At 61.2% G+C, this 110,126-nt stretch carries 119 protein-coding genes and 1 pseudogene (2 of these 120 only partly in view); 76 read left to right on the top strand and 44 right to left on the bottom strand.

The window, feature by feature from the left end:
- Positions 1-796: the 5' portion of an NAD(P)H-quinone oxidoreductase gene (locus ACEN8E_RS19145; protein WP_495589464.1), read on the bottom strand. The gene continues 203 nt to the left of window position 1, outside the view; the window shows 796 of its 999 coding nt (coding positions 1-796); its start codon is at positions 794-796; the stop codon falls past the left edge of the window.
- Between the two features lie 217 nt (positions 797-1,013).
- Here ACEN8E_RS19145 and ACEN8E_RS19140 point away from each other — a divergent pair, with 217 nt between their 5' ends.
- The gene (locus tag ACEN8E_RS19140) at positions 1,014-1,889 is read left to right on the top strand and encodes a LysR family transcriptional regulator (protein ID WP_495589463.1); all 876 of its coding nucleotides are present in this window, start codon (positions 1,014-1,016) and stop codon (positions 1,887-1,889) included.
- A gap of 118 nt (positions 1,890-2,007) precedes the next feature.
- Here the strand turns inward: ACEN8E_RS19140 and ACEN8E_RS19135 are convergent, their stop codons facing one another.
- Positions 2,008-2,730 carry a pirin family protein gene (locus ACEN8E_RS19135; RefSeq protein ID WP_495589462.1) on the bottom strand — a complete coding sequence of 241 codons (723 nt, stop codon included), beginning with the start codon at positions 2,728-2,730 and terminating at the stop codon, positions 2,008-2,010.
- Positions 2,731-3,074: 344 nt separating this feature from the next.
- Here ACEN8E_RS19135 and ACEN8E_RS19130 point away from each other — a divergent pair, with 344 nt between their 5' ends.
- Positions 3,075-4,025, top strand: coding sequence for a GlxA family transcriptional regulator (locus tag ACEN8E_RS19130; RefSeq protein WP_495589461.1), 951 nt, complete (start codon positions 3,075-3,077; stop codon positions 4,023-4,025).
- A gap of 152 nt (positions 4,026-4,177) precedes the next feature.
- Positions 4,178-5,662 carry an ATP-binding protein gene (locus ACEN8E_RS19125; RefSeq protein WP_495589460.1) on the top strand — a complete coding sequence of 495 codons (1,485 nt, stop codon included), beginning with the start codon at positions 4,178-4,180 and terminating at the stop codon, positions 5,660-5,662.
- Here ACEN8E_RS19125 and ACEN8E_RS19120 read toward each other — a convergent pair.
- Positions 5,627-8,431 carry an ATP-binding protein gene (locus tag ACEN8E_RS19120; protein WP_495589459.1) on the bottom strand — a complete coding sequence of 935 codons (2,805 nt, stop codon included), beginning with the start codon at positions 8,429-8,431 and terminating at the stop codon, positions 5,627-5,629. The two genes, ACEN8E_RS19125 and ACEN8E_RS19120, sit on opposite strands and share 36 nt — an antisense overlap.
- A gap of 408 nt (positions 8,432-8,839) precedes the next feature.
- Here ACEN8E_RS19120 and ACEN8E_RS19115 point away from each other — a divergent pair, with 408 nt between their 5' ends.
- Together ACEN8E_RS19115 and ACEN8E_RS19110 are read left to right on the top strand one after the other, a co-directional pair.
- Positions 8,840-9,415 (top strand): flavodoxin family protein, encoded by a 576-nt coding sequence (locus tag ACEN8E_RS19115; protein WP_495589458.1) that lies wholly within the window; start codon positions 8,840-8,842, stop codon positions 9,413-9,415.
- Positions 9,416-9,451: 36 nt separating this feature from the next.
- The gene (locus ACEN8E_RS19110) at positions 9,452-10,276 is read left to right on the top strand and encodes an alpha/beta fold hydrolase (protein WP_495589457.1); all 825 of its coding nucleotides are present in this window, start codon (positions 9,452-9,454) and stop codon (positions 10,274-10,276) included.
- Here the strand turns inward: ACEN8E_RS19110 and ACEN8E_RS19105 are convergent.
- Positions 10,266-10,727: a helix-turn-helix domain-containing protein gene (locus ACEN8E_RS19105; protein ID WP_495589456.1), complete on the bottom strand. Its 462-nt coding sequence runs from the start codon at positions 10,725-10,727 to the stop codon at positions 10,266-10,268. The two genes, ACEN8E_RS19110 and ACEN8E_RS19105, sit on opposite strands and share 11 nt — an antisense overlap.
- A 160-nt stretch (positions 10,728-10,887) precedes the next feature.
- Here ACEN8E_RS19105 and ACEN8E_RS19100 point away from each other — a divergent pair, with 160 nt between their 5' ends.
- The 6 genes from ACEN8E_RS19100 (at position 10,888) to ACEN8E_RS19075 (ending at position 17,357) form a co-directional block, all read left to right on the top strand.
- The gene (locus tag ACEN8E_RS19100) at positions 10,888-11,808 is read left to right on the top strand and encodes a LysR family transcriptional regulator (protein ID WP_495589455.1); all 921 of its coding nucleotides are present in this window, start codon (positions 10,888-10,890) and stop codon (positions 11,806-11,808) included.
- An 827-nt stretch (positions 11,809-12,635) separates the two neighbouring features.
- On the top strand, positions 12,636-13,052 hold the full coding sequence (locus ACEN8E_RS19095) for a DoxX family protein (RefSeq protein ID WP_495589454.1): 417 nt from the start codon (positions 12,636-12,638) through the stop codon (positions 13,050-13,052).
- Positions 13,045-13,653, top strand: coding sequence for an antibiotic biosynthesis monooxygenase (locus ACEN8E_RS19090; RefSeq protein ID WP_495589453.1), 609 nt, complete (start codon positions 13,045-13,047; stop codon positions 13,651-13,653). Before ACEN8E_RS19095 ends, ACEN8E_RS19090 begins: the two co-directional genes overlap by 8 nt.
- Entirely contained in the window at positions 13,653-15,491 is a 1,839-nt protein-coding gene (locus ACEN8E_RS19085) for an amidohydrolase (RefSeq protein ID WP_495589452.1), read from the top strand. Before ACEN8E_RS19090 ends, ACEN8E_RS19085 begins: the two co-directional genes overlap by 1 nt.
- Before the next feature lie 64 nt (positions 15,492-15,555).
- Positions 15,556-16,182, top strand: a complete 627-nt coding sequence (gene ycaC / locus ACEN8E_RS19080) for an isochorismate family cysteine hydrolase YcaC (protein WP_322618121.1) — start codon at positions 15,556-15,558, stop codon at positions 16,180-16,182.
- A 278-nt stretch (positions 16,183-16,460) separates the two neighbouring features.
- Positions 16,461-17,357 carry a LysR family transcriptional regulator gene (locus ACEN8E_RS19075; protein ID WP_495589451.1) on the top strand — a complete coding sequence of 299 codons (897 nt, stop codon included), beginning with the start codon at positions 16,461-16,463 and terminating at the stop codon, positions 17,355-17,357.
- A 90-nt stretch (positions 17,358-17,447) separates the two neighbouring features.
- On the opposite strand, the gene ACEN8E_RS19070 is transcribed toward ACEN8E_RS19075, so the two are convergent.
- From ACEN8E_RS19070 to gspG, 3 genes are all read right to left on the bottom strand, one after another.
- Positions 17,448-18,023, bottom strand: a complete 576-nt coding sequence (locus tag ACEN8E_RS19070; protein ID WP_495589450.1) for a hypothetical protein — start codon at positions 18,021-18,023, stop codon at positions 17,448-17,450.
- A 154-nt stretch (positions 18,024-18,177) separates the two neighbouring features.
- Positions 18,178-19,365, bottom strand: coding sequence for a type II secretion system F family protein (locus ACEN8E_RS19065; protein WP_495589449.1), 1,188 nt, complete (start codon positions 19,363-19,365; stop codon positions 18,178-18,180).
- Between the two features lie 14 nt (positions 19,366-19,379).
- The gene (gene gspG / locus ACEN8E_RS19060; RefSeq protein WP_495589448.1) at positions 19,380-19,814 is read right to left on the bottom strand and encodes a type II secretion system major pseudopilin GspG; all 435 of its coding nucleotides are present in this window, start codon (positions 19,812-19,814) and stop codon (positions 19,380-19,382) included.
- Positions 19,815-20,009: 195 nt separating this feature from the next.
- On the opposite strand from gspG, the gene ACEN8E_RS19055 reads away from it, so the two are divergent.
- The 15 genes and pseudogenes from ACEN8E_RS19055 to ACEN8E_RS18985 all read left to right on the top strand — a co-directional run bounded on the left by ACEN8E_RS19055 (position 20,010) and on the right by ACEN8E_RS18985 (position 32,707).
- Positions 20,010-20,618, top strand: a complete 609-nt coding sequence (locus tag ACEN8E_RS19055; RefSeq protein WP_495589447.1) for a lytic transglycosylase domain-containing protein — start codon at positions 20,010-20,012, stop codon at positions 20,616-20,618.
- Positions 20,619-21,076: 458 nt separating this feature from the next.
- Positions 21,077-21,730 (top strand): SCO family protein, encoded by a 654-nt coding sequence (locus ACEN8E_RS19050; RefSeq protein WP_495589446.1) that lies wholly within the window; start codon positions 21,077-21,079, stop codon positions 21,728-21,730.
- An 11-nt stretch (positions 21,731-21,741) separates the two neighbouring features.
- Positions 21,742-22,014 (top strand): annotated as a pseudogene (locus ACEN8E_RS19045) (SCO family protein); the annotation flags it as partial.
- A gap of 36 nt (positions 22,015-22,050) precedes the next feature.
- Complete coding sequence (locus ACEN8E_RS19040; RefSeq protein WP_495593354.1) at positions 22,051-23,601, top strand: cytochrome c/ABC transporter substrate-binding protein; 1,551 nt, start codon at positions 22,051-22,053, stop codon at positions 23,599-23,601.
- Positions 23,602-23,614: 13 nt separating this feature from the next.
- Positions 23,615-24,568, top strand: coding sequence for a peptidylprolyl isomerase (locus tag ACEN8E_RS19035; protein WP_495589445.1), 954 nt, complete (start codon positions 23,615-23,617; stop codon positions 24,566-24,568).
- 220 nt (positions 24,569-24,788) lie between these two features.
- A complete protein-coding gene (locus ACEN8E_RS19030; protein WP_495589444.1) occupies positions 24,789-25,322 on the top strand; it encodes a response regulator in 534 nt (177 codons plus the stop codon).
- Between the two features lie 84 nt (positions 25,323-25,406).
- Positions 25,407-27,113, top strand: coding sequence for a GspE/PulE family protein (locus tag ACEN8E_RS19025; RefSeq protein ID WP_495589443.1), 1,707 nt, complete (start codon positions 25,407-25,409; stop codon positions 27,111-27,113).
- On the top strand, positions 27,094-27,897 hold the full coding sequence (locus tag ACEN8E_RS19020; protein ID WP_495589442.1) for a hypothetical protein: 804 nt from the start codon (positions 27,094-27,096) through the stop codon (positions 27,895-27,897). Before ACEN8E_RS19025 ends, ACEN8E_RS19020 begins: the two co-directional genes overlap by 20 nt.
- A 1-nt stretch (position 27,898) precedes the next feature.
- Positions 27,899-28,444: a PilN domain-containing protein gene (locus tag ACEN8E_RS19015; RefSeq protein ID WP_495589441.1), complete on the top strand. Its 546-nt coding sequence runs from the start codon at positions 27,899-27,901 to the stop codon at positions 28,442-28,444.
- On the top strand, positions 28,431-28,979 hold the full coding sequence (locus tag ACEN8E_RS19010) for a pilus assembly protein PilO (protein WP_495589440.1): 549 nt from the start codon (positions 28,431-28,433) through the stop codon (positions 28,977-28,979). The genes ACEN8E_RS19015 and ACEN8E_RS19010 overlap by 14 nt, the downstream gene beginning before the upstream one ends.
- Positions 28,979-29,503 carry a hypothetical protein gene (locus tag ACEN8E_RS19005; protein WP_495589439.1) on the top strand — a complete coding sequence of 175 codons (525 nt, stop codon included), beginning with the start codon at positions 28,979-28,981 and terminating at the stop codon, positions 29,501-29,503. The genes ACEN8E_RS19010 and ACEN8E_RS19005 overlap by 1 nt, the downstream gene beginning before the upstream one ends.
- Positions 29,500-31,338, top strand: a complete 1,839-nt coding sequence (locus ACEN8E_RS19000; protein ID WP_495589438.1) for a secretin GspD/PilQ domain-containing protein — start codon at positions 29,500-29,502, stop codon at positions 31,336-31,338. Before ACEN8E_RS19005 ends, ACEN8E_RS19000 begins: the two co-directional genes overlap by 4 nt.
- Positions 31,339-31,340: 2 nt before the next feature.
- A complete protein-coding gene (locus ACEN8E_RS18995; protein WP_495589437.1) occupies positions 31,341-31,814 on the top strand; it encodes a type II secretion system protein in 474 nt (157 codons plus the stop codon).
- Between the two features lie 4 nt (positions 31,815-31,818).
- On the top strand, positions 31,819-32,193 hold the full coding sequence (locus tag ACEN8E_RS18990) for a type II secretion system protein (RefSeq protein ID WP_429372925.1): 375 nt from the start codon (positions 31,819-31,821) through the stop codon (positions 32,191-32,193).
- Positions 32,168-32,707 (top strand): type II secretion system protein, encoded by a 540-nt coding sequence (locus tag ACEN8E_RS18985; protein ID WP_495589436.1) that lies wholly within the window; start codon positions 32,168-32,170, stop codon positions 32,705-32,707. Before ACEN8E_RS18990 ends, ACEN8E_RS18985 begins: the two co-directional genes overlap by 26 nt.
- 839 nt (positions 32,708-33,546) lie before the next feature.
- Here ACEN8E_RS18985 and ACEN8E_RS18980 read toward each other — a convergent pair.
- Together ACEN8E_RS18980 and ppnN are read right to left on the bottom strand one after the other, a co-directional pair.
- Entirely contained in the window at positions 33,547-33,987 is a 441-nt protein-coding gene (locus ACEN8E_RS18980; protein ID WP_495593353.1) for an NUDIX hydrolase, read from the bottom strand.
- 88 nt (positions 33,988-34,075) lie between these two features.
- Positions 34,076-35,449 carry a nucleotide 5'-monophosphate nucleosidase PpnN gene (gene ppnN / locus ACEN8E_RS18975; protein WP_495589435.1) on the bottom strand — a complete coding sequence of 458 codons (1,374 nt, stop codon included), beginning with the start codon at positions 35,447-35,449 and terminating at the stop codon, positions 34,076-34,078.
- Positions 35,450-35,683: 234 nt separating this feature from the next.
- Between ppnN and ACEN8E_RS18970 the strand changes: the two genes are divergently transcribed.
- Positions 35,684-36,211, top strand: a complete 528-nt coding sequence (locus tag ACEN8E_RS18970; protein ID WP_495589434.1) for a DUF3087 domain-containing protein — start codon at positions 35,684-35,686, stop codon at positions 36,209-36,211.
- A gap of 84 nt (positions 36,212-36,295) precedes the next feature.
- Complete coding sequence (locus ACEN8E_RS18965; protein WP_495589433.1) at positions 36,296-37,840, top strand: sensor domain-containing diguanylate cyclase; 1,545 nt, start codon at positions 36,296-36,298, stop codon at positions 37,838-37,840.
- A gap of 10 nt (positions 37,841-37,850) precedes the next feature.
- On the opposite strand, the gene ACEN8E_RS18960 is transcribed toward ACEN8E_RS18965, so the two are convergent.
- The 4 genes from ACEN8E_RS18960 to ACEN8E_RS18945 form a co-directional block, all read right to left on the bottom strand.
- Complete coding sequence (locus ACEN8E_RS18960; protein ID WP_495589432.1) at positions 37,851-38,768, bottom strand: LysR family transcriptional regulator; 918 nt, start codon at positions 38,766-38,768, stop codon at positions 37,851-37,853.
- A 30-nt stretch (positions 38,769-38,798) separates the two neighbouring features.
- Complete coding sequence (locus ACEN8E_RS18955; RefSeq protein ID WP_495589431.1) at positions 38,799-39,161, bottom strand: DUF2784 domain-containing protein; 363 nt, start codon at positions 39,159-39,161, stop codon at positions 38,799-38,801.
- Positions 39,162-39,221: 60 nt separating this feature from the next.
- Complete coding sequence (gene dapA, locus ACEN8E_RS18950) at positions 39,222-40,097, bottom strand: 4-hydroxy-tetrahydrodipicolinate synthase (protein WP_495589430.1); 876 nt, start codon at positions 40,095-40,097, stop codon at positions 39,222-39,224.
- Between the two features lie 285 nt (positions 40,098-40,382).
- Positions 40,383-41,318, bottom strand: a complete 936-nt coding sequence (locus tag ACEN8E_RS18945; RefSeq protein WP_495589429.1) for a GGDEF domain-containing protein — start codon at positions 41,316-41,318, stop codon at positions 40,383-40,385.
- Between the two features lie 168 nt (positions 41,319-41,486).
- Here ACEN8E_RS18945 and ACEN8E_RS18940 point away from each other — a divergent pair, with 168 nt between their 5' ends.
- The 3 genes from ACEN8E_RS18940 (at position 41,487) to ACEN8E_RS18930 (ending at position 42,709) form a co-directional block, all read left to right on the top strand.
- Positions 41,487-42,185, top strand: a complete 699-nt coding sequence (locus ACEN8E_RS18940; RefSeq protein WP_495589428.1) for an AzlC family ABC transporter permease — start codon at positions 41,487-41,489, stop codon at positions 42,183-42,185.
- Positions 42,185-42,496 (top strand): AzlD domain-containing protein, encoded by a 312-nt coding sequence (locus ACEN8E_RS18935; protein WP_178076748.1) that lies wholly within the window; start codon positions 42,185-42,187, stop codon positions 42,494-42,496. The genes ACEN8E_RS18940 and ACEN8E_RS18935 overlap by 1 nt, the downstream gene beginning before the upstream one ends.
- Positions 42,497-42,562: 66 nt before the next feature.
- On the top strand, positions 42,563-42,709 hold the full coding sequence (locus tag ACEN8E_RS18930; RefSeq protein ID WP_413428291.1) for a hypothetical protein: 147 nt from the start codon (positions 42,563-42,565) through the stop codon (positions 42,707-42,709).
- 231 nt (positions 42,710-42,940) lie between these two features.
- Here the strand turns inward: ACEN8E_RS18930 and ACEN8E_RS18925 are convergent, their stop codons facing one another.
- Complete coding sequence (locus ACEN8E_RS18925; protein WP_495589427.1) at positions 42,941-43,621, bottom strand: SOS response-associated peptidase family protein; 681 nt, start codon at positions 43,619-43,621, stop codon at positions 42,941-42,943.
- 196 nt (positions 43,622-43,817) lie between these two features.
- Between ACEN8E_RS18925 and ACEN8E_RS18920 the strand changes: the two genes are divergently transcribed.
- Both ACEN8E_RS18920 and ACEN8E_RS18915 read left to right on the top strand, forming a co-directional pair.
- Positions 43,818-44,717 carry a polysaccharide deacetylase family protein gene (locus ACEN8E_RS18920; protein ID WP_495589426.1) on the top strand — a complete coding sequence of 300 codons (900 nt, stop codon included), beginning with the start codon at positions 43,818-43,820 and terminating at the stop codon, positions 44,715-44,717.
- A 121-nt stretch (positions 44,718-44,838) separates the two neighbouring features.
- Complete coding sequence (locus ACEN8E_RS18915; RefSeq protein ID WP_495589425.1) at positions 44,839-45,078, top strand: DUF1652 domain-containing protein; 240 nt, start codon at positions 44,839-44,841, stop codon at positions 45,076-45,078.
- Between the two features lie 6 nt (positions 45,079-45,084).
- Here ACEN8E_RS18915 and ACEN8E_RS18910 read toward each other — a convergent pair whose 3' ends face one another.
- A complete protein-coding gene (locus ACEN8E_RS18910) occupies positions 45,085-45,969 on the bottom strand; it encodes a LysR family transcriptional regulator (protein WP_495589424.1) in 885 nt (294 codons plus the stop codon).
- 124 nt (positions 45,970-46,093) lie between these two features.
- Here ACEN8E_RS18910 and ACEN8E_RS18905 point away from each other — a divergent pair, with 124 nt between their 5' ends.
- The 10 genes from ACEN8E_RS18905 to ACEN8E_RS18860 all read left to right on the top strand — a co-directional run bounded on the left by ACEN8E_RS18905 (position 46,094) and on the right by ACEN8E_RS18860 (position 54,850).
- On the top strand, positions 46,094-47,233 hold the full coding sequence (locus ACEN8E_RS18905; protein ID WP_495589423.1) for a muconate cycloisomerase family protein: 1,140 nt from the start codon (positions 46,094-46,096) through the stop codon (positions 47,231-47,233).
- Between the two features lie 10 nt (positions 47,234-47,243).
- A complete protein-coding gene (gene catC / locus ACEN8E_RS18900; protein ID WP_007978984.1) occupies positions 47,244-47,534 on the top strand; it encodes a muconolactone Delta-isomerase in 291 nt (96 codons plus the stop codon).
- Positions 47,535-47,589: 55 nt separating this feature from the next.
- Positions 47,590-48,519 (top strand): catechol 1,2-dioxygenase, encoded by a 930-nt coding sequence (gene catA / locus ACEN8E_RS18895; protein WP_429372447.1) that lies wholly within the window; start codon positions 47,590-47,592, stop codon positions 48,517-48,519.
- Between the two features lie 207 nt (positions 48,520-48,726).
- Entirely contained in the window at positions 48,727-49,686 is a 960-nt protein-coding gene (locus ACEN8E_RS18890; RefSeq protein WP_495589422.1) for an AraC family transcriptional regulator, read from the top strand.
- 258 nt (positions 49,687-49,944) lie between these two features.
- Complete coding sequence (gene benA / locus ACEN8E_RS18885) at positions 49,945-51,309, top strand: benzoate 1,2-dioxygenase large subunit (RefSeq protein WP_495589421.1); 1,365 nt, start codon at positions 49,945-49,947, stop codon at positions 51,307-51,309.
- A complete protein-coding gene (benB, locus tag ACEN8E_RS18880; protein ID WP_495589420.1) occupies positions 51,306-51,794 on the top strand; it encodes a benzoate 1,2-dioxygenase small subunit in 489 nt (162 codons plus the stop codon). Before benA ends, benB begins: the two co-directional genes overlap by 4 nt.
- A gap of 10 nt (positions 51,795-51,804) precedes the next feature.
- A complete protein-coding gene (gene benC / locus ACEN8E_RS18875) occupies positions 51,805-52,818 on the top strand; it encodes a benzoate 1,2-dioxygenase electron transfer component BenC (protein ID WP_495589419.1) in 1,014 nt (337 codons plus the stop codon).
- Between the two features lie 200 nt (positions 52,819-53,018).
- Entirely contained in the window at positions 53,019-53,792 is a 774-nt protein-coding gene (locus ACEN8E_RS18870) for a 1,6-dihydroxycyclohexa-2,4-diene-1-carboxylate dehydrogenase (protein WP_495589418.1), read from the top strand.
- A 42-nt stretch (positions 53,793-53,834) separates the two neighbouring features.
- Positions 53,835-54,533 (top strand): alpha/beta hydrolase, encoded by a 699-nt coding sequence (locus ACEN8E_RS18865; RefSeq protein WP_495589417.1) that lies wholly within the window; start codon positions 53,835-53,837, stop codon positions 54,531-54,533.
- Positions 54,534-54,649: 116 nt separating this feature from the next.
- Positions 54,650-54,850, top strand: a complete 201-nt coding sequence (locus ACEN8E_RS18860) for a hypothetical protein (protein ID WP_008021266.1) — start codon at positions 54,650-54,652, stop codon at positions 54,848-54,850.
- A gap of 51 nt (positions 54,851-54,901) precedes the next feature.
- Here the strand turns inward: ACEN8E_RS18860 and osmE are convergent, their stop codons facing one another.
- Together osmE and ACEN8E_RS18850 are read right to left on the bottom strand one after the other, a co-directional pair.
- Entirely contained in the window at positions 54,902-55,249 is a 348-nt protein-coding gene (gene osmE, locus ACEN8E_RS18855) for an osmotically-inducible lipoprotein OsmE (RefSeq protein ID WP_495589416.1), read from the bottom strand.
- Between the two features lie 13 nt (positions 55,250-55,262).
- Complete coding sequence (locus ACEN8E_RS18850; RefSeq protein ID WP_495589415.1) at positions 55,263-55,502, bottom strand: hypothetical protein; 240 nt, start codon at positions 55,500-55,502, stop codon at positions 55,263-55,265.
- 195 nt (positions 55,503-55,697) lie between these two features.
- Here ACEN8E_RS18850 and ACEN8E_RS18845 point away from each other — a divergent pair, with 195 nt between their 5' ends.
- The gene (locus ACEN8E_RS18845; RefSeq protein WP_495589414.1) at positions 55,698-56,033 is read left to right on the top strand and encodes a hypothetical protein; all 336 of its coding nucleotides are present in this window, start codon (positions 55,698-55,700) and stop codon (positions 56,031-56,033) included.
- Positions 56,034-56,090: 57 nt separating this feature from the next.
- On the opposite strand, the gene ACEN8E_RS18840 is transcribed toward ACEN8E_RS18845, so the two are convergent.
- Complete coding sequence (locus ACEN8E_RS18840) at positions 56,091-56,651, bottom strand: RrF2 family transcriptional regulator (RefSeq protein WP_495589413.1); 561 nt, start codon at positions 56,649-56,651, stop codon at positions 56,091-56,093.
- 319 nt (positions 56,652-56,970) lie between these two features.
- Here ACEN8E_RS18840 and ACEN8E_RS18835 point away from each other — a divergent pair, with 319 nt between their 5' ends.
- The 4 genes from ACEN8E_RS18835 to ACEN8E_RS18820 all read left to right on the top strand — a co-directional run bounded on the left by ACEN8E_RS18835 (position 56,971) and on the right by ACEN8E_RS18820 (position 61,544).
- Entirely contained in the window at positions 56,971-58,173 is a 1,203-nt protein-coding gene (locus ACEN8E_RS18835; protein WP_495589412.1) for an NAD(P)/FAD-dependent oxidoreductase, read from the top strand.
- 134 nt (positions 58,174-58,307) lie between these two features.
- Positions 58,308-59,597: an NAD(P)/FAD-dependent oxidoreductase gene (locus ACEN8E_RS18830; protein WP_495589411.1), complete on the top strand. Its 1,290-nt coding sequence runs from the start codon at positions 58,308-58,310 to the stop codon at positions 59,595-59,597.
- Between the two features lie 25 nt (positions 59,598-59,622).
- A complete protein-coding gene (locus tag ACEN8E_RS18825; protein ID WP_495589410.1) occupies positions 59,623-60,177 on the top strand; it encodes a helix-turn-helix domain-containing protein in 555 nt (184 codons plus the stop codon).
- A gap of 20 nt (positions 60,178-60,197) precedes the next feature.
- Complete coding sequence (locus ACEN8E_RS18820; protein ID WP_495589409.1) at positions 60,198-61,544, top strand: glutamine synthetase family protein; 1,347 nt, start codon at positions 60,198-60,200, stop codon at positions 61,542-61,544.
- Positions 61,545-61,727: 183 nt separating this feature from the next.
- On the opposite strand, the gene ACEN8E_RS18815 is transcribed toward ACEN8E_RS18820, so the two are convergent.
- The 5 genes from ACEN8E_RS18815 to ACEN8E_RS18795 form a co-directional block, all read right to left on the bottom strand.
- Positions 61,728-63,092 (bottom strand): purine-cytosine permease family protein, encoded by a 1,365-nt coding sequence (locus tag ACEN8E_RS18815; protein WP_495589408.1) that lies wholly within the window; start codon positions 63,090-63,092, stop codon positions 61,728-61,730.
- Positions 63,093-63,097: 5 nt separating this feature from the next.
- A complete protein-coding gene (locus tag ACEN8E_RS18810) occupies positions 63,098-63,775 on the bottom strand; it encodes a cysteine hydrolase family protein (protein ID WP_495589407.1) in 678 nt (225 codons plus the stop codon).
- Positions 63,776-63,866: 91 nt separating this feature from the next.
- Positions 63,867-64,016: a hypothetical protein gene (locus ACEN8E_RS18805; RefSeq protein WP_165798752.1), complete on the bottom strand. Its 150-nt coding sequence runs from the start codon at positions 64,014-64,016 to the stop codon at positions 63,867-63,869.
- Positions 64,017-64,182: 166 nt separating this feature from the next.
- Complete coding sequence (locus ACEN8E_RS18800) at positions 64,183-65,226, bottom strand: LLM class flavin-dependent oxidoreductase (protein WP_102672851.1); 1,044 nt, start codon at positions 65,224-65,226, stop codon at positions 64,183-64,185.
- A 224-nt stretch (positions 65,227-65,450) separates the two neighbouring features.
- Positions 65,451-65,936, bottom strand: a complete 486-nt coding sequence (locus ACEN8E_RS18795; RefSeq protein ID WP_495589406.1) for a flavin reductase family protein — start codon at positions 65,934-65,936, stop codon at positions 65,451-65,453.
- A gap of 324 nt (positions 65,937-66,260) precedes the next feature.
- On the opposite strand from ACEN8E_RS18795, the gene ACEN8E_RS18790 reads away from it, so the two are divergent.
- Positions 66,261-67,667 carry a purine-cytosine permease family protein gene (locus tag ACEN8E_RS18790; protein ID WP_495589405.1) on the top strand — a complete coding sequence of 469 codons (1,407 nt, stop codon included), beginning with the start codon at positions 66,261-66,263 and terminating at the stop codon, positions 67,665-67,667.
- A 163-nt stretch (positions 67,668-67,830) separates the two neighbouring features.
- On the opposite strand, the gene ACEN8E_RS18785 is transcribed toward ACEN8E_RS18790, so the two are convergent.
- Complete coding sequence (locus tag ACEN8E_RS18785) at positions 67,831-68,451, bottom strand: glutathione S-transferase family protein (protein WP_495589404.1); 621 nt, start codon at positions 68,449-68,451, stop codon at positions 67,831-67,833.
- 356 nt (positions 68,452-68,807) lie between these two features.
- Here ACEN8E_RS18785 and ACEN8E_RS18780 point away from each other — a divergent pair, with 356 nt between their 5' ends.
- Positions 68,808-70,130 carry an OprD family porin gene (locus tag ACEN8E_RS18780; protein WP_495589403.1) on the top strand — a complete coding sequence of 441 codons (1,323 nt, stop codon included), beginning with the start codon at positions 68,808-68,810 and terminating at the stop codon, positions 70,128-70,130.
- A gap of 317 nt (positions 70,131-70,447) precedes the next feature.
- Positions 70,448-71,548, top strand: a complete 1,101-nt coding sequence (locus ACEN8E_RS18775; RefSeq protein ID WP_495589402.1) for a polyamine ABC transporter substrate-binding protein — start codon at positions 70,448-70,450, stop codon at positions 71,546-71,548.
- Positions 71,549-71,830: 282 nt separating this feature from the next.
- Here the strand turns inward: ACEN8E_RS18775 and ACEN8E_RS18770 are convergent, their stop codons facing one another.
- Together ACEN8E_RS18770 and ACEN8E_RS18765 are read right to left on the bottom strand one after the other, a co-directional pair.
- The gene (locus ACEN8E_RS18770) at positions 71,831-72,961 is read right to left on the bottom strand and encodes a DmpA family aminopeptidase (protein ID WP_495589401.1); all 1,131 of its coding nucleotides are present in this window, start codon (positions 72,959-72,961) and stop codon (positions 71,831-71,833) included.
- A gap of 166 nt (positions 72,962-73,127) precedes the next feature.
- Positions 73,128-74,231: an extracellular solute-binding protein gene (locus ACEN8E_RS18765; protein WP_495589400.1), complete on the bottom strand. Its 1,104-nt coding sequence runs from the start codon at positions 74,229-74,231 to the stop codon at positions 73,128-73,130.
- Positions 74,232-74,341: 110 nt separating this feature from the next.
- On the opposite strand from ACEN8E_RS18765, the gene ACEN8E_RS18760 reads away from it, so the two are divergent.
- Entirely contained in the window at positions 74,342-75,115 is a 774-nt protein-coding gene (locus ACEN8E_RS18760; RefSeq protein ID WP_495589399.1) for a helix-turn-helix transcriptional regulator, read from the top strand.
- Positions 75,116-75,264: 149 nt separating this feature from the next.
- Entirely contained in the window at positions 75,265-78,036 is a 2,772-nt protein-coding gene (locus tag ACEN8E_RS18755) for an RHS repeat domain-containing protein (protein ID WP_495589398.1), read from the top strand.
- A gap of 35 nt (positions 78,037-78,071) precedes the next feature.
- On the opposite strand, the gene ACEN8E_RS18750 is transcribed toward ACEN8E_RS18755, so the two are convergent.
- Complete coding sequence (locus tag ACEN8E_RS18750) at positions 78,072-79,013, bottom strand: class I SAM-dependent methyltransferase (RefSeq protein WP_495589397.1); 942 nt, start codon at positions 79,011-79,013, stop codon at positions 78,072-78,074.
- A 283-nt stretch (positions 79,014-79,296) separates the two neighbouring features.
- On the opposite strand from ACEN8E_RS18750, the gene ACEN8E_RS18745 reads away from it, so the two are divergent.
- From ACEN8E_RS18745 to ACEN8E_RS18715, 7 genes are all read left to right on the top strand, one after another.
- On the top strand, positions 79,297-79,914 hold the full coding sequence (locus tag ACEN8E_RS18745; RefSeq protein WP_495589396.1) for a cytochrome b/b6 domain-containing protein: 618 nt from the start codon (positions 79,297-79,299) through the stop codon (positions 79,912-79,914).
- Complete coding sequence (locus tag ACEN8E_RS18740) at positions 79,911-80,696, top strand: molybdopterin-dependent oxidoreductase (protein WP_495589395.1); 786 nt, start codon at positions 79,911-79,913, stop codon at positions 80,694-80,696. Before ACEN8E_RS18745 ends, ACEN8E_RS18740 begins: the two co-directional genes overlap by 4 nt.
- Before the next feature lie 53 nt (positions 80,697-80,749).
- Complete coding sequence (locus ACEN8E_RS18735) at positions 80,750-81,061, top strand: pentapeptide MXKDX repeat protein (RefSeq protein WP_495589394.1); 312 nt, start codon at positions 80,750-80,752, stop codon at positions 81,059-81,061.
- Between the two features lie 385 nt (positions 81,062-81,446).
- Complete coding sequence (gene fae, locus ACEN8E_RS18730; protein ID WP_495589393.1) at positions 81,447-81,959, top strand: formaldehyde-activating enzyme; 513 nt, start codon at positions 81,447-81,449, stop codon at positions 81,957-81,959.
- Positions 81,960-81,969: 10 nt separating this feature from the next.
- Positions 81,970-83,004 (top strand): aldo/keto reductase, encoded by a 1,035-nt coding sequence (locus ACEN8E_RS18725; protein WP_495589392.1) that lies wholly within the window; start codon positions 81,970-81,972, stop codon positions 83,002-83,004.
- Positions 83,001-84,434, top strand: coding sequence for an NAD-dependent succinate-semialdehyde dehydrogenase (locus ACEN8E_RS18720; RefSeq protein WP_495589391.1), 1,434 nt, complete (start codon positions 83,001-83,003; stop codon positions 84,432-84,434). Before ACEN8E_RS18725 ends, ACEN8E_RS18720 begins: the two co-directional genes overlap by 4 nt.
- 186 nt (positions 84,435-84,620) lie before the next feature.
- Positions 84,621-85,985, top strand: a complete 1,365-nt coding sequence (locus ACEN8E_RS18715; protein ID WP_495589390.1) for an MFS transporter — start codon at positions 84,621-84,623, stop codon at positions 85,983-85,985.
- 135 nt (positions 85,986-86,120) lie between these two features.
- Here ACEN8E_RS18715 and ACEN8E_RS18710 read toward each other — a convergent pair whose 3' ends face one another.
- The gene (locus tag ACEN8E_RS18710) at positions 86,121-86,996 is read right to left on the bottom strand and encodes a LysR substrate-binding domain-containing protein (protein WP_495589389.1); all 876 of its coding nucleotides are present in this window, start codon (positions 86,994-86,996) and stop codon (positions 86,121-86,123) included.
- 285 nt (positions 86,997-87,281) lie between these two features.
- On the opposite strand from ACEN8E_RS18710, the gene ACEN8E_RS18705 reads away from it, so the two are divergent.
- Entirely contained in the window at positions 87,282-87,689 is a 408-nt protein-coding gene (locus tag ACEN8E_RS18705; protein ID WP_495589388.1) for a response regulator, read from the top strand.
- Between the two features lie 58 nt (positions 87,690-87,747).
- A complete protein-coding gene (locus ACEN8E_RS18700; RefSeq protein ID WP_495589387.1) occupies positions 87,748-88,413 on the top strand; it encodes an HAD-IA family hydrolase in 666 nt (221 codons plus the stop codon).
- 102 nt (positions 88,414-88,515) lie between these two features.
- Here ACEN8E_RS18700 and ACEN8E_RS18695 read toward each other — a convergent pair whose 3' ends face one another.
- Both ACEN8E_RS18695 and ACEN8E_RS18690 read right to left on the bottom strand, forming a co-directional pair.
- Entirely contained in the window at positions 88,516-89,175 is a 660-nt protein-coding gene (locus ACEN8E_RS18695) for a methyltransferase family protein (RefSeq protein WP_495589386.1), read from the bottom strand.
- A 101-nt stretch (positions 89,176-89,276) separates the two neighbouring features.
- On the bottom strand, positions 89,277-90,224 hold the full coding sequence (locus tag ACEN8E_RS18690) for a GlxA family transcriptional regulator (RefSeq protein WP_495589385.1): 948 nt from the start codon (positions 90,222-90,224) through the stop codon (positions 89,277-89,279).
- A gap of 124 nt (positions 90,225-90,348) precedes the next feature.
- On the opposite strand from ACEN8E_RS18690, the gene ACEN8E_RS18685 reads away from it, so the two are divergent.
- Positions 90,349-91,140, top strand: a complete 792-nt coding sequence (locus ACEN8E_RS18685; RefSeq protein ID WP_495589384.1) for an SDR family NAD(P)-dependent oxidoreductase — start codon at positions 90,349-90,351, stop codon at positions 91,138-91,140.
- A 102-nt stretch (positions 91,141-91,242) separates the two neighbouring features.
- Entirely contained in the window at positions 91,243-92,175 is a 933-nt protein-coding gene (locus ACEN8E_RS18680) for a pyridoxal-phosphate dependent enzyme (RefSeq protein ID WP_495589383.1), read from the top strand.
- 53 nt (positions 92,176-92,228) lie between these two features.
- On the opposite strand, the gene ACEN8E_RS18675 is transcribed toward ACEN8E_RS18680, so the two are convergent.
- Positions 92,229-92,549 carry a DUF2388 domain-containing protein gene (locus tag ACEN8E_RS18675; protein ID WP_495589382.1) on the bottom strand — a complete coding sequence of 107 codons (321 nt, stop codon included), beginning with the start codon at positions 92,547-92,549 and terminating at the stop codon, positions 92,229-92,231.
- A gap of 194 nt (positions 92,550-92,743) precedes the next feature.
- Between ACEN8E_RS18675 and ACEN8E_RS18670 the strand changes: the two genes are divergently transcribed.
- Positions 92,744-93,853 carry an NAD(P)/FAD-dependent oxidoreductase gene (locus ACEN8E_RS18670; protein WP_495589381.1) on the top strand — a complete coding sequence of 370 codons (1,110 nt, stop codon included), beginning with the start codon at positions 92,744-92,746 and terminating at the stop codon, positions 93,851-93,853.
- Positions 93,854-93,925: 72 nt separating this feature from the next.
- Entirely contained in the window at positions 93,926-94,522 is a 597-nt protein-coding gene (locus tag ACEN8E_RS18665) for a DinB family protein (RefSeq protein ID WP_495589380.1), read from the top strand.
- Here ACEN8E_RS18665 and ACEN8E_RS18660 read toward each other — a convergent pair.
- The gene (locus ACEN8E_RS18660; RefSeq protein ID WP_495589379.1) at positions 94,443-95,363 is read right to left on the bottom strand and encodes a LysR substrate-binding domain-containing protein; all 921 of its coding nucleotides are present in this window, start codon (positions 95,361-95,363) and stop codon (positions 94,443-94,445) included. The two genes, ACEN8E_RS18665 and ACEN8E_RS18660, sit on opposite strands and share 80 nt — an antisense overlap.
- A 120-nt stretch (positions 95,364-95,483) precedes the next feature.
- Entirely contained in the window at positions 95,484-96,407 is a 924-nt protein-coding gene (locus ACEN8E_RS18655) for a LysR substrate-binding domain-containing protein (protein WP_495589378.1), read from the bottom strand.
- 115 nt (positions 96,408-96,522) lie between these two features.
- On the opposite strand from ACEN8E_RS18655, the gene ACEN8E_RS18650 reads away from it, so the two are divergent.
- Genes ACEN8E_RS18650 through ACEN8E_RS18640 form a run of 3 tightly spaced genes read left to right on the top strand, consistent with a single transcriptional unit; the run spans position 96,523 to position 98,777 of the window.
- On the top strand, positions 96,523-97,539 hold the full coding sequence (locus ACEN8E_RS18650) for an aldo/keto reductase (RefSeq protein ID WP_495589377.1): 1,017 nt from the start codon (positions 96,523-96,525) through the stop codon (positions 97,537-97,539).
- A 2-nt stretch (positions 97,540-97,541) separates the two neighbouring features.
- Positions 97,542-98,339, top strand: coding sequence for an SDR family NAD(P)-dependent oxidoreductase (locus ACEN8E_RS18645; protein WP_495589376.1), 798 nt, complete (start codon positions 97,542-97,544; stop codon positions 98,337-98,339).
- 27 nt (positions 98,340-98,366) lie between these two features.
- Positions 98,367-98,777, top strand: coding sequence for an SRPBCC family protein (locus ACEN8E_RS18640; protein ID WP_495589375.1), 411 nt, complete (start codon positions 98,367-98,369; stop codon positions 98,775-98,777).
- A gap of 129 nt (positions 98,778-98,906) precedes the next feature.
- On the opposite strand, the gene ACEN8E_RS18635 is transcribed toward ACEN8E_RS18640, so the two are convergent.
- From ACEN8E_RS18635 to ACEN8E_RS18625, 3 genes are all read right to left on the bottom strand, one after another.
- The gene (locus tag ACEN8E_RS18635) at positions 98,907-100,310 is read right to left on the bottom strand and encodes a sensor histidine kinase (protein ID WP_495589374.1); all 1,404 of its coding nucleotides are present in this window, start codon (positions 100,308-100,310) and stop codon (positions 98,907-98,909) included.
- Positions 100,288-100,971, bottom strand: coding sequence for a response regulator transcription factor (locus ACEN8E_RS18630; RefSeq protein ID WP_413704493.1), 684 nt, complete (start codon positions 100,969-100,971; stop codon positions 100,288-100,290). The genes ACEN8E_RS18635 and ACEN8E_RS18630 overlap by 23 nt, the downstream gene beginning before the upstream one ends.
- Positions 100,972-101,179: 208 nt before the next feature.
- On the bottom strand, positions 101,180-101,785 hold the full coding sequence (locus ACEN8E_RS18625) for a glutathione S-transferase (protein ID WP_495589373.1): 606 nt from the start codon (positions 101,783-101,785) through the stop codon (positions 101,180-101,182).
- 370 nt (positions 101,786-102,155) lie between these two features.
- On the opposite strand from ACEN8E_RS18625, the gene ACEN8E_RS18620 reads away from it, so the two are divergent.
- The 3 genes from ACEN8E_RS18620 (at position 102,156) to ACEN8E_RS18610 (ending at position 104,734) form a co-directional block, all read left to right on the top strand.
- Positions 102,156-102,560, top strand: coding sequence for a TraR/DksA family transcriptional regulator (locus ACEN8E_RS18620; protein WP_007935965.1), 405 nt, complete (start codon positions 102,156-102,158; stop codon positions 102,558-102,560).
- 235 nt (positions 102,561-102,795) lie between these two features.
- A complete protein-coding gene (locus tag ACEN8E_RS18615; RefSeq protein WP_495589372.1) occupies positions 102,796-104,403 on the top strand; it encodes a methyl-accepting chemotaxis protein in 1,608 nt (535 codons plus the stop codon).
- A 127-nt stretch (positions 104,404-104,530) separates the two neighbouring features.
- Positions 104,531-104,734, top strand: coding sequence for a hypothetical protein (locus ACEN8E_RS18610; protein WP_495589371.1), 204 nt, complete (start codon positions 104,531-104,533; stop codon positions 104,732-104,734).
- A gap of 5 nt (positions 104,735-104,739) precedes the next feature.
- Here the strand turns inward: ACEN8E_RS18610 and ACEN8E_RS18605 are convergent, their stop codons facing one another.
- The 4 genes from ACEN8E_RS18605 to ACEN8E_RS18590 form a co-directional block, all read right to left on the bottom strand.
- Positions 104,740-104,976, bottom strand: a complete 237-nt coding sequence (locus tag ACEN8E_RS18605) for a DUF2789 domain-containing protein (protein WP_495589370.1) — start codon at positions 104,974-104,976, stop codon at positions 104,740-104,742.
- A 132-nt stretch (positions 104,977-105,108) separates the two neighbouring features.
- Positions 105,109-105,339 carry a hypothetical protein gene (locus ACEN8E_RS18600; protein WP_008020538.1) on the bottom strand — a complete coding sequence of 77 codons (231 nt, stop codon included), beginning with the start codon at positions 105,337-105,339 and terminating at the stop codon, positions 105,109-105,111.
- 160 nt (positions 105,340-105,499) lie between these two features.
- Positions 105,500-105,748, bottom strand: coding sequence for a hypothetical protein (locus tag ACEN8E_RS18595; protein WP_495589369.1), 249 nt, complete (start codon positions 105,746-105,748; stop codon positions 105,500-105,502).
- Positions 105,749-105,760: 12 nt separating this feature from the next.
- Complete coding sequence (locus ACEN8E_RS18590) at positions 105,761-105,952, bottom strand: hypothetical protein (RefSeq protein WP_495589368.1); 192 nt, start codon at positions 105,950-105,952, stop codon at positions 105,761-105,763.
- Positions 105,953-106,161: 209 nt separating this feature from the next.
- Between ACEN8E_RS18590 and ACEN8E_RS18585 the strand changes: the two genes are divergently transcribed.
- The 4 genes from ACEN8E_RS18585 to ACEN8E_RS18570 all read left to right on the top strand — a co-directional run bounded on the left by ACEN8E_RS18585 (position 106,162) and on the right by ACEN8E_RS18570 (position 108,506).
- Positions 106,162-106,632, top strand: a complete 471-nt coding sequence (locus ACEN8E_RS18585; RefSeq protein WP_495589367.1) for a hypothetical protein — start codon at positions 106,162-106,164, stop codon at positions 106,630-106,632.
- A complete protein-coding gene (locus ACEN8E_RS18580; protein ID WP_495589366.1) occupies positions 106,632-106,835 on the top strand; it encodes a hypothetical protein in 204 nt (67 codons plus the stop codon). The genes ACEN8E_RS18585 and ACEN8E_RS18580 overlap by 1 nt, the downstream gene beginning before the upstream one ends.
- A gap of 118 nt (positions 106,836-106,953) precedes the next feature.
- Positions 106,954-107,967: an ABC transporter substrate-binding protein gene (locus ACEN8E_RS18575; protein ID WP_495589365.1), complete on the top strand. Its 1,014-nt coding sequence runs from the start codon at positions 106,954-106,956 to the stop codon at positions 107,965-107,967.
- A 101-nt stretch (positions 107,968-108,068) separates the two neighbouring features.
- Positions 108,069-108,506: a DUF3995 domain-containing protein gene (locus tag ACEN8E_RS18570; RefSeq protein ID WP_495589364.1), complete on the top strand. Its 438-nt coding sequence runs from the start codon at positions 108,069-108,071 to the stop codon at positions 108,504-108,506.
- Positions 108,507-108,678: 172 nt separating this feature from the next.
- Here the strand turns inward: ACEN8E_RS18570 and ACEN8E_RS18565 are convergent, their stop codons facing one another.
- The 4 genes in view from ACEN8E_RS18565 to ACEN8E_RS18550 are tightly spaced (each overlapping or abutting the next) and all read right to left on the bottom strand, a layout consistent with a single transcriptional unit that may run on beyond the window.
- A complete protein-coding gene (locus ACEN8E_RS18565) occupies positions 108,679-109,041 on the bottom strand; it encodes a Na+/H+ antiporter subunit G (protein WP_495589363.1) in 363 nt (120 codons plus the stop codon).
- The gene (locus ACEN8E_RS18560; protein WP_007986253.1) at positions 109,038-109,316 is read right to left on the bottom strand and encodes a K+/H+ antiporter subunit F; all 279 of its coding nucleotides are present in this window, start codon (positions 109,314-109,316) and stop codon (positions 109,038-109,040) included. Before ACEN8E_RS18560 ends, ACEN8E_RS18565 begins: the two co-directional genes overlap by 4 nt.
- A complete protein-coding gene (locus ACEN8E_RS18555) occupies positions 109,313-109,801 on the bottom strand; it encodes a Na+/H+ antiporter subunit E (protein WP_495589362.1) in 489 nt (162 codons plus the stop codon). Before ACEN8E_RS18555 ends, ACEN8E_RS18560 begins: the two co-directional genes overlap by 4 nt.
- Positions 109,798-110,126, bottom strand: the end of a protein-coding gene (locus tag ACEN8E_RS18550) for a monovalent cation/H+ antiporter subunit D (RefSeq protein ID WP_495589361.1). 1,357 nt of this gene lie beyond the right edge of the window; 329 of the gene's 1,686 nt are visible here — the last part of the coding sequence; its start codon lies beyond the right edge, outside the window — the gene reads right to left on this strand; the stop codon is at positions 109,798-109,800. The genes ACEN8E_RS18555 and ACEN8E_RS18550 overlap by 4 nt, the downstream gene beginning before the upstream one ends.

The following is a 110,126-nucleotide window of genomic DNA, read 5'->3' as shown; positions in this document are numbered from 1 at the left end:
TGACAACGGCGCGTCTGGCCATGATCGCCAGCAAGTCGACATCCCTGGCGTGAGCACCACCGAGGAATCCGAGCATCACCAGGCGGCCCTCCAGGGCCAGGGTGGCCACATTGTTGTTGAGGTACGAGCCACCCATGATGTCGAGTATCACGTTGACGCCTTGGCCGGCGGTTTTTTGCGCGATGACCTGCACAAAGTCCTGGTCGCGATAGTTGATCGCCTCGGCGCCCAATTCGCGAATCGCTGCGCATTTTTCTTCGCTGCCGGCGGTGGCGAACGCTTCGATGCCGAGCTCGCGGCACAGCATCAATGCGGTGGTGCCGATGCCGCTGGTGCCACCGTGGATCAACACACGCTGCCCCTGACGTGCACCGCCAAGGCCGAACAGGTTGGCCCACACTGTAAAGAAGGTTTCCGGGATGGCCGCCGCCTGCAACCAGTCCATGCCTTCGGGGATCGGCAGGGCCTGACTGGCCGGGACCACACAGTATTGCGCGTATCCGCCGCCATTGGTCAGGGCGCAGACCTTGTCGCCCAAGGCAAACTCGCTGACGCCCGCGCCAATCGCCACCACTTCACCGGCCACTTCCAGCCCCGGGATCGGGTTCGTGCCGGGTTTCAACGGGTATTTGCCGGCCCGTTGAAGCGCATCCGGGCGATTGACCCCGGCGGCGTGCACGCGGATCAGAATCTCGCCGGCCGCCGCAACGGGCACAGGCGCCTGGCGCGGTTGCAGGACATCGGGGCCACCGGGTTCGGTGATTTCGATCAGGGTCATGGTGAGGGGCAGTGTCATTGCGGATACCTTTTTGGAGTATGAGAGCTCGATGAATTGATTCAATTGATCTGGGAGCGAGCCTGCTCGCGATCGTGGTTCATCAGGCGACAGTGAACGGTGCATGCGCATCGTCCTGTGGAGTCACTCAGGCTTTCAGCATATCGAGAATCATCGAAGCATTAATGCAGCGATTACGCGCTATGCTGATGCGTAATTGCATCATCAGGAGAGCGTTATGAATTGGGATGACGCCCGGGTGTTTCTCGCGGTTTGCCGTGAATCCACACTGCGTGGCGCGGCGCGGGTGTTGGCAGTCGATCAGGCCACGGTCGGCCGGCGCATCACGTCGCTGGAGAAGTCATTGAGCGCGACCTTGTTCCTGCGCACCTCCGAAGGTTACGCGCTGACGGCTGTTGGCGAAGCGGCGCTCAAGGCTGTGGAGAAAATGGAACATTCAGCGCTGGAGCTGGAACGCCGGATCCAGGGCCTGGACGATCGCTTGAGCGGCACAGTTCGCGTCAGTACCACCGACACCCTGGCGATTGATTTCCTGATCCCGGCGATTGCCCGCCTGCATCGACAACACCCGGATGTACGGGTGCAACTGGACGCCACCACGCAGATTCTCAGCCTGGCCAAACGCGAGGCGGACATCGCCGTGCGTAACACCCGGCCGGACAACCCGGACCTGATCGCCCGGCGCATCGCGCGCTGGCCGGTGGGGCTGTTTGCCTCGCAAGCCTATGTCGATGCCCACGGCGTGCCGCAGCCTGGTTCGGCGTTCGCCGGGCATGATCTGGTGGTGTATCAACCGTACTTGCAGGGCAACAAAGACCTGACGCTGGTCTCGGAGCCGGTGGCGCGCGGGCGGATTGTCGCGAGCCTCAGTTCCAGCCTGCTGGTGCGCCGTTCGATTGCGGCGGGGATCGGGGTCGGGGAGGTTCCGGTATACCTGGGGGCGCGCGACGGTCTGGTCAGGCTGTGGCCGGAGCGTTCGCGACCGTTACCCTATGACGTCTGGCTGGTGACCCACGCGGACCTGCGGCATACGGCCCGGGTCCGGGCGGTGATTGATGAGATTGTCGCGGGGTTCGCCGGAACCGGCGAATAGGGTGCGGAGCGTCTCAAACTGTGGGAGCGAGCCTGCTCGCGAAAGCGGTGTGACATTCACTGCAACGGTGTCTGTCAGGCCGTCTTAGCGAGCAGGCTCGCTCCTACAGAGGGTTTTGTCATGGCATTTCCGGCAGTTCCTGTGGGCGCAGGTCGAAGACCAGTACTTCAGCGTCCACGCCGTTGCTCAAGGTCAGCGCCTGTTCGTCGCGGACCCGCACACCGTCGCCTTCCTGCAACAACACGCCATTGAGTTCGACGCTGCCCCGGGCCACGTGTACATAGGCGTAGCGGTTGGCGGCGAGCTCCAGGGTGGCGCTTTCCTTGCCGTCGATCAGGCCGGCATACACCCGTGCATCCTGACGCACCTTCAGCGAACCCTTGGCGCCGTCCGGCGAGATGATCAGTTGCAGGCGCCCGCGTTTCTTCTGGGTGCTGAAGTGCTCTTGCTGATAGCGCGGCTTGGCGCCGCTGACCTCGGGCACGATCCAGATCTGCAGAAAGTGCACCGGCCGGGTACTGGAGTGGTTGAACTCACTGTGGGCCACGCCGCTGCCGGCGCTCATCAGTTGCACGTCGCCGGGGCGGATCACTGAACCGGTGCCCAGGGTGTCCTTGTGTTCCAGGGCGCCTTCAAGCACGTAGGAGAAAATCTCCATGTCGCGATGCGGGTGCTGGCCGAAGCCTTTGCCGGCGGCAACGCGATCGTCGTTGATCACCAACAGGTCAGAAAAACCCTGCTCTTTCGGGTTGCGATAGCTGGCGAAGGAAAAGGTATGGAACGACTTCAACCAGCCGTGATTGGCCAGGCCACGATCCGAGGCTTTGCGAAGAGTCAGCATGATGAAATCTCCTGTGGGGACGTGAATTCGTCCGACTGAGGAGAAGGTTAATGTTTACCAGCCGGTTCAATAAGTAGATGAAAATTGAAATACTGTCTCGATCAGGTTGACAATATTCGAGCGCCAATCAGCTATTCTTTTCCGACTTTGGCGTGTGTCTGGTCATAATGCACAGCACTCCCTGATGCCGGGGGCAGGCCCTGTGGGAGCGAGCCTGCTCGCGAAAGCGGTGTATCAGGCAAAGTTGATAGCAACTGACACTACGCCTTCGCGAGCAGGCTCGCTCCCACAAGGGGCTTGTGTTTGGCAGACCAACCTTATTTGATCCCAGTGAATTCCAATCCATGAAAACCGTGGCAATGGTGTTGTTTCCCGACTTTCTCCTGCTCGACATGGCCGGGCCCATGGAAGTGTTTTCCATCGCCAACCGTTATCTGAAACCCGAAGATCACTATGTGCTGTCTACCATCGGCACCGAACCCGGTGCACTGCGGGCGTCCAACGGGGTGAGCGTGCAGGCCGACCGGCACATCGATCAGGCCTGCGAGGGGTTTGATTTGCTGCTGGTACCCGGTGGCCCAGGGGCCTACAACGAAAAGCATCCGCCATTGCTCGACTGGCTCAGGCACAACGTCAGCCGGTCCGCCGGCTATGGTTCCATCTGCACCGGGGCGTTCGTGTTGGGGCATGCCGGTTTGCTCGATGGCTATCGCGTCACCACCCACTGGCACTACACCGAACGGCTGATCAAGGCCTTTCCGAAAGCGACTGTCGAGACCGATCAGATCTTTGTTCAGGACCGCAGCCTGATCACCTCCGGCGGCGTGACGGCCGGGATCGATCTGGCGTTGTCGGTGGTGGCGCAGGACCATGGCAAGAAGGTCGCCCAGGACGTGGCCAAGGTGTTGCTGGTGGTGATGAAGCGCCAGGGCGGGCAGGCGCAGTTCAGCCCGTTGATGGCAGCGGTGGCGCCCCACGAAACGGCGATTACCCGCGTGCAGAACCATGTGCTTGAACACCTCGATGAAACCTACAGCATCGAGTCCATGGCCGGGCTGGCCAACATGAGCCCGCGTCATTTCGCCAGGGTGTTCGCCCGGGATGTGAACATGACGCCCATGGAGTTTCTGCAAAGCGCGCGCATCGATTGCGCGAGGAACCTGCTGGAAACCACCGAGTTGCCGCTCAAGACCGTGGCGTTCAAGAGCGGCTTCGGCAGCGTGCGGCACATGCGTTTTCTGTTCAGTGAAAAACTTGGCCTGACCCCGATCCAATACCGCGAGCAGTTCAGCTAGCCGGCGTGTGTCCGTCGTGCGCACCGCAATGGCCGTGACGCTCCCCCCGTGACAGTTGTACGGTCACCGAGGCCTGCCAAGATACCGCTGAACTCATTGCAGGGACGGTGCGGAGACTGGATGCAAGTCAGGTTTCCAGCGGGTGACAGCCCATGAACAGCCTCAGAGATTTAAACAGCGAAGCGGTGCTGCGATTTGGTCCTTATGCCTTCCACCTCAGTCAGCGACTGGTGCTGGACGGCGACCGACCGCTGCGCCTGGGTGGCCGAGCCCTCGATGTGTTGCAGGTACTGGTCGAGCACGCGGGCTCGGTGGTCAGCAAGGAGGAGTTGATTGCCCAGGTCTGGCCGCGCTCCGTGGTCGAAGAGATCAACCTGCGCGTGCATATCGCTGCCCTGCGCCGTGCCTTGGGCGACGGGCAGAACGGTCAGTGCTACATCGTCAATATTCCTCAGCGCGGCTACAGTTTTGTCGCCACGGTGCAGCACTCGCCAGAGCCCGTATCGTTCCCGAGCGAGACCGTCCATAAACCTCTGCACAACTTGCCGGCACGGCTGACACCGATTACCGGGCGCGATGCCGTTGTCGGCAGCCTGGTGCGGCAATTGCCGGTGCGGCGATTCATGACCCTGGTCGGGCCTTGCGGGATCGGCAAGACCACCGTGGCCCTGCGTGTGGCCGAACTGTTGTTGCAGCACTATCGGCACGGCGTGTGGCTGGTGGACCTGACGGCGATCGATGACCCGGCGCAAGTGACCGACCACCTCACACGAACCCTTGAACTGAAGGTTGGCACCCCATTGGAGTCGCTGTCGCAGCGGCACGCCTTGTTGGTCCTGGACAACTGCGAGCACCTGCTCGAACGCTGCCGGACGCTGATCGAGACACTGCTGCATTCGATGCCCCGACTGTCGATCCTCGCCACCAGCCGCGAGCCGCTCAAGGCGGCGGGCGAAACCGTATTGCGTCTGCCACCGCTGGCGGTGCCGCCGGCATCGGCGCTGCGCAGTGTCGCCGAGGTGATGGGCTATTCGGCGGTGCAGTTGTTTGTCAGCCGTGCCCGGGCCCGTCAGCAAGGCTTTACCCTGCGCGAACAGGACCTCAAGGTCGTGCGCGAAATCTGCCGGCGCCTGGATGGCCTGCCATTGGCGATTGAACTGGCCGCGGCGCAGATCGATGCGTTGGCGCTGGTGGGATTGCAGGCCCAGCTCGACAACTGTTTTCAGTTGCTGACCCAGGGTCGTCGCACGGCCGTTCCCCGGCATCAGACCCTCAAGGCCGCGCTGGACTGGAGCTACGAAAGGTTGACCGTGGTGGAACAAACCGTGTTGCAGCGCCTGGCGGTGTTCAAAATGGCATTTACCCAGGACGCAGCGATTGGCGTGATCTGTTGCGACAGGTTGCCTGCCGCCGACCTGATCAGGGTGCTGGAAAGTCTGGCGTTGAAGTCACTGCTGTCCCTGGAGCAGGGCCGCGGTGTGATCCGATACCGCTTCCTCAACACCACCCGCACCTACGCACTGGAAAAACTCGAACTCAGTGGTGAGTTGCGCACCCTCGAAGTGCGTTATGCCGGTTACATCAGGCAAATGCGCTGGCCTTCAGGCGGGCAGGTGGCATTGCAGCTCGTCGAGTAGCCGGCGAACCGTCATCAGGTCTGGCGTGGCAAATCCTTCGGTGAAGCGCTGGTAGACCGGTGCCAGCAATTGATGCGCCCGTTGGGGGTGGCCCTGACGCTGCCACAACTGCGCCAGCGAGGTGGCGCTGCGCAGCTCCCAGGCCAGGGCACCCTGGGCCTTTGCCACGTCGAGTGCCTTGAGCAGCACCGATTCGGCGGTCGCGGCCTGGACCGGACAATCCGTTGTCAGCAACGTCCTGGCCCTGGCCCGCAGTATCTCTGCCGTGCTCCAGCCCGAAGCACCGCTTTGCGCGCGTTCGAGCAAATCATCGTCGACGCAGTTCGAATCCAGCGTGACCATGATGTCTTTGATCAAACCGGTACGTTGGCGGCCGGTTGGCCGCACATCGGTGCCACCGATCACCTGCGCGTAGTGTTGCGCCCAGTTGTAAAACAGAGGAACCGAATGTTTCTGCGCCTGTTCCAGCAGCAGGCGCAGGAGTTCGCGGGCACTGCGGGTGTCGCCGTTGTACCAGGCGATCAGGCAGCCGGAGAGTGCCAGGGTGTAGCAGATCGACGTGCCATGGTTGATCCGCAGCGCGATGTCCAGCGCCTGCCGGGCCGTACGCCAGGCCTGTTCCGGTTGGCCTTGCAGCCAGAGGATGCGCGCGTGGATGGTCAGCGCCGCGACGCTCTGGTCGTATTGCACGCCGAAGCCATGGGTGAAACGGTTGAGATGACCGCTGTGGGCCATGCGTTGCAGCACCTGCTCGGCATGCTCCCGGGCCTGATGCTGGTCGCCGGAAAAGTGCAGGGCCAGCACGCGCAACCGGTGCGTGCTCAGGGACATCAGGGCGTCGTCTTGCAGCCCGAGCTGATCGAATTGCCGGCTCTGCTCCAGGGCCATCTGGTAATGACCGCAGCTGAGATTGACGGCCAGGTGACCGGAAATCGCCCGCAGCTGACCGGCGACATCGTCAAGTTGTCTGGCCAGGGCTCTGGCGCTGACAAAGGCGCCAACGGTTTCGGCGCTACCACCCTGAGCGTGGTAACAGGCACTGCCCAGGGCCAGCTTGAGGGCCATCTTCAAGCGCGGGCAAGGCTCAGGTGACTGATCAAGCAAGGCCAACGCCTTGCGCACATAACCGCCATGTTCCTTGAGCAGTGACAGCTCCTGCCACAAGGGCGTGGACGTCGCGGCCAGGCGTATCGCCAGTGCCTTTGGCCCTTGTGCGTGCAAACCCCAGCCGAGGGCCGCGCGGATATCCTCCAGGGCGCGGCCATAGCGCTCGATCCACAGGCCGGTCGAGGTTTTCTCCCAGTCGTCCTGCGCCTGTTGCATCAGCGCCAGGCAGCGCTCGGCGTGCCGTTCCCGCGTGCCGGGCAGGTCGGTGGTTTGCGCGAGTTTTTCCAGGGCATAGTGGCGGGTGGTATCGAGCAAGCGGTAGTACACGTCTTCGTCGCCCACTTCCACATTCAGCAACGACTTGGCGACCAATTGCGTGATCGAACCGAACACCGCGCCGGGTTCGATGTGTTCGCCGACAATCACTGCCGCTGCCGACTCCAGGGTGAAGCCACCGCGAAACACACTCAGCCGGCGCAGGCAGGTTTTTTCGCAGGCGGTGAGCAGTTCGAAGCTCCAGTCCAGCGTTGCGCGCAAGGTCTGATGGCGCGCCAGGGGCGTCTGGCAGGGCTGGGTCAGCACCCGGAAACTGCCTTGCAACTGCGCCAGCAAACCATGCAATCCGAAGGTGCCCACTTGCGCCGCCGCCAGTTCGATGGCCAGTGGAATGCCGTCCAGTCGGTGACAGATGTCGATCAACAGCGGCAGGTCGGCGTCCGTCAGTTCAAAGCTGTCATGGCTGGCCATGGCCCGTTCGACGAACAGTTGCAGGGCGGAAAAGGTCATGGCCTGGGCGCGGTCGAGGACGGCGATGGGGGGCGGACAGTCGAGTGACTCCAGGCGCTGGACGAATTCCCCTTCGGCCCGCAGGCTCTCGCGGCTGGTGGCGAGGATGTGCACTTGCGGCGCACTGCGCAGGATGTTTTCGCTGAGCTGGGCGATGGCGTCGACCAGGTGCTCGCAGTTGTCGATGACCAGCAGCATGTGGCGGTCGCGCAGATAGTCCGCAAGCCCGCTCAGGGGTTCATCGTCTTGCAGGGCCAGTTCGAGCAACGTTGCCAGATGGCCGTCAATCATCAGCGGGCAGTTGATCGGGGCCAGGTCCAGCAAGCGAATGCCGTCCCGGTAGTGACCGATCATCTGTTCGGCGACCCGCAGGGCCACGGTGGTCTTGCCGATGCCGCCGGGACCGACGAGGGTGATGAAGCGCTGGCGTGGCAGTTGCACCACCAGATGGTCGACCAGCGTCTGCCGGCCGATCATGCGCGTACGGCGCAGCGGCAGGTTATGTCGGCTCGGCGCGCGCGCCTCGGGTGCCGGCGGTTGCCCGGTCTGTTCCAGTGAATACGGTGCGACGAAACTGTACCCGCGCTGGGCCACGGTGACGATGTAGCGCTGGCCGGCCTGGCCGTCGCCGAGCGCCTTGCGCAACGCAGCCATATGCACCCGCAGGTTGATGTCTTCGACCACGCTGTCGGGCCAGACCCGGGCGATCAATAGTTGCTTGCTGACCACGTTGCCGGCGTGTTCCAGCAGGATCAACAGGATGTCCATGGCGCGCCGGCCAAGGCGCAAGGGCTGGTCAGCCTCCATCACCAGGCGTTGCCCGGGGTAGACCCGGTAAGGGCCGAAATGCACAACCTGTTCGGGGGATAGGGTCAACGAGTCGCTCCTGCTGCATCCGTCTGGTACGCGGTTTTCGAGCATATTCCTCAGGTTTTTTAGTCAGCGCAATGCGCTGCCCGGGTGACTGTCGGGGGCAGGCGTTGACTGTACCGTATCGGCCAGGGCCCGTCGGCCCCGTGATCATTGGGCGCAACGGATGGACAGCGATTGCCGGGGCTTTTTGCGCGCCATGGAAAATTAACAACGTTTAACTCGTCCTGCGCCCGGTCCGCGCCCAAAACTCTCTTCCTTCTGTTGCACCGAAGGCAGGGATGAAATGTCAGTCAGCCACAAGCGATCCGATGTGGGAGCGAGCCTGCTCGCGAAAGCGGTGTGCCAGTCACTGCTCATGCTGAAGGTGACACTGCCTTCGCGAGCAGGCTCGCTCCCACAGAGGGCAGTGCAATGAGCAACGTGGTGGTGGTCTATCACAGTGGCTACGGGCACACCCGGGTCATGGCCGAAGCCGTGGCCGGTGGCGTGGAACGGCACCTGGGCAGCACCTGCCAGTTGATTGCGGTCGAGGAAGTGCACGAGCACTGGGAACGCCTGCACAACGCCGATGCGATTATCTTCGGCGCGCCGACCTACATGGGCAGCGCCTCGGCGGCCTTCAAGGCGTTCATGGAGGCCACGGCGGCGTTCTACCTGGCCCAGCCCTGGCGCGACAAACTTGCCGCGGGCTTCACCAATTCCGGCTGCCTGTGCGGCGACAAACTCAACACCTTGCTGCAGATGGCGGTGTTCGCCGCCCAGCACTCGATGATCTGGGTCGGCCTCGACCTGCTGCCGGCGCGCTCCAGCACCGGCGCGTTCAACGGCCAACTCAATCGTTTGGGCAGCTCACTGGGCGCCATGGCCCAGTCGAATGTCGAGCAATCCCCCGACGACGCCCCTCCACCCGAGGATCGCTGCACCGCCGCGCACCTGGGCGAGCGTGTGGCGCGCCTGGCGGATCGCATGAAGCAACCACCGGTTTGATCCACCCCCCAAACCCTCGTTAAGGAGACATCACCCATGAGCACTTTTACTACCCGCGATGGCGTCGAGATTTACTACAAGGACTGGGGCACCGGTCAGCCGATTGTCTTCAGTCACGGCTGGCCATTGAACGCTGACAGCTGGGAGTCGCAGATGATCTTCCTGGCCTCCAAGGGCTACCGGGTGATCGCCCACGACCGTCGTGGCCATGGGCGTTCCAGCCAGCCGTGGTCGGGCAATGACATGGACCATTACGCCGACGACCTGGCGCAGTTGATCGAGCTGCTCGATCTGCAAGACGCCGTGCTGTTCGGTTTCTCCACCGGCGGTGGCGAGGTGGCGCGATACATCGGTCGCCACGGCACCGGACGCGTGGCCAAGGCCGGTCTGATTTCCGCCGTGCCGCCCCTGATGCTCAAGACCGAAGCCAACCCCGGCGGCTTGCCGCTGGAGGTGTTCGACGGCATCCGCCAGGCCTCCCTGGCCGATCGCTCGCAGCTGTACATCGACCTCGCCAGCGGCCCGTTCTTCGGCTTCAACAAACCTGACGCCAAACCGTCCCAGGGCATGATCGACTGGTTCTGGATGCAGGGCATGATGGCCGGCCACAAGAACGCCTATGACTGCATCAAGGCGTTCTCGGAAACCGACTTCACCGAAGACCTGAAGAAGTTCGACGTACCGACCCTGGTGGTCCATGGCGACGCGGATCAGGTCGTGCCGTACGAGGCGGCGGGCGTCTCCAGCGCCAAACTGGTGAAGGGCTCGACCCTGAAGATCTACCCGGGTGCCCCTCACGGCTTGACTGACACCCATAAGGATCAGCTCAACGCGGATCTGCTGGCGTTCCTCAAGGGGTGATACCCGACTGAAGGATCGCAGGTGCAGCCTGCGATCTTTTGCCCATCGACGAGGTACCGCGAACAAACTGACAGCGCCAGGCAAACGGGTTGATGCCTTCGCTGCGGGTGAAGATGTGGCAGAAGTGCGCCTGATCGCAGAAGCCGCACTCGAGGCTGATCTGCGTCAGGCTCATGTCGGTGTACTGGATCAATTGCTTGGCCAGGGTGATGCGTTGCCGGCGAATCCAGTCCTGCGGCGAGAGGCCGGTGCTGCACTTGAAGGCACGGGAGAAGTGACTGCGCGAGAGGGCGCAGGCCTGTGCCAGTTCGGTGACTTCAAGGCTGTCGCCGAGGCGTTCGAGGATCAGTTGTTTAACCAGTTTTTCGCGCTGCGGGCTGAGGCCGCCGGTGCTTTTCTTTGGCGCAGGCGTGAATGACGCAGCGGCGGCATTTTGCTGAACGTGAGCCATGATGAGTGTCCGTGTCGGTAGGCTTCATTTTTGGACCCGAAGGCTCTGGCTTGCGAGTTAATCGTTGTTAATTCCTCGTTCATCGCGGGACGACCCGGGTAAAGTCAGACACACTTCTCATCCTCGCGTTTAGCCCAATTCACACAAGGAAACCGTGCTTATGAACCGTAACGATCTGCGGCGCGTCGACATGAACCTGCTGGTGATTTTCGAAGCCCTGATGTTCGAAAAGAACCTGACCCGCGTCGCGGAAAAACTGTTCATGGGGCAGCCGGCGGTGAGTGCCGCCCTGGGGCGTTTGCGCGATCTGTTCGACGATCCGTTGCTGCTGCGCAACGGTCGCGGTATGGAACCGACGGCGCGCGCGTTGGCGATTCTCAAGGAGCTGCAGCCGGCGATGGACACCATTTCCGGTGCGGTCAGCCGGGCCAGGGAATTCGATCCGGCGACCAGTGGCGATGTGTTCCGCATCGGGCTGTCGGACGATGCCGAGTTCGGCTTGTTTCCACCGTTGTTGCGCCAGTTGCAAGAGGAAGCACCGGGCATCGTCGTGGTCGTGCGGCGGGCCAATTACCTGTTGATGCCGGCGCTGCTGGCGTCGGGGGAGATCTCGGTGGGTGTGAGCTACACCACGGATCTGCCGGCCAATGCCAAGCGCAGGAAGCTGCGCGATATTCCCTGCAAGGTGCTGCGTGGCGATACCCGGCCGGGGACGCTGACCCTGGACGAATACTGTGAGCGGCCCCATGCGATGGTGTCGTTCTCGGGGGACTTGAGCGGCAATATCGATCTGGATCTGGCGAAGGTCGGGCGTAGTCGTCGGGTGGTGTTGGGGGTGCCGCAGTTCAGTGGGTTGCGGGCGTTGCTCGCGGGGACCGAGATGATTGCCACTGTGCCGGATTATGCGGCGTGCGCGTTGGTGGAGGGGTGTGGGTTGCGGGCTGAGGATCCGCCGTTCGAGATCGAGGCGGCGCAGTTGTCGATGGCCTGGAGCGGGGTGCATGACAATGATCCGGCGGAGCGGTGGCTGCGGTCGCGGATCAGTCAGTTCATGTCTGTGGCTTTGGATATTCCCTCCTGATTGTGTACATATCCGTTTCGTTGGTAACGGCGGCTGGCGGTTTCGCCCTGACGGCGACTCACTTTTTTTGACAAACGCCTCAAAAAAAGTAAGCAAAAAAAACGCTCGCCCCGAACGTCCGGCCCCTCGCCAGGGCTCAGGGTTCCTTCGCTCCGGTATTCATCCGGGGGCATTGCCCTCCGGTCGGCTGCGCTCGACCTACATGCAATGAGTTCGACTGCGTCGAACGGCGCTGCGCGCCATTCCCCGGATGAACACCTCCACTCAGCCTGCCGAGGGGGCGGGTGGATCAAGCTCGCTCCTACAGGGAAACGCGTTCAATTGCGATCAGGCCGGCCGGTAGGCCGCCTCGCTTTTGCTTTTGCTTTTGCTTTTGATTTTCTTGCCCCCTCGAGAGGCCGAGTGGAGGTTCTGCGCAGTGGGCAACCCGGCATGGATGCCGGGTTAGCCGCGTACGGCCAGGGATGGCCGATCGCGGCGGGCCCACGGAGCAGGACCGGAGCGAGGGAATGCCGAGCCTTGGCGAGGCACCGAACGTCAGGGGCAAGAGCCCTTGGTTACTTGGGGCTCTTCCAAGTAACCCGCTGTAAAAGCGGAACCGTTAGTGGCCGTTGCCGCAGCAACGGATATGTACACAGAAAACGTCACCCACCACAAAGCCTTCGCGAGCAGGCTCGCTCTCACAGGGATCTGCATCGCTGGGCAGTTCTCAGCCCACATTGCAAACAGAGCACGTACATTCAATTTTTCCTTCCCCCGTCCCGGCAGTATCAAATCCTGTCCCGGCGCCTCGTCGCCGGTGGTTTTTCATTTGTGCGGGGTAGGCCATGGACGCTTCGCGACTTGATGATCGGGCGCAAGACTGGGGGCTGCTGTTCCTGCGGGTCAGCGGCGGGTTGTTCCTGTTGTGGGTCCATGGTTTGCCCAAGCTGCTGCACTACAGTGCCGAGTTGCAAAACATCGAAGACCCTTTCCATCTGGGCGCGAACCTGACGCTGATGCTGGCGATATTCGCCGAGGTCGCGTGCCCGCTGCTGATCGTCGCCGGGTTACTGGTGCGTCTGGCATGTTTGCCTATTCTGTTTCTGCTGTGGGTGTCGATGTTGATCGTGCATCCGCAGTGGACACTCTTCGAAGGCCAGTTCGGCTGGCTGCTGTTGATTGTGTTCAGCAGTATTTTCATCGCCGGGCCGGGACGCCTGGCGCTCAATGTTCGTTTCGCCGGAGTCTTGCGTTATGTCTGAATCCAATCGCCGTGAGTCGGCAAGTCCGGGGCCCGATGAGGTGGTGACGCTGATCGTCAAACACCGGGTCAAGGCCGGTTTCGAGGTGCCTTATGCCGCCTGGCTGCGCAACATCGTCAAGGTGGCCGCGCAGAACGTCGGGCACCTGGGCGTGGATGTGGTGCGCGGCAAGAACGCCGGTCTCGACACCTACACCTGCGTGCTGCGTTTTTGCTCCACCGAGGCGATGCAGAACTGGCTCGATTCGCCGCAGCGCCAGGCGCTGGTCGAAGAAGCCGCGCCGATGCTGGCCGATGGCGACCAGACCGAGGTCAATCCGCTCAACGAGTTCTGGTTCTCGCCCCAGACCGAAGCCGGCACACCGCCGCCGCGCTGGAAGCAGTCCGTGGTGACGCTGCTGGTGATCCTGCCGCACACCTTGCTGGTGCCGCTGATCTGGGGGCCGCTGCTGCGGCTCAACGCATTTCTCTCCAACTACGTGGTTGCCACGTTCCTGATCACCCTGACCATCGTGCTGTCGGTGGTCTACCTGTTCATGCCCATGGCGACGCGCCTGTTCGCGCCCTGGCTGTCTCCCGCCCCTTCGCACGAGGAACCGTGATGAACGCCGATCTGATTCTGTTCAATGGTCAATTCCATACCGTTGACCGCGAAAAACCGCTCGCCAGTGCCGTAGCGATCAGCGACGGGCGTTTCGTCGCGGTCGGCAACGATGCGCAAGCCATGGCCCTGCGTGGCGCGAACACCCAGGTGATCGACCTCAAGGGCCGTTGTGTGATCCCCGGGCTCAACGACTCGCACTTGCACCTGATCCGTGGTGGCCTGAACTACAACCTTGAACTGCGTTGGGAGGGTGTGCCGTCACTGGCCGATGCCTTGCGCATGCTCAAGGATCAGGCGGACCGCACGCCGACGCCGCAGTGGGTGCGGGTGGTCGGCGGCTGGAACGAATTCCAGTTCGCCGAAAAGCGCATGCCGACCTTGGCCGAGCTCAATCAGGCAGCGCCGGACACGCCGGTGTTCGTGTTGCACCTGTACGATCGCGCCTTGCTCAACCGCGCCGCGCTGCGTGTAGCCGGTTACACCCGCGACACGCCGAACCCGCCGGGTGGCGAGATCGTGCGTGACGCCAATGGCGAGCCGACCGGCATGCTGGTGGCACGGCCTAACGCGATGATTCTGTACTCGACGCTGGCCAAGGGGCCGAAGCTGCCGCTGGAGTATCAGGTCAACTCGACCCGTCAGTTCATGCGCGAACTCAATCGCCTGGGCCTCACCAGCGCCATCGATGCCGGCGGCGGTTTCCAGAACTATCCGGACGATTACCAGGTGATCGAGCAGCTGGCCAAGGACGGGCAACTGACCGTGCGCATCGCCTATAACCTGTTCACCCAGAAACCGAAGGAAGAGCTGACCGACTTCAAGAACTGGACCGGCAGCGTGAAGCTGCACCAGGGCGACGATTTCCTGCGGCACAACGGCGCCGGGGAAATGCTGGTGTTCTCGGCGGCGGACTTCGAAGACTTCCTCGAGCCGCGCCCGGACTTGCCGCAAACCATGGAAGCCGAACTGGAGCCCGTGGTGCGCCATCTGGTCGAGCAACGCTGGCCGTTCCGTCTGCACGCGACTTACAACGAATCCATCAGCCGCATGCTCGATGTGTTCGAGAAGGTCAACCGCGACATTCCGTTCAACGGCTTGCCGTGGTTTTTCGACCACGCCGAAACCATCACCCCGCAGAACATCGAGCGGGTGAGGGCGCTGGGGGGCGGCATTGCGATTCAGGATCGCATGGCGTTCCAGGGTGAATATTTCGTCGACCGCTACGGCAAGCAGGCCGCCGAAGCCACGCCGCCGATCAGGCGCATGCTCGCCGAAGGCGTGCCGGTCGGTGCGGGTACCGACGCCACCCGAGTCTCCAGCTACAACCCATGGACCTCGCTGTACTGGATGGTCAGCGGCCGTACCGTCGGCGGTCTGGCGCTGTACGAGGAAGGTTTGCCGCGCACCACGGCACTGGAGCTGTTCACCCACGGCAGCGCCTGGTTCTCGTCGGAACAGGGCAACAAAGGCCAGATCAAGGTCGGGCAACTGGCGGACCTGGCCGCACTGAGCGCGGACTTCTTCAGCGTCGAGGAAGAAGCGATCAAGTGGATCGAGTCGGTACTGACCGTGGTCGGCGGCAAGATTGTCTACGGTGCCGGCGACTTCGAAAAACTCGGGCCTGTCAGCCTGCCGGTGCTGCCGGACTGGTCGCCGGTGGCAAAGGTTCCAGGACACTGGCGGCCGAACGCGCTGCTGCAGGCGCAGGTTCACCAGTGCAGCGGCCCGTGCGCCGTGCATACCCACAGCCACGAGAAGGCCCGTATGTCGAACGTGCCGGTGAGTGACTTCGCCGGTTTCTGGGGCGCCTTCGGCTGTTCCTGCTTCGCGTTCTGAGTCTCAACCAAGCGTCAGCCATCGTGGTCGACGCTTCACCTCACCACCCTCCGAGGAGTTTCAAATGAGCAACGTTCCTTACAAACGCCTGAACAAAGACGATGCCGTTGTGCTGCTGGTCGACCACCAGACCGGTCTGATCTCGCTGGTACAGGATTTCTCGCCCAACGAGTTCAAGAACAACGTGCTGGCGCTGGGCGACATCGCCAAGTTCTTCAAGCTGCCAACCATTCTCACCACCAGTTTCGACAGCGGCCCGAACGGCCCGATCGTGCCGGAGCTCAAGGCGCAGTTCCCGGACGCGCCGTTCATTGCCCGTCCAGGCCAGATCAATGCCTGGGACAACGAGGATTTCGTCAAGGCGATCAAGGCTACCGGCCGCAAGCAACTGATCATCGCCGGTGTGGTGACCGACGTGTGCGTGGCGTTCCCGACCCTGTCGGCCATTGCCGAAGGCTTTGACGTGTTTGTGGTGACCGATGCTTCCGGCACCTTCAACACCACCGTGCAACAAGCGGCCTGGGCGCGCATGTCGGCCGCCGGCGCGCAACTGCTGAACTGGTTCTCCGTGGCCTGCGAGCTGCAAGGCGACTGGCGCAACGACATGGAAGGCCTGGCCAACCTGCTGTCGGAACGCCTGCCGAACTACCGCAACCTGATCAACAGCTACACGAAATTTACCGCCAAGTAAGTGCAAAACCTGTGGGAGCGAGCCTGCTTGCGAAGGCGGTGTGTCAGATGACATCAATGTCGCTGATATCCCCTCTTCGCGAGCAGGCTCGCTCCCACAAGGTCAGTGCCTGAGCGTTGTTCAGCGACTCTGCAATCACCCCGCAAAACCGCCTTTCCTGACAGCCGCCACAGATAATCCCTGCACCACACCACACCGCACCTTGAACGCAGATTTACAGGGTGTCCGGTAGAGGGAAAGCGGCTATAAAGTGTCTGACTGTCAACCGGGAAGTGACAATGAACCCCTTCGAAGATATGCGTATTTTTTGCCAGGTGATGGACTCCGGCAGCTTCACTTCCGCCGCCGATCAGCTCGGCCTGTCCAAGCAGTTTGTCAGCCGCCGCTTGATGCAACTTGAAGAGCGCCTGGGGGTGCGTTTGCTCAATCGTTCGACCCGGCGCCTGGATGTCACGCCGCTGGGGCAAAGCTATTACGAGTCGGCCTTGCGCCTGCTCAGTGAAGTCGAACAAGTGGAACAGGGCATTGCCGGCCAGACCACCGAGCCACGGGGGACCATTCGTGTGAGCGCGCCGCTGTCGTTTGCGCTGGCGCATCTGGGGTGCCTGCTGCCGGTGTTTTTGCAACGCTATCGCGACGTGACGGTGGAGATGGATTTGAGCGACCGGCCAGTGGATTTGCTGGGGGAGGGCTACGACCTGGCGTTGCGCATCGGCACGCTCGAGGACTCGACGTTGATTGCCCGGCGGATCGCGTCGATCCAGCGGGTGTATTGCGCCAGCCCGGCGTACCTGGCCGAACGCGGTACACCGCTAAAACCTGAGGATTTGTACGGTCATGACTGTCTGCCGTACGGCCATGGTCGACAGGTGCAATGGCGTTTTGCGGGGCAGGGCAAGCCGCTGACGGTCAATGTCAGCGGGCGGATGCGGGTCAACAATGGCGAGCTGCTCAAGGATGCGGCCATCGCCGGGCTGGGGATTACGTATTTGCCGACGTTCATTGTCGGTTCGGCACTGAAGGACGGACGGCTGGTGCAAGTGCTGGCGGATTTCCGGCCGGACGCGCTGACGTTGTCTGCGGTGTATCCGCAACACCGGCAGAGCTCGCGGCCGGTGCAGGCGCTGGTCGAGTTCTTGCGCGAGCGGCTGGATCGGGTTGAGGGCGGGGTGTAAAAAACGCAGAGTGCCTGACCCAAACGAACCTGCGGGAGCGCCGGTATGACGCTCCCACAGGGTTTTGTGTTGTATGGGAATCAGCGGGGGTCAGGTCCTTTTGTCATCGCCGGGCTGGGCATGGACACCGCGTTTATCCCCTGGCTGGGCATGGACGCCTCGGTCATCGCCGACTTCTCCGTTGGCATGGACTCCGCGGTCATCGCCGACTTCGCCATTGGCATGAACGCCACGATCGTCGCCGACTTCACCCGCCCGATGCACGCCACGGTCATCCCCGGGTTCATCATGGGTGCCGCTGCGTCCTGAGGACGAGGCCGATCCGGAGTGACCCGAACCGCTGTTGGCACTGCCATGGCCGCTGTTGCTGCCATGGTCGCCACCGTGGCCACTGCCTCCACTGTTGCCGCCACCGCCGCCGCCACCACTGCCGCCACCGCCACTGCCGCCACCGCCACTGCCGCCGCCGCCACCGCCGCCACCGCCGCCACCGCCGCCACCGCCGCCACCGCCGCCACCGCCACTGCCGCCACCACCCCCACCGCCACTACCCCCTTCCTTGGCCTGAGCACTGGATACCCCGGACAGGTGGTCAGGAATCAGTACGGTAGACGCCGACAGAACCGCGCCAATAGCTACTGCCAATAAAAGCTTATTGATGTGCATGTCGTTCTCCGTCTCTTATTCAGATTGGAACGTTGATGAACATTGCTACGTGCTGCTTTCTTCCCATGGGAGCTTCTTAAACACCTCGCTGTGCTGATTTATTCAATTGCACGTTGTAGACATTCGACGGGCAGCGTTGCCTTTCTCCATAACGTCAGTGAATGCTTGAGGCCAGTTCGAAAATCGGGATGTACATCAGGATCACGATCACCCCGATCAACAGGCCGATAAACGTCATGAGCAATGGTTCGAACAGCCGCACGAACCATTCGATCCAGCGGCTGATTTCTTCGTCGTAGAAGTCGGCGCTGCGCTCCATCATCTGCCCGAGGTTGCCGGACTGTTCGCCGGCGCGCAGCAGGCGCAGGGACACGGGGGTCACCAGGTGATTGAGTTCCAGCGCGGTAGAGAGTGACTGCCCCTCGCGCACCCGGTCGCAGGCCTGGTCGAGGCGCGAGCGGGAGGCGACGGTGAGCAAGCCACGGACCATGCCCATGGCGGTGACCAGGGGAATGCCGCCTTGCAGCAGAATCCCCAGCGAACGGTAGAAGCGCGCCAGTTCATACATGAAGATGCGCTGGTGCACCGCGGGAAGTTTTTCGATCAGGCGGTCCAGCCCCCGACGAAAGGCCGGTTGGCGCTGGAGCAGGGCGAGGGCGACGATGATGGCCAGCAGGCCGCCGAAGAATTCGCCCTGGTGGGCGTGAAGGAACATGCCGCTGCTCATCAGGATCTGCGACATCCATGGCAGGTTCGACCCCAGCCCTTCGAACACCAGGCTGAAGCGCGGTACGACGTAGCCCATCAAAAACAACACCACGCCACCGCCCACCACCAGCAACAGCATGGGGTAGATCGACGCGCTGACGATCTTCTGGCGGACCTCGTCCATGCGCTGGCGATAGCTCACATATCGGCCCAGGGCATCGCCCACGGCACCGGTCTTTTCACTGGACTGCACCAGCGCAACGTACAAAGGCGGGAAAACCGCCGAGAGCTGACCCAGAGCCTGGGAAAACGATTTGCCCTCGTACAGCAAGCGCACCAGCTCGCTCAGGGTTTTGCGGGCCTGCGGCGCGGTTTCTTTTTCCGCCAGGCTTTCCAGCGCATCGATCAACGGCAGGCCGGCGTTGAGCAATGTGGTCAGCTCCTGACTGAACAACACCAGGTTGAACGTTTCGCGCTTGTTCAGGCGCAAGGCCCGCCAATGCCGCTCGGCGTGCAGGCTGACGACGCGCAGGCCCTGGTCTTCGGCGATGCGCCTGGCTTCGCTGTGCCCCGGGGCCTCGACGGTCATTGACACGACACCTGCCTTGCCGACGGCTTTGAGATGAAAGCGCATGGTCGCCATTCCCGTCAGTTCCAGTTGGTGACTTCGGCGTTCTCGCCTTCACCGCCGGGTTGTCCATCCTTGCCCATGGACAACAGGTCGTACTCGCTGTTTTCACCGGGGTAGCGATAGGTGTAGTTGTGGCCCCACGGGTCTAGCGGGAGTTTTTTCTGCAGGTATGGGCCGGTCCAGTGCGGTTCGTCGGCGGGGGCAGTGACCAGCGCCTGCAAACCCTGTTCGGTCGACGGGTAATGGCCGACCTCCAGGCGATAAAGGTCCAGGGCTTTGCTCAAGCCTTCTATTTGCGCCTTGGCCACTTTCACTTCGGAACGGCCCAATTGGGCGAAATACTTCGGCGCCACGATGCCGGCCAACAACCCCAGCACCACCAGCACCACCAACAGTTCGAGCAGGGTGAACCCGCGTTGGGTCCGCCGGGCATAACACAGTCGCTGAATCATGATGACCTCACACAGTCGGCGGCACAGTTGCCATTTATAAGCATGCAATTGCCATGCTCACGTTTGGTGATCCTCCTGCACCCCCCGAGTTACGGGCCTTCTCACTTACGGCACAGTGCTTGCGTATGGCTGATTCACGACTGGCCATTGGGGCAATGCCCCCATTTTTCGGGGCCGGTAAGGGGAGGTATAACAATGAAATCACTCACCACCGGGTTGCTGGGTCTGCTTGTGTTGACCGGCGCCGCACAGGCTGATGTGTTTGTTTCCGTGGACGCCAATGGCAGCTACGTCCTGTCCAATGTCCACCGCCCTGGACGCCACTATGAACGGGTGATCCATGAGCCCGAGGCGGCGGTCGTCAGCCTCGACCGGCAACCGCAGATGATCGCCGCGCAACCCTACGCCGAGCTGGTGTCGGCGGCGGCCACGGCCAACGAGCTCCCGGCGGCGCTGCTGCACGCCGTGATCAAGACCGAATCGCGCTACAACGCCCGCGCCACTTCACCCAGGGGTGCTCGCGGGCTGATGCAGTTGATGCCCAACACTGCCCGCGAAATGGGCGTGACCAACGTCTACGACCCCAAGGCCAATATCCAGGGCGGTGCCCGCTATCTCAAGCGCCTGATGACGATGTTCGACAATGACATCCGCCTCGCCGTGGCGGCCTACAACGCTGGTCCGCAAGCGGTGCTCAGTCGGGGCAACGTGGTCCCGCCGTTCGCCGAAACCCAGCGTTATGTGCCCAACGTGCTGAACCAGTACCGGCGTTTGCAGGGGTTGTCCGCGGATGCGCCGCTGTGATCGAAACCACCAGGCGGTTTTCCCCAATAGTGGGGAATAGCGCCCCCAGCGAGAAAGTGGGGGATTGGGTGGGGAATACCCCCCCTATTTATCAAGTCTTTATTATAACTGGATGATTAGTAACGTAATTTTTTGTGGCATGCGGATTGCTCTGGACGAATTATCGAGAAGCTCACCCCGGATGATCCGCTACGAGGCCCGAGACCATGATCGGCATATCCCGCGCCCCGTCCCTGATTGATTTGATGTTGTTGGCATCGATGCCCGGCATCGGGATTGCCGGCGCAGCTGTACGTCGCGAGCGCAGGCGACGGTATTCATGAAGCCGCGGTGACCCTTGTCCAGAACGGTGCCTGGTATTGCACGTGCGGGCGGCGTCCCTCGGTTCGAGTTTCGACGACAAGACCATTGCCAGCGTTCGGGTCATACCCGGCGATACCCACCAAGAGGAAGCTGACATGAACCGATTCGCACATCGCGGCCTGTTGACGTTCTGTCTGTTGACCATCGGTAGCGGGCAGGCGCTGGCTCACTCGTCGGATGAACATGCCGGGCACGACATGGCAGCCGGGAAGGCCAGTCCGGAGACTGCCCGGATCAAGTTTGCCGACGTGGACCTGCTGGATCAGGACGGCAAGGTCGTCAGTCTGGAAAAAGACCTGGTGAGGCACAAGATCGTGGTCATGGGCTTCATCTACACCAGTTGCACCACGGTCTGCCCGATGGTGTCCTCGATCATGGGCAAGGTGCAGAAGCAGTTGGGTGCGCGGGTCGGCACTGAGGTGCAACTGGTGTCGATCAGCATCGACCCGCAGCGTGATGATCCCCAGCGCCTGAGTGACTACGCCCGCACCTTCCAGGCTGGGCCTGGCTGGAGCTGGCTGACCGGTTCGCCGCAGTCGGTCGATGCCACCCTCAAGGGGCTCGCCTACAGCGGTGACTTCAAGAATCACACGCCGCAGATTCTGGTGGGGGACGGCAACAACCGATTCTGGACCCGCTACTACGGTTTCACCGACCCGACGGAGTTGGCCCGGGCCGTCGAAAAGCTCAGTGGTGAACGCAACGTCCACGCCAAGCACACCGCCATCGCCATGGAGCATCAGCCATGAGAGCCATCGACTGGTTCGCCGACGCGCCATTGCAGGACCAGGTGGTACTGCGCAATGTGATTTTCACCCGTTGCAACGATGCTTGCCCGCTGATTGCCCGCAAGCTCGAGGAAGTACCTGAAGCGTTGGGCGACAAGGCCGACGGCATCACCGTTATCTCCCTTGCCAGTGATCCGCTGCGGGACACCCCGGCGGTACTCGAGGCTTACACCTTGAAAGAGGGCATCGATGGGCCCCACTGGTTTTTTCTTACCGGCGACAAGGCGCAAATGGACCTTGTGTTGTTGACAATGCCCGTGGCCGGCTGCTGAGCCATGGCCATTAATACTGTCCTGGTCCTTGGCCTGCTGCTCTTCGGGAGCCTTACGTTCAGCGTCCAGGCGCTGCCGCTGAGCCTCAGCGAAAGTGCCGGCAAGCGGTTGTACCGCGAAGGTGTGTCGGCCAGCGGCGAGCCGATCATGGCTCGGGTTGGCGTATCCAACATGGTGCTGCCGGCCACCCGGTTGCCATGCGCCAGTTGTCATGGCGACGACGGCCTCGGTCGCTCGGAAGGCGGGGTGGGACCACCGGACCTGAGTTGGTCGCGGCTGGCCGGCAGCCATGGCCAGCAGCGCGTCAACGGCCGCAGCTACCCGGCCTACAGCGACAGCACCCTGGCGCGGGCGGTGCAGGAGGGGCGCGACCCTGGCAACAATCGGCTCGATCCGACGATGCCACGGTTCGTGTTGTCGATGAACGATCAACGCAACCTCATGGCGTACCTCAAGCGTCTGGCCGAAGACCGCGATCCGGGCCTGGGCCCCGACAGTCTGCACCTGGGCACATTGTTGCCGAGTGCCGGGCCATTGAGCGAGGAGGGTGCCACGGTGGCGGCGGTGCTCAACGGCTGCGTGGCGCATATCAACGAGGCGGGCGGAATTCATGGCCGGCAGCTGCGCCTGACCATCCTCGACCCCGGCACCGATCGCGCCAGTGCCGAAAAGGCGCTGGACCGCCTGATTGATGAGGAGCAGGTGTTTGCCCTGATTGCACCACTGGCGCCAGCATTGGACATTGACCTTGCCGCGCGTCTGGAAGAAGCCGGCATTCCCCTGATCGGACCGCTGTCCTTGCAGGGCACGCCTCACGCCAGCCCGCAGATATTCGAACCGCTGCCGGGGCTTCGCGAGCAGTTGATCGCCCTGGCCGAATACGCCAGTGCCAGCCTGCGGGTGCTTCAGGGGCCGACGCTGATCGCCTATCCGGACGAATCCGGCCAACGGCTGGCGGCGCAGGAACTCAGCCGGTACTTGCAGGGGCATGCCTGGCAAAAGGTGCGTCTGCAAGCCTATGACCCGGCCGGAGATGAATTGCCCTTGGGGTCGCGTTCGGTGTTTTACCTGGGCAGCAGCAGCGGCTTCAGTCGACTGGCCGAGCGCTTGCAAACGGCGGGGCAGGTGCCTTATCTGTTCGCCACCTCGAACCAGGTGGCGGGCAATCTGATGAAAGTGCCCAGCGGATTTTCCCGGCGGGTGTTCCTGGCCTATCCGTTCGTGCCCAGCGACTGGACTCTGGCCGGGCGTCTGGCCCTGACCCAATTGCGCGAACATCAGGGCCTCGGTGGCCAGCACGCGGTACTGCAAGTGGGTGCGTTCAGCTCGATGATGCTGTTCAGCGAAGGCATGAAGCAGGCCGGGCGGGATGCCAGCCGGGGGAAGCTGGTCAGTGCCCTGGAAGGCTTGCGTGACTTCGATACCGGGCTGACGCCACTGATCAGCTTTGGTCCTGGGCGGCGCCTGGGCTTGAGCGGTGCCCATATCGTCACGGTGGATCTGCCGGACCAGCGCTTCTTTCTGGTGGCCCCCTATAAACCCATTGCTGCCACACCCTGACAGGAGGCCGATCATGAAATTCAACACCTTGCTGGTCGTGATGACGCTGTGGGTGCCCGTGGCGTGGTGCAGCAATGGCCCGGCCGCGGCGCGGGTCAATGGCGAGGAGATTTCCCGATTGCGCCTGGAGCGCTACTTCGCCGAGTACCTGGAAGATCAGGGCCGGGCGGCAGGCAGCATTGGCGATTCGAAAGCCTACGAACAACTGCGCAAGACCGCGCTGGATGCCTTGATCGACCGCGAATTGTTGTGGCAGGAAGCCGTCAAGCGCGGCGTGGTGATCAGTGATGCCGTGGTCAAGGACCAGGTCGATCAGACCCGCCAGGCCATGGGCGGCGCCGAGGTGTTTGCCAGGCGTCTGGAGGATGCCGGTTTTGACGAAGCCGGTTACACCGAATACACCCGCCGTGAACTGGCGGCCCGGCAAGTGTTCAATGACCTCACACAGATCGGTGGGCCGGACGAAAAACAGGTCCGGGCATTCTACGAAGAACACCTTGGCGAGATGAACCGGCCCGAGGCAGTGCGGGCCCGGCATATCCTGGTCAAGGTAGCGCCCGGCGCAGACGCTTCCACTGTCGAAGCCGCGCGGCTACGATTGACGGGAATGCGGGCGTCCATCGTGGCCGGGGCCGATTTCGCCAGCATTGCCCGCAGCGGGTCCGAAGATGCGTCGGCCAGCGAAGGTGGCGACCTGGGCTACTTTCCCCGTGGACGAATGCTGCCGGAGTTCGAGGCTGCCGCGTTTGCCCTGGCACCGGGGGCTGTCAGCGAACCCGTGCGTACGTCGGTGGGCTGGCATTTGATTTATCTGGAAAACCACATGGAGGCGACCAATGTTCCGCAGGAGCAAGGACTTGAGATGGTTCGGGCGTACCTTGCCCGGCAGCAACAGGTTCAAGCTCGCTTGCAGGCATTGGCGCAATTGCGCTCGCGCAATCGAATCGAGCGGATTGACGATGAATAGGGTTTCCCCAAAAGTGGGGAAAAAAAGTCAATGCCGATCCGATCGCTTTCCCCGCGTTTGGGGGGTGGAATGGCTGGACGAGAAGGCATTGTTTTTAAATTCAAGGACATGAAGACCTGACATTACCGGCATTCAGCATGGCATGAAGTGTGCGTAAGTCCTGTCAAGGCGCGCACTCGGCCAGGTTCAATCCCGGACCTGCGGTTTCAAGGAGTCGACCTTGTTGAACAAAGTACTGGTTGTTGATGACGAACAGCTGCTGGCGGAAAACCTCCAGGGTTACCTGCAGGCGCAAGCACTGGAAGTCCGGATTGCTCACGACGGTGCACAAGGAATCGCTGAAGCTGACGATTTCGCACCCGATGTGATGGTGTTCGATTACCGCTTGCCAGATATGGAAGGCTTTCAGGTGCTCGATGCCGTCCGCCAGAACAGGAATTGTCATTTTGTGCTGATCACAGGGCATCCAACCGCAGAAGTTTGCGAGCGGGCCCGGCAACTGGGAGTCAGCCATATCCTGTTCAAACCGTTTCCACTGGCGGAATTGGCCCGTGCAGTACTTGATCTTCTGGGCAGGAAGCGCGAACCCAGACCGGGTGTGAGCACTTGCGAAGGATTCGTCGAACGACGCCAGAGCAAGACCGAAAGTTTCCCGCTGCAGTTGTACGACGGTAGTTGGGTGCTTGCAGATCGCCGAAAAAACACATCGGCCTCCATGGCACCGGACGACGAACAATTGCTCACCGGGGAGTAGTGGCGCGACAAGACGTTCCGGCCTCCGCCGAAATCGCTCGTCGCGTCGACAGGGCTCAAAGCCCCGGGCGTTGGAGAGCATGCCATGGACCGTCTATCCCTTGTTGTAGAGCCGACGCAACAGGAATGTATACCGACTCGTTTTACCAGTGAACAACTGGCCCAGGCCCGGGCCCAGGCCACCAGTTCCGGCGAGCGGATGCTGGGCACCCTCGGGGAGTTGAGTGGACTGGCCCCCATGCCTTTCATCCAGTGCCTGGGGGTAACCCTGCACTACCCGGTACTCGACACCGACAGCCTGTTCAATTCCACCCCGGTGTTCGACCGGGTGACCCTGGCCCAATGCCTCAAGCGCGAATTCATCCTGCTGCGCCATGACGATGCGGTCATTGGTGTGTTCGCCGACCCTTTCGACAGTGCACGTCTGGCCTGGATCGATGAATGCCTGCACGGCGCGCCGCTGTACCTGGTGCATGCCGACGACCTGAAGGCCTACCTGGCGCGGCACGAAGAAAGCTTCCATGCGGTGGAGTCGCTCAACGCCCAGGCCGAGGCCGGAACCGAGATCGACACCCTGCAGAGCCTGTCCCTGACCAGCATCAGCGAAGACTCCAGCGTGGTGGTCAAGCTGGTCAACTCGACCCTGTACGACGCGTTGAAAATGCACGCCAGCGACATCCACCTCGGCACCACCGGCAGCGGCCTGGTGATCAAGTACCGGATTGACGGCGTGCTCAACAACATCAGCAAGATCCAGGGCAGCGAGTTCGCCGAGCAGGTGATTTCCCGGGTCAAGGTCATGGCCGAACTGGACATCGGCGAAAAACGCGTGCCTCAGGACGGTCGTTTCAAAGTCGGTATCAGCGGCCGGCAGATCGACTTCCGGGTGTCGATCATGCCAAGCATCTTCGGCGAAGACGCGGTGCTGCGGGTACTCGACAAGCAGGACCTCGCCGACAAAGTCTGCGGTGTGCAACTGCAGGCCCTGGGCTTTGAAGAAGAAACCCTGCGCCAGCTGCGCCGGCTGGCCGCCGAACCCTACGGCATGGTGCTGGTGACCGGGCCTACCGGTAGCGGCAAGACCACCACCCTGTACGCGATGATCACCGAGATCAACCACGGCGTGGACAAGATCATCACCATTGAAGACCCGGTGGAATATCAATTGCCGGGCGTGCTGCAAATCCCGGTCAACGAGAAAAAAGGCCTGACATTCGCCCGGGGCCTGCGCTCGATCCTGCGGCATGACCCGGACAAGATCATGGTCGGTGAAATCCGCGACCCGGACACCGCACAGATCGCCGTGCAATCGGCGCTCACCGGTCACCTGGTGTTCACCACCATCCACGCCAACAACGTGTTCGACGTGATCAGCCGTTTCACCCAGATGGAAATCGACCCCTACAGCCTGGTCTCGGCGCTCAATGCCGTGCTGGCCCAGCGTTTGATCCGCCTGGTCTGTACCAGTTGCAGCGCCCCGTACAGCCCGACAGTCGAAGAGCTGGAAGTCTCGGGGCTCGATCCGCAAAAGGTCGCGCACTTCCAGTTCGTCCACGGCAAAGGCTGCGGGCATTGCCGCGGCACCGGATATCGCGGGCGTAGCGCGATTGCCGAGCTGCTGCACCTGGACGACGAGCTGCGGCAAATGATCGTCGAGCGCCAACCCATTTCCAGAATCAAGGCCCATGCCTGCAAGCGTGGCTTGCGTCTGTTGCGCGAGTCGGCGCTGGAACTGGTGGAAAAAGGCCGGACCACTCTCGAGGAGATCAATCGTGTCACATTTATCTCGTGAGCAATTTGTCGCCGTGCTCGGCGCCAGCGGTGTCGGCCTGGGGCAACGGCAAGGCAGTACAACCCACTGGCTGGGCAGCGTCGGCTACATCGACGAAGGCTTCCAGGCCTGGACGGTGGCCCTCGACACCCTCGACCGTTTGCTGGCCGAACATACCGTTGCCAGGGCGGAACTGACCGTGGTGATCTCCGCGCACTTCAGCCGCTATTGCCTGGTGCCCTGGAGCGAGCAGATCAGCAGCCCGGCCGAATTGCTCGGCTTCGCCCAACTGTGTTTCGAAGACCTCTACGGTGCTCCGACGCAACCCTGGAGCATGGTGCTCTCGCCCGAACCCGCCGGTTACGACCGTATCGCCACCGCGCTGCCACAGGACTTGCTCGAACGCCTGCGCGCCCTGGTCAGCGCTCGCGGCCTGCGCTTGCGTTCGGTGCAGCCGTACCTGATGGCGGCGTTCAACCATTTCGATCAAAGCCTTGATGCCGGAGACTTCCTGTTCGTGGTCGCTGAACCGGTACGCAGCGTGTTGCTGCTGGCCCGGGAGGGGCGCTGGGTCTCGGTGCGTTCGGTGGGCAGCAGCGACAGCGATGCTGCGCTGAGCGCATTGATCGGCCGTGAAAACCAGTTGCAGGCATCCACCAGCGATCGACCGTTGAATGTCTACCTGCACGCACCGGCGCGCATCGATTCGCACCCTGACGTGCCCGGTGTGCTTCTGCGCACCCTCGAAGAGGACCGGACTGCCGTACGCGATTGCCTGTACGTCATGTCCCGGGCGGTGGCCTGACATGCGCCCCCTGATGCTCGACTTTCAGCCGCGCCACCGTGCAGGTCCTCTGGGCTGGAGCCTGCTGGCCGGTGGCGTGGTGCTGACACTGACTTGCCTGCTGGTGCAACAGCACCTGAGCAACGAGGCCGAACAACAGCAAGGCCACCTGCAAACCACACAGCGGGTGCTCACCGGCGATAACGGCAGCAAGGTCAGCCTGACCCCGGCGCAGATCCGCGAGCAGGCACAGAACCTGGCGGAAATGCGCAAGGTCTCGCAGCAACTGCGCCGCCCCTGGGAGCGCCTGTTCGCCACCCTCGAAGCCATGCCGCGAGACAACATTGCCCTGCTGAGCCTGACCCCCGATGCCCGCAAAGGCCAGGTGCAGATCAGCGCCGAGGCGCTGGACCTGGACGCCATGCTCGAATTCCACCGCCGCCTCGAAGCCAGCGGCGAACTGTCCGATGTGTCGCTGCTGAACCACGAAATTGTCGCCAACGTGCCGGAACACCCGGTGCAGTTCAACCTGTCGGCTACCTGGGAGATCGGCGATGCAAATCCATAAATTGATCGTCCACGAATACCTGCAAGGCCTGGGCGTTCCGGGGCTGGCAGGGCTGGGCATGCTGGTGCTGGCACTGAGCTATGGCCTGCTCGGGTTGCTGCCGGACTGGGAGTCGCTGCAAAACCTCAACCAGCAGACCCGCGAAGCCACCGAGTACCTGGCCAAGGTCGAAGACGGCACCGTGGCTCCACCGGTTGTACCGCAGCGCCAGCTCGACGATTTCCGCAGCAAGCTGCCGTCCCAGCCTCAGGCCACTGTGGCCATCGACAAGATCTATGCCCTGGCCGCCCAGGAGCGCATCACCCTGTCCCGGGGTGAGTACTCCCTGGGCGTGGACCCCAAGACACACCTGGCCCGCTACCAGATCCTGCTGCCAGTACGTGGCAGCTATCCGCAACTGCGGCGTTTCCTGCACGCCTTGCTTGGCCAGTTGCCGGCGGTGGTGCTGGAGGATGTGGAGTTCCAGCGCAAGAACATCGCCGATACCGACCTGACCGGGCGGATCCGCATGACCCTTTACCTGTCGAGGTCATGATGAATACCAAACGAGTGGTGGGTTGGGTGGCGTTCTTCGGTGTAGCGGCAGCGCTCGCCTGGTTCCCCGAATACTTCAAACAGGCTGACGACAGCGAACCCGCGGTGGCCACCGTAGCCACGCCAACCAGAGACAAGACCCCTGGCGCATCGGCGGCGGCATCGACTGCCGCTGCGGTGACGCCGATCAAGGATCTGAGCCCGGCCGGCGACCTGTTCGCCGCCCGCAGCTGGAAAGCGGTACCGGCCCCCGGCACCGGCACCGTCACTGAACAGTCGGAAATCGTTAATCCGGTGGTGCAAACCCCCACTGCACCGCCGTTGCCCTTCCAGTTTGTCGGCAGGCTGGATGACCGTTCCGATCTGCAGGTGTTCTTGCAGAACGGCGAAAAAATCTACGTCGTGCGCAAAGGGGATGTAATCGACGAAACCTGGCGGATCGAGCGGATTTCCAAAGCGGAACTGAGCCTGGTCTACCTGCCTCTGCATTTGGCGCAGACCTTGTCTGTGGGGAGTACGGAATGAACAAATCCCGTTTGCTGATGAGCCTTTGTCTGTGTGCGGGGCTGGCCGCATGCAGTTCGGCGGAGATTGCCAGGGACGAAGCTTCTGCCCTGATGGAGTCCGGCCAGTACGAAGCCGGTCTGGCCCGCATCGAACAGGGGTTGCGTGAAAACCCTCGCGATACCGATCTGCACATGGCCCTCAACAGCGGTCGGGCCCGCGCCGTGACGGCGCTGCTGACCCAGGCCGACATGGACCGGGCCCAGCGTAATTTCGCCGGGGCCCGCATGACTTACAGCCGGGTCTTGACCATCGAACCGCACAACCGTCGTGCCCAGGATGCCCTGCACCAGCTGGACTACCTGCGCAGCATGGACGAGAAACTCGAATTGGCCCGTGGCGACCTGCGTCGCGGTGATATCTACGGTGCCGACCGCCAGGTCAAACAGATTCTCGAACTGGACCCGAACAACGAAGGTGCCCTGGAGCTGCAAGCCAGCATCCGCCTGGTGCAGAGCCGCAACGTGGTGCAATACCCGCAACTGCGCACGCGCCTTGATCGGCCGGTGACCCTGGAATTTCGCGATGCCAACCTCAAGACCATTTTCGAAGTGCTGTCCCAGGTCGCCGGCCTGAATTTCATCTTCGACAAGGATCTGCGCCCGGACATGAAAGCCACGATCTTCGTACGTGACGTACGTATCGAAGACGCCGTGGACCTGCTGCTGCAACAGAATCAGTTGCATCAGAAAGTGGTGAATGAAAACACCTTGCTGATCTACCCGGATTCGCCGCAGAAGCTCAAGGATTATCAGGAGCTGGTGATGCGCACCTTCTACCTGACCAGCATCGATGCCAACACGGCGCTGAACATGATCAAAACCATGCTCAAGACCCGCGACGTGTTCGTTGACGAACGCCTCAACACCCTGACCATGCGCGATACCGGTGACGCGGTGCGCATGGCGGAAAAACTCCTGCAATCGCAGGATCAGTCCAACCCGGAAGTGGTGCTGGAAGTGGAAGTGATGGAGGTTGCCCGTCAACGCATTCTCGACCTCGGCCTGCAATGGCCCAACACCTTCGGTGTGATCAACAGCGACGGGTCGCCAGTGTCCATTCTTGATCAGCTCAAGGGTATCGACTCCAGCCGGATTACCATCAATCCATCGCCCCAAGCCAAGATCAATGCGCAGGACAAAGACATCAACACCCTGGCCAGCCCGGTGATCCGGGTCAGCAACCGCGAACAGGCGCGCATCCACATCGGTCAGCGGGTGCCAATCATCAGCGCCACGTCGGTGCCTTCGACCCAGGGCCCGGTGATCACCGAAAGCGTGACCTACCTCGACGTCGGTCTCAAGCTTGAAGTACAACCGATCGTGCACCTGAACAACGAAGTGGCAATCAAGGTCGCGCTGGAAGTCAGTAATGCCACGCCGCTGACGCCGACCGCGCAGGGCACCATTCCGGTCCAGGTCGATACCCGCAACGCCCAGACCACCTTGCGTCTGCATGATGGCGAAACCCAGATCCTCGCCGGTCTGGTGCGCAACGACCATGGCGCCAGCGGTAACAAGATCCCTGGCCTGGGCGACATTCCTGGCCTGGGCCGTCTGTTCGGCAGCAACAAGGACGACGTCAGCAAGTCCGAGCTGGTGCTGTCGATCACCCCGCGGATCGTGCGCAACCTGCCGTACCAGAGCCCGTCGGACATGGAATTTTCGACCGGCACCGAAACCAGCATGCACATCCAGGCACCGGACCGCTCGATGAGCACCACGGTTCAGGCCGCCCCCGCGAGCGACCCCATGAGCGCACCGATCGCCACCACAGTTACCGTCGGGAAGCCTTGATCATGAACGCCTCGCAACGCGGTTTTACCCTGATCGAAGTCGTGGTGACGCTCGCCCTGGTCGGCCTGTTGGCCGGCATGGCCGCACCGCTGACCGAGACCGTGGTGCGCCGGGGCAAAGAGCAGGAAATGCGCACCTCGTTGTACCAGATCCGCGATGCCATCGACGCTTACAAACGCGCCTTCGATGCCGGCTACATCGAGAAGACGCTCGACAGCAGCGGCTACCCGCCGAACCTGAAAGTGCTGGTCGACGGCGTGCGTGACGTGCGCAGCGCCAAGGGTGCCAAGTTCTATTTCCTGCGACGCATCCCCCGTGACCCGCTGGCCACCGTCAAGCGTGACGACGATGGCGGCTGGGGCCTGCGTTCCTATGACAGTTCGGCCGAGAACCCACGGGAGGGCCAGGACGTCTTTGACGTTTACTCCAAGGCCCGGGGCAAGGGTCTCAACGGCATCGCCTATCGAGAGTGGTGAGCATATGCGTCGGCAAAAGGGTTTTACCCTGATTGAACTGATGGTGGTCATGGCAATCATCGCGACCCTCATGACGATTGCCTTGCCACGCTACTTCAACAGCCTGGAGGCCTCGAAAGAGACCACCTTGCGCCAGAGCCTTTCGTCCATGCGCGAGGCGCTGGATCACTACTACGGGGACACCGGACGTTATCCCGATTCCATTGAACAACTGGTCGAACTGCGCTACCTGCGCAACCAGCCGCTGGATCCGATTGCCGAGCGCAAGGACACCTGGGTCATGGTCGCGCCGCCGGATGGCGTGGCGGGCGGGGTGGCCAATATCAAGAGCGGCGCGACCGGGAGGGCGCGTGATGGCAGCCTTTATTCCGAGTGGTAAGCCTTCGGACCAGGACGGCTTCACCTACCTGGGTGTGCTGTTTCTGATCGTCGTGATGGGCATGGGCCTGGCCAGTGCCGGCGAGTTGTGGGCCACCGCCGCACGCCGGGATCGCGAAAACCAGTTGCTCTGGGTCGGCACGCAGTATGCCCAGGCGCTGCGCAGCTATTACCGCAGTTCGCCCGGTGTGGCCATGTACCCGAAAGAACTCGCGGACCTGTTGCAGGACGAGCGTTTCCCGACGGCCAAGCACCATATCCGGCAGTTGTACCCGGAGCCGATGACAGGTGGTGAATGGGAGCTGATTCGCGGTATCGACGGACGCATCAGCGGTGTGTATTGCCCGTCCACCGAGAAGCCGCTCAAGCAGGTGAACTTTCCCAGTGAGTGGTCGGACTTCAATGGCATGGCCAGCTACAAGGACTGGCAGTTCGTGGCCGAGAAAGCCTCCCTCGGGGAAAACGCGGGGCCACCAAAAGCACAGTTCACAGGGCCCCAGGCTTTGCAGCCATGAATCGTCGCTGGCTGGCGGCATTTGTGTACGCCGATCTGCTTTTGCTCTGCTCTTCTGTGGGAGCGGGTTTGCTCGCGAAGGTGGCCTGACTGAGTACATATCCGTTTTTTGGGTAACGGCCACTTAGGGTTTCGCCCTTACGGCGACTCACTTTTTTAACAAGCGCCTTAAAAAAGTAAGCAAAAAAGCGCTCGCCCCGAACGTCCGGCCCCTCGCTTGGGCTCGGGGTTCCTTCGCTCCGGCATTCATCCGGGGGCATTGCCCTCCGGTCCGCTTCGCTTGACCTACATGCAATGAGTTCGACTGCGTCGAACGGCGCTACGCGCCCATCCCCGGATGAACGCCTCCGCTCAGCCTGCCGAGGGGGCGGGTGGATCAAGATCAAGAGCGGCAGGCGAGCTAACGCTCGGCCTGCTCCTCTCTTCTGTAGGAGCGAGCTTGCTCGCGATGGACGTCAACGATGACGCGGGCTGTCTGAATGCCCGCGGTGCCCCGGCGTTTTTAGCGAGCAAGCTCGCTCCTACAGAGGAACACGTTCAATCGCGATCAGGCCGGCCAGCAGGCCGCCTCGCTTTGGCTTTGGCTTTTGATCTTCTTGCCCCCTCGAGAGGCCGAACGAAAGGGGCAAGAGCCCTTGGTTACTTGGGGCTTTTACAAGTAACCCGCCGTCAGGGCGGAACCGCCAGCCGCCGTTACCGCAGCAATGGATATGTACACCAGTAAAAAAACATCGCCCAACACTCCGCCATCGCAAGCAGGCTACTCGCGAAGGCGGCCTGGCATCTAACGAAAATCTTCAAGCCCCCTCGCCACTGAGGTTGGGGATGTCTGTACGATCTTCAGACGTTTTCCAGCATCTGGATCAACTGCTCCGGCCACACCGTTTCACCGGTCTCCCGCAGCTCTGCCACCGACCACCATTTATGGTCCGCCATCACTCGAACCTCGTGAGCCGTCCACCCCTCACGGGACAGGCGTTCACTGTCGGTATGAACCACGAAATAGCGCTCAACAGATAGCACAGTTTCACCGCTCGGCAGCATCATTGGAAAACTGCGATCGGCAATGCTCGAACCTATGGTGTCGACCTGGAGGCCCGTTTCTTCAAACAGTTCACGAACCGCCGCAGCCTCAAAGGATTCACCCTGCTCGAGCCCACCACCGGGTGTCGCCCAGTGGCTCTGGCCGGCGAGGGCATCGTTTGTGTGCTGGAAGTGAAACAGCAGAACCTGTTGCGAGGGATTGATCACCAGCAGTCTGGCGGAATTGCGTTGGCGCATTTTTTCTTTCCATAGAGTGCCGCGAACCGCAGCTTTCACTGCGGTTCGCGACGGTAAAGCTCAGGTTGGCGCTCTCACACTGAATTCGTTATGCCACCACCCGATAACACGGCACATACGCCGCGCCGCCTGGCAGTTTCATGCGGTGCTGGGCGACGAAGGCTTTGAGCAACAGGTCCAGCGGCTGCATGATCGCCGCGTCGCCACGGATCTGGTATGGCCCGTGTTCTTCGATCAGGCGGATGCCCTTGTCCTTGACGTTGCCGGCGACGATGCCGGAGAAAGCACGGCGCAGGTTGGCGGCCAGTTCATGGGGTGGCTGGTCGAGGCTGAGTTTCAGGTTGGCCATGTTTTCGTGGGTCGGGTCGAACGGGCGCTGGAAGCCTTCGTCGATTTTCAGCAGCCAGTTGAAGTGGAACGCATCGTTGCGCTCGCGACGGAACTGCTTGACCGCTTTGAGGCCCTGGGTCATTTGCCGCGCCACTTCGGCCGGGTCATCGATGATGATCTGGTAGTGCTGCTTGGCGGCGTCGCCCAGGGTGGCGCCGACGAACGCATCCAGTTGTTCCAGGTATGGCGCGGCATGTTTCGGCCCGGTGAGGATGACCGGGAAGGGCAGGCCTGCATTGCCCGGGTGCATCAGGATGCCGAGCAGGTACAGGAACTCTTCGGCCGTCCCGGCGCCGCCCGGGAAGATGATGATGCCGTGGCCGACGCGGACGAAGGCTTCCAGGCGTTTTTCGATGTCCGGCAGGATCACCAGTTCGTTGACGATCGGGTTCGGCGCTTCGGCGGCGATGATGCCGGGTTCGGTCAGGCCCAGGTAGCGGCCGCCGTGGATGCGCTGCTTGGCGTGGGCGATGGTCGCGCCTTTCATCGGGCCTTTCATCACGCCCGGGCCGCAACCGGTGCAGATGTCCAGGCTGCGCAGGCCCAGTTCGTGGCCGACTTTCTTGGTGTATTTGTATTCTTCGGTGTTGATCGAGTGCCCGCCCCAGCACACCACGATCTTCGGCTCGACGCCGGGGCGCAGGGTGCGGGCGTTGCGCAGCAGGTGGAAGACGTAATCGCTGATGCCCTGGGAATTGCTCAGGTCGATGCGTTGGCTGTCGAGTTCGTTTTCGGTGTAGACGATGTCACGCAGGGCGCTGAACAGCATTTCCCGGGTGCTGGCGATCATTTCGCCGTCGACGAAGGCGTCGGCCGGGGCGTTCAGCAGTTCCAGGCGTACACCGCGGTCCTGCTGGTGAATGCGGATTTCAAAATCTTTATAGGCTTCAAGAATGGTCTTGGCGTTGTCGACATGGGCGCCGGTATTGAGGATGGCCAGGGCGCACTGGCGGAAGAGGGTGTAGGTGCTGCCGGAACCGGCTTCGCTCAATTGCTGGACTTCCCGTTGCGAGAGCGTTTCCAGGCTGCCTTTGGGGCTGACGGAGGCGTTGATAACTTGGCGTTGGGTCATTCAATGATCCTTAAAACGATGCCATTCACACAGCAACCACGAATGGCATCCGAATAATGTGTATTCATGAAAGAAGATGGCACGAACTGCGTGGTCTCGCCATGTCCCCCGCTTGACGATGAAAAGATGAAAAGGAGCTCCAGCATAGCTAAATCCTTCGCAGAGGCGATAATGGCCCGCAGTCTTTTTGCCTCAGACCCCTTTTTACCATTGAAGCTCAGGAAACCCGACGCAATGTTCGAAATCCAGCCGATGAACGCCGATACCTACCGGCAGCAGACGCGGCGCAGCACCTTTATCATTGCCCTGATCTTTCTGGCGCTGGCGATGGGCCTGTCCACGGCGGCGGTGGCTCTGTTCGGCGCACCGGGGGGCGACAATCTGCGCTTCAACGTCGGTGGCGTATTTGTTGCGGTGCTGGCAATGGCCGTGCTGATGCGCAAAGTGTTCTGGCAGCAGGAATGGATGGCGCCGGCGGTCTACGGTTGGCAGCTCAAGCGCAGCCTGATGAGCATCACCAATGTCATGCATCATGTAACGGCGGCCGTGGAACAGGGTGATCCGATTGCCATGAAACTGTTGCGTTTCTACCATTTGGGGTTGAACCAGATGCATCAACTGGACGGCAATTCCAGTGACCACAGCCAATTGATCCGCGAAATGGATCAGCACGAGGAACGGATGCAGGCGCAGGGTATCGATACCGGGCAGATGCGACTGGATCCGGCGTGGCTGGAAGCGCTGAAGCAGGCGTCGCGCTAGCATCATTGCGAGCCTGGATCAGGCATAGTGAGCAAAAACGGCGATCAGGAAGGTTCGTCCGGTCATAGGCACTCAGGGAGCACCATGGGACATCCATCGATCAACGATCATATTGAAATGCTCCGGCCAGCGGTGCCCCGGCTCAAGGTCCGCTCGGCAGTGATCCTGCTGGTCGCCGTGTGCCTGTCGATGGTGGTTATCGTGATCCGGGAAGCCTGGAGCTCACGCCAGTACCACCTGCATGACAAGGAAGTGGCGATGTCCAACCTTGCGCAGACCCTGGCTTCGCAAGCGCAGGCAACGATCAAGCAGGCTGACACGCTGTTGTTCACTCTGGTCGATCGTCTGGAGCACGACGGTATGGATCGGTCCCGGTTGCCGCAATTGCTCAATGCCCAGCGCAGCGAGTTGAGCCAGCTCCACGGCCTGTTCGTTTTCGACGAAAAAGGCCAGTGGGTCGCCAATTCCAATGGTGCCGGCCAATCCGGCGTCAACAACGCCGACCGCGAATACTTCATCTTCCATCGCGACAACCCCAGCCGCGGGCCGCATATCGGGCCGTCGATCAGGAGCCGTTCGAGCGGTGAATGGATCATGACGGTATCGCGCCGGGTCAATCATCCCGATGGCAGCTTTGCCGGCGTGGCACTGGCGTCGATTTACCTCAGCCACTTCCTGCAACTCTACGACAGCATCGACATGGGCAGTAACGGCGTGATCAACCTGATCGCCGACAATGCCAGCATTGTCATTCGCAGACCCTTCAAGGAGGCGGATATCGGCACCAGCCTGGCCAAAAGCCCGTTGTTCACCCAATTGTTGCCCAAGGGCGATGCGGGCACCGCCACGATCACATCGGTCATCGACGGTGTCGAGCGGGTGACGGGGTACCGCCGGGTCGAGGGTTATCCGCTGATCGTTTTTGCCGCATTGAACAAGCATGAAGTGCTGACCAGCTGGCGCCGGGAAACCCTGCTCAGCATCTGCATCGTCTCGTTGTTGCTGGGTATTCTCGGGATGCTTGGGTTCCGGCTTATCAAATTGATGAAGCAGCAGAATCTGGTGCAGGTCGAGTTGCTGGATACCCAGGACAAGCTCCTGGAGGTCAATCGCAACCTCGAATGCCTGGCCCTCAAGGATGCACTGACGGGGCTGGCCAACCGGCGTCAGTTCGACGCGTTCATCGATGCCGAAGTGGGACAAGCCCGGCGCAGCCAGACCGGGTTGGCGCTGCTGATGATTGATGTCGATCATTTCAAACCGTTCAATGATCGCTACGGCCACGTGGCCGGTGATGAGTGTTTGCGCAAGGTCAGTGCGATCATCACGGACAACATCAACTGCCCCGGTGACCTGGCCGCCCGTTATGGTGGCGAAGAGTTTGCCGTGGTGCTGCCCGGCACCGACTACGTGGGAGCATTTCTGGTGGCGGAGAAAATCCGCCGCGCGGTGCTGCAGGCTGAATTTGCCCACAGCGATAGCCCGCAAGGCAGCGTGACCGTCAGTATTGGCGTGTGTGCCAGCAATACCGCTTCCCAGGTTCGCCCCGAAGACCTGATTGGCGCGGCGGACAAGGCGCTGTACGTGGCCAAGGCCAGTGGGCGCAACATGAGTGTGATCGCCAACTGAATGTCAGGCGTCAGGCAAAGCGGTCCGTTCCCTGCACCAGCCGGGTAGCCAGGTTGGGCCTTTCAAGCTGCTCCAGCCACCAGCCCAGAGCGCGACCGTCATGGTCGCCACGCCAGCCGGCGTACAGGATGTTCGGTTCGCGCGGGTCGGCCATCGGCTTTTCAACCAGCGTGCCGTTTTTCAGCAGCGAGCCAACCCGGTGTCGCGGCAGCCAACCCACCCCCAGCGCATTGCATTGAGCGAGGATTTTTGCGTGCATGGTTGGCACGGCCAGCACCGCTTGTCCCCCGGTGACGCCATAGGTGCTGCCTTCGGTGACTCTGGACGAATCGGCCACCACAATCGCCCGGTGCTGCGCGACCATGGCCCGGGTAATCGGGCCTTTGGCCTTGGCCAGCGGGTGCTTGGGCGACACCGCAAACACCCATTCCATTTCCCCCAGTTGCATCCAGCGCAAGGACGCGATTGCCGGAGGTTCGTTGGTGGCGCCGATGATCAGGTCCGCGCGGTCTTCGCGCAGGGCTTCCCAGACCCCTTTGAGCACTTCCTGGGTGATGCGCAGCGGTACGCCCGATTGCAGCGCATCGAATTCGTCGATCACCGGGATCAGGGTTTCGAACTCCAGCAGTTCGTCGGTCACGATCCACAAGCGACTCTCCCAGCCGTTGGCGACTTGCCGGACCCGTTGGGTCAGGCGCGAGACGTCCTGCATCAGCCGCGCTGCTTCATTGACCAGCAACTCGCCCGCCGGGGTCAGTTGCAAGCGGTAGCGGCGGCGGTCGAACAGCAAGGCATCGAATCGCTCCTCCAGTTGCCGCGCCGCATAGGACACGGTCGACGGCGCCTTGCCCAGGTGGGCCGCCGCCCGCGACAGACTGCCGGTTTGTCGGATGGCCTCGAGCAGGGCCAGGTCTTCGGTCGACAGCATGTGTTCAGTCCTTGGCGGATGGTTGAAGTTTCAGGCGGCCCATTGCCGGATCAATCGAAGATAGACCAGCACGTTGATCACCAGCACCACGGCGCCCAGTCCCAACTGAATGCCGGGTGTCAGGCCGGCGGGATAGATGACCGGCCAGAGATAGTGCTCGATGAATCCACCGCCATAGCCGGATTGCCCGGCCCCATGGCGCAGACGGTTTTCCCAGTCGGTCAGCGGGCAGGGCAAGTGGAAGAATTCCACTGCCATGCCCCACAGCGCCGCAGGCGGATGCCACCAAATCAGGTGGCGCCATTTGAGCACCAGCAACCCGCCGAACAACACGAACACAATGAACAACAAGTGAAACAGCATCAGCCCGTCGGCTGCGATCCGGTACAGCATATCGGTGCCCCTGAAGGCTGAACGAATCGCTCCATGGTACTCGGACCGGTGGCGGGCGCTCTATCGATTGTCGCGGCCCAATGCGCTGAGCACGCCTTTCAAACGCAGGGTCATCGATTCACTGCTGCGTTGCATCGGCGCACGCAGTTCGTCACCGATCAAGCCTTGCAGGGCCAGCGCGGTTTTCACCGGGGCCGGTTTGGGTTCCAGGAACAGGCTGTTGATCAGCGCCAGCAAACGGAAAAACGTGGCGCGGCCGTCCGCCAACCGGTTGTCGCGGATCTGCCGATGCAACTGCACGAACAGTTCGGGATGGATATGCGCCGATGCGGCAATCGCGCCTTTGGCGCCCAGGCACAGGGCATTGAAGATCTGGTTGTCTTCCCCGCACAGCACGTCGACATGGCCACTTTCGAGCAGGGCGAGGGTGTTGGAAAAATTCCCTCCGCAATCCTTGATGGCAACGATGCGCGGGTGGGCGACGATGTTGAGCAGGGTCGCCTGTTCGAAGGCCACGCCGGTACGGTAGGGGATATCGTAGAGAATCAGCGGAACGCTGGAGGCATCGGCGACCGTGCGGAAGAACGCCTCCAGGCCAGCCTGGGACGGGCGGATGTAATAAGGCGCCGGCACCAGCAGGCCAGCCACCGGGCGCTTGAGAATCTCGCTCTGGAACTGCAACAACTCGGTCAGGTTGTTACCCGCCAGGCCCATGACCACCCGTTGCGCTGGCGCCTGTTCCAGCACCGCATCGAGCACCGCCAGTTGCTCATGCTTGCCCATCGCCGCCGGTTCGCCGGTGGTGCCGCAAACGATCAGGCCGTCGACGCCTTTTTCCAGCAGATGGCCGACCAGCCGCCGCAAGCCGACGAAATCGATGGCGCCGTTTTGGAACGGTGTGACCAGTGGAACCCAGATACCTTGAAACGCGGACATGCACTTTCTCCTGATGATTGACCGATTTCGTCACCGTCAGGAGCGTAGAAGGAGAGTAAGCAAGGGGAGGGTGGTCCGTAGCGCTCAATGTCCTGTCAGCTCATCTGACGGGACAGCGCGCCCCGGTCACATGAGCGACTGTTTCTTCGATTTGAGGGTGTGCGCAACGCAACCTTGCGCCTTGGCAATCAAGCCAAAGACGGAAAAGTTGAAGTTGAAGGTTGCGGACATACTTGCTTACACCCTGAGTGAGGCGCCCAGTTTTAAAAGCCGGTGCGCCGTTTGTCAATCACGAAAATCAGCGAACTCGGCACGCATCCGCCCCATGTGCTTGGCCTTGTAGAGCAATTGATCGACCTGGTCGACGAATTCCAGCGCCGTGGCATGCTCAGAAGCGGCGGTAGTGCCGACGCCCAGGCTGACGCTCAGCAGGTTCGACACGTTCGAGAACTCATGGGGGATCTGCTGCTGGCGAATCAGGTGCAGGCATTTGTGCGCCACGAGCCTGGCGGACTCGGCATCGCTTTCCGGGAGTAGCCAGACGAACTCTTCGCCGCCGATCCGGGCGATGAAATCCCGTGGCCGGTTCGCCGCCAGGGACAGGGTTTGCGCGACGCGGCGCAGGCATTCGTCGCCCTTGATGTGGCCGTAATGGTCGTTGTACTGCTTGAAGTAATCGATATCCAGCACGATCACCGACAATGGTGAGCCCGTGCGCTGGGCATTGCTCCACTCGCGTTCCAGCACGGTATCGAACATGCGCCGGTTGGCGATGCCGGTCAGGCCGTCCTGGAAGGAATATTCTTCGAGCTGCTTTTGCAGGCGGATCAGGTGTTCTTCGGTTTTCTTGCGCTCGCTGATATCGAACATGAAACCCACCAGCGCTTCGACTTCGCCGTCCTTGCGCACCACGTGCACCACATCGCGAATCCACACGTACTCGCCGCTGTCGGTCAGCGCCCGATAGTCGGCCTCGTGATCGAGACCGGCCCGCGATTGCGAGACGCAGAAGTCCATCACGTAGTCGCGATCATCCGGGTGCATGCGTTCGACCCAGTCGTTGACCGAAGTCCAACTGTCCTGCTTCCAGCCCAGCAGTTCCTCGATCTGTGGCCCGATATAGCTGAAAGTCATGGTTTTCCAGTCGATGCGCCAGGGAATCGCCCGTGTTGACTCAAGCAGGGTTTTATAAACGTCGCTGTCGGTTTCCATTGAACTCATGAAGGGCCTGCCTCGATGAAAATGCAGCGCCATCATGTTGTTGTCACTTTAGCGAATCAAGCGGCCAGCCGATGAATGGCACGCAGTCGTATCAGTGAGCAAGATTGTTCAAGCCATTGGCCGCCATAGCTGGCAAAGTCTGGGGTCTTTCCCTGTCTGTAGAACGTCATGTCCAACTCTATGATGCCGCGCAGTGCCTTTCTGCGTGGCGCTGCGGCGATCATGCCGCTGTCCCTGGCCACCGCGCCCTGGGGCCTGCTGGCCGGTTCCATGGCCATCGAGGCCAACCTCACGCCTCTGCAAGGCCAGGGTTTGTCGAGCATTGTGTTTGCCGGAGCCGCGCAACTGGTGGCCATCGGCATGCTCAAGGGCGGTGCCGGGATCTTTTCGATTCTGCTCACCACGTTGTTGCTGACCTCCCAGCATCTGCTGTACGGAATGAGCATGCGCTCGGTGATTTCACCGTTGCCGGGGCACTGGCGTGCTGGCCTGGGTTTTCTACTCACCGATGAGTTGTTCGCCCTGACCAGCCAGCACGACAAGCAGCAATTCAACCGTTGGTACGCCTTGGGCGTGGGCCTGACGTTCTACATCGCCTGGAACCTGTTCACCCTGGCGGGCATTGTGCTCGGCAGCAGCATTCCGGGTCTCGAACACCTGGGCCTGGATTTCTCCATCGCGGCCACCTTCATTGCCCTGATCACTCCGGTGGTCCGCAACGTGCCGACGGTGGTGTGCGTGGCGGTATCGCTGTTCTGCTCGGTGCTGTTCAGCTACTGGCAATGGGGCTCGGCGCTGGTGCTCTCGGGGTTGGCGGGCATGACCGCCGGTTTTGTCTGCAATAAATTCTACGGTGGACGCACATGATGGTCTGGGCAGTGATTGTCGGCATGGGCGTGTTGGTGTTCCTCAACCGCTATGTTTTTCTGGAGCCGCGACTGCCGGTGCGCCTGAGCAGCAATGCCCGGCAATTCCTCGGGTTTGCCGTACCGGGCATGTTGACCGCCATCTGCGGGCCGATTGTGTTCATGCCGGAGAAACAGCTGAACCTGCAGTGGGACAACCCTTATCTGATCAGCTCACTGGTGGCCGTCGGCCTGGTGCTCTACACCCGCAACACCTTGCTCAGCATGCTGTTGAGCATGGGCTTCTTCTTTTTGCTGCGCTGGTGGCTGTGAGCCGGTCGACGCAAACTGTTCTACGCTTAAAGTGGATGACCGATCCCTTCAGGAAGAGAGGTGAACATGGCCAATGACCCCAAGCGTCCGGATCTGGAAGAAGAAGAGGACGAGCCCACGGAAGAAGAGATTGAGCAGCAGAAGCGTTCGGTACCGGACTGGAAGCATCCTGACGACGGCAAGGAACTTTCGGAGCCTGACCGCAAGTTCTGAGCGGCACGCGAATACAACAGAGCCCCGCCATTGCGCGTAATGCTGCTTGTGGGAGCGAGCTTGCTCGCGATGGACTCAAGAGCGCCGCGTTTAGCCAGTAAACACGCGTAATCGTTAACGTCCATCGCGAGCAAGCTCGCTCCTACAGCAGCGTTACGCCTTTGAGCGGGGCCTTGTCATGTGCCGTTGTGGCATTTCAGTTTGTATGCACAACGGTCGTTACTGATCAGTTCATGGAACTTCTTTGATCAGCGCGGCGCCCTGGTTCCTGACATTGCCAACGGCCTTGTCGACCTTGTACCACTCGAATACGTGACTGGCCTCGCCCTGGGACAGCGCCATTTCCTCGGCCCGTTCCTTGGGCGTGGCCGGGTCCAGCCATTCCCGCGCCAGCTCCGGCGAGAATACCACCGGGCGTCGGTCATGTACGTCCAGCAGGCCGCCCGCGCTGTCGGCCGTCAGGATGACGAAACCGTCATGCTCCCGGTGAGGGGCTCCGCCGATGGGGTACTGGCCGATGGCCGCGCAAAAAGCCGGCGCCCGGTTCCGTCGCCGAATCAGCCACGGTTGTTTGTTGCCATTACCGTCGTCGACCCATTCGAACCAGTTATCGATCGGGCAGATTGCGCGATGGGGCCAGATCGCCCGGAAGTACGGGCCATGGGCGACTTTCTCGACCCGGGCATTGATCGGCGCCACGCGATCCGTCGCCCAGTGCGGTCGCCAACCCCAGCACACGGCGTCGGCGTGCAGCCGCTCATTCTCCAGGTGCAACAGGGCGAGTTGCGTGGTGGGCGCGGCGTTATAGTGCGCCAGGGGTTCGTTGCCGACGCGGTTGACCAGCGCGTCGGGGATGCTCAGCACCGCCACGAAGTCGTGAATTCCACGGTATTGCGACAGTCGTCCGCACATGGCCTGACACTCTGCTTGAGCGTTTTTTTCAGTTTAGCCGGTGGCGACGAAACGGGCTGGCAAGTACTGGAACCAAACTCTGTGTACCTTATCCAACCTCGGCTCGCCCTCTTGATGCGGGCTGACGACGGATGAACGGGCGAAGGATTCGTGCCAGTTGAAGTATTGACCGTGATGGTCTGGCCCAAGGCAGAAGATGAAACAGTTGTTGAAATGTTTAACGGTGTGCGCCCTGGCAGTGGGTCTGCTGGGTTGTATTGCAGCACCGATTGAAATGACTGCGCAGACCGAACAGCGTTTGCGCGAGCAACCCCCCATCCGGTTTCTGCTGACCTTCGATGACGGCCCCAGCGCGTCGAGCTGGTGGAATCCGACTATCACAGTGCTTGAGAGCCTGGCGCAAAACCCGCTGCAACCGGGCATCAAGGCCGTGTTCTTCGTGCAAACCCGCGCACCGCGAGCCGGCGGCAGCGAGTTGGGCCGGGACATCATGCGGCGCGAACACGCCGAAGGTCACATTCTGGGCTTCCACACGGCGACGCCCTGGCACACCAACCATCGCTCGCTGGAGCCGCAAGAGCTGGAACAGGCCCTGACCGATGGCAGCGCCGACATCGCGGCGATCACCGGCGCCCCCCCGATCCTGCTGCGCCCGCCATTCTGGAACTACGACAAGCGCACGTTCGCCGCCTATCAGCAGCATGGCCTGCATGTACTGCTGACGGACTTGAGCGCCAATGACGGCAAGATCTGGGGCTTCAACGCCAGCCCCCGCCGCCGGTCGCACATGCTGCGCTCCATGTCTGAGGTACGCGAACGCATGGCTCGTGGCGAATTGCCGGTGGTCGATGGCGTGATTCCGGTGGTGGTGACCTTCCACGACCTCAACCGTTATACCGCCCGGCATACCCGCGAGTACCTGCAGATACTGCTCGACAGCGCCCGGGAGACCGGGGTGAAGACCGCGGACAAGCCATTCTACGAGGATCAGGCCGCGTTGCTGCGGGCCGCCATGGCGCGAACCGTGCGTGACGATTCACAGCCGGTCGAGTTGCCGGGGTTCTGGAACTGGATCTGGGGCGCTAACACCCATTAGAAACGTGCAGGAATCAGAGCTGGACAACACTCATCGCGAATGAGTTCCGGTGCGGAATCGGCAAAGCGTATCTATGCTGAAACGGATCCAATCGAAATGACTGTTGCCCGAGGGACCGGCCATGCTTCCGATTTCAGTTCTTTGCAGCATCGTAGAGTCCGGGTTTGCGCCGCTGTCGTGCGAATGCACGGAGAGCCTCGGACTGCTGCGCATCGAAGTCTACGACCCTGTCACCAGGCGGGTGGAGCTGTTGGTCAGCGGTGTTTCGACGGCCGAACTGACCAGTGTGCGCGTCGTCTCCGATCTGGTCGGCGAGTTGCGTACCAGGATAAAGGCAGGGCGCCGGGCCTTTGCGGGTTGATCGTTATCAGCCTTGCGGCTGTAGTTCATCAATCATCCGCAAGCAATGGTTCAACCCCGGCGACACATCGCCCACCCGTCGGCTGAGAATGATCGGCGAGGTGGCGTTGTCTTCCAGCAGCGGGGTGAAGCCGATGTCGTCGCGGTGCAGCAACTGCACCGAGGCCGGTACCAGCGTGACCCCGATTCCTGCCCCCACCAGACCGATTGCCGTTTGCAACTCGTTGGTCCATTGCGCGACGTGAATGCTCACGCCATAGGACTCAAACAGGGCAATCACATGGTCGGCGTAGCTCGGCCGTGGATTGCCGGGGTACAGCACAAAGGGTTCCTTCGCCAGGTCCCGCAGGCTGATGGGGCCTGCGAGCAACGGGTGCCCGGCGGGCAGGGCGGCGACCAGGCGGTCTTCGGTGAGCACGGTCTGGACGATGGCCGGGTCGTCGATACGGATTCGGCCGAAACCAATGTCGATGCGCCCGGCCTTCAATGCCTGTACCTGTTGCAGGGTGGTCATTTCCGACAGACCCAATTCCAGCTCCAGCGGCTCGCCACTGCGTAACCGTCGGATCAGTTCCGGCAGCACGCCATACAGTGTCGACGGCGCAAAGCCGATACCCAGCCAGGTTTTTTCACCCGAGCCGATACGCCGCGTGTTGTCGCAGACCTTGTTCAATTGTTCGAGCAGGGCGGTGGAGTGCTCATGGAAAAACCGCCCGGCGTCAGTCAACTTCAGCGGTCGGCCGCGCTCCAGCAGCATCACCCCCAATTCGTCCTCCAGTTGCTGGATCTGCCGGCTCAACGGCGGCTGGGCAATATGCAGGCGCTCGGCGGCGCGAGTGAAGTTGAGGGTTTGAGCCAGCACCTGAAAGTAACGCAGGTGACGCAGTTCCATGGAGCCTCCGGATTTTCAATTGAATACCTTTAAGGTATCAAGCCAGACCAATTCTATATTGGCCGCCCGGAAAAAGCCGTATGAGAATCCAACTCAGAACTTCAAGAACCTGACGGGTATCGAAATGCTAGCAACCGCCATTGAGTCGATCGAGACGATCATCGTCGATCTGCCGACCATCCGCCCGCACAAGCTGGCGATGCACACCATGCAGAACCAGACCCTGGTGATCATTCGCGTGCGTTGCGCCGACGGCATCGAAGGCATCGGCGAATCCACCACCATCGGTGGCCTGGCCTACGGCAATGAAAGCCCGGACAGCATCAAGACCAACATCGATACGCACTTCGCACCGCTGTTGATCGGCCAGGACAGCGGCAACGTCAACGCCGCCATGTTGCGTCTGGAGCGCAGCATCCGTGGCAACACTTTTGCCAAGTCCGGTATCGAAACCGCGCTGCTCGACGCCCAGGGCAAACGTCTCGGCCTGCCCGTCAGCGAATTGCTCGGCGGCCGTGTTCGCGACTCGCTGCCAGTGGCCTGGACCCTGGCCAGCGGTGACACCGAAAAAGACATCGCCGAAGCGGAAAAAATGCTCGATCTGCGCCGCCATCGCATCTTCAAACTGAAGATCGGTGCCGGTGAGGTCAATCGCGACCTCGCCCACGTAATTGCCATCAAGAAAGCCCTGGGTGATCGTGCCAGCGTGCGGGTCGACGTCAACCAGGCGTGGGACGAAGCCGTCGCGATACGTGCCTGCCGAATCCTCGGCAGCAACGGTATCGACCTGATCGAACAGCCGATCTCGCGCAACAACCGCGCCGGCATGGCCCGCCTGAACGCCATGAGCCCGGCGCCGATCATGGCCGACGAATCCATCGAAAGCGTGGAAGATGCGTTCAACCTGGCCCGCGAAGGCGCGGCCTCGGTGTTCGCCCTGAAAATCGCCAAGAACGGTGGCCCACGCGCCGTGCTGCGCACTGCCTCCATCGCTGAAGCGGCCGGCATCGCCCTGTACGGCGGCACCATGCTCGAAGGCGGCCTGGGCACCATGGCTTCGGCCCATGCCTTTGTCACCCTGAACAAACTGGCGTGGGACACCGAGCTGTTCGGCCCGTTGCTGCTGACCGAAGACATTCTCAGCGAACCGCTGGAATATCGCGATTTTGAACTGCACGTGCCGAAAACGCCGGGCCTGGGCCTGAGCCTGGATGAAGAGCGCCTGGCGTTCTTCCGCCGCGACAAGACCATTCATCAAGCCTGAGGAGAGCATTATGCTGTTCCACGTAAAAATGACCGTGAACCTGCCGGTCGACATGAATCCTGAAGCGGCCGCCAGGCTCAAGGCTGACGAAAAAGCCCTGGCCCAGCGCCTGCAAGAGCAGGGCAAGTGGCGCCACCTGTGGCGCATCGCCGGGCATTACGCCAACTACAGCGTGTTCGATGTCGACAGCGTTCAGGAACTGCATGACCTGCTGATGCAATTGCCACTGTTCCCGTACATGGCCATCGAAATCGACGCGATGTGCCGGCACCCTTCTTCCATCCGTGACGATGACCGCTGAGCCCAGCCGGTTCAGCCCGCTACGCTAATAATTACAAGATGAGGAACCCTGCAAAATGAACGTCAAGATTTCCCACACTGCCGAAGTCCAGAAATTTCTCGAAGAGGCCAGCGGCCTGCTCAATGACGCCGGCAACCCACGGACCAAGGCGCTGGTGTACCGCATCCTGCGTGACTCGGTGAACATCATCGAAGACCTGGCCGTGACCCCGGAAGAGTTCTGGAAAGCCGTCAACTACCTCAACGTACTGGGTGCGCGCCAGGAAGCCGGGCTGGTGGTGGCCGGTCTCGGTCTGGAACATTACCTCGACCTGCTGATGGACGCCGAAGACGAACAGGCCGGCAAGTCCGGCGGCACGCCGCGTACCATCGAAGGCCCGCTGTACGTGGCGGGCGCGCCACTGTCGGTCGGCGAAGCCCGCCTTGACGATGGCATCGATCCGGGGGTGACCCTGTTCATGCAAGGCCGCGTGTTCAACACCGCTGGCGAACCCCTGGCCGGCGCTGTCGTCGACGTTTGGCACGCCAACACCGGCGGCACCTACTCGTACTTCGATACCGCGCAATCGGAATTCAACCTGCGTCGCCGTATCGTGACCGACGCTGAAGGCCGCTACCGTTTCCGCAGCATCGTGCCGTCGGGCTACGGCTGCCCGCCGGACGGTCCGACCCAGCAACTGCTCGATCAACTGGGCCGTCATGGCCAGCGCCCGGCGCACGTGCATTTCTTCATTTCCGCACCGGATCACCGCCACCTGACGACCCAGATCAACCTCGACGGCGATCAGTACCTGCACGATGACTTTGCCTATGCCACCCGCGACGAACTGATCGCTAAGATCACCTTCAGCGACGATCAGCAGCGTGCGGCAGCCCATGGTGTAAGCGGTCGCTTTGCCGAAATCGAATTCGACTTCACCTTGCAGTCGTCCGCCCAGCCCGAGGAACAACAGCGCCACGAACGGGTCCGCGCACTCGAGGACTGATATCGCAAAATGTTCGACCCCTGTGGGAGCGAGCCTGCTCGCGAAGGCGGCGTCAGCTTCAACTTCAACGTTGATTGACACTCCGCTTTCGCGAGCAGGCTCGCTCCCACAATGGGGGATGTGCAACTGGCCGGAAATATCTCAAGCCACAGACGCACTGTTCTAGAATGGACCGACGCAACCGATAACAAAAACGAGAGTGACCTGATGATGCAAGCTCAACTATTGAGTCAGCGCAGCCGGGTGTTCGACCAGGCCGACCCTTACGCGGTGTCGGGCTACGTCAATCAGCACGTCGGCAACCATTGCATCCTCATGCCCCGTACGGGACAGCCACTGGCCAGTCTCGACCATCGAAAGTTCGCCAGCCTCGACCTGTGCCGGATCAGCTACGGCGCGAGTGTGCGGGTGACGTCGGGCGCACTGGAGAACATCTATCACCTGCAAGTGTTGCTGCGCGGCAATTGCCTGTGGCGCGGGCATGGCCAGGAGCATTACTTCGCCCCCGGCGAACTGCTGCTGATCAATCCCGATGATCCGGTGGACCTGACGTATTCCGCCGATTGCGAAAAATTCATCCTGAAGATCCCCACCCGGTTGTTCGAGTCGGTTTGCGATGAGCAGCGCTGGCAGTATCCGGGGCAGGGCGTACGGTTTCTGGAGAACCGCTATCAATTGGGCAAGCTGGAAGGTTTCGTCAACCTGCTGGCGATGATTTGCCAGGAAGCCGAGGCCACCGAACAGATCCCCAGGGTGCAGGAGCATTACGCACAGATCATCACCAGCAAAATGCTGAGCCTGATGAAAACCAACATCAGCCGCCTCGAACCTGGTTCCCAGGCCGCCACCTTCGAAGCGATTGCCGACTATATCGCGAGCAATCTCAAGCGGGACATCGACAGCGAGGAGCTGGCGCGCCAGGCGCACATGAGTTTGCGCTCCTTGTATGGCCTGTTCGAACGCAATGCCGGCCTGACGCCGAAAAACTACCTGCGCCAGAAGCGTCTGGAACGCATCAATGCCTGCCTGAGCGACCCGACCTGCAACGTGCGCAACGTCACGGAAGTGGCGATGGACTACGGCTTCCTGCACCTGGGACGATTCTCCGACAGCTACCGCAAACAGTTTGGCGAATTGCCGTCCGATACCCTCAAGCGCCGGCACTGAGGCCTTCAACATCGATGCCGCCTGACCTGACGCCATCGCGAGCAGGCTCGCTCCCACATTGGATTTGTGCCATCCAGTGATTCTGTGTCCGCTGCAGAACCTCTGTGGGAGCGAGCCTGCTCGCGAAGAGGCCAGTAAATTCAGTATTGAAATCCCCCCTGCACAAAACGGATAAAGGTCTGCACCCAGCGGATATTCCAGCCTGATCCCCCGTCCTAGCATGGCCCTGCCTGAACAATAACAATGGAGGCGGCGGCCATGACCCTGCGACCCGAATATTTGCATTCCCTGCTTGAAGACGATCCCGAACAGGGCCTCTATCGCTGCAAGCGCGAGATGTTCACCGACCCCCGGTTGTTCGATCTGGAGATGCAGCACATCTTCGAAGGCAACTGGCTGTATCTGGCCCACGAAAGCCAGATTCCCAACATCAACGATTTCTACACCACCACCATCGGGCGCCAGTCGATCTTCATCGCGCGCAACAAGGACGGTGTGCTGAACGCGTTCATCAATGCCTGCAGCCATCGCGGCGCGACCCTGTGCCGGCACAAGTCCGGCAACAAGAGTTCCTACACCTGCCCGTTCCACGGCTGGACGTTCAACAACTCCGGCAAGCTGCTCAAGGTCAAGGATCCGGCCCAGGCGGGCTACCCGGCGAGCTTCAACTGCGAAGGCTCCCACGATCTGACCCGCGTGGCGCGTTTCGAGTCCTATCGCGGATTCCTGTTCGGCAGCCTCAAGGCCGATGTGCTGCCGCTGGTCGAGCACCTTGGCGAGTCGGCGAAGATCATCGACATGATCGTCGACCAGTCCGCCGATGGCCTGGAAGTGCTGCGCGGTTCTTCGAGCTATATCTACGAAGGCAACTGGAAGCTCACTGCTGAGAACGGCGCCGACGGCTACCACGTCAGCTCGGTGCACTGGAACTACGCGGCTACCCAGAACCAGCGCAAACAGCGCGAAGCCGGCGACAGCAATCCGACCATGAGCGCCGGCAGCTGGGCCAAACAGGGCGGCGGTTTCTATTCCTTCGACAAGGGCCACATGTTGCTCTGGACCCGTTGGGCCAACCCCGAGGACCGTCCGCTGTACGAACGTCGCGATGAGCTGGCCCGGGACTTCGGCAAGGCTCGCGCCGACTGGATGATCGAGAACTCGCGCAACCTGTGCCTGTACCCCAACGTGTACCTGATGGACCAGTTCAGCTCGCAGATCCGCATCGCCCGGCCGATCTCGGTCAATCGCACGGAAATCACCATCTACTGCATCGCCCCCAAGGGTGAAAGCGACCACGCGCGGTCCAGCCGGATTCGTCAGTACGAAGATTTCTTCAACGTCAGCGGCATGGCCACACCCGACGATCTGGAGGAATTCCGTGCCTGCCAGACCAGCTACCAGGGCAGCGTCACCACCTGGAACGACATGTCCCGTGGCGCCGAGCACTGGATCGAAGGCGCCGATGAGGCAGCCAGGGAAATCGACCTGCATCCGCTGCTCAGCGGCGTGCGCACCGAAGACGAAGGCCTGTTCGTGCTGCAACACAAGTATTGGCAGCAGACCATGCTCAAGGCCCTGGCCGCCGAGCAGTCGAAGTTGATCGCCGTGGAGGACGTGCAATGAGCATTGCCTTTGATACCGTGCGCGACTTTCTCTACCGCGAAGCGCGTTACCTCGATGACCGGCAGTGGGACGAGTGGCTGGAGCTTTATGCCCCGGATGCAACGTTCTGGATGCCGTCCTGGGACGACAACGACGAATTGACCGAAGACCCGCAGCGGGAAATCTCGCTGATCTGGTACGGCAACCGCACCGGCCTGGAAGACCGCATCTTCCGCATCAAGACCGAGCGCTCCAGCGCCAGCGTGCCAGACACCCGCACGTCTCACAACATCAGCAACATCGAGCTGCTCGAACAGGCCGACGGACTGTGCAAGGTGCGCTTCAACTGGCACACCCTGAGTTTTCGGTACAAGACCGTCGACAGCTATTTCGGCAGCAGTTTCTACACCCTCGATGTGCGCGGTGAAAACCCGTTGATCAAGGCCAAGAAAGTGATCCTGAAGAACGACTACGTTCGTCAGGTCATCGATGTTTACCACTTGTGAGGCGGCCGTCATGACCCATTCCATCGCGTTCAATTTTGAAGACGGCGTCACCCGTTTCATCGACGCCAATGCCGGCGAAACCGTGGCCGACGCCGCTTACCGCCAGGGCATCAACATCCCGCTGGACTGCCGCGACGGCGCCTGCGGCACCTGCAAGTGTTTTGCCGAGGCTGGCACCTATGATCTGGGCGAGGAATACATCGAAGACGCCCTCAGCCCTGAAGAGGCCGAGCAGGGTTTTGTCCTGACCTGCCAGATGCGCGCCCGCAGTGACTGCGTGGTGCGGGTGCCGACGTCCTCGGAGGTTTGCCGTACCCGCCAGGCCAGCTATGACGCGACCATCAGCGCCGTGCGTCAGTTGTCCGACAGCACCATTACGCTGTCGATCAAGGGCGAGTCCTTGAGCAAGCTGGCGTTCCTGCCGGGGCAATACGTGAACCTGGGGATTCCCGGCAGCGAGCAGACCCGTGCCTATTCATTCAGTTCGTTGCAGCGCGATGGCGAGGTCAGCTTCCTGATCCGCAACGTGCCGGGCGGCTTGATGAGCAGTTTCCTCACCGGCATGGCCAAGGCCGGCGATAGCATGCGCCTGGCCGGACCGTTGGGCAGTTTTTACCTGCGTGACATTCGCCGTCCGTTGCTGCTGTTGGCCGGTGGCACAGGACTGGCGCCGTTCACCGCGATGCTGGAGAAGATCGCCGAGCAGGGCAGCGATCACCCGCTGCATCTGATCTATGGTGTGACCCACGATTTCGACCTGGTGGAAATCGACCGCCTCGAAGCCTTTGCCGCGCGCATCCCCAACTTCACCTTCAGCGCCTGCGTGGCCAGCCCCGAGAGCCAGCACCCGCTCAAGGGCTATGTGACCCAGCACATCGAGCCAGAACATTTGAACGATGGCGACGTCGACGTCTACCTGTGCGGCCCGCCGCCGATGGTCGAGGCGGTCAGCAAGTACATTGGTGAGCAGGGCATCAAGCCGGCGAATTTCTACTTTGAGAAATTCGCCGCCAGCGCGGCTTGAGCTGCGCACTTATACCCAATGTGGGAGCGAGCCTGCTCGCGAATAGGCCGGAACATTCAACATCGATGTTGCCTGTGAAACAGCTTTCGCGAGCAGGCTCGCTCCCACAGTTGATAGCAGTCATATACAAACTCGGTGCCCGACACAGGACCGGGTTTGGCCTGCATATTCCTGGTTGGCCGGAATTATTTGAGGTGTCCATGAACAAATTTCACGAAAAAGTCGCACTGATCACCGGCGCCGCCCAAGGCATCGGGCGGCGGGTGGCCGAGCGTATGGCCGCGGAAGGGGCGAGGCTGATCCTGGTGGATCGTTCCGAACTGGTGTTCGAAGTGCAGCAACACCTGGCGCCGGCCACCCAGGTGTTGGCCCTGACCGCCGACCTTGAGCAATACGAGGAATGCTGCCGGGTGATGCAAACCGCCGTCGAGCGATTCGGTCGTCTCGACGTGCTGATCAACAACGTCGGCGGCACGATCTGGGCCAAGCCGTTCGAGCACTATGAAGCGTCGCAGATCGAGGCCGAGGTACGCCGTTCGCTGTTCCCGACCTTGTGGTGTTGCCATGCGGCGCTGCCGTTCATGCTGGAGCAGGGCAGCGGGGCGATCGTCAACGTCTCCTCCATCGCCACCCGCAGTCTCAACCGCGTGCCCTACGGTGCGGCAAAGGGTGGGGTGAATGCCTTGACCGCTTGTCTGGCGTTCGAAACCGCCGGTCGTGGCGTGCGGGTCAACGCCACTGCACCTGGCGGCACCGAAGCACCGCCGCGACGCATACCGCGCAACGGTGCCGAGCAGAGTGAGCAGGAAAAACACTGGTACCAGCAGATCGTCGACCAGACCCTCGACAGCAGTTTGATGAAACGCTACGGCACGCTGGATGAGCAGGCGGGGGCTATTCTGTTTCTGGCCAGCGACGAAGCGTCCTATATCACCGGCATGGTCATGCCCGTGGGCGGCGGCGATCAGGGCTGACGCAAGCGACTGACAACCCCATCCGCAATCGGAGACATGATGATGAGTGTCAAACCCACGATCGTGCTGGTCCATGGATTCTGGGGCGGCGCTGCCCACTGGAACAAGGTCATCGTCAAATTGCTCAGCCGGGGTGACACGCACATTCGTGCCGTCGAGTTGCCGCTGACGTCCCTGGCCGAGGATGCCGAGCGTACGCGCCAGATGGTCGCCCAGGTGCCGGGGCCGGTACTGCTGGTGGGGCATTCCTATGGCGGTGCGGTGATCACGCAAGCGGGTGATTTGCCTAATGTGGTTGGGCTGGTGTACATCGCCGCCTTCGCGCCGGACGCCGGCGAAAGCCCCGGTGGCATTACGCAACGGCATCTGCCTGCAGCGGCGGCCAACCTGGCGCCCGACAGCGACGGATACCTGTGGGTCAAGCCCGAGCTCTATCACGAAAGCTTCTGCCAGGACCTGCCGGCGACCGAAGGGCTGGTCATGGGGCTCACCCAGAAAGCGCCGCTGGCCAGCACCTTTGGTGACACCATCAGCACCGTGGCCTGGAAGAAAAAACCATCGTGGTATCAGGTTTCCAGCGCAGACCGGATGATCGCGCCGCAAAACCAGCAATGGATGGCCGAACGGTTGAACGCCCGGGAGATTCTGACCTTGAATGCCGGCCACGCGTCATTGGCGTCGATGCCCGCCGAAGTGGCGGCCTTGATCGACAGGGCCGCGATGGCGTTGGCCGAGGGCTAGGGTCCAGGTGCAATGAAATCGGGAATTTCCATGGCGACATCTGGTCGGTATTTCACAGAAGGGTGGGTGTAAGGTAAACAAGTCAACCTGAGAACACTGCCCAGGAGGAGGTGACTATGAGCGTTCCAATGTTGAACAAAATGCACATGAACGGTTACGACGTACTCAGCGTGAACAACGGCCCCTGGCGGGTATGCACCCAGGGTGACCGGCTTGGCTCGTTCGACAGTCGAGAAGAGGCACTGGCGTTTGCCGCGGCACTGCCCGGCTACAGGGCGCGAACCACCCGGCCTGCGCGCAGCCACCAGGCCAAATGACAACAGGCTCGAAGCCCCGGTCCGCCGGGGCTTTTGCGGTATGGGGCTGGGTCAATAGCCGCCGCCGCCGCTGCGGGCCGGTTCCCGGGCTTTTTGCTGCATGTGGCTCCATTCCGCGCAGGTCATGAAGCTCTTGTGGTCGACCATGCCACGGCCGTCGAAGCTGACGTTGTACGACTGCTGATGGCCGGGCTGAGTCAGTCTGTAGTCAAAGCAGGTACCGGGTTCGACGGTGCGATCGGTGACTGCCAGGGGCTGGCCACCGATTTGCCGGACTTGCTCCTGAGTCATGCCAGTGTTGACTTTCGCGACCAGCGGCTGGTCCTGGTAGATCGAGTTGGTGCTGCAGCCTGCCAACGCGGTCAGTGCAACGACCAGCGTGAATAGAGGCCTGTTCATGGCAGCGCTCCCGCTATTGAGTCTTGTTGCGGCTAATGACCTTGGCTTTCACTTCCTCGGCATAGCCGGACAGTTTTGCTTCATCGCCCTGAAATAGAGAACACAGTCTTTTAACGGCTTGTGCGTCGGCCTCGCTTCCAAGCAGGCGCAATTGCTCCTCTATGCGCAGAAGCTCCACTGCCGACCAGCGCAAATCTGACGCAAGCCCTTGCAGATCACGCCGAAGCTGCTGTTCCGATTCGTTAAGCCACATGATGACCTCCTGAATACTGCACTCCGGAATTTTAGACCTGTTTGCCGGATGTTGTGTTCGTCTGAATCAGCCGGGCTTCCTTTGGTCGGGGAACTAACCGAGAGAAGCGATATCAATGACAGTCGCCGAATCGTCGGGATGGCTGTACGGACGACGGCAAGCTACATTTTCTTATTTCGAATTCAAGGAAACAGCATGCGGATGTTGATGGGGGGAGTCGCGCTGGCATTGCTGGCCGGGTGTTCGTTGCCGGCATCGCTGGTTCCGGGCGAGCCGAATGTCAGCAAGCACAGCGCGAAGGCGCCAAAAGAGTATGCAGCCTGTGTTTTGCCTGCCTGGCAAAAGGAAGTACCGAATACGACCCAGGTTTCGATATCCAACGGATTTCGCATCACCGCACCCAGCGTGATCACGGCCGATGAAGTACTGGATATCGTGAAGTACAAGGATGGCAGCCGGGTTTCGCTGTATCAGGGGCCACCCTGGGCCAAATCCGGCAATTTGCGCCAAATCGTGCGTGACTGCCTGTAAGCGCGGGAGCGTGAAAAAAACCGGATGCCTGGCGTGCATCCGGTTTTTTTTTGTGGGTCAGTCGGAAAGGTCGGTCGTCGGGATGAGTTGCTCACTGCCCTGGGCGGCACTTTTGCGTTCCCGGCGCTCGGTCATCCAGTTTTCCACCTTTGCACCGAAATCCGGCGGGGCTTTGCGCCCGAGTTTCCTGGCGATGTCCAGGATGGTCTGTTGGGCGAGGGCCTCTTCCATGCGTTTTTGCGCAACCATCATCGCGCCATTGACCGCGCACGGACCGTCCAGCGCCCATGCAGGCGGGGCACCGTCAAACACGGCGCAACGGCCACGGATCTCCCGGCAATCGAAAATCGACTTGCGACCGTCGATGGCGTTGACGATATCCAGCAGGGTGATTTCGTCAGCGGGCCGGGCCAGCTTGAAGCCGCCGCGCATGCCTTCGGTGGCGACCACCAGTTTGCCTTTGGCCAGTTTGGTGAAGATTTTCGCCAGATAGTCCAGGGGAACGCCTTGCAGTTCGGCAAGGTCACGCACGCTCGCCTCGCGAGAGTCGCCGCCATTGCCGACGAGAAAAAGCAGGCAGTGGATGCCGTACTCGACACCCGCGCTGTAAAGAGACATACAGATCTCCGACTTGATTAGTCGCCAATTCTAACAGCCGAAAGCAAGCCGGGCAACGAAGCGTCGCGTCCTGAGTTTTCTTTTGCAGCTTGAAATGTCGGCGTTATGCGCGTTCTTGAGCCTTTTCTGAGAAGGCGTCGAGGCTTTCGATGGCGGTCATCAAAAAAAACGAGTTGCAGGATTTAACTAGGATCAATACAGTCGTAGTTGTTCGAGCGGCACAGGTGAGCGATTCTCGAAAGACACCGGCCTCATGCCCGCTCCCGATGAGCGTGACCCATCACGATCGACAACACTTGTTTATCCTCTGGAGTTAAAAATGAAACAGCACATTCTGGTGATCGGCGCAGGTTTCGGTGGCATGTGGACCGCTTTGAGTGCCACGCGTCTGTTCGACATTCACGGTCACAACGATGTTGAAGTGACCGTGCTGGCTCCTCAGGCGGAACTGCGTGTACGTCCGCGCTTCTACGAGCCGAACGCCCACCAACTGGCGGCGCCGATCGGCGATCTGTTCGATGCTGTAGGGGTCAGGTTCATCAAGGGCGCGGCGCAGACCATCAACGTCGAGCAAAAGCAGGTCGGCTATGTCGATGCCGCAGGTGCCCAGCAAGTCTGCAGCTACGACAAACTCGTTCTGGCCACTGGCAGTCGCCTGGCTTCACCGAACACGCCGGGCGTGGCCGAACATGCGTTCGACGTCGATCAGATCGAACAGGCCGTGCGCCTGGAAAACCACCTCAAGGCGCTGGCCAATCAGCCAGAAAGCAACGCACGCAATACGGTGGTAGTGGCCGGTGGCGGTTTCACCGGGATCGAAACGGCGACTGAAATGCCCACCCGCCTGCGGGCCATCTTCGGCGACCGTGCCGACATCAATGTGATCATCGTTGACCGCGGCGACAAGGTTGGCGGCTCGATGGGTGAGGAAATTGCTGAGTCGATCGTCGAGGCCAGCGTGGCGACCGGCGTGAAATGGCACTTGAACGCCTCGGTCGTGTCGGTCGATGCCAACGGCGTGACCCTGTCCGATGGTGCGCGTATCGATGCCAAAACCGTGGTCTGGACCACCGGCGTTCGCGCCAGCTCCCTGACCGAGCAGATTCCGGCCGAACGCGATCACTTGGGCCGTCTGCATGTCGACGCCCACCTGAAGGTCATTGGCCAGGACGACATCTTCGCCACCGGCGACGTCGCCTACGCGGCCAGTGACGAGATCGGCAACTACGCCTTGATGACCTGCCAGCACGCGATTTCGCTGGGCCGCCATGCCGGCAACAACGTCGCCGCGCAGATGCTCGGTGTCGACCCGACGCCGTACAGCCAGCCGAAATACGTGACCTGCCTCGATCTGGGCGCCTGGGGTGCGGTCTACACCGAGGGCTGGGACCGTCAGGTGAAGCTGGTCAAGCATGAAGCCAAGGCATTGAAGACGCAGATCAACACCCAGTGGATTTACCCGCCAGCGGCTGACCGTGTCACGGCATTGGCTTCGGCGGACCCGATGATTCCCGTGGCCTGAATCGAATATCGCACCGGAACAAAACAATCCCGCTCGGGTTCGCCTGAGCGGGATTTTTTACGCCATGATTGCCTGTGTGAAATTTACCGTGTATTTTTTCATGAAATTACAAATAAAAAATTTCACGAGGCCGTATGTTTCAGCAATCCACCCGGCATGTCGCCAGTTACTACGCCCATTCCTGCGCCGATCGTCTGGTTGAACGAGCCGCACTGGAAGGTGAGCAAGACACTGAGGTGCTGATCATCGGGGCCGGTTTCAGTGGCTTGCACACCGCGTTGCGCCTGGCATTGGCCGGCAAGCGTGTGACCTTGCTCGAAGCCAGCCGGGTGGCGTGGGCCGCGTCCGGGCGTAATGGCGGGCAGGCGATTCTCGGCTGGTCGTGCGACATGCCACCGCTGGAAGCGGCGCTGGGATACGAACGGGCGCGGCGCTTGTGGGACGGCATGCGCTGGGCCGCGCGCGAACTGCGTGATTTGCCCGGTCGCCATGAATTCGACTGCGACTACCGCGCCGGCCATCTCTGGACCTCGGTGATGCCGCGACGAGTGGGGCTGCTGACCGAGTGGCAAGACGAGGCGAGCCACAAGTGGGGCCACGACAAACTGCAATTTATCGAGCGCAGCGATTTGCCGCGATGGGTTGCCAGCGAGCGTTATCAGGCCGGCCTGTTCGATCCCGAGGGCGGGCATTTGAACCCGCTGAAACTGGCCCTGGGCCTGGCCGATGCGATTGAACGGGCCGGTGGCCGCATCCACGAGCAAAGCAAGGCGCTGAGCTATGGCGAGGAGGGCGACGGCTTTGTGGTGACCACCGAGCGCGGTCGTATTCGCGCCGATGTGCTGGTGCTGGCGTGCAACGCTTACCTCGATCGACTCGACCCGCAACTGGCCAGTTGCGTGTTGCCGGTCGGGACGTATCAGGTCGCGACCGCGCCGCTGACGACGGAGCAAGCCACCGCGCTGCTGCCGAGCAACGTGTGTGTGACCGACAACCAGTTCGTGCTCGACTATTTCCGGCGCACCCCGGATAACCGCCTGCTGTTCGGCGGCGGTTGCACGTACCTGGGCGGGATGCCGAAGGACATCGCCGCGGCGACCCGACCGTTCCTGGAGCGCGTATTCCCGCAGCTCACGGGCGTCGAACTGGAGTTCGCCTGGGGCGGACACATCGACCTGACCCTCAAGCGCACACCGGATATCGGACGGCGTGGCGAGCTGTACTGGATGCAGGGCTATTCCGGGCATGGTGTGCTGCCGACACTGGCCGCGGCGCGGGCGGTGTCCGACGCGGTACTCGGTCAACCCGACGAGCTGTCCCTGTACCAGGGCCTGAACAACGGCAGCTTTCCCGGCGGCAAATACCTGGCCGCGCCGCTGGAAGCCATCGGCAAGGCCTGGTATCGACTGCGCGATAGTATTTGAAGCGACACTTTCCGGAATCCTCAAGATGGACATGCAAGAAGAAATCTCGGCGCTGGCGATCCTGATCCAGGACCTGCGCAAACACAAGAAGTACACCCTGAAGGAACTGGCGGACAAAATCGGTCGCTCCGTCGGTTTCCTGTCCCAGGTCGAGCGCGGTCTGTCGCGCCCGACCGTGGCGGACCTGACCGCCATCAGCGAAACCCTGGGCGTGCCCACCACCTATTTCTACAGCCTGCCCAAACCCATGGCCCTGGCCTGGGTCACCCGCCCGGACGAGCGCCGCACGCTGTACTACGCCGATGGCATTACCGACATTCTCGTTTCGCCAAAAATGCGCGCCTCGTTCTCGATGCTCGAAAGCCGGCTGGAGCCCGGTGCCAGCAGCGGCGACCGGCACATGAAGGACAGCTCGGAGCAGGGCGGTTATGTCCTCGAAGGCGAGCTGACCCTGTGGCTCGACGACAACGAACCGGTGACCCTGCATCCCGGCGACAGCTTTCAACTGGCCAGCCATGCGCATTGCCGTTACGGCAACCAGTCCGACCAACCGACCCGCGTGCTCTGGGTTTACACCTGATAACAACAAGGAACAAACCGATGGATGCTGTGTGCTCTGAACTGCTGGCCGAGGTTCGCAACTTCCGCCACTGCAACCCCGAAGTGCGTTACGTCGACCTGATCTGCCTGGATATTCCAGGGCATTTCTACGGCAAACGCTACCCGATCGAAATGCTCGAAAAAGTCGCTGCCGGCAGTGCATTGAAGCTGCCGCAGAACTGCGTGCTGCTCGGCACCCAGGGCGGGCTGTTCAAAATCGGTGATTACTGTTTCAACGATGGCGACCCGGATGCGCTCCGGCGCCTGGTGCCCGGCACGCTGAAACGGGTGAACTGGGAAAAACAGCCATTGGGCCAGATGCTGATCACCTCCGACGGCACTGAAAAACCAATTGTCTTCGAACCCCGCGAAGTATTGGCGCAGGTGCTGGAGCGGCTCAAGCGCAAGGGCATCCATCCGGTGGTGGCGTTCGAGCTGGAGTTCTACCTGTTCGACAGCCGCCTGAAGGAAGGCTTGCCGCAATTTCCCCGTGACGAGCTGACCGGCGATGCCGATGATCAGCCGAACATGCACATCGAACGCTTGTCGCGATTTGCCCCGGTGCTCGATGAAATGGTCGAGACCGCGCGTGAACAAGGCGTCGATGCCACGGTGATCACGGCCGAGCTCGGCCCAGGGCAGTTCGAAATCAACTTCGGCCATTGTGATGACGGCCTGCGCGCCGCCGACTGGGCCGCCCTGTTCTGCCGCAGCACCCGGGGCGTGGCGCTCAAGCACAACCTGCGCGCCAGCTTCATGGCCAAACCTTACCTGCAGCACCCCGGCAGCGGCATGCACGTGCATGTCAGCCTGTATGACCAGGCCGGCAACAACCTGTTGGCGGCGAACGGCCAGCGAGCGCTGCGTCATGCGGTGGCCGGTTGCCTGGACGTGTTGCCGCACTGCATGCCGATTTTTGCCCCGAACCACAATGCCATGCGCCGCCTGAGCGGCACGGTGAACGTCGCGTCCCGCGCCAGTTGGGGCTTCGAGGATCGCGATGCGTGCCTGCGCATACCGGAGTCGGACCTCAAGAACCTGCGCATTGAACACCGTCTGGCGGGCGCCGATGCCAACCCGTACCTGGCGTTGGCGGCGATTCTGGTGGGGTTGGAGCAAGGCCTGGAAGGGGAGCGCGAGCCAATTGCACCGCTCAACGAAGATCGCAGCAGTGGCATCGACTTTCCGTTGGAAATGCTCGAAGCGGTGCAGTCCATGCAAAGTCATGCATCACTGCGCGAAGGCTTGGGGGCGGAGTTTGTGGACGTCTATTGCGAAAACAAACGTCAGGATCATCTGGCATTTCTGCATGATATCAGCGCGCGGGAATATCGCTGGTTCCTCTAGTAGTCCTTGGAAAATATGTGGATATTTAAGGACTTGGAGCGCTTATTAACTGGATAGTGAATAAAAATATCTTGTTACAGCGTGAAATATTCCGTAATATCCGCGCCGCGTTCACCACCACGGTTTATGCATTTTTAAATCCCAGGCGTCCATCAGCTGCCTGGGATTTTTTTTGCCTGAGATTTAGTCGACTGCCGACTCCAGCATCGGCACTCGCTTGCCAAGCTTCATCAGCCAGTAATAACTCAACGCCGGCACCAGCAGCCCGACGATCCACGCCAGGTCCACCCCGTCCAGCGCCGTGGCCACCGGGCCGACGTACAGCGTGGTGTTCATGAACGGAATTTCCAGGGCAATCGCCAGCAGGAAGCTGCCGCAGGCAATCCGGTTGACTCGCCCGTAGATCCCGTCCAGGTCGAAGATGTCGTCAATCCGGTACTGGCCTTTGCGCAGGCAGTAGTAGTCCACCAGGTTGATCGCCGTCCACGGGATCAGGAAGTAGCTCATGAAGAAGATGAAGTTCAGGAAGAAGTTGATGAAGTCGTCCTGACCGATGGTGCACAGGGCCGTGGCCACCAGGCTGATCAGCAGCATGAACACAGCGCGTACCCGCGGGGTCACCTTGAGTCGGGCGAAAGGTTCGATCACGGTGATGGTCGACATGAACGCGCCGTACAGGTTGAACACGTTGATCGACACCTGGCCGTAGACGATGAAGGCGAACAGCAGCACCGCGCCGGCGCCGAACAGACCGGCGACATGCCCGCCGACGTTGCTGGAAAAGTCGCCGATGCCGACGCTCAGGATCGCCCCGAGAATCATCATCCACGCGCCGCCGCTGACCGTGCCGGCGTAGCTGTACCAGAACACCCGGGCGGTCGGCGTGCTGCTCGGCAGGTAGCGCGAGTAGTCGGCGACGTAAGGTGCATAGGACAGCTGCCAGGTCACGGCAATGCTCACTGCCACCAGGAATTTCGACAGCGAGAAACCGGTTGGCAGCCACTGTTCGGCCGGGATCGGCAACTGCAAGGCGAGCACCGTGGCAGCCACGAACACCACCAGCGACAGGATCGACAGCAGCTTCTGCAAGCGGTGAATCAACCGATAGCCATAGAGCGCGACGACGAAGCACAACGCGCCGATCAGGTAGATGTTGCCGGACATCGGCAGCGGGCTGACGGACTCCAGTGCCTGGGCCGCGAGCAAGGTGTTGCTGACGAAGAAGCCCAGGTAAATCAGCATCACGAACAGCAGCGGCAACACCGCCCCCAACACGCCGAATTGCGCCCGGCTCTGGATCATTTGCGGAATGCCCAGCTTCGGTCCTTGCGCAGAATGGGAGGCCATGAATATCGCCCCCAGCAACGAGCCGACGATGATCGCCAGCGCGCTCCAGAACAGGTTGAGCCCCATCACCACCGGCAACACGCCGGACGCGATGGTGGTGATGTTCATGTTGGCGCCGAACCAGATGTAGAACAGCGAACCCGGCTTGCCGTGGCGTTCGGTCTCGGGGATGAAATCGATGCTTCTTTTTTCGACTTGCATGGCGATCACTCCTGAGTCCGGACGAGGTGGGAATGCAGGCGGGCGATGGTGCCGGGCAGCTCATGGGGCTGGTGGGCAAACAGGTCCGGACGCTCGGGGATCAGGCTCAGGTAGTCGCGCTGTTCCAGGGCGTGCTGGCATTCGGTGGTGGTAAGGATTTCCAGCGAGTAGACCCAGTTGGCCATGATCAGCAGGGCCGAATAATGCCCGGCCCCGGTGGTCGTGGTGCAGGCATCGCTGACCAGGCGCACGCGATAGCCCAGGGCGAAGGCATCGAACACGCTGGTCAGCACGCAGACGTCGGTCAGCACGCCGCAGACGATCAGCGTGTCGACTGCCAGTGCCTTGAGTCGGGCATCGAGGTCGGTGCGGTGAAAGGCACTGTAACGGCCCTTGTCGATGATGAGTTCACCGGGCTGTGGCGACAGCGACTCGATGATTTCCACTTGCCGGGTGCCGGCGCGGTAACTGCCGGGGCCACCGTCGGCGGCCAGGGGTTCGCCGTGGGGCAGGTCACTGCCGTCGGCCTGATTGATGTGGCGGGTATAGATGACCGGCATCCGCTGGCGGCGGGCGGTATCGAGCAGGGCGGCGGTATGGGCGACCACCCTGTCGAAGTTTTCCAGGACGAAACCGTCCTCCTGCTGCATGTCGATGATCAACAGCGCGTTGTTATTGTTCATTGGGCAAACCTGATCAAAGGCGAAACACGATGCACCGCACGCGCCATGCCATGGCGTGCCGCGGGGTGCGTGATTGGCTGTTCGGGTGTACTCAGTGAACTATTTGCCAGAAGCCGTTCTGCTTGGCCGAAACGCTGGCGCGCAGGCGCTTGAAATGCAGGTGCGAAGCGGTCCATTCACCGCGCAGGTAAGCCCGCGCGGCGCCGCAGGGAAGGGCGAGTGATGGGAGACGACCAGTCATCATTGGAATCGACCCTTGTGGGGGCGAGCCTGCTCCCACAGGACAAAAGCGTACCTGTAGGAGCGAGCTCGCTCGCGAAAAACTCTGGACAACGCGATCATTCAGATGACCTGCGTTATCGTTGGCGCCCATCGCGAGCGAGCTCGCTCCTACAGGGGCAGCGCATTCAGCGGAACGCCGGCACCACGTGCTTGATGAACAGCTCCAGGGATTTTTTCTTCTCCGCGTGGGGCAAGCTGTTATCGCACCAGAAGCTGAATTCGTCGACCCCCAGTTCCTGGTAGTACTTGATGCGCGGAATGATTTCTTCCGGAGTGCCGATCATGGCGGTCTTGTGCAGGCTCTCCAGTTCGAACTCCGGGCGACCGGCGAATTTCTCTTCCGGGCTCGGCGCGAGGAAGCCGTTGACCGGGGTGGTCTTGTTGCCGAACCAGGCATCGAAGGTGCGGTAGAACTTCGAAATCGCCTTGGCCCCGACTTGCCAGCCTTGCGGATCGTCGGCGGTGTGCACGTGGGTGTGACGCAGCACCATCAGTTGCGGGCGTGGCACGCCAGGGTTGTTGTCCAGGGCGGCCTGGAATTTGTTCTTCAGGTCGAGGACTTCTTCGTCGCCTTTCATCAGCGGCGTGACCATGACGTTGCAGCCGTTGGCCACGGCGAAGTTGTGCGAGTCCGGGTCGCGGGCGGCGATCCACATCGGCGGGTTCGGCTGCTGGATCGGCTTGGGCACGCTGGTGGACGTCGGGAATTTCCAGATGTCGCCGTCATGGGCGTAATCGCCGTTCCACAGGGCCCGCACCACCGGCACCATTTCGCGCAACGCCTGGCCGCCGGAGGAGGCTGGCATGCCGCCGGCCATGCGGTCGAATTCGATCTGGTAGGCACCACGGGCCAGACCGACTTCCATGCGGCCGTTGCTGATCACGTCGAGCAATGCGCATTCGCCGGCCACCCGCAGCGGATGCCAGAACGGCGCGATGATGGTGCCGGCGCCCAGGTGAATGGTGGTGGTCTTGCCCGCCAGATAAGCCAGCAGTGGCATCGGGCTTGGCGAGATGGTGTATTCCATGGAGTGGTGTTCGCCAATCCACACGGTGCTGAAACCACCGGCCTCGGCCATCAGGGTCAGTTCGGTCAGGTCTTCGAACAACTGGCGGTGGCTGACGCTTTCGTCCCAACGTTCCATGTGTACGAACAGGGAAAACTTCATGACGTTTACCTCGGATCTTTTGTTATCGGCCTGTCGACTGCGGGCTCGTTGAATATTGGTATACCATAATACGAAATGTCTGCAAATATTTCTGTATGGTCAGCGTGCAACCTTGTGGGAGCGAGCCTGCTCGCGAAGGCGGCGTGTCGGTCAACATCCTTGTTGCCTGGCAGATCGTATTCGCTAGCAGGCTCGCTCCCACAGGGTGTGCGTGAAACCGCCGATCAGGCCAGAACGGGCAGGGCACCCATCTTGCCGTGGCAATACACCAGCGGCCCGCTGCTCTGGCGGGGCACGATCAGGTTTTTCACGGCGCCGACCATGATGGCGTGGTCGCCCCCTTCATATTCGCGCCACAGCTCACATTCGATGACCGCCGTGGCATTGGCCAAAATCGGGTTGCCCAATTCGCTGAGCGTCCACTCGATCCCCTGGGCCTTGTCCTTGCCTTTGCGCGCGAAGGCATAGGCTTCGTTTTGCTGGCCGCCGGAAAGCACGTGGATGGCAAAACGTTTGTTCCTGATCAGCACCGGGTAGGAGTCGGAGCTGTAGTTCGGGCAGAACAGCACCAGGGCCGGGTCCATCGACAGCGAGCTGAAGGCGCTGGCGGTGAGGCCGACGATTTGCCCGTCGTCATCCAGGGTGGTGATCACGGTCACTCCGGACGGGAACGAACCCATGACTTGTTTGTAGATGGCGGCATCGATCATTGGAGGGTCCTCGGGTGGTGTGAGGCGATTTTTATGTGTTTGTAGGTCTGATGGTATACCGTAATACATCGATTGCAAGGTCTTTTTGGGTGAACCGATAAACGTACGTCTTTCGTCGGAAACTCAATGATTACGGGGCTTTCAGCTATCAATGGCTGGCGTGAATCGGGCAGGATGCCGGTTCAGATGCGTGTTCAAAGACCGGATCAGTCTTGTTTAAAGTTTGGAATACCATAATATGGTTTGCATCTGAGGGGCGGCCAGAGAGTCCCCCCGGTTTGGCTTCATACAAAGATAAGAACAGACCAACTCGAGTTCATGCACATGTCCCAGATGTCCCGGCAAGATCCGTTGATCGAGAATCACACGGTCGACTACGTTCCACTCGCAGAGCGCCACGGGAAGGCCCGCGATCTTTTCACCCTGTGGTTCAGCACCAACATCGCGCCACTGCCCATCGTCACCGGCGCCATGGTGGTCCAGGTGTTCCACCTCAACCTGTTCTGGGGCCTGCTGGCGATTGCGCTCGGGCACATGATCGGCGGTCTGGTGATTGCGCTCGCGTCGGCCCAGGGGCCGTGCATGGGCATTCCGCAAATGGTGCAGAGTCGTGGTCAGTTCGGCCGCTATGGCGCGCTGCTGATCGTGTTCTTCGCGGCGTTGATCTACATCGGTTTCTTCATTTCCAACATCGTGTTGGCCGGCAAGTCGATTGTCGGCATTGCGCCGTCGGTTCCGGTGCCAGCGAGCATTCTCATCGGAGCCCTCAGCGCCACGGCCATCGGGGTGATCGGTTATCGCTTCATCCACACCCTCAACCGCATCGGCACCTGGGTCATGGGCAGTGCCTTGCTGGCCGGTTTCCTCTACATCTTCGCCCATGACTTGCCGGTGGACTTCTTCACTCGCGGCGGGTTCAACCTGTCCGGCTGGCTGGCCACGGTCTCGCTGGGCATCATCTGGCAAATCAGCTTCTCGCCGTACGTGTCGGACTACTCGCGCTACCTGCCGGCGGATATCGGCATCACCCGGCCGTTCTTCGCCACCTACCTGGGGGCGACCCTGGGCACGATCCTGTCGTTCACTTTCGGTGCCGTGGCGGTACTGGCTACCCCGGAAGGCACCGAGGCGATGGCAGCGGTGAAGCAGTCCACCGGTTGGCTGGGGCCGATCCTGATGGTGCTGTTCCTGCTCAACATCATCAGCCACAACGCCTTGAATCTGTATGGCGCGGTGCTGTCGATCATCACCTCGATCCAGACCTTCGCCAGCCAGTGGACGCCCAGCATCAAGGTGCGCGTGGTGTTGTCGAGCATCGTGCTGGCGGGTTGCTGCGTGGTGGCGCTGGGTGCCTCGGCGAATTTCATTTCGCAGTTCATCGGCCTGATCCTGGCGCTGTTGCTGGTGTTGGTGCCGTGGGCCTCGATCAACCTGATCGACTTTTACCTGATCAAGGGGCGTCGCTATGACATCGCCTCGATCTTCCAGGCTGACGGTGGCATCTACGGGCGCTTCAACCTGCACGCGATCATTGCCTACTTCATCGGCATCATCGTGCAGCTGCCATTCGCCAATACTTCACTGTACGTCGGGCCGTACGCCAATCTGGTAGACGGCGCGGACCTGTCGTGGCTGGTGGGGCTGGTGGTGACGTGTCCGTTGTATTACTGCCTCGCTACCCGGAGCCAGTCGCAGGCAAGCCGTTCGGTGAAGTTCGGCTACGCCGACTGAGGCGAATCGTTTCGTGTTCGTCTGAAAATGCCCGGCACATTACCGTCACTGTAGGAGCGAGCCTGCTCGCGATGGACTCAAGAGCGCTGCGTTTAGTCAGTAAACACGCGTAATCGTTAACGACCATCGCGAGCAAGCTCGCTCCTACAGTGATGGCGACCGCTCAGCAATGGTTGAACGCATTCAGGCCACGTTGCACCGCCGGCCTGGCTTCGACAGTGTCGAACCAGCGCGATAGCCGAGGCAGTTGCCTCCAGTCCAGCCGGTCACGGAACGCGGTGGCGATGGTGAACGCCGAAATGTCGGCCATGGAGAACTGCTCTCCGGCCATGAATTGCTCCGTCAAAAAACGTTCCGAGTACGTCAGTTGCTCGATCACCCGCAGGTCGAGGATCGCCGCCGCCTTGTCCTGCCCCGCCTGGCGCAGGAAAAACGCGGCATGGCTGGGGGCGATGACATCGGTCACGAAAAAGAAATAGCGGTCGATCACCCGAATGCGCTCAGGCCCCGGCTGCGCCGGTGCCAGCCGTCCGGGCACCTTGGCATCGGCGTACTGGATGATAGCGTTGGACTGGTTGATGATCAGCGTCGGCGTAGTCCCGTGATCGATCAGGGTCGGGACTTTCCCGGCCGGGTTAAGCGCCAGGAAGACCGGCCCGCGATGCTCCTGTGCATACAGGTCCAGCTTGCGCGCCGTGTAGGCGATGCCCGATTCTTCCAGGGCGATCGCTGCCCGCAGACTGTTGCCGGTGTTGGCGCCATACAGCTCGATTTGATCGTTCATGAGTCATTGCTCTTGTCGGGACATACAGGCAGACACCGAACACTGCCAATGATGTCAGTATGATGAAAGTTCGCCGCACCGATATGCAAAAACAGTGATCGCCCATACCCCGGGGCGACAAGCCGTATCCCTCCACGAAAACTACTTTCACCACGTTTGATAATAGCCTCTCGAAATGTTTTAAGAGTTTCACAAGCCAGTCAGTCAATTCTCACCTCGAACGACGCATGACACATGTCATTCATCGAGCGCGCCTGTGTTCGCGTCCGTGTTGAGCGCTGTTGCGTGGGCGCAAATCGGGTCCTGCCTGGCGTTGAAACCTTCACATAACGATAAGAAACACCCAGGAGCACCGTATGTTCAAACGAGCGATTCCCACTGCAGTCCTGTTGGCCACCGGTTCGCTGTGTGCACAGGCCGCCGATACCGCCCATGGTTTTCTCGAAGACAGCAAGGCCAGCCTCTCGATGCGTACCCTGTACTTCAACAGCGACAATCGCGACGGCGCAGCCGCTCCTTCGAAAACCGAAGAGACGGCCCAGGGGTTTGTATTGCGCTATGAGTCCGGGTTTACCCAGGGCGCGGTGGGGTTCGGGCTCGATGCCCAGGCATTGCTCGGCATCACACTGGACAGCGGAGCGGGGCGCCATGTCGGTAGCGGCATGATTCCTTCTGACGGCGACGGCGCGGCCGACGCCTGGAGCAGCTTCGGCCCGACGGCGAAGATGCGCCTTGCCAGGACTGAATTGCGCTACGGCACCTTGCTGCCAAAGTTGCCGATCCTTCTGGCGAACGATGCCCGCGTGTTGCCGCAATCATTTACCGGTGCCCAGGTCACCTCGAACGACATCGATGGCCTGACGTTGACCAGCGGCGTGCTCGAGCACGCGGTAGGGCGCGCCTCGACGGACCGCACAGGCTTGTCGGTCGCCGGCAGCACGCGCGAGAGCAACAAGTTCTACTACGCCGGTGGTGACTACAACCTCAGCCAGAATCTGAAAACCCAGTATTACTTCGCGCAACTGGAAGACTTCTACAACCAGAACTTCCTCGGCCTGACGCACATCCTGCCAATCGACAGCGCCAGCGCACTGACCACCGACCTGCGCTACTTCCGTACCACGTCGAGCGGTGCCAACAGCTCGGCCTCCGGCCGCGCACAAGGTTATCGGGTATCGGGCTTCACCGACGACAACGACGGTGAAATCGACAACAGCACCTGGTCGGCGATGGTCACCTACACCCATGGCGGCCATGCGGTGTCGGTGGGACATCAGCGTGTGGGCGATGGCAGCAACTTCGTCCAGCCCAACCAGGGTAGCCTGGTGGACAAAGGGGCGGGCGGGGGCAGCGTCTACCTGCCCACCGACAAAATGATCCAGAACTTTGCCCGGGCCGGCGAGCAGACGAACTTCGGGCAATACACCTACGACTTCGCGCCCCTGGGCGTGCCGGGCCTGAAAGCCTCGATCGTGTATCTGAAGGGCACGGACATCAAGGCGCAAAACGCCAGCGATCAGTCCGAGTGGGAGCGCGACATGACCCTGGACTACGTGTTGCAGTCGGGCACGTTCAAAGGGGTGGGTTTCACGCTGCGTAACGCCAAGTCCAATACCGATGCCGGGCGCAACGTCGATCAGAACCGGTTCATCATCAATTACACCTTGTCGCTGTTGTAATCACATCACAACCCCAGTGGGAGCGAGCCTGCTCGCGAAGGCGGTGTGTCAGGCAGCACACGGAAGGTTTGGGGGACCACCGCGGCGCTGATCAATACGGACACGTATTTTGGCCGTTTCGATCTCCTTTTGGCCTGCCTCACGCTGTGAACGGGCCACGCCGTCGGCAAGAATCAGACGCGGGTTGCCGGGGCGGCAACCCCAGGTCGAATCACAACCAGACGCTTCACTTCCTTGCCCTTGGCAATTTTCAAGGCTGCTGCCGTGTACAGAACATAAAAACCATCGAACTCACGCCACACTTGGGGAAATGATCCATGGACTCAATGAAACGCATACTGGGCGCCACCGTTTGCGGACTGTCGCTGCTGGCCAGCGCGGTGCACGCCGAACAGCACGAATTGCGGGTGTACAACTGGGCGGACTACATCCTGCCGTCCGTGCCCAAGGATTTTGCCAAGGACACCGGGATCAAGGTGACCTGGGACACCTTCGACACCAACGAGTCCCTGGAAGCCAAGCTGCTCACCGGCAACTCGGGTTACGACCTGGTGGTGCCATCGAACCAGTTCATCGAAACCCAGATCAAGGCGGGCGTGTTCCAGAAACTCGACAAGTCCAGACTGCCGAACTGGTCGCACCAGGACCCGGCGTTGCTCAAGCTGCTGGACAAGAACGACCCGGGCAACCAGTACGGCGTGCCCTACATGTACGGCACCGTGCTGATCGGCTTCAACCCGGCCAAGGTCAAGGCGGCACTGGGCGAGAATGCGCCGGTGGACAGCTGGGACCTGGTGTTCAAGCCCGAGAACATGGAGAAGCTCAAGGCCTGTGGCGTAGCGATGCTCGATTCGCCGTCGGAGATCCTGCCGCTGGCCTTGCATTACCTGGGTCTGGACCCGAACAGCCAGAACCCGGATGACTACGAAAAAGCCAAGGCGCTGATGCTCAAGGTTCGCCCGTACGTCACCTACTTCAACTCCGCCAAATACATGACCGACATCGCCAACGGCGATATCTGCGTGGCCATCGGTTATTCCGGCAGCTTCTATCAATTCGGCAATCGCGCCAAAGAGGCGGGCAACGGCGTGGTCGTCGACTGGCGCCTGCCCAAAGAAGGCGCGCCAATCTGGTTCGACACCTTCGCCATCCCGAAAAGCGCGAAGAACGTGGCCGAGGCCCACGAATTCCTCAACAACCTGCTGGACCCGAAAGTCATTGCGCCGATCAGCGACTTCCTCGGTTATCCGAATGCCAACAAGGACTCGCTGGCGCTGATCGACAAGGACATCACCGGCAACCCGAACCTGACACCGACCAGCGAGGCATTGAAGACGCTGTACGTTGTGCAGCCACTGCCGCAAAAGCTTGAACGGGTGCGTACCCGGGTCTGGACGAGCATCAAGTCCGATCAGTAACACCGGGATCCTTGTGGGAGCGAGCAAACCCGCTCCCACAGGTGTTGTGTACACCCGGGTTTAGTGGGAGCTCGCACCTGCAGGAAGAAATGTGTTGGTTTTCAGAGGCAAAAAAAGAGCCTCAAAGCTCTTTGATGGGGAGGAAGTAGAGCCATTGAGGCTCAAGATGCGCATGAAGCAGGCGGTGAGCTTGGTAGGGGTTCAGTTCACTCACCACCTGCGCAGCGGCTTGAGCAAGCAAGCGACTGCGCAACTTCATCCTAAAAAGACCTAGTGTTTCACTCAAGTACCGCTAGTCGCATCCCCCGACCAGCCGGCGCGGCGCAAGGCCTTGAGCAAGGTTTCGCCATCCAGCCCCGGTACCGCGTGCCCGTTGCCTTCGGCGGTGTCGGCGGCGAGCAAGGCATTGATGATGGCTTCTTCCACGGCCTCGGTGGCGGCCAGGAACAGCTCGCTGATGTGGTCGTTGTTGACCATGCTCAGGTTGTGGGTGGTCGGCGCTTTCTTGCTCTCGTAGGCGGCCGGTGGCACGTGATCGTTGCCGGTGGCGAAGGCGATGAAGATGTCGCCGCTGTGGTCTTCATTGCCGCCGCCGGTGCGGGCCAGGCCGAGGCTGGCGCGCTGGGCCAGGCGGGTGCACTGGTGCGGCAGCAACGGCGCATCGGTGGCCAGGCAGACCACGATCGAACCCATGCCCGGATGGGGCAGCGATGCCTTGAGGAACGGTGAATCGATCTGTTCCATGTAGCGCCCGACCGGATACCCGTCCACGCGCAGTTCATTGCGTATGCCGTGGTTGGCCTGGACAATCGCCCCCACTGTCCAGCCGCCCTGGGCGCTGTTCAACCGTCGCGACGCGGTGCCGATGCCGCCCTTGAATTCGTGGCAGATCATGCCGCTGCCACCGCCGACATTGCCTTCGACCACCGGACCGCCCGCCGCTGAACGCACGGCCTGGGCCACGTGTTCCGGCTTCACGTGAAAACCGTTGATGTCGTTGAGCAAGCCGTCGAAGGTTTCCAGCACCACCGGCATGTTCCAGTAGAGGCGCCCGTCATCCGGTTGCTGCTCGCGGTCGAGCACGATCAGCGCATCGCGCACCACGCCCAGGCTGTGGGTGTTGGTGAAGGCGACAGGACTGGTCAGCAAGCCTGCTTCGCGAATCCACTCCAGTCCTGTGGCATCGCCGTTGCCGTTGAGCACGTGCACACCGGCAAAGCACGGTTGCTGGCTGGTGGAACCGGCGCGCGGTTCGATGACGGTGACGCCGGTGAGGATGTCGCGGCCGTTGGCAGTGCGTCCTCGTACATTGCTGTGGCCGACCCGTACGCCGGGGACGTCGGTGATGGCATTGAGCGGGCCGGGTTGAAGTTGGCCGATCGGGATGTTCAGGTCGCGGGCACGTGGTTTCATGGTTTTCTCATCTTCGATTCGTGGCAGAAAAAAGAAAATCTGTTGGGCGACACCGTCTCTGTGGGAGCGAGCCTGCTCGCGAAAGCGGTGTGTCAGCCAACATTTTTGGCGACTGATATGACGCATTCGCGAGCAGGCTCGCTCCCACAGGTTTTGTGGTGCCCGGTCATTGACCGTTCTTGACCTTGCTCCAGATCCGCGTCCGCACGCGCTCGGTAGCCGGCGGCAGGGGCTGGAGGGTGAACAGGGTGGCCATGGCTTCGGCGGGCGGGTAGACGGCCGGGTTGCTGCGGGTCGCTTCGGTCACCAGGGTGGTCGCGCTGCGGTTGCCGTTGGGGTAGTTGAGGTGGTCGCTGACCGGCGCGATGACCTCGGGGCGCATCAGGTAGTCGATGAAGGCCAGCCCTTGTTGCGGGTGCGGGGCGTCCTTGAGCAGCACCAGGGTGTCGAACCACACCGGCGCACCTTCCTTCGGCAGGCTGTAGGCGATCTTCACGCCGTTGCCGGCCTGCTCGGCGGTGGTCTTGGCTTCGAGCATCGCCCCGGACCAACCAACCGCCACGCAGATGTTGCCGTTGGATAAATCGCTGATGAACTTCGACGAGTTGAAGTAGGCGATGTGCGGACGCAGCTTGAGCAACAAGGCTTCGGCCTTCTTGTAGTCCTCGGGGTTGGTGCTGTTGGGCGGCAGGCCGAGGTAGTGCAGGGCAACCGGGAGCATCTCTGACGGCGAGTCGAGCATGGCCACGCCGCATTCGCCGAGCCTGGCCAGGTTCTCTTCCTTGAACACCAGGTCCCAGGAATCCACCGGCGCCTTGTCACCCAGCACCGCGCGCACTTTGTCGACGTTGTAGCCGATGCCGTTGGTGCCCCACAGGTAAGGCACGGCGTACTGGTTACCCGGATCGTTGTTGGCCAGTTTCGCCAGCAGATCGGTGTCCATGTCCTTGAAATCCGGCATCTGCGCCCGGGGCAGTGGGGCGAGGGCGCCGGCCTTGATCAGCGTGGGCAAACTGAAGTTGCTGGCCACCACCACGTCGTAACCGCTGCGGCTGGTGAGCAACTTGCCTTCGAGCACTTCGGCGCTGTCGAAGGTGTCGTAGACCGGCTGGATCCCGGTGTCACGCTTGAAATCCTGCAGAGTGGTGGGGCCGATGTAGTCGTACCAGTTGTACACGTGCACCGTCGGGGCTTCGACTGCAAACGCCGACAGCGACACCGCCAGACAGGCGCCAAAGCCCAGATTGAAATACAAGTGGTGACGACTCATGATGCGGCACTCCTGGCCTGTTGCGGCCGGTGGTAATCAGGAGTTTGCAGCGTATCGACCGGGGTGGCCTTCACCCATTCCCATCATGGGTTACTCAAAAGGGGTAGTGCGTGGACGCGTTGTTGAAAGAGTTGCCGGTGCACCAGGGACTGGCGCGGGTCTTCACGGCGGTGGGGCGGGAGGGTTTCTGGCGTGCGCTGGTCGATACCCTGCGGTTGCTGGTGCCGCTGGACAACGCGCTGGTGGCGTTGATGCGGCCGGGCCATGTGCCGCGCCTGCTGATTGATTTCGATGCCAAGGGCAGCAGTGACGAGCAGGAAGAACTGGCGGACTACCGCGCCGGCATGTACCTGCTCGATCCGTTCTATCAAGCCGCTTGCGCCGGCATTGCCGACGGCTTGCACAGCCTCGAATCGGTGGCCCCCGACCAGTTCCAGCACAGCGAGTACTACCTGAGTTACTTCAGCACCGTGGTCGGTGGGGACGAGTTGCAGTTCATGGTCAACCTCGACGGTGCCGTGCTCGGCCTGTCCCTCGGGCGTACGGCGCGCTTCAGCCTTGAGGAACAGGGCCGCCTGCTGTGCGTGCGTGACTGGGTATTGGCGGCGATGCGCCGACACCTGGACCTGACGCCAGCGCAAGGGCCGGTCGCCGAACCGCCGGCCGGCGATCTGGCCACGTTGCTCGATCGCTTCGACGCACGCCTGACGCTGCGGGAAATCGAAACCGCGCGCCTGATTCTCCAGGGTTTTTCCAGCAAGGCCATCGCCCAGAAAATGGGCATCTCCCCGGAGACGGTGAAGGTGCATCGGCGCAACCTCTACCACAAGCTCAATGTGAACGGGCATGGCGAGTTGTTTGCGCTGGTGTTGCAGCCGCGTTGAATCGCCTGCCCGGCGTCTCATCCGCTTGAATGGAAAAAATTTTGCCCCGCATGGCGATGTCAAAGACGCTCACCTGTAACTTCTTACAGTTTCGGTCCGGCGAAAAAAGGCCCAGTCTTTCCTGATCAAAGCGAAGGACCGACAACGCAATGAACCCCCACGCTGCGACACCCACGCTGTCGGTCATCGATCCTCGTGCCCTGGCAATCCGCAGCGTGAGTTTTTGCCGTCACCCGGATAGCCCGGTGATTGATCCACGCATCACCCGGCAACGCTTCGACGCGGCAGGGCGCTTGGTCGAGTCCTGGGACCTGCGGTTGTGGGGCTCGGCACCAAAGCCGAACCTGACCACGCTCTACAGCCTGAGCAGCCAACCGTTACTGACGGACAGCGTCGATGCCGGCTGGCAATTGAGCTTGCTCGATCAGGCGGGTTCGCCCTGTTCGTTCTGGGATGCACGGGGCAGTCAGCGTCACACCGAGTTCGACGAACAACAGCGGCCTACCACCGTCACGGAACAGGCCGCGGGGGAACGTCCTTGTGTGGTGGAACGCTTGACCTATGGTGGCTCCGAACCCGCGTACGCAGCGCACAACCAGTGTGGACAGATGATCCGCCGTGACGATCCGGCGGGTACTCAAATCTTTCCCGTCTATGGGCTTGCCGGTGCCGTGCTGGTGGAAGATCGACGCTTCCTGGCTGACCTGGAAACACCTGATTGGCCCTTGGAAATCGATGACCGCGAGGCGTACCTGGAAGCTCAATCATTCATCACCCGCCACATCTTCAATCCCATCGGCGAGCTACAGGAACAAACCGATGCCATGGGCAACGTTCGCACCTTTGGCTACGACGTGGCGGGCAAGTCAAGTGAGGCCTGGCTGCAAATGGCCGGAGCAGGACAGTCGCCGCAATCCTTGGTCAACGACATCCGTTACAACGCCCAGGATCAGGTCGAATGCGAAACTGCCGGCAATGGTGTGCTGACCCACATCGAATACGCTGCCGATGACGGGCGGCTGATCAGGCTGACGGCGGCGGTCGGCAACCAGAAACCCTTGCAGGACCTGAACTACCTCTACGACCCGGTGGGCAACATCGTCGAGCTGCACGACCGGTCCCAACCCGTCAGCCATTTCAACAACCAGCGCATCGAGCCGATCAACCGCTACCGCTACGACAGCCTGTATCAACTGGTCGAAGCCCTGGGATGGGAGGTCAGCCAGCCGAGTCATGGCCCGGCCCTGCCGGCACTGCTGCCTACACCGCTGGACCCCAACCAACGGCGCCATTACACCCAACGCTTCGAGTACGACCGGGGCGGCAACCTGATCACCCGCCACCACAGCGGGGCGCCTGGGTTTTCGATGTTCACCTCGGCGCAGAGTAACCGCAGCCTGGCGCAACGGGACGACGGCTCGCTGCCGGGAGAACCCGAAATCGCCTTGGGTTTCGATGCCTGTGGCAACCAGTTGGAACTGCAACGCGGGCAAGCCATGCTCTGGGACATCCGTAATCAATTGAGCCGTGTGACGTTGGTGAAGCGCGAAAACGAGCCTGACGACTACGAATGTTACCGCTACGACCGCCCCGGCCATCGCTTGCGTAAAAAGGGATTCGCCCAAAGCAGCGGCCGCACCCTGCGCACCGAGGTCCGTTACTTGCCAGGTCTGGAAATCCACCGCCAGACCGATAGTGAAGAGCATCACGTTATCAGCGTCGAAGCCGGGCGCAGCCACGTGCGCGCCCTGCATTGGCCTGATGGTGCTCACGACGATCAGTTGCGATACAGCCTTGGCGATCAACTCGGCTCCAGCACGTTGGAACTGGATGACGAGGCGGGCGTGCTAACTCAGGAACACTATTACCCCTTTGGCGGCACGGCGTGCTGGGCGGGTAAAAATGTGTTGGTGGCGCAGTACAAAACCATTCGCTATTCGAGCAAGGAGCAGGATGCGACCGGGCTTTATTACTACGGTTACCGGTACTACGCACCTTGGCTGCAGCGCTGGGGAAGCCCGGATCCAGCAGGGAATGTAGATGGGCTTAACGCCTATCAAATGGTAGGCAATAACCCGATCAGCTTTTACGACTGGCAAGGTACTTTAATGATTCCGGCGGACATTTTTATTGCCGATATTGTTAATCCCACTGCAAAAAGTATTGGAACGGGGTGGTTCGAAGAACTGATTTGGAATGAACAAAAAAGCACTTTCGTGAGTGTCGGACCCGTTTATGGCCGAGGAATGAAAGTATTCGAGGGGGAAAGTTCTGAGTGGACACCTAGTTCATTCGGGCAACCGATTGTTCTATTTCGCGATCAGGACCGTAAGCTTCGTCTTTTTGTAAACATGTATTTTCAGCACATGGGCATACAACCCGAGATGGGCCTGCCAGAGTTTGCCGGGGTGTTGAAGGTTGACGAGCAGGACTCGTCAAAATTCGTTATCACCAACCATTCCGGGCACTACAAACCCGAGTCATCGATCGACGTCGAGGCGATGATTCGTGAGATCGCTCCACAACAACAATCAGTGAGCTATGTGCCAATTCCTGAAAGTTTGACTTTTGATTCAGCGCTGCGATTGAGTTCCATTGACTCGCCAGAGGAATACTCGCGTCTTGTGAATGCGTTCAGTCGTAATTTCAACGGTTTGATCGGGTACTTGAAAGAACAGGGCGTTTGGGAGGATTCCAAAAAGCGTTGGGACGATAACGAAGGGATGAATATAATTTTTAAAATGGAGGCTACAGGCCTGACAGCACAACAAATCTACGCCAAAGAAGTCGAATCAAGGAGTGCCAATCCCCCGAAAGAACCTGAGCCATTGACCACAAATTTTGCCAATACAACGTCCCCGCCGATTCAGGGAAAAACCAAGAAACCTTCTTTTTTTACGAAGTTGTTTGGTAAACGCTGAAAGGGCTGCGCTTATCCATCACGCGGTAACCCTCTTTATCGCTCCAGTTGGAACACCAACGCCTTCAACCCGCATTCCACATCAGCATCGGGAAACTCCGGCGGGTTCTCCAGACGCTGCTCAAAGCGCAGGCCCGGTGCCTCACGGGTCACGCCGTCGATCAGGAAGTCGGCACCGAACGCCGGGTCGTTCATGCAGGCCAGAACCGTGCCTTGCGGGCTGAGCAGTTCCGGCAAGCGGCGCAGTACACGCTGGTAATCCTTGGTCAGCAGGAAGCTGCCTTTCTGGAACGACGGCGGGTCGATGATCACCAGGTCGTACGGCCCCTTGCCGATCACCTTGCCCCAGGACTTGAACAGGTCGTGGCCGAGGAAGGTCACTTTGCTCAGGTCGTGGCCGTTGAGGCGGTGGTTGTCGCGACCACGGCTCAGGGCCGGGCTCGACATGTCGAGGTTGACCACGTGGCTCGCGCCGCCTTCGATGGCCGCCACCGAGAAACCGCAGGTGTAGGCGAACAGGTTCAGCACACGCTTGCCCTCGGCGTTGGCGCGGACCCAGTCGCGACCGTAGCGCATGTCGAGGAACAGCCCGGTGTTCTGTTTGCGGCCAAGGTCCACCCGGTACTTCAGGCCACCTTCGGTGATGGTCATTTCCTCGATGAGGTCCCCGAGCAGCCATTCGGTGGTGCTTTGCAGCAGGTAGCGATGTTGCAACAGCAGTGTATGGGCACCGGATCGGGCCCATTGCGCTGATTGGGTGATCGCCATCAGCACCTGCTTCAAGCCTTCCAGTTGCGCGGCTTCTGGCTCCTTGAACAGCGCCACCAGCACCACGCCCTGCAACCAGTCCACGGTCACTTGCTCCAGCCCTGGCCAGCAGCGGCCGCGGCCGTGGAACAGGCGACGGGTTTCTGCGGGGGCGGTAGCCAGGGCGGTGAGCAGCTGTTGGTTGAGGGTGGCGAGGGCTTCAGGGTTCATCGGGTCGGGTCGGTCATTTGCAGGGGGCGGCATTTAACCATAATTGCGCTACTGGTGGATCACCACAAACCACTGTGGGAGCGAGCCTGCTCGCGAAAGCGGTGGGTCATTCAGCCTTTGCATCGTCTGACACTACGCCTTCGCGAGCAGGCTCGCTCCCACAGGGTCTCCCACAGTTATTGGGGACTGGCGAGTTATCACGATTAATTTAACTCTGCGTGAGGATTTGGCGATCTTCCCGCTCCCATAATCGGTCCCAACGAACAACAAACCGGAGCCGGACATGTCGCAGAACACTGCTTCACCCAAGTCCAGTCATCCACGCTGGCTACGCCTGACCCATTGGCTCAATGCCCTGGCGGTGCTGGTGATGGTCACCAGCGGCTGGCGCATCTATAACGCCTCGCCGATCTACGAATTCAGCTTTCCCAAGTCGATCACCCTCGGCGGCTGGTTGGGCGGCGCACTGCAATGGCATTTTGCGGCGATGTGGTTCCTGGCGATCAACGGCCTGATCTACCTGGCCTTCAACCTGTTCAGCGGGCGCCTCAAACGGCGTTTCTTCCCGGTTTCGCCCAAAGGCGTGCTGCACGACCTGTGGGCCGCGTTACGCGGAAAATTAGGGCACGCCGACCTCAGTCATTACAACCAGGTGCAACGGGTCGCCTACCTGTTCGTGATGGTCGACATCATGCTGCTGGTGCTTTCCGGCCTGGTGCTGTGGAAGTCGGTGCAGTTCCCGCTGTTGCGTGAATTGCTGTTCGGTTACGAAGGCGCGCGTCGTGTGCACTTCTTCGCCATGGCGCTGTTGGTGGCCTTCGTCGCGGTGCATCTGGTGATGGTTGCGCTGGTCCCGAAAACGCTGTTGGCCATGATCGTCGGCCGCAAGGAGCCGGTATGAAAAAGCGCATCCAGGTACCCGGGCTGGACGAGGCTTCGATCCTCACCGATGCCCGCAAGATCCTCGCCCCGCAAATCGAAGACCGCTCGCGCCGCTCGTTCCTGCTGCGCGGCCTGACCCTCGGTGGCGTGGCCATGTTGTCCGGCTGCAACATCACCGACAACGACAGCGTCGAGACTGCGCTGTCGTCCATGTCGCGCTTCAACGATCGGGTCCAGGGCTGGCTGTTCAACCCCAACGCGATGGCGCCGACCTATCCCGAGTCGATGATCACCCGGCCGTTTCCCTTCAATGCCTTTTACGCCGAAGACGAGGCGCCGACGGTGGAGGAGGAGAGCTATCGCCTGGAAGTCACCGGCCTGGTCGCCGACAAGCGCAGCTGGCGCCTCGAAGAACTGCGCGCCATGGCGCAGACCGAGCAGATCACCCGGCACATTTGCGTCGAAGGCTGGAGTGCGATCGGCCGTTGGGGCGGTGTGCGTTTCAGTGATTTCCTCAAGCGCATCGGCGCCGACACCGATGCCAGGTACGTCGGTTTCAAATGCGCCGACGACTACTACACCAGCATCGACATGGCCACTGCGCTGCATGCGCAAACCCTGCTGACCCTGACGTATGACGGCGCGGTGCTGCCGCGCCAGTACGGCTTCCCGATGAAGCTGCGCATGCCCACCAAGCTGGGCTACAAGAACCCCAAACACATTCAGGCGATTTTCGTCAGCAACACCTACACCGGCGGCTACTGGGAAGACCAGGGCTACAACTGGTTCGGTGGCAGCTGATGAACGTGCGCAACACTCACCGTCCGCAAACCCGTGCTCCAAGGAGATTCATCATGAAAAAATTGACCACCGTTGTTCTGTCCATGTGCCTGGCCGTTGGTGCCGCCAGTGTTTTTGCAGCCGATACGATGAGTAACGACAGCATGAGCAAGGATTCGATGTCCAAGGATGCGATGAAAAAAGGCGATGCGATGTCCAAAGACGCCATGAAAAAAGGCGATGCGATGTCCAAGGACACGATGAAAAAAGGCGATGCGATGTCCAAGGACACGATGAAAAAAGGCGATGCGATGTCCAAGGACGCGATGAAAAAAGGCGATGCGATGTCCAAGGACGCGATGAAAAAAAGCGAAATGTCGCAGTAAGTCCAACCACCGCGATCCATTGTAGGAGCGAGCCTGCTCGCGAAGGCGTAGTGTCAGTCGCTATCAATGTTGGCTGAACTAGCGCTTTCGCGAGCAGGCTCGCTCCCACAGGTTTTTTACCCGCCTTAAAAGGGTATGACTTGAAGTCATGCCCGCATGACTTTTAATGGTTACAGCCCCGCCAACCCCCAGTGTTAAAAAATCGCAAACCAGCTCATCAACAACAAAAAAGAGCGTTTGCAACCATGATCATTCATCACTGCCGCGTCTTCGCCAGCGTCCTGCTGCGCTCTTCGAACCCGAACATTTGCCAGCGTGTGCCCCGTGCATGCGTGCGCTTCTGACACCCAAAAAATCCTCTGCGTCCGGAAAAGAGTAACGACTCATGAAAGAACTCGACCTGTACATCGGTGAAGGCTTCGAAGGCCCTGGCGTGAATGCCGCGCACATCAACATCCTGATCGGCCCGCGCAATGGCCCGGCAGGGCAGGCGTTCGCCAACAGCCTGGCCTCGCCAAGCCAGGGGCACTGCCCGTTCATGGTGATCGCCCAGCCGAACATCCCGGTCAAGCCAATGACCCTGTATGTGAACAAGGCCGCGATCGGCAGCGACCTGCACGGCAACGCCACCTGGGGCGCGTCCCAGGCCGGCATCGCCAAGGCGGTTCTCGAAGCGCTGCTCGACGGCACCCTGCCGCCGGAAGCGGAAGACGAGTGGGCCATTGTCACCGCCAACTGGGTCAACCCGGCCTGCGACGACCTCGACGCCGTGTACCTGAACAACTACAACGCCTGCCGCACCGCGATCCGCGCCGCCCTGACCGGCAAGCCGGAAACCGCGCAGCTCAAAGATGTGGTCAAGCACATCAGCAACCCTTTCTACACGCCAAAAGCCTGAGGTCCGCGCCATGCAATACATTCGTTTGGGCAACTCCGGCCTTGAAGTCTCCCGCCTGTGCCTGGGCACCATGAACATGGGCACCCCGGACTGGAAACCGTGGATCTTCGATGAGAAGAAAAGCGAACCGATCGTCAGGCACGCCCTGGACAACGGCGTGAACTTCATCGACCTGGCGGACTTCTATTCCGCCGGTGTCGGCGAGGAAGTGGTGGGGCGCATCGTCAAGCGCCTGGCCCGTCGCGAAGACCTGGTGATCACCACCAAGGTCGGCTACGGCACCCGCTCCGGCATCAACGCCAGCGGCCACTCGCGCAAGCACATCATGGACAGCATCGATGCGTCGCTCAAGCGCCTGGACATGGACTACGTCGATGTCTTCATGCTGCATTACTTCGATGTGAACACCCCGGTCGAAGAAACCATGAGCGCCATGAACGACATCGTGCGCTCCGGCAAGGCCCGTTATATCGGCGTGTCGACCATGCTCACCGGGCAACTGGCCAAGATCCTCATGGCCTGCGAGCGCAATGGCTGGGTCAAGCCGATCAACATGCAGCTGCAACTGAACTGCGCCTACCGCGAAGAGGAACGCGAGATGATCCCGTTCTGCCGCGACCAGGGCCTGGGTGTCTCGGTGTTCAGCCCGTTGGCGCGTGGCCTGCTGACCGGTGACGCACAGTCAACGCGCAATCAGACCGACTTCTTCACCCAGCAGATGTACAGCGACGAAGCCTCGTTCGAAATTGCCCATTCGGTGCAACGCGTGGCCCGTGCCCGTGGCGTGTCCAATGCGCAGATCGCCCAGGCGTGGGTGGCCAACCATCCGGGTGTGGATTGCATGTTGGTCGGCGCCGACACCACCGAGCAGTTCGACAGTGCCCTGGCGGCACTGGAGACCAAGCTCGATGCCGAAGAGCTGTACGAACTGGAACGCAATTACACGCCGTGCGACGTGATCAACGATTACACCGCCGGCAAACGTATCCTGCGTTCGGCCCGCCCAGGCCTGGAGCGCTTCAACCTGACCGAGGCCGTGGCATGAGCGCGTTGATTCGTCACGGCAATTTCATCGATGGGCAATGGTCCGGCGGTGGCGCCACCTACCCGGTACGGAACCCGGCCAACGGCGAGCTGATCGCCGAGGTGCAAAAGGCCGGCGCTGAAGAAACTGATCTGGCCATCGAAGCCGCCAACCGCGCATTGCCGGCCTGGCGCAAGCTGACCGCCAAGGAACGCAGCCAGCGCCTCAAGCGCTGGAGCGAACTGATGCTGAGCAACCAGCAGGACCTGGCCACGCTGCTCAGCCGCGAACAGGGCAAGCCGCTGGCCGAAGCCATGGGCGAAGTGGTCTACGCCGCGAGTTTCCTGGAGTGGTTCGGTGAAGAAGCCAAGCGCGCCTACGGCGACGTGATCCCGAGCCACAAGGCCGATGCGCGGATCATCGTAGTCAAGGAAGCCATCGGCGTGGTGGCGGCGATCACCCCGTGGAACTTCCCGTTGGCCATGGTCACCCGCAAGGTCGGCCCAGCGCTGGCCGCCGGTTGCACGATGATCCTCAAACCTTCGGAAGAAACCCCGCTGTCGGCCTTTGCGCTGGCAGTGCTGGCCGAACAGGCCGGGATTCCGGCCGGGGTGTTCAACATCGTTTCCGGTGATGCCGTGGCGATTGGCGGCGCGCTGCAAGCGTCCAGTGTCGTGCGCAAGCTGTCGTTCACCGGCTCGACCCGCACCGGCAAGTTGCTGATGCGCCAGGCTGCCGACACCTTGAAAAAGGTCTCGTTGGAGCTGGGCGGCAACGCGCCGTTCATCGTGTTCGACGACGCCGATCTGGATTCGGCGGTGAGAGGCGCAATGGCCTCGAAGTTCCGCAACACCGGGCAAACCTGCGTCTGTGTGAACCGCTTCTTCATTCAGGACGGCGTGTACGAAGCCTTCACCGGCAAACTCGCTGAAGCCGTGGCGGCCATGCGTGTCGGCAGCGCCCTGGAAGGTGAAACCGAGCAAGGTCCGCTGATCAACAGCGCTGCGCTGGCCAAGGTCGAACTGCACGTGAGCGACGCGGTGGAGAAGGGCGCCAAAGTCTTGTGCGGCGGCCGTCGTCATGCGCTGGGCGGCACGTTCTATGAGCCGACCATCCTTGCCGAAGCCAACGGCGAGATGCTGATTGCCCAGGATGAAACCTTTGGACCGGTGGCGGCCTGCTTCCGTTTCAAGGACGAAGCCGAGGTGCTGCAAAAGGCCAACGACACGCCGTTCGGTTTGTCGGCCTACTTCTACAGCCGCGACATCGGCCGCGTCTGGCGCATGGCCGAAGGCCTGGAAGCCGGCATGGTCGGGATCAACGAAGGGATCATTTCCACGGAAGTGGCGCCGTTCGGCGGCATCAAGGAATCGGGCCTGGGTCGCGAGGGTTCGAAGTACGGTCTGGATGACTACCTGGAAATCAAATACCTGTTGATGGGTGGCCTGTAAACGCCACGCCGCCCCTGTAGGAGCGAGCCTGCTCGCGATGGTCGCCAACGATAACGCTGCAAGCCTGACACCCCGCGGCGTTCTCTGATCCATCGCGAGCAGGCTCGCTCCTACAAAAAGCAAAAAAGCACACAACCAAAGCGATCGGTTTCATTTCTCCGTCAATAACAACAATTGGAGACTTACATGTCCGTACAACCGGTAAAAATCGACGACCTGCCCATCGGGCGTTTCCACATCAAGATCGCCGGCCTGACCTTCGGCGCACACTTCACCGACGGCTACATTCTCGGCCTGATCGGTATCGCTTTCACCCTGCTGAGCCCGCAGATGCAACTGGACGCATTCTGGCAGGGCCTGATCGGCGCTTCGGCCCTGATCGGCCTGTTTCTCGGCAGCCTGTTCTTTGGCTGGATTTCCGACAAGGTCGGCCGGCAGAAGATCTTCCTGGTCAGCTTTGTACTGATCACCATCGCTTCGGTGATGCAGTTTTACGTGGAATCGGCCATGGCGCTGTTCCTGTGCCGGGTGCTGATCGGCATCGGTCTGGGCGGTGACTTCAGTGTCGGCCACGCCATGCTCGCCGAGTTCGCACCGAGAAAGCACCGTGGTGTGTTGCTCGGTTCGTTCAGTGTGATCTGGACATTCGGCTACGTCGCCGCGACCTTCGTCGGCACCGCCATGCTCAGCCTTGGCGATGATGCCTGGCGCTGGATGCTGGCCTCGTCGGCGATCCCGGCGGCACTGATCCTGATTGCCCGTATCGGCACCCCGGAATCGCCGCGCTGGCTGATCAATCAGGGCCGTATCGCCGAGGCCCGGGCGATCGTCAAGAAGCATCTGGGCGAGCACGTCGAACTCGACGAAACCCCTTCCAGCGAAACCCGCTCCGGCTACGCGGTGCTGTTCAGCCGTGAATACCGCAAGCGCACGGCGTTCAACTGCCTGTTCTTCGTGTGCATCGTGATGCCGTACTTCGCCATCTACACCTTCCTGCCGTCGATCCTGCAGAAAATGGGCCTGGCCGAAGGCTTCGGCACCGAACTGATGTTGAACATGTTGCTGATCCTTGGTGCGCTGATCGGCATCTGGTGCACCATCAAGTTCACCCGGCGCGGGTTCCTGATCAACTCGTTCATCATTCTGGCGGTGGCGCTGTTCCTGCTGGCGGTGTTGCCGGGTAGCGCGGCATGGCTGATGGTGCTGGTGTTCGGCGCGTTCACCCTGGTGCTGTCGGCGGTGAGCAACCTGGTGGGCGTGTTCCCGGCCGAGAGCTTTCCGACCGAAGTGCGCGCCAGCGGCATCGGCCTGGCCACGGCGGTGAGTCGCCTGGGGTCGGCGATCAGTACCTTCCTGTTGCCGGTGAGCGTGGCGGGGATCGGCCTGAGCCCGACCATGGGCATTCTTGCGGCGATCCTGGCCATCGGTGCGTTGCTGTCGTGGGCGTGGGCACCGGAGACCAAGTCGCTGACCTTGAGCCAGGCGTGCAAGGCGCAGAGTCCGGTGGAGGGGAGTGCTGCGGTGGCGGTGAAAGCAGCGGCGACGATCTGAACATCGATGCAGATAAACTGTAGGAGCGAGCCTGCTCGCGATGGTCGTCAACGATAACGCTGGGTGCCTGACACCCCACGGCGCCCTCAAGTCCATCGCGAGCAAGCTCGCTCCTACACAGGGGGTATCGGTAACTCAAGGGTTACTGACCAACCCCAACCACTCGGTAAACAACCGCACCTTCGACAAGCCCTGCTTGTCGTTCGCCACATCCAGCCAATAGCCATACGGCCCGAGCACTTCCACCGGGGTGATCGGCAGCAGACTGCCATTGGCCAGTTCCTTTTCGATCATCTGCCGGTCGATCACCGCCAGCCCGCCGCCCGCCAGTGCGGTGTGGATCACCTGGTCCAGGGTGCTGAATTCCAATCCTTGCCCGGCATCGATGTCGTCCCGGCCCATGGCCGCCAGCCAGTTCTCCCAGACCTTCAAGCGTTTGCCGTCGTGCAGGATGTGCAGCAATGGAAATTGCCGCAGGTCCGGCGGCTGGTCGCCGTTGAACAGCTCCGGGCTGGCCACGGCGATGTGCCGTTCCATCACCAGTAACCGGCTGCTGCAATGGCTGGCCGCTTCGAGGCCGAAGCGGATGTGGCAGTCGATTTCCGCGAGGCCTTCATGGCCCATCTGGTTGGTCACGCTCAGGCTGATGTCGGGGTAACGTTCAACGAATGCGCGCAAGTGTGCCGACAGCCAGCGTGTGGCCCAGGTCGGCGGTGCGACGATGCGCAGACGTTGGCGCAGATTGGGCACGCGTACGGCTTGCAGGGCACGTTCGATATGGTCGAAGGCTTGCGCCAGATGCGGCGAGAGGGCGATGCCGGTTTCGGTCAGGGTCAGGCCCTGGGGCGTGCGGATGAACAGCGCCACGCCAAGGTAGTCTTCAAGCTGTTTGATCTGCCGGCTGACGGCGCCCTGGGTAACGTTCAGGCTCATTGCCGCCTGACTGAAACTGCGGTGCCGGGCGACTTCTTCGAAGATTCGCAGCATGTTGAGCGAGGGCAGTTGACGCATGGAAGGGTGACTCCGCACCTGCCGCCGACAAGGGCCGCGTGGGGTACATGTTCAAGAGGGCGCATGGGGCCAGTGGTACCTATCTGACTATCTGTGGCGGGGCGATGCAAGCGTTCTTTGAAGCATCGAGATTATCCCCGGTTTTCACGGTGCGACCACTCGTCGCCCTTTGTTGTCGGTTGTGCTGAATCAAAAATGAATTTCCGCCGTGCCCGCTGCTCATACCTTTTAGGTAGCGGGTCAGGACCCGCGCAATCATTGAGGCAGTCAGGGAGCGGCACGGTCATGAGTCGAGCATCGACAGCGGGTGGAGATCTTCCAGGCGGGTTGATCCTGGTGGTCGAGGACGACCCGCTGATCCTCGAGTTTCTCTGCGAGATTCTTCAAGAGGAAGGTTTTGTCGTCGAGCCGCAAATCAGTGCGGACGCGGCAGTGATCTATCTGGAGCAGCATGCGCCGCAGGTGGGCATGCTGCTGACAGACATCAGCATGCCCGGCACGCTCAATGGCGCGGACCTGGCCAACCAGTTCGGCGATCGCTGGCCGGACAAGCCGATCATGATCATGTCCGGCTTCGAAACCCCAGAGAGCTCAGGCGTGCGGCACGCGGTCTCGTTCATCAAGAAGCCCTGGATGATCGGCGGGCTGCTCGATTGTGTGGGCCAGACCTTCAAATCCAGGCGACTCAACTGACCCGTGCAGATGCTACATTGCCGGGCAAATCCGTCCGGCACCTGCGAGGTTCTTTTCCTTGGCTGATCACTCTGTTTTCAACTCGACGTACCGTGCCTTTCTGTTCGACATGGACGGCACCGTCCTGACCTCCATTGCCGCCGCCGAGCGGGTCTGGACAACCTGGGCCGTGCGCCATGGCGTCGATGTCGACAGCTTCCTGCCGACCATTCACGGTGCCCGCGCCATCGACACCATCAGCCGTCTGGGGCTGCCCGGGGTGGATGCCGAAGCCGAAGCCGCGTGGATTACCGAAGCGGAAATCGAGGATGTCGATGGGGTACTGGAAGTGGCTGGCGCGGCGAAATTCTTGCGGTCTTTGCCAGCCAGGCAGTGGGCCATCGTCACTTCCGCCCCGCGGGAACTGGCATTGCGGCGGATGGCGGCGGCGGGGATTCCTGAACCTGAGGTGATGGTGACCGCCGAGGACGTCACGGCCGGCAAACCCGACCCTGCGGGGTACAGGCTCGCGGCCCGGCGCCTGGGTGTCGAGCCTGGGCAGTGTCTGGTTTTCGAGGACGCCACGGTGGGGATTCTGGCGGCTGAAGCGGCGGGGGCGGACTTGATGATTATCACGGCGACCCATGAGCAGCCGATCAGGACGTCCCATGCGACGTTGGTCGACTATGAGCGGGTTGGTGTTGGCGTGGACGCCGACGGACTCCTGAGTGTGCGCAAAACCTAGTGGGAGCGAGCCTGCTCGCGAAGGCGTCTGTCAGGCAATACAGTATCGACGGACACATCGCATTCGCGAGCAGGCTCGCTCCCACTTGGGAATGGGGTTGCTTCAGTAGAGCCCGGGAAACAGCCGCCAGGAGCGGGCGCAATAGGCCTCGTATTCGCTGCCGAACTGCGCCTTCAGCAGGGCCTCTTCCGAGTGAATCCGGGCAATCAGCGGGATCAGGGTCAACGCCGCCAGCAACAGACCGACGCTCGAGCGAAACGCCAGCGCCCAGCCCACGGCAATGACCATCATCCCCAGATAGCTGGGGTTGCGCAGATTGCGGTAAATCCCCTCGGTGACCAGTCGATGCCCCGGCTGGATGGCCACCAATCCGCTGAAGCGCTTGCCCAGCACAAAGACGGGCCACAACCGCAGCGCGCCGCCTGCGATGAACAGCAGCGCCCCGAGCCAGCGCACGCCCTCACCACCGAAGGTCCAGAAGTCGATGCGGTCGGTATAGGCCGGCAGAAAGCCGCTCAACACACCGATCGCGCCGAAAGCCGGGAGGACCCAGCGATTGGCCCGGTCCTCGCGTTCTCCCGAACTCAGGTTGACCTCGCTGAACAGTGAAACGACGGTCATGACCAGAGTGGCCAGGGCAACGACGAGCAGTGAACCGTGGCTGAAATAAGCCGCGAATCCACCCAGCCCCCAGATCGCCAGGCCGAGATAGGCGAGGGTGCTGACGACGGCGAAAAAAGCCAGTCTGGCCGAGAGTTTCATAAGTGCCTCACACGCGAAAGTGCCTCCCTTCATTGTAGGAGCTGGCTTGCCAGCGAAGCGTTTGAACACTCGACACAGGCATCAGAGGCAATCGCCGGCGCCTACACCAACATCTGCGCTCTCGCATTGCGCCGAATCACCTGTGGCGGTTGACCGAACACCCGCAGGAACGTTTCGCGCATGCGGCGGCGGTCAGTGAACCCGGTTTCCTGGGCGATCTGGTCAAGGGTCAGGCGTCCGCGTTCAAGCATCTGTCGCGCCGCTTCCAGACGCAGGTTCTCGATGGCCTTGGCCGGCGATTGCCCGGTTTCGGCGCGAAATGCCCGGCTGAATTGCCGAGGGCTGAGGTTGGCCACTTGCGCCAGTTGCTCCACCGAAAGAGGCAGGGCGAGGTGTTCACGGGCATAGCCGAGCACGGTTTGAATACGGTCGGATTTCGGCGCCAGCTCCAGCAGCGCCGAGTGCTGCGACTGGCCGCCGGCGCGACGGTGGTACATCACCAGTTTCTGCGCCACGGCCCGCGCCAGTTCGGCGCCGTGGTCCTTTTCCACCATGGCCAGGGCGAGGTCGATGCCCGCCGTCATGCCGGCGGAGGTCCAGACCGAACCGTCGATCACATAGATGCGGTCGGCCTCGACCTTGATCGCCGGAAACCGCGCCTGCAGTTCCCGGGAGTAGGCCCAGTGGGTGGTGGCCCGCCGTCCGTCGAGCAAACCGGCCTGGGCCATGACGAACGCCCCGGAGCAGATCGACGCCGTGCGGCGTGCCGTGTTGATACTGGCCCGCAGGTAATCCAGCACGGCCTCGGGTGCCTGTTCGATGACGCAATCGCCACCGACCACGATCACGGTGTCGTACACGCGTTCATCGAAGGGTTCGGTGCCGATGCTCAACCCGCCGGAGGCTCGCAGGTTTTCACCGTTTTCCGACAGCACGCGCACGTCATACAGCGCCTCGGCGGCACTGAAATTGGCGTACTCGAACACCGGCATGGCGGCCAGCGCCATGGACTGGAACCCCTCGAATACCACGAACGCCACGCTGATCATGGAGCTGCCCTCAAATGGTTTTGTCCTGAAAACGTACTTTAAACGTCATTTGAGACAGGCGTAAGTCCCTTTATAACGGTCTGCACCCGGCGAATCTCTCGCCTTACCGTAGAGGAATTGCACCATGGCGCTCTCATCCAAAGGTACTGCACTGATCACCGGCGCTTCTTCGGGGATTGGCGCGGTGTATGCCGATCGCCTTGCCCGGCAGGGTTACGACCTGATTCTGGTGGCCCGCAGCCGGGCCAGGCTCAATGCCCTGGCCAATCATTTGAGCGACCAGACCGGGCGCACCGTGGAGGTGGTTGCCGCCGACCTGAAGAACAAGGCGGATTCGCTGCGGGTCGAACAGATCCTGCGCAACGATGCCAGCATCACCCTGTTGGTCAACAACGCCGGGGTCGGTGCCGTCAATTCGCTGCTTGGAAGTCCCGTGGACGACATGGAAGCGATGATCAACCTCAACGTGACTGCGTTGATGCGCCTGGCCTACGCCGTGGTACCGGGCTTCGTTGCCCGGGGCACCGGCACCGTGATCAACATTGCCTCGATCGTCGCCATCGCCCCGGAAACGCTCAATGGCGTATACGGCGCCACCAAGGCGTTCGTGTTGGGCCTGAGTCAATCGATGCAGCACGAACTGGCTGACAAAGGTGTACGCATTCAGGCTGTGTTGCCGGGAGCGACTGCCACCGACTTCTGGAACGTGGCCGGCAACCCGGTGGAAAATCTGCCGAAGGAAATCGTCATGTCCGCCGAAGACATGGTCGATGCCGCGCTCGTCGGCCTGGCGGCAGGCGAAGTGGTGACCATTCCGGGCCTGCATGACGGCAGCCAGTGGGACCGCCACGAAGCCCAGCGCAAGACCCTGTCCGGGTTGTTCCACAACACCGCGCCGGCGCCGCGCTATCGCTGAAACGGTCGCCCCGAGGCGGGGTGAACTAAGCTTGGGAGAGAGGACCGTTCACCACCGGCTCGCGCAAGCGCGACGAGCCGGTGGCGTGTAACAGGAGCCCATATGCTTCACATCCGAACGCCTTTGATCCTGCACCCTGGCCTGTCGACTCCGACTCGCCGCATCTGGCTGAAACTGGAAAACCTGCAACCTGGCGGGTCGTTCAAAATACGCGGCATTGGCTTGTTGTGCAGCCGGGCGGCGCAGCAGGGCAAGCGCAAGGTGGTCTGTCCCTCCGGCGGTAACGCGGGACTGGCCACAGCCATGGCTGCCGCGTGCCTGGGGCTCAAGGCATGCATCGTGGTGCCGCACACCACCCCGCAAAGCACCCGGGTGCGGATCAGCAATACCGGTGCCGAGGTGATCGTGCACGGCAAGGTCTGGGACGAAGCCAATCAACGGGCACGGGAACTCGCCCAGGACCCGCGCAGTGAATTCGTGCCGGCCTTCGACCACCCGGTGTTGTGGGAAGGGCACAGCACCATGGTCGATGAAATCCTTGAAGACTGCCCGCCCGTGGATGTGCTGGTGACATCGGTGGGCGGCGGTGGCTTGCTGGCGGGGCTGCTCACCGGCCTGATTCGACATCGGCACACCGATTGCCGCATCGTTGCCTGCGAAACCGAAGGCGCGGCGTCGTTCGCCGCAGCGGTAGCGGCCGGGCACCCGGTCAAATTGCCGAAAATCGACACTGTCGCCACGTCTCTGGGCGCTGCGCAAGTGGCCGTCTGGCCGGTCAAGCACATCGGCGAATTCCCCTATGAGTGTGTGGTGCTCAGTGATGATGAGGCGATCATGGGCGTGGTGCGCTACGCCAATGATTTGCGTCAGTTGGTCGAGCCGGCATGCGGCGTTTCATTGGCGATTGCCTACCTGGATCACCCGGCGATTGCCGATGCCCATGACGTGGTGATCGTGGTGTGCGGCGGGGTGAGTATCAACGCGCAACTGGTGGCCGGGTGGGCACGCTTGTCCACGGGTGCGCACGCCAGGTAGGGCCGCAAACGCTATCCCGGTGTCACAAGCCCCACCACTGGCGATGACGATCCTCAGTGATCAGCGGCAACGCCATCCTGGACGAGAATGGCGCGGGCCAGGTCTTCGTCGCTTGCGTTGTTGAGGGCAGGATTGTCCTGACGGATTTTTTTCAACACCGCCTCCAGATAGGCTCCTCGAATTGCACCGCCGCTGGCGACGAAGCTGGAGGCGTCATCCCGGGCGGGAATCACGAGTTTGTCGTCTTTGAACGTCGAGTAAAGCGAGGCGGAAACCCCTGCCGAGGTGGCGACATCTTCGGCATCCACTTTGGCCAGGGCCGAACCTGCGGGCAAACAAAGTACCAGGGAAGAAATGATAAACAAACGGCGCATGACGGTGTCCTCCGACAGCATGAAGCATTAGGGAAGTACCACATAATCTAGGATGCGCGGCGGTCCCCGAGAGTTCCCCCGGCATTGCCGGCTCTGCGGATGGACCGGTGAATTCATGGCCTTGCCGCTGGCGATTTTCTCCAGCCTGATCGACTATCCGCAGCGAGGAACCGGGCAAGAGGGAGGCAAGGCCGTTGAACGCCGATATTCAAAGCGTGGTGATCGGGGCGGGCGTCGTCGGGTTGGCGGTGGCCAGGGCCATGGCCATGAGCGGGCGGGACGTGCTGGTGGTCGAGGCGGGTGAGGGCATCGGCACGGGCATCAGTTCGCGGAACTCTGAAGTGATTCATGCCGGTATCTATTACCCGGGCGGTAGCCTCAAAGCGCAGTTGTGCGTGGAGGGCAAGCAGCGTCTCTACGCTTATTGCGACGGGCACGCTGTTGATTACCGGCGCGTGGGCAAGCTGATCGTCGCCACCGATGAGCAGCAGCGCTCGGCGTTGCAGCGTATGTTGCAGCAGGGGCGTCTTAATGGCGTCGATGACCTGCAATGGCTCGATAGCGCGCAGGCCCGGGAGCTTGAACCGGCGTTGTCCTGCGTCGCAGCGCTGTGGTCGCCTTCTACCGGCATTGTCGACTCCCACGGGTTGATGCTGGCGCTTCAGGGCGATGCAGAGAGGTTCGCAGCGACGCTGGCCTTGCGCACGCCGCTGCTGTCGGCCCGTTGCACCGAACAGGGCTTCGAACTGCACATGGGCGGCATTCAACCCATGACGCTGGGTTGCCGCGAATTGATCAACTGCGCGGGGCTGTCCGCGCCCGAGGTGGCGAGCAGCATCGTCGGTCTACCGGCGCAGTTCATTCCCCGGGCGCATTTGTGCAAGGGCAGTTATTTCAGTTTCAGCGGCCGGGCGCCGTTTCGCCATCTGGTGTATCCGGCCCCGGAGAGCGCGGGGCTGGGTGTGCACATGACGCTCGACCTGGGCGGGCAGGCGCGCTTCGGGCCGGATGTCGAATGGGTCGAACGCATTGATTACCGCGTCGAACCCCGGCGGGCCGAAGGGTTCTATCAGGCGATCCGCCGCTATTGGCCGGGTTTGCCGGACAACAGCCTGCAACCGGCCTACAGCGGCATTCGCCCGAAAATCAGCGGGCCGACCGAGCCGGCCGCCGATTTTCTCATCAGCGGATGCGCCGAACATGGCGTGCCGGGCCTGGTAAATCTGTTCGGCATCGAATCACCGGGGCTGACCAGTTGCCTGGCGCTCGCCGAGCGGGTGGTGACGCTGCTGGACGACCGATGATCAGTGCCGGCGCTGCCTTGCAGGCATCGGGTCTATGCTAGGGAGTGCGCTTACCGCCATCGGAGAATTCTGATGATCACCGTACGCACTGCCTGCCTGCTGGCCGATTACAAACGCTGGGCCAATCAGCGCCTGTTTGACAGCCTTGCGGCGCTCCCTCCGGGCGAAGTCAAAAAAGAACGGGTGTCGGTGTTCAAAAACATGATCGGCACCCTCAATCATGTCTATGTGGTGGATTGCATCTGGCGGGCGCACCTTGAAGGCCGGGGGCATGACTTCAAGACTTCACATGATCTGTTGCATGCGGATCTGTCCGAACTGCGCATGGCGCAAAAAGACATCGATCGCTGGTATTGCGACTGGAGCGCCCGGCAATCCGATGCCTCTCTGGACAAGCCCGTGGAGTTCACCTTTGTCTCGGGCGAAAGCGGCATCATGAGCGCCGGCGCGATGCTGATGCATGTGGTCAACCACGCCAGCTATCATCGTGGCTGGGTGGTGCAGATGTATTTCGAGATCCCGGCCATGCCACCGGTTACCGACATGCCGGTGTACCTGCGCGAGTCCGAGCCGGTGCTCCTGCAGTCGATCAATGCCCCGATAGTGGCACCGCCATGTGCTGTGCAATTTTCGAGCGCAACCAGCGTTCTGCCGGATCGTTATCGTTGACCCCGTTCCAGACCATCGACAGTTCCGACAGGTTGATATCGAACGGTGCGTCGTCCGCCCGTAGCTGGCTGCTGCCTTCGATCAGCGCACTGGCCGCGTAGTCCGGCACGGTGGCGAGCAAGTCAGTACCCGCGAGCAAGGCCCGCAACCCCGCGAACTGTGGCACCGCCAGCACCACCCGGCGCGAACGGCCGATCCGTGCCAGGTCGTTGTCGATGGCGCCGCTAAGATCCCCGGAAAACGACACCAGCGCGTGCGGGCGTTCGCAGAACTCGTCCAGGGTCAACGGGCCGGGCCGGTCATCGCCGCGCAGGATCTTCACGCTCAAGTCGCGCAACTTCCTGCGCTTGGCGTTGGCCGGCAACTCCGTGGTGTAGCTGATGCCGACGGAAATCTCGCCGCTGGCCAGCATCGACGACATCAGCAGGAAATTCACCCGGCGCACCACCACCACGACGTTCTGCGCCTCTTCGCGAATCTGCTTGAGCAGAGGCGGAAACAGGCCGAATTCGGCGTCGTCGGACAGGCCGATGCGAAACACGTCGCGACTGGTGGATGGCTCGAAATCCTTGGCCCGGCTGACCGCGCCGGAAATGGTGTCCATCGCCGGCTGCAATTCCCTGAGAATCTGCAATGCCCGCGGGGTCGGCTCCAGGGTTCGTCCATTGCGCACCAGCAACGGGTCGTCGAACAGATCGCGCAACTTTGCCAGCGATGCGCTGACAGCGGGCTGGCCGAGGAACAGCTTTTCCCCGGCCCGGGTCAGGTTCTTCTCGAACATCAGGGTTTCGAAAATCACCAGCAGGTTCATGTCCACGCGGCGCAGGTCGTTGCGGTTCATGCCGGGGTTCTCGGTGGGCTTTGGAGTCTTCTCAGTAAAGCACCAAACCCCGCGCAATCTAGAGTCCGCTGATGACCTGTGGGAGCGAGCCTGCTCGCGAAAGCGGTGGGTCAGTCAATGCTAATGCTGTCTGTGCTGGCCCCTTCGCGAGCAGGTGTCAGGTTCGGTCAACATTTTGCGGAAGGTTTCCACCAACGGCCGCAGGTTGATCCGGTGCCACGCCGCCCACAGCGGTCGGGTGAGGGAAATCCACGGCACTTCCCGCAGGACTACGCCCGGCGGTGCGTTGCGGCTCAAGCCTTTCTGAATCATCGCGATGCCCAGTCCCGAGGCCACCAGGGCCATTGCCGTGAAGGGACCGGTCGCTTCCATGCGGATGTCCGGGGTGAAGCCTGCGCGGATGCAGGCGCTGATGAAGTCTTCGCGGCTGGTGGAATTCTGGTGGTGCTGCACGCCGATCCATTCCTGGCCGGCGAGATCTTCCGGAGTCAGCACGGCCTGCTGTGCCAGCGGATGGTGTTCGGGCAGGGCCAGCAGCATCGGGTCGTCCAGTACCTGAAAGCCCAGCAGGTCCGGATCGTCTTTGGCCGGCGGTTCGCTGACCAGTGCGATGTCGAGGCTGCGCTGGCGCAGGCCTTCAAGCTGTTCGTGGGAGCGAAGGTTGTACAACGCCACATGCACGTTCGGCCGGTCGACCCGCAGCACGCGCAAGGCATTGGGCAGCACGCCGGCGTGCATGGCGTTTTCGATGTAGCCGATGCACAAGCCGCCTTCTTCGCCGCGCCCCAGACGCTTGCCGAGGGATTCCAGGCGGTTGGCGTGGGTCAGCAGGGCGCGGGTTTCGGCGAGGAAGGTCTGGCCGTCGCGGGTCAGGCGGATGCGTTGCTGGCTGCGCTCGAACAGGGTCAGGCCCAGGCGTTCTTCGAGCTGGGCGATCTGCCGGCTCAGGGGCGACTGGGAGATATGCAGGCGTTCGGCGGCGCGCCCGACGTGTTCTTCTTCGGCGACGGCGACGAAGTAGCGCAATTGGCGGATGTCGATCATGTCAGACCTGTAGGGACTCAAGTGCTGCACATTATGTCTTGGACGGTCAGACCCTCGCAATCTAGGATCTGCTCAACGGTCACCCATGACCACTGAGCTGACGAGGATTTGAATCATGAGCTTGAAAGACAAACTGCCCGGTGCGCTGGGATTCGGCACCGCCCCTTTGGGCAACATGTTCCGCGCCATTCCCGAGGAAGAAGCGCAAGCCACCGTCCACGCGGCCTGGGATGCCGGCGTGCGGTACTTCGATTCTGCGCCGTTCTACGGTTCGGGCCTGTCGGAGATCCGCCTCGGCGAGGCACTGTCGCGCTACCACCGTGACGACTATGTGCTCAGCAGCAAGGTCGGCCGGGTGATTCTCGATGAAGTCGAAGATGCCGCTGCCCGTGACCTGGGCGAGAAGAGCGGGGTGTTCGAACACGGCCGCCCGAACAGGATCGTCAACGACTACAGCGCCGACGCCACCCTGCGTTCGATCGAGGACAGCCTCAAGCGTCTGCAGACCGATCGCCTGGACATCGTCTGGGTCCACGACATCGCCCAGGATTTCTACGGCGATCAATGGCTGGAGTACTTCAATCAGGCCCGTACCGGTGCCTTCAAAGTGCTGACCCGCCTGCGTGAGGAAGGCGTGATCAAGGGCTGGGGGCTTGGCGTGAACAAGGTTGAACCCTGCGAGCTGACCCTTGATCTGAGCGAGGCGCAGCCGGACGGCTTTCTGCTGGCGGGTCGCTACACTCTTCTCGACCACGATCGTGCCTTGCAGCGTCTGATGGACGCGGCGCTGGCGCAGAACGTCGAGATCGTGGTCGGCGGTCCTTACAGTTCGGGCATCCTGGCCGGTGGCGCACACTTCGAGTACCAGAAGGCCAGCCCGGCGATCATCAGCAAGGTCGAGCAGATCAAACGTATCGCGGCGGCCCATGGTGTCGATGTCAAGGCGGCTGCATTGCAGTTCTCGTTGGCTAACCCCGCCGTTGCGGCGGTGATTCCCGGTTCCAGCCGCCCTGAGCGGATTGTCGAAGATGTCGCCGCGCTGTCAGCGGTGATCCCTGCAGCCTTCTGGCAAGCGATGCGCGAAGCGAAACTGGTGTCCGAGCGCGCACCTTTGCCGATCATTGGAGCATGAGTATGAAAATCGATCTGACTGGAAAACTCGCCATTGTCAGCGGCAGCACCGCCGGCATTGGCCTGGGCATCAGCAAGGCGCTGGCCGAATCCGGCGCCACGGTGGTCGTGATCGGCCGCGAGACGGCCAAGGTCGAGCAGGCGCTGGCGAGCATTCGCCAGCAGGTGCCGGGCGCTCAATTGCGTGGGCTGACTGCCGATCTCGGAACGCTCGAAGGTGCGCAAAAACTGTTCGCCGCCGAGCCACGGGCCGACATCCTGGTGAACAACCTGGGGATCTACAACGCGGTTGATTTCTTTGACACCCCCGACAGCGAGTGGACGCGGTTCTATGAAATCAACGTGATCTCCGGCGTGCGCCTGTCCCGGCATTACGTGCCGGACATGGTCAAGCAGGGTTGGGGGCGGGTGATTTTCCTGTCTTCGGAATCCGGGATCGCGATACCGGCCGACATGCTCAACTACGGCGTGACCAAAAGCGCCAACCTGGCGGTGTCCCATGGGCTGGCCAAGCGGCTGGCGGGCACCGGGGTGACGGTCAATGCGATCCTGCCGGGGCCGACATTGACCGACGGCGTGGAGCAGATGCTCAAGGACGCCACCGCTAAATCAGGGCGCAGCGTTCGCGAAGAAGCCGACGCCTTCGTGCGCAGCGCCCGGCCAACGTCGATCATCCAGCGCGTGGCGGATGTCGAGGAAGTGGCGAACCTGGTGGCCTACATCGCTTCGCCGCTGTCCTCGGCCACCACCGGTGCGGCCCTGCGGGTCGACGGCGGTGTCGTCGACAGCATGGCCATCTGAACCTTATTGATTAATAGAGAGCATTACATGGCAACTGCATCAGCCTATATCGACATCCCGGCCTCGGCCGATCAGGTCTGGCAATTGATCGGCGGTTTCAATTCGCTGCCGGACTGGCTGCCGTTCATTCCCAAGAGCGAACTCAGCGACGGCGGGCGCGTGCGCAGCCTGCAAACGGCGGACGGTGCGGTGGTCATCGAACGCCTGCAAGCCTTCGACAACGCGGGCCAGACCTACAGCTACTCGATTTTGCAGGCACCCTTTCCGGCGACTGATTATCTGGCGACGATCAAGGTTCAAGCGCAAGGCGAGGGGGCGCGGGTGACCTGGTCCGGTCGCTTCGAACCGGTGGGTGTGAGCAACGAGGAAGTGGTGGCGTTGTTTACCGGCATCTATCAGGGTGGGCTTGAGGCATTGCGGGCCAATTACCCGGCTTGATAAACACCACCAATCTCTTGTAGGAGCGAGCCTGCTCGCGATGGGCGCAAGGTCGACGCGTCGAATCAGACTGCACGCGTTATCGTTGACGTCCATCGCGAGCAGGCTCGCTCCTACAGGGGATCAATTTCAGGCTTGAGGAATCAAACTCTCCCGACAATCAAGTACCAGCCGCGCGCCGCCCAGTTCGCTGCTGCCCACCTCCAGCGTAAACCCGTGCAGGCTGACAATCGCTGCGACGATGGACAGCCCCAGCCCGAAGCCGCTTTTCTGATTGCCCGCCTCGGCGCGATAAAACCGCTGGAACACCGCTTCACGTTCCGCCTCGGGAATGCCCGGGCCGGAGTCGAGCACTTCGATCCGCGTGTGCCCGCCGTCATTGACCCCACGCAAGATCACCGCGCCACCGGGCGGGGTGAATTTGATCGAGTTGCTCAACAGGTTCGCCACGGCTTCGAACAGCAGTGCCCGGTCGCCATTGAGGGGCGGCAATGACGCAGGCAGGTGCAGTTGGAACACCAGGCCGTCGTCTTCCGCCAGGGGCAGATAGAACTCATGCAGTTCCTGCAGCAACGCCACCGGGTCCAGTTGCACGAAACCGGAGCGGCGCTGGCGGTCTTCCAGTTCGGAAATGCGCAGCAGGCCACGGAAGCGCGCCATCAACGTATCGGCCTCGGCCAGCACCAGGTCCAGTTGCATGGCCTGCGGTGAACCTTCGCCGGCTTGCTGCTGCATGCGGTAAAGCTGGGCGCGCAGACGGGTCAGGGGCGTGCGCAGGTCATGGGCGATGTTGTCGCACACGCCCTTGACCTCGTTCATTAGGCGCTCGATGCGTTCGAGCATGGCGTTGACGATGGCCGCGAGCATGTCCAGTTCGTCACGCCGATTGGACAGTGGCAAACGCCGGCTCAGGTCGCCAGCAACGATGGCCTCGGCGCTGGCCTGGATCCCGCGAATGCGTCGCAACGGTCGGCGCCGCAGCAGATACCAGCCGATGATGCCGGGGACGATGGTCAGGGTGACCCCCCAGAACAGGGCGTGAAGGATGATCCGGGTCACGGCGAACAACGAACCGTTGTCGCGCACCAGCACCAGCCAGCGGCCGTCGAGGGTGGGGGTCGCCACAGCGTCGCAACTGTCGGCGGGCAGCGTCTGGTCACCAGTGTCGTCGGAGGCGTCGCAGTCGCGCAGCGTGTGGATCCTGCCATCGAGCGGCAAGCCGTCCGGAATATAGCGCAGGGCGCCACTGAGGTAACGGTGCCGCGCATCGAACAGGCCGTAGGCGTCGATGCCGCGGATGTCGAAGGTCATGCTGACGGCGAGCACGTCCACCAGTTGCTCGCCCGAGAAGCGCGAGAACAGGTGCTGGCGTTGCATCAGCGAATGTTTGGCCAGGTTGTCCAGGTAAGCGGAAACCTCGTAGTACATGACCCCCATGAGAATCCCGCTCCAGATCACGAACAGCGAACTGTAGAGCGCCAGCAGGCGGCTGCTGGAGGAACGCCAGCCTTTAGACGGGTTCGGCAATGACATAACCCGAGCCTCGCACGGTCCGAATCAGTGGGACATTGCCAGGCGGGTCGATCTTCTTGCGCAGACGGCCGATGTGGACGTCGATCAGGTTGGTGCCGGGGTCGAAGTGATAACCCCAGACTTCTTCGAAAATCATCATCCGCGAGAGGATTTGCCCGGTATTGCGCATCAGGAATTCCAGCAGTTTGTATTCGGTGGGCAATAGCGTCAGCAACTGACCGTCGCGGCTGGCTTCGTGGCTGATCAGGTTCAGCTCCAGGTCGGCCACCCGCAGCGTGGTGGCCTGGGCGGTCACGTTATTCTGCCGGCGCAGCAGGACCTCGACCCGTGCGGCCATTTCATCGGTGGCGAAGGGTTTGGTCAGGTAGTCATCGCCGCCGGCGCGCAAGCCGCGTACGCGCTCATCGACGTCGGACAGCGCGCTGATCATCAGGATCGGCGTGGCCACGCCCATGGTCCGCAGCGTGGTGACAATCGCCAGGCCATCGAGCCCGGGCAACATGCGGTCGAGGGTGATCAGGTCATAGTTGCCGCTGACCGCCCGCTCCAGCCCTTCGCGGCCATTGTCGACCCAGTCGACGTCGAGGCCGTGGCTACTCAGTTCGGCGACAATTTCCCGGGCGGTCACGGCGTCGTCTTCGATGGTCAAGATGCGGGTCATGGGGCTGGCCTGATTGAATGTTCACAACGTTGTGCGGCATTTTGCCAAGAAATGATCGCAGGCTTTCTAAATAAAAGTTCATGGGCATTCCGGGTTTCGGCCAATGCATGAACCCCTCTGAGCAAATTCGCCGCCACAAGAGAACGCAAATCCCCTTGTGGGAGCGAGCCTGCTCGCGAAAAGGGAGGATCAGGCGAAGCGAATCCACCTATTGAATCGGCGTATCCACAAACACCTCAAGTCCCTCGGCATACGCCGTGAATGCAGCGATCCGCGGAAACTGCGCCGCACTCACCTGATCCGCCAGCACCAGGTTGGTAAAGCTCCAGGCCACGGCGAGGGTAATGCCGTCCTGCGCAATCGAACCATCTGTCTTCAGCGGCTGTTTTTCCAGCTCCCGCTCCAGCGCCGAATAAGCAGCCGTCAGCTGTCCTTCGACCCGCTGCACCCAGGGTTCGAATTGAATCTCAGCCGGCCGCAGGTTGCGCTCATAGTAAAGCTGCACGGACTTTTCGCTGGCGGCCAACGCCAGGCCAATCAGGCGCAGCGCGCGCAGGCGCTGACCCGGCGCGGCGGGCATCAGGCTGTTATCGGCCAGGGTTTCCAGGTAGTCGATGATCAGCGTCGAATCCATCAACACCTCACCGTCATCCAGCACCAGTGTGGGCGCCTTGACCACCGGGTTGATCTGGCGGAATTGTTCGAAGTGTCGGAACACCGAGACCGACTGATGTTCCAGCGTGATTCCCAGGCATTTGGCAGAAATGGCGGCGCGCCTTACATAGGGCGAGTCCAGCATACCGATCAGCTTCATGGTCCTTTCCTTTATATGGCCATTTCGGGAGGGACAACCTTAGCTGAGGTTCGCAACCCTGCAAATGACCGTGTATAACGCCCGGTTCACGCCGTTTGTCTTCCATATACAGCCGCTCGATTGAATTTCTTGCTATAAACGCACTCCGATTACCACCTCAAAGCCTGCCGTAGAGCATTTTCAGGGCTTTGTCGGACAAATTCGCTGTCTTTTCAGTTGCTGAGGCCTCAAGTCGGCCTTAGACTGCCGCCCCTCGTAAATTGAGTGCCGGGTGGCGCTTGGAACAAACGGCGCCTTTCCGATGGCCTGCCAAGGTCTGCCGGAACGCTCCCTTATTCGCCTTAATGCACGTTTTTTTATAGAGATATCAATGACAAAGGACAAGTTGCTGGCCATGCCGGCGGATGACTACATGAATGCCGAGCAACATGCTTTTTTCTCCGAGCTGTTGCAGAACATGAAAGTCGAAACCCATGAGCGCATCGAACAGAACCGCATCGCCATCGAAAGCCTGGACACCCCGGCCGATCCGGCAGACGCGGCTTCGGTCGAAGAAGAGCGCACCTGGCTGGTGAACGCGATCGATCGCGACCAGCGCATGCTGCCTCAGTTGGAACAAGCGCTGGAACGCATCAAGGAAGACAGCTTCGGCTGGTGCGACGACAGCGGCGAGCCGATTGGCCTCAAGCGCCTGCTGATCAGCCCGACCACCAAGTACTGCATCGAAGCTCAGGAACGTCACGAGCAAATCGACAAGCACCAGCGTCAGGCCTGATTCTGCCAGGCAGCCCCGTTTATCCGGGCTGCCTTGAAAAGATCGCAGCCTGCGGCAGCTCCTACGCCATTGATGTAGGGCGCTGCCGCAGGCTGCGATCTTTGTTTTCTGCTGCCTTCGATTTCCCGGTTCTTCTATTGATCTGCTGCAACATTCGCGACTAAAGGCTCATGGATAATGGCCTTATGGTGGCGCTTAATGCGAAGACAACAATTAGAAGCTTTCCGGGGTGACGATGATGACGAGAGACGGGTCTCTGGTTGCGGCAGTGCCTGCACCAGTGCTGGTGCCGAAAAACCGCTGGCTGACACCGACGCTGCAAAGCATCGCCCTGATGCTGTTGTCATGTGGCATGACGCTGGGCGAATGGTCGCTCTACCTTGGCCTGCCCCTGGCCGTATTGATTATCTGGCTGCCTCGCCTGCGTTCGCGCGCGACCCCGCAAGCCGCCACCCCCGACAACTGCGATGCCATCGGTGAGTTGACTCGCGATCTTTCCCACACCACCAGTCATAACGCGCTATCGGCGGCGGGTGTGGCGTTTTCGGTTCGGCAACTGGCGGAAAAACTGCAATCGCAGCTCTCGGCGGCGGCCCGGATCGTCAGCAACGCCGAGGTCATGATCACCACCGAACAGGCCACCTCGACGCTCAGTCGCCAGGCGCTGAGTGCCGCCAGTGAGGCTCATCAAAGTGGTTTGGCCGGGCGTACGGAACTGATCGAGTCCATTGCACGCATGCACCAGCTCAGCCAGCGCGCCAGCAATAGCCGTGAACTGATCGAAGCCTTGAGCCTGCGCAGCGATGATATCCAGCGCGTGACCCTGGTGATTCAGTCCATCGCCAGCCAGACCAATCTGTTGGCGTTGAACGCCGCCATTGAAGCGGCGCGGGCGGGGGAACACGGTCGCGGGTTTGCCGTGGTGGCCGACGAGGTTCGTGGGCTCGCTGCGCGCACGGCGGCCGCCACGGGTGAAGTCGGCGAGATGGTGGCCGATATCCAGCAACGCACGGCGCAGGTGGTGGAGCAGATCCGCGAACTGTCCAGCGACCTCGACACCGGCGTCGGGCAGGTCGAACGGACTGGGCAGCACCTGGAGAACATTGCCCGTCTGGCGGCGAGTGTCGAGTCCCAGGTCGGAGAAATCGCCCAAGGGGCAGACATCAACCGTGAACAGCTCGACAGCCTGTTTCACGCCATCGAACAGATGCGCAGCGACCTGGCGGTCAGCGACCAGCAGACTCAGCGTCTGGCCCATGCGGCGGTGCAAATGGAAGGGCAGGCGGAAACCATCAGCGAGCGTCTTGCCGAGGTGGGGCTGGATGACTATCACCAGCGGATCTATGACCTGGCCCGGGAAGGCGCGAGCCAGATTGCAGCACGTTTCGAGGCGGATATCGACACCGGTCGAATCAGCCTCGACGATTTGTTCGACCGCAATTACCAGGTCATCCCCAATAGCAGCCCGACCAGGTATCAGACGCGTTTCGACCGCTACACCGATCAGGTTTTGCCAACCATCCAGGAACCGTTGTTGCCGCGTCACGAAGGATTGGTGTTCGCCATCGCCTGTACCCAGCAGGGTTATGTGCCGACCCACAACCATGCGTTCAGCCAGCCGCTGACGGGCGACGCGCAGATCGATGCCTTGCAGAACCGGACCAAGCGCAAGTTCGCTGACCGCACCGGGATCCGCTGTGGCAGCCATCAGAAGGCCGTGCTGCTGCAAACCTATACCCGTGACACCGGAGAGTTGATGCACGATCTTTCGGTGCCGATCATGCTCAAGGGCCGGCATTGGGGCGGTTTGCGCCTGGGCTACAAACCGGAAAAGCCGAGCTAAAAATCGTGGATTGCCGGGCGATTGTTACAGGTTATGCAATTAACCTGTGCAAGGTTTTGCTGTTTCCTCGTCGAAAGACTAATTAACATACCTATTAATTAGGTTGCTAATGAAGTTCGGAGGCTGCATGCAAGGCAAAGTTGATGTCGCGGTCATGATCGGCAGCGGTGTGCCTGCCAATCTGCGTTCCATGGGGCGCAAAGTGTGCTGGGTGGTGTTGCTCAATGGCGAGCGCCGGGGCACGGCGTTCTCCAGTCGCGACGAAGCGGAAGAGTGCAGGGCTGCCTGGTTGACGCAATTGAACGCCGAAAGACCTGACAGCCTGCATTGAGATTGTCAGTGCGTCTGGTGCATGCGCAGGTTCAGGTCGTCGACCACCCGCGCCCAGTCTGCGTCTTCGCGTAATTGTTCCTTGAGGAAGCCGGCCTGTTGCGGTGACCAGAACTCGGCGTCAATGAGTTTCCTGTCGCAAGGCAGGGTATGGCCGGCAATGAAGTCGTCGATCGCTTTCTGGGTGGAATCCAGACCTAGCTGGTCGAACAGGCCTTTCAAGTCGTGTGTCGGTGATTCCATCTTCATCTCCTTGCTGGTCGTCAGTCGGGTCGAGGGGCGACGTGGGGTACCCTGGCTTCGAGGGCGCCGCACGGGTGGAGTTCGATCACGAAGTTCAAGCGCAACAGTGAGCATAGACCGCCAATCCGACAATCAGGCTTTCAATGCCCCCGCATCGACTGCCGCCTTCAGTTCCCGGGCCGATTCCTGGGCTGCAATGGCGGCGACATCCGGGGTTTTGAACCAGCGATCCTTTTCGACCTGGTGATACGTCACGGTCTTTAGCGGTGGTTTGGCGCGCATGACAATCACGGCCTGGAATTCACCGTCGATCTCTCTGGCTTCACCCCGGATAAAAAACTCGCCGATATCAAATTCCGTCACGTTGCAGACTTCCCCTGGAAATACATTGTTGTTGTAAACGTAACCCGATTTTTCCGGATCCGTTTTATTGGACGGGCAGTATGGCAGTAGTTGCCCGCCGACGGCTGAGATAAGTCGGCGGGCAGACCAAACGTCTATGCAAAGGCGCGCGGTGAGCGTGTCAACTGTGTGATTCCAGAAACCGAGCGAGGGCGCAGGCTTCGTTATGACTGGCTCGGAAACCTCTTACGCAACCTGTAGAAATTTCCTTGATATGAAAGAAGGCAATGCCCGCCATCACCACCTGAAATCTTGGCCGGGCCGGGGCGTCGGGGCGCGGTTCATGGCGGCGGAGCCGTGCCGGGTGCGGGATTGGCGCGGTTTCCGAGTCAGGTACCACGGGATAGGCAAAGTGGGTCAGTGTGCACATATGAAGTCCTTTTCATTGTTTTACCGACGTATGTACGTCGTTTTGGCTAGTCTCCAAGAGCATCGCTGCTCTAGAATCACCCTCACTGGTGGGTGAATGATGTTTATCTAAAGCAATTTTTTGCGGACGATATGTAGGAAAAGATTTTTTCTTGAAGAGATTTTTCCCCGAAGTTGATAGTCCATAATTTTCTGGCAGCAGCAAGGGTGTTTTCCTTCAGCCTGTGACGAACGCCAGTCAGGACGACGCGAGTGACATTCCAGTAGTCTTCTCAAGCTTCGTGATGAGTGAGTGCACTGCTCATTCAGGACATCAATCCGGGTTCTTTGGCTACACCTTCGGCATTGCCGCTTTTTTTGCTGTGCGTTTATTTTTCGCGCACGACACCATTTTTCAGATGTGGGGATGTTTCCTTGGCAGTAAGTAATCTCGATATGCATGCCTTGTTCGTGCTGGGTGATTTGCGCGCAAAGCTGGTCAAGCAGTTTCAGTCACGTTTCGTTTACATCACCGAACAGAACGCTGAAGGCATTTACATTGCCGAAATCGACACCGAATCAGCCCTGGTGGTGGACGACAAACCGGGACTCAAACTCAAGGTCGGCGATCATTTCAGCGCTTCGGTGCTGCCCAGTCGCGAAGGCGGCAAGCTGGACATCAGGTTCCGCGACATCAAGCTGACGGTTTACGGAATTGGCGATTACGCCTTCGTGACCACGACCGACGGTCAGGGGATTGTGTTCAAGGAAGGGCACAGCGTGGTGATGGTGTTTGCCGCCCATCAACAGTTGCAGGAAGGCCTGACCAAGACCCTGAAAGCCGTGACCGCCAAAGCGGCCAAGTGGCGCAAGGGCGAACTGGTGACCTTCAAGGCCAGCGAGTGATGAGCCTGACCCGCGCCGATTTCCACGAGCAGAACCTGGCCAGCGCACAAGACGACGCGCGGCGGCTGTTCGGGCAGAAGACCATTCTGCAAGGAGCCTGGCTGAACTGGGTGGCGTCACAGCTTTACCAACTGCAGCCGGCGCAATACGCCAGTATGGTCAGACGAGAGCTGATGCATTTGCAGGAAACTTCCGAAAACTGATCCACGCACCTCGAAAACGGGAACCTCTACTACAGTCAGTGAACTGAGTATTCAGAGGCTTCGCGGCCTGCTGCCAGGCCATCCTGCCATTGCTGTGAACAGCACGAGGTGCAAAAGCATGAACGGATTTCGACGGTTGCTGGCTGCTGTCCTGGCCACTTGCGGTTTGCTGGCGACACCGGCCCCGGCTTTGGCCGCCCAGACGCCAATCCACTTCGCCGACCTGAACTGGGAAAGCGGCAGCCTGATTACCGATGTCCTGCGCATCATTGTCGAGAAAGGCTACGGGCTGCCGACCGATACCTTGCCGGGCACCACCATCACCCTGGAAACCGCGCTGGCCAACAATGACATCCAGGTCATTGGCGAAGAGTGGGCCGGTCGCAGCCCGGTCTGGGTCAAGGCGGAAGCCGAAGGCAAAGTCGTCAGCCTCGGCGACACGGTCAAGGGCGCTACCGAAGGCTGGTGGGTGCCGGAATATGTGATCAAGGGCGACCCGGCCAAGGGCATCAAGGCGCTGGCGCCAGAGCTGCGCAGCGTCAGCGACCTGCCGCGTTACAAAGACGTGTTCAAGGACCCGGAAGCCCCGACCAAGGGACGTTTCCTCAACAGCCCTATCGGTTGGACTTCGGAAGTGGTCAACAAGCAGAAGCTCAAGGCGTATGGGCTGGACGACACTTACGTGAACTTCCGCAGCGGTTCGGGCGCGGCACTGGATGCCGAGATCAGTTCGTCAATTCATCGTGGCAAGCCAGTGCTGTTTTACTACTGGTCGCCCACGCCGTTGCTTGGCCGGTTCAAGCTGATTCAACTCGAAGAACCACCGTTCGACGCCGAAGCCTGGAAGACCTTGACCGACGCCGACAACCCCAATCCGCAGCCGACCCGTTCCCTGGCCTCCAAACTGTCGATTGGTGTGTCCACCCCCTTTCAGAAGCAGTATCCGCAGATTACCGAGTTCTTCGCCAAGGTCGACTTTCCGATCGCCCCCTTGAACAAGGCGCTGGCCGAGATGAGCGAGAAACATACTCCGCCGCGTCAGGCTGCGCAGGCGTTCATGAAGGCTCATCCGGACGTCTGGCGGGCCTGGCTGCCCAAGGACGTGGCGGATAAAGTCGCCGCTGGAATGTGAGTGGCCGCCGGTATGAACTTTTGGTCTTGCGCTTGCCCGCGCAATACAGGAAAAGCCGGCTAGCCTGTTCTGTTCATATCCCTTTCAAGGATCTCTGAATCATGACCTTGTTGTTGGCTCAATGGCTGGTGACGATCTTCGCAGTGATCAGTCTGGTGCATGTGTATTGGGCGTTGGGTGGTGAGTGGGCGGCGGTGGCGGCGGTCCCGCAAGTACCGCAGGAGGGCAGCGCACAACTGCGGCCGGCGTTCAAGCCTCGAGGCTGGATCACGTTGGTGGTGGCTGCGATATTGCTGTTGATTGCCGTGCTGGTGTGTTGGCGGGTGGGGTGGTGGCTGCCACCGTTGCATCACTGCTCGTTGCAGTGGGTGATCAGCGCGATAGCGATTCTGCTGTTTGCCCGGGCCATTGGCGACTCGGAGCTGGTGGGTTTTTTCAAGGAGGTCAAGGGTTCGGAATTTGCCCGGCTGGACACCTGGATCTACTCGCCGTTGTGTGTGGTGCTGGGGGCCGGGTTGTTGGCGGTGGCCTGGGGTTGAGTCAGGCCGGTCGTACTGTATTGGCTGACCTATCGCTTTCGTCGGATCGCCGCCCGGGGCAAGCCCGCTCCCACAGTGATCCCGGTCGATCACAACTTTTGTATACACCCGAGAACCTGTGGGAGCGGGCTTGCCCGCGATGAGGCCGGTCCAGGCACTAAAGGTCTTTGCTCTAACTGCCGCTCTCGGTCCGCCGACTGCTCACCTCGGCCGGCACATCATCCCCGGCCATGCGTTTGCGAAACAGTGCCGCCCGGGCCAGCAGCAAGGTGGTCACCGGTACGGTAATCGCCAGCAGGATCGGAATCAGCCAGGCGTGCAATACCGGCGCGGACTTGAGCGCTGAAAAGTAGATGATCGAAGCCAGCGCCACGCACCAGGCTCCGAGCGTCGAGGCCAGGGCGGGTGGGTGCATGCGCTGGAAGTAATCCTTCATGCGCAGCAGGCCTGTGGCGCCAATCAACGCAAACAGGCTGCCGAGCACCAGCAGGGTCGCCACCGGGATTTCCACCCACATCGACAATGGCGCATTCATTCGATCACCTCACCACGTAGCAGGAATTTCGCCAGGGCGAACGAGCCGACGAAACCGAACAGTGCTATCAGCAGCGCCGCCTCGAAGTACGTGTCACTGGCATAACGAATACCCAGCGCCAGCATCATCAACATCGCGACGATGTACAGGTAGTCCAGTGCCAGAACCCGGTCCTGGGCCGACGGCCCCTTGAACAGGCGGATCAGGGTCAGGATCATCGCCAGGGAAAAGAAGAACAGGCTCAACAGGATCGCGTTCGACAGCAACGGGCTCATTCGAAGATCTCCATCAACGGACGTTCGTAGGTCGCCTTGAAGTGCTGGATGAACAGCGCCTCGTCGTCCAGGTCGAAGACGTGCAACAGCAAAATGCTGCGGTCCAGCGCCAGCTCCGACCAGACCGTGCCGGGTACCACCGTGGTGATCATCGACAGCGCGGCCAGGCCGTTGGCATCGCGCAGGTCCAGCGGCACCTTGATGAATTGCGAGCGGGGCGGGCGGCGACCGGCATTGAGCACGCTCCAGGCCACGGCGAGGTTGGACACCAGCACATCACGCCCGACCAGCAGCACCAGGCGCAGGATTACCCCGGGACGACGGATGCGTACCGGCAGCGGACGCAGTCTGCGCATCATCAGCGGCGCGCAAAACCCCAGCGCCGCACCCAACAGCAGATTGCCGGGGCTTGCCGAAAGGTTCAGCAACAGCCACAGCAGCCACAAGGCCAGCGACAGCAACGGTGCAGGAAACAGACGCTTCATGGTTGCACCTCCTGCGGGGCCGTTTTGGCTGTCGGGTTCGGTACGACGCGCGTGTCGAGCACGGCCATCACGTATTGCTGCGGGTTGTACAAGGCGTCGGCGGCGGCCTGGGTGTAGCGCAGCAGCGGATCTGCCTTGAAGGTCAGCGCAATGCTCAAGCCCAGCAGCGCGAAGATCGGCACGCATTCGAAGCGTCGCAGCAGGGGCGATGGTCGTTCCGCCGGCGTCCAGAAGCGCTGGACGCCCAAACGCGAGAACGCGATCAGCGACGCCAGCCCGGACAAGATCAACAACACCAACAGGCCCCAGGCGGCGCTGGAAATCG

This window comes from Pseudomonas sp. Pseusp9, from assembly GCF_059491265.1.
This window is presented reverse-complemented; position numbering and strand designations above follow the sequence as displayed.

Coding starts and splice junctions, on each gene's coding strand:
- ACEN8E_RS19140 (WP_495589463.1), top strand. CDS start 1,014: ATGAATTGGGATGACGCCCGGGTGTTTCTCGCGGTTTGCCGTGAATCC.
- ACEN8E_RS19135 (WP_495589462.1), bottom strand. CDS start 2,730: ATGCTGACTCTTCGCAAAGCCTCGGATCGTGGCCTGGCCAATCACGGC.
- ACEN8E_RS19130 (WP_495589461.1), top strand. CDS start 3,075: ATGAAAACCGTGGCAATGGTGTTGTTTCCCGACTTTCTCCTGCTCGAC.
- ACEN8E_RS19125 (WP_495589460.1), top strand. CDS start 4,178: ATGAACAGCCTCAGAGATTTAAACAGCGAAGCGGTGCTGCGATTTGGT.
- ACEN8E_RS19115 (WP_495589458.1), top strand. CDS start 8,840: ATGAGCAACGTGGTGGTGGTCTATCACAGTGGCTACGGGCACACCCGG.
- ACEN8E_RS19110 (WP_495589457.1), top strand. CDS start 9,452: ATGAGCACTTTTACTACCCGCGATGGCGTCGAGATTTACTACAAGGAC.
- ACEN8E_RS19105 (WP_495589456.1), bottom strand. CDS start 10,727: ATGGCTCACGTTCAGCAAAATGCCGCCGCTGCGTCATTCACGCCTGCG.
- ACEN8E_RS19100 (WP_495589455.1), top strand. CDS start 10,888: ATGAACCGTAACGATCTGCGGCGCGTCGACATGAACCTGCTGGTGATT.
- ACEN8E_RS19095 (WP_495589454.1), top strand. CDS start 12,636: ATGGACGCTTCGCGACTTGATGATCGGGCGCAAGACTGGGGGCTGCTG.
- ACEN8E_RS19090 (WP_495589453.1), top strand. CDS start 13,045: ATGTCTGAATCCAATCGCCGTGAGTCGGCAAGTCCGGGGCCCGATGAG.
- ACEN8E_RS19085 (WP_495589452.1), top strand. CDS start 13,653: ATGAACGCCGATCTGATTCTGTTCAATGGTCAATTCCATACCGTTGAC.
- ycaC (WP_322618121.1), top strand. CDS start 15,556: ATGAGCAACGTTCCTTACAAACGCCTGAACAAAGACGATGCCGTTGTG.
- ACEN8E_RS19075 (WP_495589451.1), top strand. CDS start 16,461: ATGAACCCCTTCGAAGATATGCGTATTTTTTGCCAGGTGATGGACTCC.
- ACEN8E_RS19070 (WP_495589450.1), bottom strand. CDS start 18,023: ATGCACATCAATAAGCTTTTATTGGCAGTAGCTATTGGCGCGGTTCTG.
- ACEN8E_RS19065 (WP_495589449.1), bottom strand. CDS start 19,365: ATGCGCTTTCATCTCAAAGCCGTCGGCAAGGCAGGTGTCGTGTCAATG.
- gspG (WP_495589448.1), bottom strand. CDS start 19,814: ATGATTCAGCGACTGTGTTATGCCCGGCGGACCCAACGCGGGTTCACC.
- ACEN8E_RS19055 (WP_495589447.1), top strand. CDS start 20,010: ATGAAATCACTCACCACCGGGTTGCTGGGTCTGCTTGTGTTGACCGGC.
- ACEN8E_RS19050 (WP_495589446.1), top strand. CDS start 21,077: ATGAACCGATTCGCACATCGCGGCCTGTTGACGTTCTGTCTGTTGACC.
- ACEN8E_RS19035 (WP_495589445.1), top strand. CDS start 23,615: ATGAAATTCAACACCTTGCTGGTCGTGATGACGCTGTGGGTGCCCGTG.
- ACEN8E_RS19025 (WP_495589443.1), top strand. CDS start 25,407: ATGGACCGTCTATCCCTTGTTGTAGAGCCGACGCAACAGGAATGTATA.
- ACEN8E_RS19015 (WP_495589441.1), top strand. CDS start 27,899: ATGCGCCCCCTGATGCTCGACTTTCAGCCGCGCCACCGTGCAGGTCCT.
- ACEN8E_RS19010 (WP_495589440.1), top strand. CDS start 28,431: ATGCAAATCCATAAATTGATCGTCCACGAATACCTGCAAGGCCTGGGC.
- ACEN8E_RS19005 (WP_495589439.1), top strand. CDS start 28,979: ATGAATACCAAACGAGTGGTGGGTTGGGTGGCGTTCTTCGGTGTAGCG.
- ACEN8E_RS19000 (WP_495589438.1), top strand. CDS start 29,500: ATGAACAAATCCCGTTTGCTGATGAGCCTTTGTCTGTGTGCGGGGCTG.
- ACEN8E_RS18995 (WP_495589437.1), top strand. CDS start 31,341: ATGAACGCCTCGCAACGCGGTTTTACCCTGATCGAAGTCGTGGTGACG.
- ACEN8E_RS18990 (WP_429372925.1), top strand. CDS start 31,819: ATGCGTCGGCAAAAGGGTTTTACCCTGATTGAACTGATGGTGGTCATG.
- ACEN8E_RS18985 (WP_495589436.1), top strand. CDS start 32,168: ATGGCAGCCTTTATTCCGAGTGGTAAGCCTTCGGACCAGGACGGCTTC.
- ACEN8E_RS18980 (WP_495593353.1), bottom strand. CDS start 33,987: ATGCGCCAACGCAATTCCGCCAGACTGCTGGTGATCAATCCCTCGCAA.
- ppnN (WP_495589435.1), bottom strand. CDS start 35,449: ATGACCCAACGCCAAGTTATCAACGCCTCCGTCAGCCCCAAAGGCAGC.
- ACEN8E_RS18970 (WP_495589434.1), top strand. CDS start 35,684: ATGTTCGAAATCCAGCCGATGAACGCCGATACCTACCGGCAGCAGACG.
- ACEN8E_RS18965 (WP_495589433.1), top strand. CDS start 36,296: ATGGGACATCCATCGATCAACGATCATATTGAAATGCTCCGGCCAGCG.
- ACEN8E_RS18960 (WP_495589432.1), bottom strand. CDS start 38,768: ATGCTGTCGACCGAAGACCTGGCCCTGCTCGAGGCCATCCGACAAACC.
- ACEN8E_RS18955 (WP_495589431.1), bottom strand. CDS start 39,161: ATGCTGTACCGGATCGCAGCCGACGGGCTGATGCTGTTTCACTTGTTG.
- dapA (WP_495589430.1), bottom strand. CDS start 40,097: ATGTCCGCGTTTCAAGGTATCTGGGTTCCACTGGTCACACCGTTCCAA.
- ACEN8E_RS18945 (WP_495589429.1), bottom strand. CDS start 41,318: ATGAGTTCAATGGAAACCGACAGCGACGTTTATAAAACCCTGCTTGAG.
- ACEN8E_RS18940 (WP_495589428.1), top strand. CDS start 41,487: ATGTCCAACTCTATGATGCCGCGCAGTGCCTTTCTGCGTGGCGCTGCG.
- ACEN8E_RS18935 (WP_178076748.1), top strand. CDS start 42,185: ATGGTCTGGGCAGTGATTGTCGGCATGGGCGTGTTGGTGTTCCTCAAC.
- ACEN8E_RS18930 (WP_413428291.1), top strand. CDS start 42,563: ATGGCCAATGACCCCAAGCGTCCGGATCTGGAAGAAGAAGAGGACGAG.
- ACEN8E_RS18925 (WP_495589427.1), bottom strand. CDS start 43,621: ATGTGCGGACGACTGTCGCAATACCGTGGAATTCACGACTTCGTGGCG.
- ACEN8E_RS18920 (WP_495589426.1), top strand. CDS start 43,818: ATGAAACAGTTGTTGAAATGTTTAACGGTGTGCGCCCTGGCAGTGGGT.
- ACEN8E_RS18915 (WP_495589425.1), top strand. CDS start 44,839: ATGCTTCCGATTTCAGTTCTTTGCAGCATCGTAGAGTCCGGGTTTGCG.
- ACEN8E_RS18910 (WP_495589424.1), bottom strand. CDS start 45,969: ATGGAACTGCGTCACCTGCGTTACTTTCAGGTGCTGGCTCAAACCCTC.
- ACEN8E_RS18905 (WP_495589423.1), top strand. CDS start 46,094: ATGCTAGCAACCGCCATTGAGTCGATCGAGACGATCATCGTCGATCTG.
- catC (WP_007978984.1), top strand. CDS start 47,244: ATGCTGTTCCACGTAAAAATGACCGTGAACCTGCCGGTCGACATGAAT.
- catA (WP_429372447.1), top strand. CDS start 47,590: ATGAACGTCAAGATTTCCCACACTGCCGAAGTCCAGAAATTTCTCGAA.
- ACEN8E_RS18890 (WP_495589422.1), top strand. CDS start 48,727: ATGATGCAAGCTCAACTATTGAGTCAGCGCAGCCGGGTGTTCGACCAG.
- benA (WP_495589421.1), top strand. CDS start 49,945: ATGACCCTGCGACCCGAATATTTGCATTCCCTGCTTGAAGACGATCCC.
- benB (WP_495589420.1), top strand. CDS start 51,306: ATGAGCATTGCCTTTGATACCGTGCGCGACTTTCTCTACCGCGAAGCG.
- benC (WP_495589419.1), top strand. CDS start 51,805: ATGACCCATTCCATCGCGTTCAATTTTGAAGACGGCGTCACCCGTTTC.
- ACEN8E_RS18870 (WP_495589418.1), top strand. CDS start 53,019: ATGAACAAATTTCACGAAAAAGTCGCACTGATCACCGGCGCCGCCCAA.
- ACEN8E_RS18865 (WP_495589417.1), top strand. CDS start 53,835: ATGAGTGTCAAACCCACGATCGTGCTGGTCCATGGATTCTGGGGCGGC.
- ACEN8E_RS18860 (WP_008021266.1), top strand. CDS start 54,650: ATGAGCGTTCCAATGTTGAACAAAATGCACATGAACGGTTACGACGTA.
- osmE (WP_495589416.1), bottom strand. CDS start 55,249: ATGAACAGGCCTCTATTCACGCTGGTCGTTGCACTGACCGCGTTGGCA.
- ACEN8E_RS18850 (WP_495589415.1), bottom strand. CDS start 55,502: ATGTGGCTTAACGAATCGGAACAGCAGCTTCGGCGTGATCTGCAAGGG.
- ACEN8E_RS18845 (WP_495589414.1), top strand. CDS start 55,698: ATGCGGATGTTGATGGGGGGAGTCGCGCTGGCATTGCTGGCCGGGTGT.
- ACEN8E_RS18840 (WP_495589413.1), bottom strand. CDS start 56,651: ATGTCTCTTTACAGCGCGGGTGTCGAGTACGGCATCCACTGCCTGCTT.
- ACEN8E_RS18835 (WP_495589412.1), top strand. CDS start 56,971: ATGAAACAGCACATTCTGGTGATCGGCGCAGGTTTCGGTGGCATGTGG.
- ACEN8E_RS18830 (WP_495589411.1), top strand. CDS start 58,308: ATGTTTCAGCAATCCACCCGGCATGTCGCCAGTTACTACGCCCATTCC.
- ACEN8E_RS18825 (WP_495589410.1), top strand. CDS start 59,623: ATGGACATGCAAGAAGAAATCTCGGCGCTGGCGATCCTGATCCAGGAC.
- ACEN8E_RS18820 (WP_495589409.1), top strand. CDS start 60,198: ATGGATGCTGTGTGCTCTGAACTGCTGGCCGAGGTTCGCAACTTCCGC.
- ACEN8E_RS18815 (WP_495589408.1), bottom strand. CDS start 63,092: ATGCAAGTCGAAAAAAGAAGCATCGATTTCATCCCCGAGACCGAACGC.
- ACEN8E_RS18810 (WP_495589407.1), bottom strand. CDS start 63,775: ATGAACAATAACAACGCGCTGTTGATCATCGACATGCAGCAGGAGGAC.
- ACEN8E_RS18805 (WP_165798752.1), bottom strand. CDS start 64,016: ATGACTGGTCGTCTCCCATCACTCGCCCTTCCCTGCGGCGCCGCGCGG.
- ACEN8E_RS18800 (WP_102672851.1), bottom strand. CDS start 65,226: ATGAAGTTTTCCCTGTTCGTACACATGGAACGTTGGGACGAAAGCGTC.
- ACEN8E_RS18795 (WP_495589406.1), bottom strand. CDS start 65,936: ATGATCGATGCCGCCATCTACAAACAAGTCATGGGTTCGTTCCCGTCC.
- ACEN8E_RS18790 (WP_495589405.1), top strand. CDS start 66,261: ATGTCCCAGATGTCCCGGCAAGATCCGTTGATCGAGAATCACACGGTC.
- ACEN8E_RS18785 (WP_495589404.1), bottom strand. CDS start 68,451: ATGAACGATCAAATCGAGCTGTATGGCGCCAACACCGGCAACAGTCTG.
- ACEN8E_RS18780 (WP_495589403.1), top strand. CDS start 68,808: ATGTTCAAACGAGCGATTCCCACTGCAGTCCTGTTGGCCACCGGTTCG.
- ACEN8E_RS18775 (WP_495589402.1), top strand. CDS start 70,448: ATGGACTCAATGAAACGCATACTGGGCGCCACCGTTTGCGGACTGTCG.
- ACEN8E_RS18770 (WP_495589401.1), bottom strand. CDS start 72,961: ATGAAACCACGTGCCCGCGACCTGAACATCCCGATCGGCCAACTTCAA.
- ACEN8E_RS18765 (WP_495589400.1), bottom strand. CDS start 74,231: ATGAGTCGTCACCACTTGTATTTCAATCTGGGCTTTGGCGCCTGTCTG.
- ACEN8E_RS18755 (WP_495589398.1), top strand. CDS start 75,265: ATGAACCCCCACGCTGCGACACCCACGCTGTCGGTCATCGATCCTCGT.
- ACEN8E_RS18750 (WP_495589397.1), bottom strand. CDS start 79,013: ATGAACCCTGAAGCCCTCGCCACCCTCAACCAACAGCTGCTCACCGCC.
- ACEN8E_RS18745 (WP_495589396.1), top strand. CDS start 79,297: ATGTCGCAGAACACTGCTTCACCCAAGTCCAGTCATCCACGCTGGCTA.
- ACEN8E_RS18740 (WP_495589395.1), top strand. CDS start 79,911: ATGAAAAAGCGCATCCAGGTACCCGGGCTGGACGAGGCTTCGATCCTC.
- ACEN8E_RS18735 (WP_495589394.1), top strand. CDS start 80,750: ATGAAAAAATTGACCACCGTTGTTCTGTCCATGTGCCTGGCCGTTGGT.
- fae (WP_495589393.1), top strand. CDS start 81,447: ATGAAAGAACTCGACCTGTACATCGGTGAAGGCTTCGAAGGCCCTGGC.
- ACEN8E_RS18725 (WP_495589392.1), top strand. CDS start 81,970: ATGCAATACATTCGTTTGGGCAACTCCGGCCTTGAAGTCTCCCGCCTG.
- ACEN8E_RS18720 (WP_495589391.1), top strand. CDS start 83,001: ATGAGCGCGTTGATTCGTCACGGCAATTTCATCGATGGGCAATGGTCC.
- ACEN8E_RS18715 (WP_495589390.1), top strand. CDS start 84,621: ATGTCCGTACAACCGGTAAAAATCGACGACCTGCCCATCGGGCGTTTC.
- ACEN8E_RS18710 (WP_495589389.1), bottom strand. CDS start 86,996: ATGCGTCAACTGCCCTCGCTCAACATGCTGCGAATCTTCGAAGAAGTC.
- ACEN8E_RS18705 (WP_495589388.1), top strand. CDS start 87,282: ATGAGTCGAGCATCGACAGCGGGTGGAGATCTTCCAGGCGGGTTGATC.
- ACEN8E_RS18695 (WP_495589386.1), bottom strand. CDS start 89,175: ATGAAACTCTCGGCCAGACTGGCTTTTTTCGCCGTCGTCAGCACCCTC.
- ACEN8E_RS18690 (WP_495589385.1), bottom strand. CDS start 90,224: ATGATCAGCGTGGCGTTCGTGGTATTCGAGGGGTTCCAGTCCATGGCG.
- ACEN8E_RS18685 (WP_495589384.1), top strand. CDS start 90,349: ATGGCGCTCTCATCCAAAGGTACTGCACTGATCACCGGCGCTTCTTCG.
- ACEN8E_RS18680 (WP_495589383.1), top strand. CDS start 91,243: ATGCTTCACATCCGAACGCCTTTGATCCTGCACCCTGGCCTGTCGACT.
- ACEN8E_RS18675 (WP_495589382.1), bottom strand. CDS start 92,549: ATGCGCCGTTTGTTTATCATTTCTTCCCTGGTACTTTGTTTGCCCGCA.
- ACEN8E_RS18665 (WP_495589380.1), top strand. CDS start 93,926: ATGATCACCGTACGCACTGCCTGCCTGCTGGCCGATTACAAACGCTGG.
- ACEN8E_RS18660 (WP_495589379.1), bottom strand. CDS start 95,363: ATGAACCGCAACGACCTGCGCCGCGTGGACATGAACCTGCTGGTGATT.
- ACEN8E_RS18655 (WP_495589378.1), bottom strand. CDS start 96,407: ATGATCGACATCCGCCAATTGCGCTACTTCGTCGCCGTCGCCGAAGAA.
- ACEN8E_RS18650 (WP_495589377.1), top strand. CDS start 96,523: ATGAGCTTGAAAGACAAACTGCCCGGTGCGCTGGGATTCGGCACCGCC.
- ACEN8E_RS18645 (WP_495589376.1), top strand. CDS start 97,542: ATGAAAATCGATCTGACTGGAAAACTCGCCATTGTCAGCGGCAGCACC.
- ACEN8E_RS18640 (WP_495589375.1), top strand. CDS start 98,367: ATGGCAACTGCATCAGCCTATATCGACATCCCGGCCTCGGCCGATCAG.
- ACEN8E_RS18635 (WP_495589374.1), bottom strand. CDS start 100,310: ATGTCATTGCCGAACCCGTCTAAAGGCTGGCGTTCCTCCAGCAGCCGC.
- ACEN8E_RS18630 (WP_413704493.1), bottom strand. CDS start 100,971: ATGACCCGCATCTTGACCATCGAAGACGACGCCGTGACCGCCCGGGAA.
- ACEN8E_RS18625 (WP_495589373.1), bottom strand. CDS start 101,785: ATGAAGCTGATCGGTATGCTGGACTCGCCCTATGTAAGGCGCGCCGCC.
- ACEN8E_RS18620 (WP_007935965.1), top strand. CDS start 102,156: ATGACAAAGGACAAGTTGCTGGCCATGCCGGCGGATGACTACATGAAT.
- ACEN8E_RS18615 (WP_495589372.1), top strand. CDS start 102,796: ATGATGACGAGAGACGGGTCTCTGGTTGCGGCAGTGCCTGCACCAGTG.
- ACEN8E_RS18610 (WP_495589371.1), top strand. CDS start 104,531: ATGCAAGGCAAAGTTGATGTCGCGGTCATGATCGGCAGCGGTGTGCCT.
- ACEN8E_RS18605 (WP_495589370.1), bottom strand. CDS start 104,976: ATGGAATCACCGACACACGACTTGAAAGGCCTGTTCGACCAGCTAGGT.
- ACEN8E_RS18595 (WP_495589369.1), bottom strand. CDS start 105,748: ATGTGCACACTGACCCACTTTGCCTATCCCGTGGTACCTGACTCGGAA.
- ACEN8E_RS18580 (WP_495589366.1), top strand. CDS start 106,632: ATGAGCCTGACCCGCGCCGATTTCCACGAGCAGAACCTGGCCAGCGCA.
- ACEN8E_RS18575 (WP_495589365.1), top strand. CDS start 106,954: ATGAACGGATTTCGACGGTTGCTGGCTGCTGTCCTGGCCACTTGCGGT.
- ACEN8E_RS18570 (WP_495589364.1), top strand. CDS start 108,069: ATGACCTTGTTGTTGGCTCAATGGCTGGTGACGATCTTCGCAGTGATC.
- ACEN8E_RS18565 (WP_495589363.1), bottom strand. CDS start 109,041: ATGAATGCGCCATTGTCGATGTGGGTGGAAATCCCGGTGGCGACCCTG.
- ACEN8E_RS18560 (WP_007986253.1), bottom strand. CDS start 109,316: ATGAGCCCGTTGCTGTCGAACGCGATCCTGTTGAGCCTGTTCTTCTTT.
- ACEN8E_RS18555 (WP_495589362.1), bottom strand. CDS start 109,801: ATGAAGCGTCTGTTTCCTGCACCGTTGCTGTCGCTGGCCTTGTGGCTG.